Below are 115,343 nucleotides of genomic sequence, written 5' to 3'. Positions count from 1 at the left end.
TATAATGAACTTTCACGGATACCGTCTAATTCGTCATCGAACTATACGGAATAAAATATGCGTTCACCCGACAAATACGGCTTACAGTAATCGGCGCACAGCTTCGGCATTCGTTCACGCATCCATGCATGCACGGATTCATTCTCCATTTGAAAGACATAGTATCCGATAATGGCCAGCAGCATGAAGCCTTCTAACCGAACAAACTTATCTTGTCCCGTATGATCATTGCCATAATACCCTCTCAGGAATAGATTCCGAAGCTCCGAGGGAACCATCATGGCACCCATTGCAACATCCGTGTAGTTATAACCTGGTCCGAAAAAACCGAAATCGATAAAACTCAGTTCTCCATCTGAAGTCATGATGATATTCCCCAAGCTTAAATCACCATGGATGAGCCCCCAGGCTTCTTCGTTCCCACGATCCGCAAGCCGCGAGTTAACCAACGATATCGTGTCTTCAATGACGGAAACATCGGAGGAAGTAAACAATTCTTTCGCTAACCCTTGCTTTATAACCCCGATCATATATTGATTGTAGCTAATCCCCTGACTTGGACGTTTATCCATGCCCTCCGGGATGTACTGACTATAGAATCGGTGCAGCTCTGAAACACGAGCCCCCAGCTTCTCGACCATGACCGGGTCGCTTACATCATCCTTATGCAAGTCTCTTCCTTCCAGCCAGGTAAGCACGGAACTATTCCAACGCTTCCCCTCATGTTCGATGATTGTAATCAGCTCGCCTTCCCGATTCCGCAGCGGCCTTTGGACAAGCATTTGATCCCAGCCTGACAAATGCTCCAGCATTTGCAGTTCACCCAGCAGACCGTCATAGGTATGCTGCTGACCTGCCATGCCGTCTTTTATCGGTTGATGAATGCGAAGCAGATATGTACTTCCGTCATGGCCTTTTACCTTATAGGTTCGATTTTCATTATGCCGAATAAACGTGATCTCGGGTTCATGGATGCCGTATTCCTTCAATATTTCTTGCAGCTGTTCATTTTGCATGTGAAACTTCTCCTTATGTAGAAATTCCTACCTATTTTATATCACTATAATCTATTTTTGGATTATTATCAGATTCGATCTATTCTATTTTGTTTACAATTCAGAAACAAGTCAGAGATTCTACCGATATAACTCTCTTATATACTGAGAGATAGCTAACGAGGAGGGACTTCACACATGCACAAAAAAATCGTCAAATCCATCATACCTACGGTCATCATCGGTTCCGTTGTCACAAGCCTAGCCTTATCCAGTTTTCTAAGCAGCACCGGCATTGGCAAGGCGGAAGCTGCCGCAGCAGCTTCTTCCAGCTTATCATTTACGAAGTTTTTGGAAAACAACGCTCCTAACCGAACTTTAAAAACGGTTCGCGGTTTAAATTCGGTCACGAATCTATCAAGCACCGTTGTACTTGTCAACAAGCAAAGAAATCTACCATCGAGTTATGTTCCGCAAGACTTGGTTGTACCCCATATTCCGTTCAGCTTCTCGGGACCAAGTCCCAAAAAACAGATGAAAAAAGTAGCGGCATCTGCGCTGGAAAAATTGTTTGCGGCAGCCAAGAAAGACGGGATCGATCTCAAAGCCGTATCGGGCTACCGGTCCTATGCCACTCAAAAAGCCATATTCGAACGCAACGCCCGTAATAAGGGCGAGGCCGTCGCTAACAAAACAAGCGCGCGTCCGGGACAAAGCGAGCATCAGACCGGACTGAGCATGGATATATCCAGTGCTTCCGTAGGATATGCGTTGGAGCAAAGCTTCGGAAATACCAAGGAAGGCAAATGGCTGAAAGCCAATGCACCGAAATACGGATTTATCATTCGTTACGGAAAAGGCAAGGAGAAATTAACCGGCTATTCTTATGAGCCTTGGCATGTTCGTTACGTTGGTGTCTATATTGCGGGAGAAATCACGAGACAAAACCTCACGCTTGAGCAGTATCTGGGCCAATCCCAATAATCGAAATTTCAAGAAACGGACCATAACGGGTCCGTTTTTTTTTTGCCTGCTGTCTCTTCCTGGCTCAAGCTTTTGATGTACATTCGCATATTTTATCCCTTTTCCGACGGACAAAGTACTCCGTATGCACTAAGCACGTACATTAACACCAGTAGACAGGTTTGAAAGCATACGATTTATCGAAAATGGGGTGAACAACGTGCCTATTAAATCGGGAAAGCAGTATATCGAACGGATTGACCGACGGAATATTAACATTTGGTATAAAGGAGAGCCTATCCAGGGACCTTTATCCGAGCATCCTGCATTCCGAGGTCTTATTCAAACCCAAGCCGATCTTTACGATATGCAATGTGAAGAAAGTTATATCGAACAGATGACTTACCCCTCGCCCGATACGGGAGAACGGGTAGGCTTGTCTTTTCTCCCGCCCAAGAACGCGGAGGATTTGCATAAACGCAGAATGATGATGGAATTATGGGCGAACAAGCATCATGGCTTTTTAGGGCGTTCTCCCGATTATATGAACACTGCGATCATGTCCTTATATACCGCTGCCGATATTCTGGAAGAGCATCATCCGAGATATGCGGAAAATCTCAGGAACTATTATAAGTACTGTCGTGATCATGATATTACATTATCTCACGCCTTCATCCAGCCCTATGCATGTAAAATGTCCGGTCAGCAAGATGCTGCTGAAGACACTGTCGCGGCTAAAGTCGTAGAGATTAACGATGATGGAATGATCATAAGCGGGGCATTCCTGATGGCAACACAAGGAGCTACTTGCGAAGAAATGCTGGTATTCCCGACACCTTCGCCAATGATGTCCCAGGATGTGAATCCTTCTGCGTTTGCATTTGCGGTTCCCAACGATTTACCGGGCATGACTTTTATATGCCGTGAAAGCTACGGTGCCACTTCTTCCTATGATTATCCCCTCAGCGCAAGATACGAAGAGATGGATACACTTGTCGTCTTCGACCGCGTGCTTGTCCCCCATGACCGGTTCTTTTACTATGGGGACGAGACTTACGCCGGGCGTTTATTCGGCGAGAGTCACTTTCATACGCATATCGCCCACCAAATGGTCACCCGTTTCATCGTTAAAACCGAATTCATGCTCGGCTTGCTGGAATCCTTGGCAGATGAACAGAACGTTGGACTCGAGCCCCATATGGTCTCGAATGTTTCAAAAATGATTGCATTTCTCGAGACGTTCAAAGCATTAAGATTGGCTTCCGAGCAGGGCGCCAGCCAGGATAAATTCGGATATCTCGTTCCTGCCGCCAGGCCTCTTCTCGCATCCAGCATGCTCTTCCCCAAATTCTATCCCGAGATGGTCGAGATGATACAGTTACTGGGCTCCAGCGGCCTGATTATGATCCCTTCTGAACTGGATTTTCATTCGGAATCAGGCCCTTACCTTAATCAATATTTAAAAGGATCCACGACGGAAGCTTGGGATCGTATCGCATTATTCAGGCTTGCATGGGAGCTTGGTGCAAGCTCGTTCGGTGGCCGGCAAACCCAGTTTGAACGTTTCTTCTTCGGAAATGCTCAGACGGCAGCCTATCGGATGTATAACCATTTTGAGCAGCATGAGCAGCTTCGTAACAGGATTCACGATTTTATTAATAAAAACAATACCTCTTCATAACTTGACCGGCGGATGATCGTGCATATATAAAAAAAGATGCGAGTTAATAAACTCACATCTTTCCGTTTTGTTTTTCCTGATGGGCACAATGAACTCATGAATGAGAAGACAGTCTCAATCTGAACCGATATTTCATATCGTCTTCGAACCACATCATAAAGTTCGTACCCCACACGTTATTGTGCAGATTGAAATGGAATCCACCGGTCAATGAAGCATAGGAGTTGTCGAATTGCAGCAAACGCGGTTCCCCCGGGCACACTAGCGGCGCGTCCAAGGTTTCAATGACCACCGTTCCGTCCGCCCCCTCATAATATACGCCGGAATCGATACCATGCATGTTCCGGTTACCGTCCTTCACGACGAATAACGGAGATATACGCTGTCCCAACTTATCCATCATCCATGCGTTGGGATTATCCACAAGGGGCGCAAACGAGAACCAGCTTGCTTCCGGAAGACGACAGGCTGGTTTGCCCTTCCAGCTTAGACTTACCTCTACGACGGGCTCATTCGCAAGGAACGTATAGATTACGTTCAATCGGCGCGGAGCCCCATACTGCTTACTGAGAATCTCCGGCAGCTTCATTTCCACTGTTACGATATCATAATCTGCGCACCTCTTCAGGTGTATCGTCCGCATGGATGCCGTATACCGCCGATGTTCCGGCCGCGGTTTGACATATTCGATTCCCGGCTTGCCGAAGTCGTTGTCCGCCCAGCCGTGATGAATATCCAGATTGGTCACGTATTCTTTAAAGAAGCGATCATAGTTTTCTTTGCTGAAGGTTTCATACCTATAAGTGCCAAGTCTCTGATCTTCGTCCGCCCATTCCTTCCCGGATCGATCCATCAATCGGTTTATCGAGCCGTCGGCAGCGAAGCTTACCTGAAACTGCCCTAATTCATAAAGCTCGTTCATATCGATCGGCTGCTTGCACTGCATCGGCTCCGAGTCTGGGACGGTTTGATGCCGACTCATCCGATCCAGCTCTATTCGCGCTTCAGCTACCAACCCCTTCGGCAGCGATTGAACGGCCTCCTCAAGATAATCCCGTTGTTCCTGCCAAGAGCTCTCGTAATGGCTGTACGACCGAGTACCATTCGCCTGCTGGCATAGGTAATCGAATTTCCTCAGTTGATTGTCTTCAACGACATCCCGCGCTCTTGCAGCGGCTAGATCGCCAGTGGAATAATTAACGAAATCGACGAGATAGACGGAATTGTTCAGCCCCCAGGTATGCTCGGGGATCAGCATCAGGCGATTGCAAAATCGAGCGTACGCATCACCGTCCTTGTCCAATTGACCGGATTCGATCCAGCGATCCCGAAGCCTTAGCAATTCACGGTAACGGGCGATTTTCCAAGGATCTGAGGCAATACCATGTATCCACGAATCCCCGATTTCTTCGCTCACGACAGGCAATCGGTCCTTTACGGTTTGAAGCCGCCGGGCAAATGCATCAAGTGTCGAGGCCATGATTTCCGCCCCTGGATAATCCCGCTCCAACTGTTCAAATAAAACACGAATCTCCTCCATCGTGGATGGACCATGGTTATCATGCGTATGGGCAAAATACAAAGCGTCCTCCAGCCCTTCCATTTGAAACGGTTTGCCGTAACTATCTGCATAATGAACGATGATCTCCGAACCGTCGGAAGCACGCCATACAAACATCTCCGGCACCTTGGGATTTTTGGACACCATATTAACGCCCAAATGCAAATATTGAATGCCGTGTTTAACCAGTAAGGGGACCATTGCAAGGGTATGACCCGGAACATCCGTCATTTTAGCGGCAATCGTGGTTTTTCCATACTTTTGGTCCAAGTCGCCCGAAATGGACATTCCGAATTCGAATAGCCGGGCATCCATAATTTCCGTATGCGTCGTAAACGGCAGCCCATGCCAAACGATCCGTCCCTCCGCAATGGCCTTTTCCATACGCGCCCGCATGTCAGGAGCAGCGGCTCCCAAAAACTCATGAATTAACCATGAGCCGGTCGTCCATACGAATTTTACGTTCCCCTCTTCGTTAGCCAACTGCTCGGACAATTCCAAAGCCCGGGGTATAAAATGCTCCATATAACGCTCGATTACGTTCTTTCCGATATCGGTAAACCCGATGTCCAGATGGGTCTTGAATACGACATGAACTCTTTTGATTGATGTTGCCATGCATGACTGCTCCTTTCAACAATAAACGGCTAATGCCGAACTTTGAGCCTCATTTTACTAGAGCGCATCGCACAAGTCTTTGCATGAAAGGGTCATGCTTTTGCAAAAAAAGGACACCTGCCATGAATCGCGCCGGAGCTCAGGCATTCCAATAAGCCCCTCTCATTTCGGGTGGGAATGCGAAGGGCTTCGGAAGGCAAATTCGGATATCAGAAAGTGCTCGCCTTCGTTGTGTCCGGACACCATCTGGCCGGTCGATAATATCGAATCAGGACATCCATCGCCTCCGGGGTCCGTAGATGGGTAAGCGTTTCGAAGGCATACGCCCTTACATAACGGTCCTTGCTGTGCAGCGCTTGCTCAAGCGAATGGATCACGATGGGAACATCCGTGGCTTTGGCGGTGCGAAGCAGCGACAGGGCAGCAGTATATCCCGTTTTATTTAGGATATAGCTCTGCTGGCTGATGTCCGTATCATCGGGACCCGCGGCTTCTCTTTCTTCCTCTTGCAGAAGCGACTGCTCCAATACGTTTGCCAAGGCCTGACACACATCGCCTGCCTCCCTCCCCATTATACCCAGCGCTTCGACTGCATTTCGACGAACCCAATCGCTCGGATCCTGCAAGCACGCTTTCAATGCAGACACCGCCTTATTCGACGACGGGACGATCATGCCAAGTACGAAAACAGCAAGCGCCCTGCGCTTCTCGTTTGCGTGCTCCAGCAGTGCAAGCAGTCCTGGAACGGCTCCAGCGCCAGCACCTTGCAGTCCGTAAGCCGCTCTCTGCGCGATTTGCGTTGTTCCTTCGGACATGCGGCAAATCAATTCATTGATCCCTGCGGAGCCCATTCGGCCAAGCGCATAACTTACATTCAAAGCTACCGGTTCCCTATCATTCAACATTTGGCCTAGTTCAGGAGCTAAAGAAGCGGCCTTTTCTCCTAGCAATCCAGCTTGATCCGCGGCCCTTGCGCGAACGGTCTCGTCCTCGGACTTTAGATCTTCGGCCAATTGCTCTATTTGGGCTTTGTCTCCCGTTACAGAGTGCATCCCCTGACCCGGTTCGCCGCGCATCCAGTTCCATATATCTCTCCATAGATTCAAATGCGCGTAAGGTGTTCCGCCCGTAAAGCTCATCTCTTTCTCTTGATGATTCCAGCTCGGCGATTCCGGTGCACGCAATCGAACGAATTGAAACTTTAACATGTATCGATCCATGTCAGACACGTTCAACGAAGCTTTGTGCCATAAATCAAAATGAACCAGGACCATTGTTCCCGCTTTGCCGGTCGGCAGCAGCGTCTCGCCTTGATCGCCTACAAACTTTTCGTAATATGCGGTACCGGGCATGATAGCGGTCGGTCCCATTTCCTCGGTGATATCCTGCATGTAATAAAAAATCATCGCCCACCAGGGCCGGTGGCTGCGCATGCTGGACCAGTAACCGTCTTTGTGCCACTGCCCGCCTCCCGGCAGCGGATCGCCCGGCTGATTATAATGGCAATGCCGATGCGGGTGCATATAGTAATCCGGTCCGAGAACACTCGTCAAAGCTCCTTTAACGACCGGCGTTTCGAAGAATTGCTGGATCTCGGGCACACGGGGCAGGATGTTATTGCCGGGATTTCCTTCCTCGTGCAATACAACATTAATTTTATCCCTGACGGCGTCATGAAGCTGATCCGGCAATTCGTTGTGAAGCACCACATACCCCTTCGTAATAAATTGAATTATTTGTTCATCCGTCAATAGACATTGATAATCCAACATCTCAATTCCCTCCTCATGCATGAAATGAATTCAGTGTTAGTATAGCAATGGTGACGATCGCTGTATTTACATAAACGTCAGGCTTTTGTACAATCGTCATGCGAATATCTATAGAATCTTATCTTATAAGGATGTGGATATAAATACGTGGATTTTGCCGTCTTCCATTCCTATGTGTTTTATGCGACACGGTATCCCTTTTCCAAAGGTCAAAGCAATAACAACCGGCACTGCTATTCGTCATCACTTTATCTAATTACCGAGGGTAGAGGCATCATTCGCACCAAAGGCCGCACATATCATACCGAGCCGGGTTCCCTTGTATATATACCGGCTGGGCAGCCGCATGATTGGATAGCGGACAGCCAGGATCCCATGGTACATGTCTGCTGTTATTTCGACTGGTCCTATGTGGACCGCCGGGCTTTGGCCGATCATCCCAGCGTGATCTGTTATGACACTGCCCAGCTGATTCCTTCCTATGTAGGCCCTTCTTTTCCCTATGCCATACCTGAGCTCATGAAAGTTGAGAAGATCCACGTATGGAGCGACCTGTTTGAAAAATTCTACACCGGGAACCAGTTCGAGAATGAGCATACCTACATGCGGAGCGTAAGGACACAAAGCCATTTCCTGCAATTCATCGAGTATTTTCTTGCATTCGCATTGCAGGATGAGGCCATTCCCGATCATAGAATGAACAAATTACTGGAGCGACTGGATCAGGATATCCTGCACGGCAAGCTGCGTCCATTGGAGTCGTATTACGAGGAACTTCGGATCAGCAGAGGTTATTTTTTCGAATTGTTCAGAAGATCGACGGGCTTGCCGCCGACCCAATACATTAACCACTTCCGCATCAATCGGGCCAAGGAGGATCTGCGCAATACGAACATCAGCATCACGGAGATCGCCGAGAAGCACGGCTTCTCTTCCATCCATTATTTTTCGAAGCTGTTCCGGCAACTTAACGGCTTATCGCCGCTAGATTATAGGAAAGATCGAGTGGATATCGATTGACTAGCTGAGGTTCACCCTAATCCGATCGAATATACCCTCTACTCGTATAATCCTATCAAAAAGCTTATAATGTACGACAACAAGGGATCGCACTTGCTCTAACAATATAGAGGGACCAACCCAAAGGAGAGATTTGGAATCGATATGCGTTTTTTCTCATACCTTAGCTCCTTTATAAGCGCTTGGCGGGATTACCCGGCTGAAGAAAATACGGTGCTGGGGAATCGTTATACCATTCAACAGATGATTGGGGAAGGAAGTTACGGCATCCTGTACCAATGCTTTGATCAACAAAGCGGAAGTGTGGTGGCGGTCAAACAGTCAAGACCCAGCAAAGGCCATTATGCCAGACAATTGCTGAATCGAGAGGCAGCAGTATTAAGATCCCTTCAGCATCCACAAATTCCGGCATATCGGGATTTCTTCGCGAACAACCGCAATTGTTATTTGGTCATGTCTTATATGAACGGTGATACGCTTGAAGATTTGATATTTGAACAAGATATGAAATACGAAGAAGACGAATGCATCGAAATCACGCTGCAGCTTCTGAAGCTAGTCCGATACATACACGAGCAAGGCTATGTTCATCTTGATCTGCGGATTCCTAACGTCCTCTTTAAGGATGGCAGGATCAATGTTATTGATTTTGGACTAGCGAGAAGGATCGGTGAACCCCCTCCGCTCCAAGTACCTGCACGAAAAAAGTTCAAGCGGAACAGCTCGGCGTCCTCTGTAAAATACAAGGATTCGAAGGAAAGCGAGGATCTTCGGGACATTGGTCACTTTATGTTGTTCATGCTCTATTCCACCTACGAACCGGATAACAAACGGAGCGCAGTCGTGGAGCGAAGCTGGCAGGAAGAACTGCATCTCTCGATTGAATTGCAGAATATGATCAAACGCTTGCTGCAATTGAGTGAACCTTACTCAAGCTCTTTACAGTTCATGCACGAGCTGCAGTCGCTCGCTAATGCAAGAAGCCACCCCTCGGATAAGAAGGGCAGCCTTTAATTTGATTATGGGGTTTCATTTATGTTACGATCCGATTAAATTATATGGAATGATTACGAACAAGAAAGGAGGATGTTTTGCATGTTAAGAAAGATCATGAACAAGCTTCTCCACTCTACATCCCATAGTCAGGGCCGTAAGCGTTACAGCAGTTCCGCAAAGAATTATGGCAGAAAATACAGCAGCAGTCATGGCTATTCGCGTCGTAAAGGTTCCTCGTCTGATTACAGACACAGGCATGGCAACCAAGGTCATGGCTATTATAAGAACAAAAGAGGCAGCTCGAGCTAACCATTAACATAATCATGGTTCACTTCATCCCCTCAAATTTTTTGAGGGATTTCTTTATGGCTTCCTTTAGTAAAAGTAGTCTATGTCGCCCAGCATTCATCTGATTGTGAAATTAACCCCGTAATAGGACAATGCTAATTTACTTGCCACTCTCCGGGAAGCGTTATTTTCCCATAAAGTGCTGTACAACGGCAGCGCGCCCACCTTACGCACCTCGATGGCCCATCCCGCAACAACGGCAGCCGCATAACCTCTTCCGCGAAATTCCTCTAACGTCTCAAGCCCGGCTTCGTGTGCTCCTTTTGAAATCCGAACGCTGCGGCAAACCGACACCAGCCTGTTCTCATGAACGAGCGCTACACAAGGCTGGCCATAATCGATTTCCGTGATCAGCCATTCAAAACCGGTGAGCGAATATTCGTTCATATTTTCTCGAGTGATCCATACCGTCTGTTTGGCCGGCGTTGTTATGTCAGGTATCCGATAACAGGGTCCGCTCGTGTAGTGCTCAGTATGAAGGAGATTCATATAAGCCGCAAAATGTTTAGGCTTCGTCTGAACTTCATCATTTACGATCGGCTCATCTTCAACCAGCGCCTTCAATTGCCCGGCAATTCTTTCGGGAACGTCATGGCGAAACCTGCAGATCGCGGAGCCGTCTATAGTTCGACCTAGGAAAAACCTGGGGGCAGGCTCCTCTCCCGGCCAAGGCTCGTTGATGGTGCGAATTCGCATATCCCGGTCATGCGTAAACATCGCCTGAACATGCAATTTCATCAGCGTCGTAGCGGTTGGCGCTTTATTTATCCAATGATTCATGCTTATATCCCTCCCTTAAGAAATGAATCTACGATGTTGGCTTGCATATATCCATCGTATCAAATAAATCAAAGAACAGGTTGGGTATGAATCGCTATAATCAAAAAGACCCTGCCCCCCTATCCAGGAGGCAAGGTCAAGCACTTGATCTATGTTTATTGGGTAATCCTTAAATCTTCCTGCCAAGCGAGTTCCGCTGCAATCGCGGTATCAAGGCATAGGCAAACGTGAAGAGCGGGCTTAACCACAAGAAAGTTGCGTACGGCGCATATTCAATGACCGGAATTCCAAGCGTAGCAGCGAAGAAGGCGCCGCTTACCCCCCATGGAATCAGTGGGTTAACAAGCGTACCGCAATCCTCCAATGTACGGGACAACGTCTTCGCCGGAATTTCTCGGCGGACATATTCCTCCTTGAACATTTGACCAGGTAATAGGATCGATAAATATTGTTCGCCCGTCATGCCATTTACCGCAATGGAGGATGCCCCTGTCATCAGGACAATACTGCTCTTCCGCTTCAGCGGCTGCATGACTTTGCGGAAGAAGGCTTCAATGACGCCGCAATGCTGAAGCAGCCCTCCCAAGGATAACGCAATCAATATCAGCGATACGGACCCCATCATCGATTGCAATCCGCCGCGATTGACAATGGAAGCCACGGTTTCGTTGGCTATCGTGCTCTTGTAGCCGCTCTGCATGACGCTGAACCAAACATCGACTGCCGACTGCTGCTGAACGAAGGCCGTTACGATGAGTCCGGTAACAATGCCGACAATGAGTGTAGGGAGGATCGGAATCCGCTTGATGGAACAGGCAATGACCGCAAGCGGCGATAGCAACGTTAGCCAATGAATATGGAATCCGTCATTCAGAGCAGCCTTGATTTGATTTATCGAGGTTAAATCCAGGGTATTCGCCGTTGGTGCAAGCAGGAAAAAGACCGTTGTCACGATTAGTGCCGGCACCGTGGTGTAGATCATATTGCCAATGTGGGTGAACAAGGATATGCCGGCTACCGCCGGAGCAAAGTTCGTTGTGTCGGACAGCGGCGACATTTTATCCCCGAAACAAGCCCCGCAGATCACCGCTCCTGCTGCCAAGGCCGGAGAAATCCCGGTCGTTACAGCAATCCCCATGAAAGCCACGCCAACCGTACTGACTGTCGTGAAGGAGCTTCCGGTAAACATCGACACCACGATCGTCACGTATAAAGCGCTCACGGCAAAATAATGCGGTTCAATATAATCCATTCCATAGTATAAAATGGTCGGGACGGTACCGCTCATCATCCATACTGCAATGAGAATGCCGATGAGCGAAAGGATGAGAATCGGCATAATCGCCGTTTGAATGCCTTGAATGATCGCGGATTCGAGCTGCTTCCAAGAAAACCCGAACAACCGCAGTAAGGCGGCGATACCCACGGTCGTTGCCAGGAGCGGAATATGCGGCTCTGCCTTAAGAAGAAAAATGGAGACAAATAGTACTGCCAGTATAACCGCTATAAGAATGATGCTTTTTGAGAAACTGAGATGTCGTTCCATGGTGCTAAGACTCCTTATACATGGTCGTGACGGGAGCTCCTTCCCGTCCGCTTGTTTTATATCGACGAGCTTTTTCGCTTTTATGCTTTTCGGCTTCTTTGCTTCTTTGCTTCTTTGCATTGAAGCGCGAATTACACTATATACGATAAATACGAACTTCGTCAATGTACGAACCATGAACAATGCATAAAAAAAAGGCGACTGCATCAAGCAGTCGCCTTTGTCTTAAACGAGTATGGTTATTATTTCGCTTGAATATAACCTTCGGCTTTCAGCAGTTCGGCGATTAGAACAGCTCCACCTGCCGCACCGCGCAGCGTATTATGTGAGAGTCCTACGAATTTGTAATCGTAGAGGGAATCCTCGCGCAGTCTGCCTACCGATACGCCCATGCCGCGCTCGATATCACGGTCCAGCTTCGTCTGCGGCCGATTCTCTTCTTCGAAATACGTAATGAACTGCTTAGGCGCACTTGGGAGATTCAGCTCTTGCGGTCTTCCCTTAAACTGCCGCCAGCGGTCCAGGATTTCATCCTTCGAAGGTTTGTTCTCGAACGATGCAAACACGGTGGCTAAGTGGCCATCGGTTACGGGAACGCGAATGCACTGCGTCGTAATCAATGGCGATTGGGCTTTTACGATCTCACCGTTCACAACGCTGCCCCAAATGCGCAGCGGCTCCTGCTCGCTCTTCTCTTCCTCCCCGCCGATATACGGTATCACATTGTCCAGCATATCCGGCCAATCGGTGAAGTTCTTACCGGCACCGGAAATCGCCTGATAGGTGGAGGCAACAACTTGGGTGGGTTTGTAGTCAAGCAGAGCGTGAAGCGCCGGTACATAACTCTGAATGGAGCAATTCGGCTTCACCGCGATGAACCCGGTTGTCGTTCCCAGACGTTTGCGCTGTGCGGCAATCACGTCTATATGACTCGGATTAATTTCCGGGATGACCATCGGAACGTCAGGCGTCCAGCGATGAGCGGAATTATTGGAAATGACGGGCGTCCCCGTTTTGGCATAAGCTTCTTCCAATGCCTGTATCTCATTCTTCTTCATATCAACCGCGCAAAAAACAAAATCAACCTCAGCTGCTACCTGTTCCACTTGCGAAGCATCCTGCACGATAATGTCTTTCACCTGCTCGGGGATTGGCGTCGCAAGCTTCCAGCGGCCCTGAACGGATTCTTCATACGTTTTGCCGGCTGAATTTCTGCTGGCTGAAATGGAAGTGACTTCAAACCATGGATGCCCATCCAGCAATTGCATAAAACGTTGACCCACCATACCCGTTCCACCAACAATACCGACTTTAAGTTTTTCTGACATTCGTTACTCATATCCTTTCAATCGTGGCGTCATGTTCCCCATACATCGACTCTGATCAACCGTACGGACAAAAGCATGCAGTAAATGAGCTTATCTAGATAACTATTCAATCCGGCGCGATTCGTGTAGGCTTCCTACCTAGAATCTTCATCTTTCTTGTGATATAAAAAAATCCCACCCCCAAGACCATAAGTCTTAGGGACGAGATTGTTATACTCGCGGTACCACCCCAAATTTGCCAATATGTCACCATATTCGCCTCATCGAGTACGGCATTACACGGTAATGCAGATACTCTAGCTCTGTAACAGGAGCTCCTGGCACACCATCCTCCTCTATATGAGGGTTCCATGTGCTGCTCTGAGTCTTTTTTCAATAAAGAACGCTTTGCCCCTTTTCAGCTGCCGGAGCTCTCTGTACAAGAATTCGTTTATTTACTCGTCTCTTCATCGCATTTGTTATGATTATTATATATAAAACCATTTCGGTGGTAAACCTTATTTATAAAATTTTCGGAAAACTCGGCTGATTTCAGGAGCTGTTACTCCAATCGATACCTGTTGGAACCAATTTATGGCTGAAGTCGCAGTGCTTCCAGTTCCATTTCCCGGTGTATCGTCATTTCCATTCTCGTTCTTAATAATATGTATTGATTCAACAACAGGTGATCGCAGCCCAAAACATGTTGGATCCGGCCAGTCATGGAATCATCTTTATACTCGTTGTTCCATTGGAACAACTGCGTGTAGAGATCGGAGAACAGCTCCTTATTCGTCGCAATAAAACGGAGGGGATGAAGATGATCACTCAGCTTCGCTTCCATCAAATCATGCAGCACCTACAGCCTGTGAACGATCAACGACTCTGCCTCTAACGTCTCACCCTTATGTAAATCCAGCGGCATCCTATCCTTCATGTCCGAAATAAGCTGACTGAACATTACTTCGGACATTTGCATAGACATGTAAATCCCACCAGTGGCTTCCCGTTCTTCTCCTTAAGTTTCTACCCATCAAAAACAAACATGCGCAATTTCCTCAACCAATTTCTGATCTCCGGATCTCATAATCACTGTATACGATGACGGCATCTTTCCTATAAATACGGCACTTATCGATCTGTTTCGTGCATAATGCTTCAAACTAAACGGCTATCGTTCCATCCGGACTTTCATTGCTCCTACGTATTCTCCCCGCGGACGATAACTCCCCTATCCTTAGCCCGGAGTGCTGAAAATAATTTTCCTACCCCAAACCACAGAATCTCAACTAATGCGATGGCACCAACCACGTCCAGCAGGACATGCTGTTTCACGAATAGCGTGGAAACAATGATCGACCAAGCAATGATATGCACGACAACCCGATCTTTATTTGTAAAGCCTGCACTAGCTGCTGCCCCTTTTATCATCAAGTAACTGGTCAGGACATGGATGCTTGGGAAACAGTTGTAGGGATTGTCGGTACTATACACCAGGTTTACAAACCAATCAAGAACCCCTATGCCCAGTGGCGGTCGCTCTACCGTCGTCTGGAACAAGAAAAAGATAATGTAACAGGCAATTAGTCCAATACACTGGGTCAACAGTGTTCGATAATACACATTGCGATCTCTGGCACAGAACAAAAACAGCATGATAATGATAAAAGGGTACCATACCAGATAAGGTATAATGAATATCGGTACAAACGGAATCACGGTGTCAAGATCCGTCACTAGGCTTTTTACTGGCGTATGTGCATGGTTTAAGACACCATAAAAAATGTTGAGCACAGGAATGGCCAGGATCCATAGCAGCGGGAGATATGACTTCCATTTTAAGTTCATTGGCTTCCTCCCTTCTTCGACTCTTCAGTCTCTTTAAATATATGAAACAACAACGCAGTTGCGCCACCTGTTTTTGACATTAACCAACGATTTCAGCCGTAATATCATATGGTTTGAATGTTAATCCGGATAACTACCATGGTCTCTCATCTTCACTTGCGTTCAGCTTAAGATCATCCCCTCATTTTGCACGACGAATTTGCCGGTAACTTCACAATATACCATGTCGTGAAGCAAGGCTCAAGTCAATACCCCATCTTCATGTCAGTAAAAATCAACCATACAGACAAATCGAGCAAGTCCATTGCTGGACTGCTCGATTGGATAAGTTACTGCGTATAACCGATTTTCCCATTAACAATCGGCATATTCCCCTAATTCAATCGTTCCCCGCTTCTCCCTGCCTCCTTGGCCCCGCCGAGCATAATCCATTCCATGCTTCCGTTAAGCTCACACAAACAAGCAGCCCCTCACGGAGCTGCTTGTTCAAGTTTAGTTAATTTTGGTGAACAACCACTTCTGTGCATCCGTCCCATTGTCCGTCCACTGCTGGACAACAGCCCCATCTGCTGTGGAAGAACTGGCTACATCGACTGCCAGTCCGCTCACCTTGGACACAAGTTTATAATACCCTCCGCCCACATCAACGATCTTCCATCGCTGCGCATTCGATCCATTATCATCCCATTGCTGCAGCTGAACGCCAGTGGATGTGGATGAACTCGGCACGTCGAGAACTTTTCCGCTGTGTACGGCTGTTAGCTTGTAGTAACCGTCTCCGGTGCTTTCTACTCTGAACCTTTGATTATTGGCGACGTAGTTGGTCCATTGCTGTATCTTGGCTCCACTTGCCGTGGAGACATCCACAACATCCATCACTTTGCCGCTCGCCTTGGAAGCGATCGTGTAAATCCCATCACTGATCACGTTGGATGCACCCGTGTCCTGATAGACGCGTACATAATCCACCAGCATCTGCGATGGGAACGGTGTGGAATTGTTCGGACTTCCAGGCCAATTTCCGCCGACTGCCAGATTCAATAATATAAAGAATGGGCGCTGGAATTCCTCGGTATTGCCGGTTCCATTCTCAATATAGAACTCATTGAACTGCTGGCCGTCCACGAACCAACGGATATATTTAGAGTCCCATTCTATGCTGTAGACATGGAATTGGGAGAAATCCAAATTGCCGGACACTCGTCCAAAATCGGCATGCCCACCTGCATCCCAGTGTACGGTACCATTCACGTAAGGGTTATTGTTTACCCGTTCCATAATGTCAATTTCTCCGCTTTTCGGCCAGCCAACCGAACTGATATTGCTTCCGAGCATCCAAAACGCCGGCCACAAGCCTTGACCCGAAGGCAGCTTGATCCGCGCCTCCACTTTCCCGTAAGTAAAGCTCTTCAAGTCTTGGGTTTTGATCCGGGCAGAAGTGTAATTCATCCCGCCATAAGATTCCTTCTGCGCTGTAATGACAAGGTTACCGCCAGTAACCTGCACATTCTGTGCCCGGTCGGTATAATACTGCAGCTCATTGTTTCCCCATCCGCCGCTGCCGGTACCGATTTCCGGTGTCCAATTGGCTCTATTGAGCGAGGTTCCGTTGAACTCGTCACTCCATACCAAATTCCAGTTCGGTGCGGCATTGATTTTGTTGACAGGCAATAGAACGACCAGAAGACTGAACAGTATAACTACACTTATTCCTTTTCTTAGCATCATGTTCCCTCCTAATTATTATCGGATTAAGGCTTCATGGATACTAGTGCATCTCTAGCTGTTCTTAAAGCGAACCGTCTACTGAAACTTCGAATCACCTCTCTTTCTGTTCACCATTGTTTGCCATACAACCAATCTATGATGGTAGATTCACTTGTTGTTCGAGGGATATAACACTTGAATTAATACGCTTACATTTCCATTATAAGACCATTATATACCACTATCAACCTCAATTTATATTTTTTTACAATCTATGCATCTCTATCCTATCAAAAAAAGCCGGCTGCAAGCGCTGCTTAGAGTTTCCCTCGATCACATTTGTTATTCCCACCAATCGTTCCGCTCTATAGACGTAGAATATCGCTCATCGGTTTGTAGTTTTTGTTGACATGCAACCGTAATGATGAGTTCACCCTTATGTTCCCCATTATCGTCTGACGGAACAACAATAACCTGAACTCTCGCAGGGAGATTCAGGTTATTAGAGACAACATGATATCGTCAATACTTATTCACGACATATCATGAGTTTGTTGCCATCGGGATCCTTCACGACGAACCAATGATTATGCTCAATTTCCGTCACGAGTTCCACTCCGAGCTTTTTCATGTAGGTTAATGATCCTTCCAGGTCCTCTGTCAGCAGCATGAACGCAGGAGTATCGATAGACGGCGCTCCCCCCGGCTGATCTCCTCCCCACTTCGGCATGGTATCCAGGATCACGCCCGTTCCTTCCATGGGCAAAGGGCATAGATGACCATTCATCACCTGGCAATCATCTTCCGCTATTCCGAGTACACGGCAGTACCAGCTGCGCGACCTTTCGATATCCCGAACCGGAATGAAAATGCTGCCTACTTTGTTCTTAATCGGACTTGCCTGTGCATGGTTGTGACCATCCTGCATTTGTTCGTTCATAGTTTTGCCTCCATGGATCATTTTTAACACGCGGGGTGTCGTAAACGGACGATACCCTTCCGGCTGCACTTTTTCGATAGGCAATCGGCTCATCAACTCCCTCCATTCTTAAGCCTATGACATGATTTGAACAGGAACATAACACTTCACTTTGATAATCCCATGGTCCGCCTCTTCCTTAGGTAAGTAACTCGCAAACCAAGAGCGCGCTGGATCTGGCCTATACTCGGTTGACATAGCGAGCCATCGATCCACTCTTTCAAGTAAACCTGTCATTGTGCCATAAGCACCTGACTCCAGACAGGCATACATTCCGCCTTCCAGCTCAACTTGTAGATCGACTTCTTCATGGGAAGCAAGAAACTCCTCAGGAGGGGCTATATAAACCTCGTACAAAGAGCTTTCGTCCAGCAGTCCACCGTCACAGTGCATGAATACACGAATTCGCGAATCTTCAATTAATCCATTACGAAATAACCAGGAAATGGAATCTTCATCCGCTTGTTTGACGCAGTCTACACCCGTTCTTCGAAAACGCATCACCTTAAGCGAAGACAACTCCACGATTTCAATACGCTTCACCAGCTTACTTCGTTCCACCGGAAGATATAGCTTCATCCGAACGATTTGATCCCGGTTCAGCGCATATTCTTCAATGAATTTATGCTTTCCTTGCTCAAACACACTGCGGGGAAGCCATTCGGAGAACAAACGGTTCCAGGTGTTCTGAATACAGTCTTCCGCCACCGATGGGGATCTAGCTACTGCATAAAGGCCGCCGTCCAGCGTTATGGAATATAGCTCCGAATGCTTCATCATCTCGGTGTGGTCCATCAGGTCTACAGCGAGCAGCTGATAACCGAATGGCTTGGTTTCACCTTCCATATCCACGTTCCAACCGAAGAGCCTCAAGCCATTCATGTCGATACGGTATGAAGACAATAATTCGCGAAAATGATCAATCGCCACGGTTTCTATGCCACTCTCAAACTCGGAAACAAACAGATAGCCGATCCCTTGCTGAGGATTCAGACGGATAACCCTTACCTCTGGAAATCGTTCTGATAAGTCCCGCTCTTCCATATAGCTTACATATTCATTCAGATTCATCCGTTCGAAACTGTAAACCAACTGAGATCTCCGGTATTGTCCTGGAGTCAGTCCCGTGAGCCTCTTGAAGGTTTTAATGAATGCCTGGTAGGACTCAAATCCGCAGCGGTATCCGATATCGATTGTCGGCAAGTCGGTATCCCGCAAGCAGATGGCGGCTTCGTTGATTCTGCGTTTACGTATGTACTCCTTGATGGGGTGTCCCGTCAGGCTATGAAACAATCGGTATAAATTGGGCAATGACATGGCCGCCACGCCGGCAATTTCCTCGAGTGACAGCGATTCCGTTAGATGATCTTCGATATAATCAATGGCGCGTTGAACGATTTCACCGCTCTGCATTTCAAGTTCTTTTGCCCCCTATCTGTATGGATTGGCTATGAGGTCATCATACCAAATTCCTTGGAGCAAGAACTGTACTTTTTTATCAAAAAAATGAGATGAATGATTTGTTTAAAACAGAAATGCAATCTTATTCGTAAATTTGGTTACTGGATAAGAAATGTAACAGTCTTTCATCAAAATGACGAGCATGTTGTCCAATCCAGATCAAATGTCCCCACGAGTCGAGCACGTTAGCTTCTGCAAGTGGAATACAAGATTGAGCTTGCTCAACATGAGTTAAGGGGACAACACTATCATTTTTACTATGCTGGATCAGCGTCGGTGCACGAATACTCCTTAATTCGTTCGTATAATCGGTTTGTGACTGTTCCAAATCAATGAGGAATCCAGAATAGGAACGTTGTCTGTTATTCATTTTTCGAAGTTCCTCCAATGATTTCTCATCAAGTCTTTCGCGGATTTCACTAAAACGGAGCTTGGAAAGGATGGCAGCATTAATTTGAATGTAGTTCGTGGTAGTATATTGTTTATTAATGCAATCATGTTCCACGTTTTTTTCTCAACGCTGGGTTTAAAAATACGACGTCCCAGTTTATATTCTTTGTCTTGGGGTTTGAGCCAGGGTTTAGTGACGGCACTTTGAAGTGTCAAACTTGCAACACGGTCAGGAAACATAGCCGCAAAGCAAATACCGGTTGGTCCACCCGCCGATACTGCTATAATATGTACACGCATGGGCCTACACGAATGTCGGAACCAAAAAAAGTGCTGGCATTCACGCCAACACTTCCTCACGGGATATTTTCTCAACATTGAACAGTATAATAGAAGAACTTTAACGATCTCGATTTACCATGTAATTTAATAAATGCTTGAGAAACGCCGTATTGCGCGGCATCTCCTGCAGCGCCTCCATGGCCTGGCAATAATGCTCCCACATTTCCCGACTGGCGCCTTCCTGACCCAAGATGCTCACAAAGGTTGATGTGTTGTTCTCCGCATCCTGTCCTCCGGGTTTCCCGAGCTGCTCCAAATTCCCCTGCACATCAAGCAAATCATCCTGGATTTGAAAGGCTATGCCCGCATGGTAAGCAAATTTCTTCAGTGTCGCAATTTCGGTCTCCTTCACCTGAGCAAGGATGGCAGGCATAACGAGAGATGCCTCAAACGCGATACCCGTCTTGTAATAACAGACCGTATTCAACTCCTCCAAGGACAATGCCTTCCCTTTTGAATTCAAATCCATCGCCTGGCCCGAACACATATCTCCAGCCCGCTGGGACGAATATTGAATCAGCTTCAGCACCGTTTTGGGATCAAACCCTTCAAGGGACGATTGTTCTTCGATGGCCTTCTGAATCAGGAACAAACCGGTGATTTCCGCCGTGGCGCTATCATGAACCCGATGCAAGGTCGGTCGCCCTCTACGGGTAGAGGCGTTATCCTGGGTCGGCAAATCATCGAATATCAGGGAAGCAGTATGCATGTATTCAAGCGACCTTAGCAGAGGCACGATGGCGGAAGCTCGCAGTCCGTATTCGTTCACGGCCATGACCCAAGTCAAGGTAGGTCTTAGACGTTTGCCGTCCCCTTCAAGCGTATAATTGGCGGCATCAATCAACGACTCTTTCATTGGAGGAATGCCAGGGAGTTTCGCAATTTGCAAGCTGTTGTTGATCTCATTCCGAACGGTTTTAAAGGTATCGATAAAAAGATCCTTTTCCTTCCGCTCGTTTCGGAGCACCGTAACCATCTGGTCCCGCAGCAATTTATCGAAGAAATCCACCTGATCGGCTTTTAGAACCATTTGCTGGATGAGCCGATTAAATTCCGGGTTCCCAGATGCAAAAATATCCATGATTTCATGATATTTCTCAGCCCCGACTCGTTCTTTACAACGCTTCAGGCCATTGATGGCCCGGTCCAGCATTACCTCTCGCGTCTTGGCGTCCGAGTGATACACGTTATGAATCAGGTGAGAGATAACCGCCCAATACATTTCAAAAGGATTGATAAGATCCGTACGCTGACCGCGATATTTTAAATAATAAGTGTACGGTGTTACCGCTCCGTCTTCCATATCCTGGAACATATCGGCAAAATCATCGGCCAACTGGTTGTAGATACCGTAGAAGAATGTCCGGTCCTCAAAGCCTTCATCCGCCGACGCGCTGATGACGGAACGGACGATCAATCGGGAGGACGATGATTTCAGAATGATCGGCAGATATAATTCCTCATTGCTGTAATTGGGATTGGCGAGATCCTTAATACGGTCAATATGCTGGGAATAAAAAAACACGTTAGACTGCTCAAAAAAAGTCTGCTGCGTTGCCGGGCATTGGTGTCCCTGAATATACTCAAATGCATCTCGAAGCTCCTTATGAACGAAATGAACGAGATCCATGTTTTTCCCGCTCCACTGACCCATCTCCGGAACCGTTCCAGTGAGAAGCGCCTGTCGTATCATTTGGGAGTATTGTTCCTTCTCCTGATCGTTCAAGACCCCTGAATCGAGCAGATCGTCTATAAAAGGATAGGTCAACCCGTAGGAATAACCCAATCGGATGGCATCATCAAGACGGGCCGAACGTTCTGCGGGCGATGTCTCGACACTCATATCTTCTATAACGTGCATTACAACACCGACGATAATTTTGATCAATTTGCGTTGGGCTTGGTCCGCATCCATCTCCTCCGGAATATGGGTCGCCACATGCTTCAGTTTGTTGATGACCCAAATGACGGCATTTTCGATACCTTCCTTCTGGGCCCATCGGTACAGCCCGGCCAAACTCATATAATCCGGCGTGTCTCCTCCATTCGAGCCGGTGGAGCGAAGCAAAAGTTTTTTGGTATCGTGAGCAACGCGCCCTATTCTGGCCTTCGTGTCAGGCGAGTCCAGAGCCATACCCAGATCTCTCATATAAATATAGGAAATGCTTCGATCCAAATAACTATCCAATTCACCTGTATAATGGAGCCATCCGATATATCTATGATAATCCCGGGTATCCGGTTTCTTCTTTCCCGGCGATAAAAAAGACAGCCATGAAGGACGACGAATATGCTTCCTTTTCCACAATAGAATGTCTTCTGTCAGGATCGGCACATAACTCTTTTCCTCAACCTGAACATAAAGTGATGCAAAATACTGAGCTGCCTTCTGTTCAGCCCGCCGATATCCCGTATCGGCATAATCTGTATACGCCACATTCATAAGATGGAATCCCTCAACTTCTTTAAGTGTTTAACATGTTCCCATGTTTATAACCTATATACGTAGAAGTTTCAATCGGGTTACATTTCAGTTTCAGCGTTGAAACAAATCGATGCCCTGGATCCAGAGGTCCATAGCTTCCGTTACTTCGATCAACTGCTCTGCTGGGGTTAAGGAAGCTTCGTTGTCTCCCTTTTGGAAACCGTAAAAACCGAATTGTCCGTGATTGCCGCCCGCAATATCCACGTATGTTGTATCATCCGGCAGATTCTTTCTTGCAGCTTCCCATTCTGTTCGATCGAGAATGCCATCCTTCGTACCGGTGATCTGAAGTGCGGACATATTTAATCCGTTTAGCTTGCCTCCATCATCCGCGTAGGAAGCCATGAAGTAAACCCCGTCAATGACATCCGTATGTTCAGAAGCATATCTCGCAGCAAAAACGCCGCCTAGAGAATGCCCGCCAATGACATAACGGCTCCCTTGATGCTCCGATATGAAGGAATCCGCCTTATTCTGTCCGAACACGGCGAGATTCAAAGGCATGGATGCAATGTACACGCGATGCCCCTTCTCCGCCATTCTCTTGGCAAAAGGCGCATAACTTTCGGGCTCCACCAATCCACCCGGATAAAAAATAATGTCAGGCTGGATCACCTCCCCGCCCACGGGCTCGAAACGATAGCCGTCCTTAAGGTGTTCGACGACGACTTCCGTATCACTTCGAAACACCGCTTTAGCTTCATCAAGCGGCTTGTAAGTAAGAGAATCCAGTATGACACTGGCTGCTATGATTACCACGGCTATTATAGACAGGGTCCATATGACGATCTTGGGCCCTCTTTTGCTCCCCGATTTATGGGTTTGCTTCATTCCCATCACGGTCCCTTCCATCTCGGTATGTCGATTATTTAATTATAGCGCAGGGTTAATTCAAATCCTATCGATCCATTCCAAACAGAAGAAGGCTGCCGATTGGATCTGCAGCCTCGAATACTATTAAATTAGGAACCTGATCTTACAAACCGGAACCAGCCAAAATCAAATTGGCTTCCCGGTAGGAAGATGAACGTCACCTTCTGTTTGCCGGTTACATGCTCCAGATCAAATAATTGCTCTTCGTATCCAACAGACCGCGTAAATTCAACGAGTTGGTTGCTTTCTCCTTCCGAATTGGCAAAACGGATATGAATCGTGTTCTTATCTATGACCGAACGGCCGTATACAATCAGTTTCGATGCACCTGCTTCTGAGAAATCCATCGGGTCAAACTCGAGGGAAACATTATTTCCGATACCTTCAACAAACTTGTTGTCCATAATCGTAAAGGTATCTCCATAGATCCGATCGCAATCTGCGGCAAAATTCTGCTCGAAGGCTCTATCCCCCACGTGAAAATAAAACCCTTTGATGTGCACCTTCTGACGAAGGACAAAGCATATCGCCGTGATCCCGCGCAGCTTCTTGGACAACTGGTAGGTTTCTTCCTGATACACGTTCCACTTGGACTCTTTCTGATAAATACAATCGGCCAGCAAGAAGCTGCCCTCCTCACCGGGCATCCCTTCCCAGATTTGCAGCGAGTACGCTTCGCTTGAGAGCGCAAATATCGGAATGGTAATTGTATCGGAGCCATGGGGACCGAAATCGATGTCCCGAAATCCGACTTGCGTCTCACCGTCTCTACTCGTAGCAACGCCTCTTTCGTTCCCGTTTCCCACATCACCTTGACTGTAGTCATACAGTCCTGCCGAAATGAAGGAGTATGGGTCTTTGTAGGCCGCCCCCAAACCATCGACTTGAAATTCAAGCTGGGATATGAGCTTGGTCTTATCCGTTCCGTTCCGACTCGTACACCTCAAACGAAACTCACCGTCGCCAAGAGCAGTCACGATGGCTTCATGACCAGCGGCTTCCACACTGGCGATATTGGAGTCAATGCCGGCATCGTTCACGACAGCCCATTCAACCTCTTGATAAGAGGTTTCCGGCGGATGTAACATGGCACGCACCACCACTTGCCGATTGGACGGATGAAATGTTTGACCTCCTTCGCTGATCAGTTCAATCTTGCGAAGCGGAAGCTCAAGCAAACTCCCCGTCAGGCACGGCCCATCTTCGTTACTCATGCTTGCTGATATGCCCGTTGTCACTTCTTCCTGTGCGGGAATGGATGTCAAATGTAGGCATCGGCTCTCTAAACCAATCGAAGACACTTCGATCTGAATTTGGCCAGCCTCCAATGTGGATCCGATGATCGCCATTAGCTTGCCGCTGAACAGCCTTCTGCTTCGGCCTTTGTACGGATCATAATCCGTGCTGTCCCCATTATCGAGTCCAAGCAATCGTCCGACACCCGTGACATGGACCTCCACCCGGTTATTCGCGTTCTCGACAGCATGGCCGTTCTCATCTTCCATCGCGATTTCGACGAAGATGAGGTCTGCTCCATCGGCTGTTAATTCTTCCTTATCCGGGCGCAAAACAATGCCCTTGGCATCGCCAAAAGAGGTTCGTATATCCGTAGCCACGATACGTCCTGCTTCGTCATAAGCGATCGCTTTCAATTCGCCTTTCACATAAGGAATCTCCCACCAGCCCACAAGCTGTCTTCCGTGTGCATGGTCAATATCATGTTTACCGATGGTTTCCCCATTAAGCTGCAACTCGACCCTTGGCGCATTGGAACAGATGCGAACATCGATCATTTGACCGCCGTTGAAATCCCAGTATGGCAGCAGATGCACCATGGGCTTTGTTTTATAATCCGTCCAGGCCGCTTGATAGATATAATAGGAATCCTTCTTGAAGGTTGCCGTATCCATCTGACCAAAATAAGAGTTTTTGGTATGATACGGCGTAGGTTCTCCAATATAATCGAATCCGGTCCATATAAACTGTCCCAGCGAGAAAGGCGTATCCCGCTCAGCCAGAATGCACGCCTCCGTCGATTTCGCTCCCCAACTGGTCGAGCTGTTTCCGAGGGAGGAACACTGCTCGTCATCATCGGCCAGAATGGACTTCTCAAACGGGAAATGATAAATGCCTCTGCTTTGTACGACCGACGCAGTCTCGCTGCCATAGATGATCCAATCCGGATGTTCCTGATGATGCTTCTCGTAATATTTCTCAGCATAGTTATAACCTGCCACCTTTACGATGTCTGCACAATGCTGAGCGTTCTCCCAAGGCATATAATTCGATCCGATGGTAACGCTTGCATTTTGCTTGGGATCGTATCGCTGGACCTCTGTCATCAGCATCCTTGTTATATCCTGACCCCTCTCATCCGCATGGGTATCATATATTTCATTCCCGATACTCCACATGATAAGGGACGGATGGTTCCGATCCCGTTTGACCCAGCTCTTCACGTCATGCTGAACCCAATCCGAGAAAAACCTTGCATAATCATATGGGGTTTTCGGACGTTCCCACATATCAAAGGCTTCCGATACGATCAGCAGCCCCATTTCATCCGCAAGATCCATCCATTCCTTAGCAGGCATATTGTGTGCGGTGCGGATCGCATTAGCTCCCATGTCTTTCAGAATAGCAAACCTTCTGGCTAAGGCCGTTTTGTTAAACGCTGCTCCCAGAGCTCCGAGATCATGATGCTCGCATACGCCATTCAATTTCAGTTTGCTGCCGTTCAGGAGAAAACCTTGATTCGGATCAAGCTTAATATGGCGAAATCCCACGTTGTGCGATACCGATTCTACAATTTCATCGTGCCAGTCTGCTGGGAGATCTGTTCCAGTCACCCTCATCTCGGTAACCAACTGATACAAATGAGGTTCATCCGGGCTCCATAGCCTTGGACGCTCTACAGCTAAAGTTTGCGTATTCGTTATATTGCCTGCGCTGCTAGCATTGACTCGTTCTGACACCTCTGCGATCCTCTGACCATCCTTCATGATGATGTGGTTGATAACCACACCATCAACGATGTTCACTTCCGTGTCGACTTCGACCAACCATCCATTTTCCTGACATACTGTTGATATATAAATGCCGTCTGTTGTGATATGGTTCGCTTCCCTTATCTTTAACCATACATTACGATAGATGCCCGCGCCCGAATACCATCGGCTGTTCGGACTTTGGTGTACAACCTTCACAACGATGACATTCTCCCCTTCGATCAGGAAATCCGTTATTTCGTGTTCAAAGGAGGAATATCCATATTTCCATTCGCCCACGTAATGACCATTGACATAAACCGAAGAATCCATATAAACACCGTCAAAACACAGCAGAACCTGAGCGCCTTCGTAATTCCACGACCATTGCTTCCGGTACCAGCCCATGCTGTTTTCATATAAATTCTCCGTGTTATAAATAAGCCAATCATGGGGAATATCCACGGGTTGGAATATAAGATTTGCCGAATCCGTAAGGTCAAGACTGCTTTTTGCAAATGTCCATCCATCATTAAACAATGTTTTTTTGTTCATGAGTGGTATCCACCTTCTTCATTTATTTAATAAATCCAATGTAAGCAGCATATTGAAGCCAGTCTATCCTACTATATCAGGATGCTTTATCATTTGGGCCCGCTCTTACTAAGGTTCTAAAGTTTTCAAAGGATATTCATTAATCACCCTATTCTGTTCACCCAAACAAAAAGGAGCCCTTTGACTGCAGCAAACGTCAGAGCTCCTTGCTTGTTATGATGTAAATATGAAAAAGAGATCAAGACAACTTGATCTCCTCGATGAGCGCCGAGTGTTAGTGCAAGTACCCTGCCTCCACTTCGTCCAAAACTTGTCTTGCTTGTTCAATCCACATATCGTCCACCGATGCGTCAGGGTCGATCGGAGCCTGGAATTGATCAAAGAGAGCTCCCAATAAACGAGGTGCCGCATGCTTGTCGGTTCCTGTATTGTATATATGTCTAAACACGAATGGACGGCCGAGCTTTATCGTAGCATGGCAGCCGCCGCATTCGCCATCCAAGCTGCCTTTGGTTACCAGAAAAGGGATCCGAAGCCACACCATCCGCTCCTGATCCAAGCGCCGGTCTAGATAACCATGCTTGTAATCCCAATTGCCGGCTAACGTAAAATCATGTTTACATAGATAGGTATCTATATTCACAAAACGGTCTTCAATATTCTCCAATCTCGATTCCAAATTTATCATGTGCGCCCACCTTATGTTTTTAGTCCTAGGATGGACTTGAATTCCAAATCGTATACGAACATCGTGTACGAATTCAACATGACGAATCATCTACATATGCAGAGTCTCACTTTCTACCACTACTAGTGACTCCTCTCCCTTAAATTACTAGTTGTTATGATGTATGCTTTCGAATCCCCTTCAAAACCCATAAATTGAATGACGTTCGTCATTAAAACAGTGACACTAGGCCATACCGAAGCCATAAACACAACTTTCTTCCTGAGTAGTTAGCCTTAATTTTGTTCGAATTCATATAATTTATATCATTTAGTTAAACTTTACCAAATATGTCGTAGTTCCTTTTATACCGATCATTCGTTCGCTGTGCTCCTTGCTGCCTGTCCTGTAAGAACAAGGGCTCATCTTTTTTTGAGGTATCAATGCTATAATAACCCCGTTTACTAAATAGAGAATACGTGGAGTTCTCGTAGAGAAACGGAGGGAAAACATGAAAGTGAAAGGTTATCCGATGCTTGCCAGTCTCTTGGCTGTCATGCTTCTGGTGGGGCTTCATACCCCGGCTTATGGGGAAAATGCTGCAAAAAAAGCAACTTGGATCTGGCAGACGGATCTGATTCAGGATGGCGGCGAAGAACTTCTTCGTTTTTCCAGGGAAGAGGGAATTAATCTAATCTTCTTACAGATTGATCGTCAACTGCCGTCTGAAATTTACGAGGCATTTATACAACGTGCGCATGAGAATCAAATCGCAGTGCATGCTTTAGGTGGAGATCCAAGATGGGCCCTCACCGAACATCGGGAAGATATGCTCGGACTCGCGGATTGGGTGGTGAACTATAACGGCAAGGTTTCGGCCGGTGCCCGATTTGACGGAATCCATCTTGATATAGAGCCGTATGTACTTGCCCAGTGGGAGGACGAGAAGGACAAGATCATCAGCACTTGGGAACAAAATCTGGAGGTGTTCCTGAATCAAGTGTCCGGAAACGAGCTGGAACTCGGGATCGACATCCCCTTCTGGTTTGATCAATACTCCTTAGAAAATGGCACCAATCTGAATGAATGGCTGATCCGTACATTTGACCATGTTACCGTGATGGCCTACCGGAACGAAGTAGAATCCGAGCATGGAATACTGGAACTGACGCGAGATGAGCTTGAGCTTGCCAACAGGCTTGGTAAACAGATTCTTATTGGGGTTAACACGAAGGAAATGCCGGGCGAGTCTCACACCAGCTTTTATGGGCATGGTAAGGACAGAATGAACGAGAAACTGGAGCATCTTTCGGGTGTGCTCGGTTCATATGCATCCTTTGCCGGGATCGCTATCCACGATATCCGCAACTGGCAAAACATGTCCAATGATGGGAGCGTACCGCCAGACGATAACGAACCTACTTCCCCATCACCGGACCCCGATCCGAATCCTGAACCGGGAGAAGGCGGTCGCGTGCCAGATGCGGATCCGGTTACACGGGACCCTATCGTAAGAGGCACGTATATATGGGAAGCTCATGAAGTAATTCAAAACAGTCAGGAAATTCTTGATTTTGCGAAAGAGAAAAACTTGAACTGGCTGTATGTAAGACTGGACCTGGAGCAACCGTACAGTTCGTACTCTTCGTTTGTTAAACAAGCGGCTGCTGCCGGAATCGAAGTTCATGCCATGGGTGGTCATCCGATATGGGCACTTGAGGAGAACCGGCCCCGAATGCTGCGATTGGTTAATTACGTAAAGAACTACAACCGCGCAGTGGAAGGCAATGAACGTTTTCATGGCATTCATTTGGACATTGAGCCTTATGTGCTGCCTGCGTGGAGGGAAAATTCGCAGCAGGTTATTTCCGAATGGACCGCGAATCTGGATGCCTTTGTTACGGAATTGAAAAAGGACTCCAATCTGGAAGCAAGTATGGATATGGCCGTGTGGCTGGATAAATACAAAGTTACCGGTCAAGATATGTCGCTCAGCAAGTGGATGATCAACCGAATGGACCATGTTTCACTCATGGCCTTCCGGGATGTAGCGGAAGGATCGAACGGGATTGTCGCAGTCTCTAAGGAAGAGATTGCATTTGCCGATGAGTTGGGCAAGCCGATCAAGATTTCCGTCGAGATCAAAGCCAGCCATGAAGGCGATCATATTTCCTTCTATGAAGAAGGAGCAGCTTACATGGAGGAAGAACTTGCCAAGCTGCCTGATTTATTGAAGGATTCACCTTCTTTTACCGGTAGCGTGGTGCATGCGTATACTTATTGGAGGAATGCTAAGCCTTAAGAGGTAAGAAACTGAATAACCCCATCGCTCTTGAACGAGCAATGGGGTTATTTTATTGACGCGTTAGGAGGCGTAACTCGCTCTTATCAACAGGGGAGCATAAAACGTCATAGTCTCATGTATTCTTCTTCGCAAGCGTTCTCTGGGCTCGCTTTACGATGCGCTCGGTTTCCTTGGTTCCGGAAGATGACTGCCACTCCCGGCATAGCTGAATCACCCAATCCGGATTCGTTTTACTGGCATCATTAAGCCAATTCGCTACAGAATCTTGCACATATTTGACCGGATCGGATTTCACCGCATCCAATAGCGGCCGAGCAATGTCCGGGTTCTCTTTTAGTTCGGCAATATGTTTGGCCCAGACGCCTTGCGGGCGAATCACTTCAATTGCAAATCTCCTAATGTACATATTCTTGTCATGAACCCAAGAAGATAACAAACGTATAGATTGCCTTAATTCGCTCGCGACAGAATCCCTAACAGCCATCCATGATATTTCACGCACGCCAAAATGTTCATCTGCTGCAAACGCCTTTATTCGGTCCAGCTTCTGTTCAAGGTCCAGCTGATCTAACCCAACCATATAGGCTGCCCAGCAGCGAACGCTGTCTGAACGGTGTTTAGACAGACTGTTTACGATATCAAATTGCTCAGTCTTCGGCATTTGCTCCTGCAGATTCATCCAGGAATCGGCAATCGCCGGGATGATTTTTGTCACCTTGTCATCAATCTGAACCAACCTCGATAACATTTCATCTCGCTGTTTTTGTAATCCAAACTCGTCCAATACATTTTTCAGCAAGTTCAAGTGATCTATAGCAAGCCATTCTGTCAAATTCACCGTTTCCAATCGCCCTTGCTGTAGTAGCACCTTAACTTCTTCAGGAACCTCACTCACCTTACGAGCACCTTTCCTGTGCAATAATGCACGGTCTATCGATATCTCTTCATCGTTGATTTCCATCCCGATCCAGTCTCCTTAATCTATTAAATAAGTTACAGAATAAACGGGATCCAGATCAATGGATGTAATGCAGCTTACAACTTACGTTGTTCAGCTCAATCTCGTCATGGCGTAATCCCGATGAATGTAAATCGTTCGAAATCCGGTCTTGATCACTTTCGCTTCCGATAGCTCTTTTAATACCAATGTGACAGCCTCCCGAGTTGCTCCGACCAAATTCGCAATTTCTTGATGCGTCAGTGGCAGATCGATTCTATAGTACTCGCCGCTACGCTCCAGATCAAATTGATTGGACAGGTTTACGATCACGTGCAGGATTTTTTCATGTAGTTTACCCAACGCCAGGTTTTGCGCAAGACTGCTCATATGTACCAAACGGTCACTCATGACCTTCATCATATTGAGCATGAATTGAGGGTGTTCGATCAGAAAGTTCTCAAATCGCCGCTGATCGATCATGCAGATATCGCATTCTACCAGCGTTTCAATGAATACTTCCCGTGTACCGAGCGATAAACCGTTTAATTCACCAAACACATTCCCTTCGCCCAATATGTCCAGCGTAAATTGCTTTCCTTCTGTGTTTAACCTGTACAAGCGAACTCTACCCTTTTTCACAAAGTATAATCGTTCCGTGAAGGTTTGCGGTGTTTGTATGAATGTATGTTTAGGATAGATTGTAATGGAGGTTAGCTCATCCATCACGATCAAATCATCTTTCGATAAGGAATGAAGCAAGTTGAATTGCGACAGATATTGAATGTTACTCATGATTTACCTCCGAGATCAATATGCCCGCATAGGCTCTTTCATGTATTGTATAATTTTTCTGCTGCTAGTGGTCACCCATCTAGCAATATCATGGCAAAAAAGCCTGATTTCTCAGGCTTCATCATATACGCATATTAATCGATATAAGGTTTTACCGTGGTTACGAAGCCCGCCGTCTCTTTTCAAACAAATGCTCGCCCCTGACCCACATATGATATAAATACTCGAAGCTTCCCGCAAGTACTGCAATCAGTAGGACCTCCGAGAAATCAAGGGTCCAGTTCGCAACACCGCCAATAATCCACAGCATTACAAATACCAATCCGGCATCGGCAATCGTTGCCATCATATTGCTGGTACGTGGCAGAATAAATAAATCTCCCACCAAATAAGCAACGATGCCAATTCCTAATGCCGTCAATATAGCCCCTGTGAACGAAGCATCGGTAAGTACAACCAGCAGTGCCGTAATCAAAACTCCATGCACCAATAACTTAACAAGCAGTTTCATAAGCGATACACTCCTTTTGCGGTAGTGTATCCCTTTTGCGTGTTTTTACTCCTGACCATGGTCCCTTACCGTCGGAAAACCATCATTCATATCGGCGCTGTTCCGTACCAGTTTGATTTCCATAACTGTGCCTTGGCCAAGCGTGCTATGAACCTGAATATGTCCTCCATGCGCGATCACAATGTCATGTGTAATAGCCATCCCAAGACCTGACCCTTTATGGAGTTCCCCCGTATTGGTCCCGCGGTAATATCGATCGAAGATTCTTCCGAGCTCCTCCTGCTTAATGCCTTTTCCATTATCCTCCACACGAATCAGGATATGCTCCTCATTCTTCTCGACCTGGACCTTGATCGAAATATCCTCACGGTTATGAACAATCGCATTATAGATCAGATTGGTGATTGCTCTACGTATCAGAATATCGTCAACCTCGATTTTAATGACTTCATGACTGCTGCTAAAATCAATGTCCCGGTTGGCGTATCTCGGGTCATTCAGCGTATCGATCACGACATTGCGTACCAGGCTTACGAGGTTTACATTTTTCTTATTCAACGTCAGCTTTTTATTCCTCAAGCGGGTCGACAGATTCAAGTCTTCGATCACGTCTCGCAAATATTTAGACTTTCCTTCAATGATCCCGGTGTAATCCCGTATTTCATCCATCGAGAACTGATATTCCGTGTCCTTTATCATCTCCGCATAGCCTTGGATCGAAGCAAGGGGCGTTTTGATATCATGCGAGATATTGCCGATCCATTCTTCCTTCATCGCATCCAATTTCTTTCTTTCCTTCTCGCTTGATTTCAGCTCTTGGGCCAAAAGATTAATATTGGCGAACACGTCCTTATATATCCCCTTAGGTTGATGATAGACGTTATAATCACGGCTAGCTAAACGCTTAATGCTGTCGATTAAGATAAACATGGGTTTGGTCAACCGCTTGCTGAAGATATAAGCGATACATAAGGCGATGAATCCGTCAACGATGATGATGGATACACTAAATACCTTAAACATTTGTGCGAAGTTCCGTGAATCGATGGTTAACACTTGCCGCTCCAGGTATGGAGTCGTAAATCCAATCAAGTAACTGTAACGATGTTCGAAGCCCACCTTTTCGCCAATAAAGACGGTGGAAAGCACTTCCTTCTCAACATACTTATAAATCTGCACAATATCGATGGGGGCGTACTTTGTTTTGGCCTCTTCCGGAGCAAGATAGCGGTAGATTTCCCCACCATTCTCATCCAGAATTTGTACCCATGCCTGATTCTTCTCCAAAATCTCCTTGCCCTTCTCGCTTATCGAAGCCCCCGATTCCGATATTACGATATGTTCCTGGAAGGATCTGGATATCGATTCTGCTGAGGTTTGCCGATTTAAAAGCGGGAAATCCTCATTCACCGATTGTAGAACGAATAAGCCGATAATCACCACGATGTTCATAATAATAACGATGACGACGATAAGAACCACGGAGACCAGATACCTGCCGGTCAGCTTCCACTTCATCCCTTATTCATCCTCTACGACAAACTTATACCCAAGGCCTTTTACCGTAAGGAGATACCGGGGATTGGAAGGGTCCTCTTCTATTTTCTCCCGCAGCCTCCTGATGTGAACCATCACGGTATTATCAAATCCGAAGAATTCCTCACCCCATACCTGATCATATAAACTTTCCTTGCTTATGATCTGGCCCGGATGTTTAAGCAGCAGCGTAAGCAATCCCAGCTCTTTCGGTTTTAGTGGAATGACCTTGCCGTTCTTCTTCAGCTCCACCTTCTCTTCATCTAATTCAAAGGGGCCTTTCTTAATCACGCGATTCGGTTTATCCTCATGCTCAGAAACTTCCGGTCTCCGAAACCGAGCTTTGATCCGGTAAGCCACTTCCTTCGGACTAAAGGGCTTGGTAATATAGTCGTCGCCGCCGATGGCGAAACCCAGGATTTTATCAATCTCTTCGGTCTTGGCCGATAAGAAGAATATCGGAACATTGGAGACGCTGCGTATTTTCTTGCATACCTCGTATCCTTCTCCGTCCGGAAGCATGATATCCAGAATGACAAGATCGGGCTGCCAATTCTGGAATTCAAGCCATGCTGCTTCCGCTGTTGCTGCGGTATATACCTGATCGATGCCTTCCTTGATCAGCACGGTTTGAAGAAGCCTGACAATATCCGCCTCGTCATCAACGACAAGTACCTTTTGATCAAACGCCAATTCGTTCACCCCCTGCTATAACCAACATTTTTCCCTCCTGCCAGGCTGCTATTCAACAGCGCATGGAGCATCAGGAAGGAAACATACATCCAGCTTACTCCTCCGCAAAAAACTTCGATAGCGGGTTCTCCTCTTGTTTATCTAACACCACCTTGCCCTTCTTGTCCATCACATAGTACTGATAGAAAGCGCTCGTGAATCCAAGGGATTCTTGCATTTTCGCCATGTAGGTCTCGAAGACCTCATCACTTACATGATCTCCATTCCAGAAATAGTGCAGCATTAGGCGATTTTGATTGAATGGATGCTTGATCACATACGCCCCGGAAGCACTCGGTTGATTCATGGTATCCTTCCAGGCAAAGCCCATTTTGTTCACCCGCTCGATGATACCAGACTTCAGGGCCTGGATCACCCCGTTCGTTTTACCGTTGCCGATCACGATCAGATTGCTTGTCCCCAGTTCCTTCTTCAATTTCGTTTTCAACACCTGGCGATCCCGAATAACGTCATATTTCACTCCGCTGATATCAAGAAGCATTGTGAGCTGGTTCACCATGGCTTCTTGCTGTTTGCGTGTATGATTGCTTACTTGATCGCTCAGAACGATCGATAATGGCTCTCCCTGAAGGGCCTTCTCCATGATGCGGCTCATCGTTTCGTAGGGCAATCCTGGAATTTGGGAAAGGGCTGATTGGTACAGCAATTGAAACTGATCATGCATATATGCGGTTTTCTCCTCTTCGGAAAGTTGGTATTCAGGCTTAAGAACAAACCCCGGCTGATATAGAGCCGTTGCCATTTCGTTTCGCGCCTCTTTTCCGAGCACGTCTTCAATCGTTTGGAGAAGTCCCTCAATGGTGGCATTTTTATATACATAGCGTTTGAAATATTCCTTCATAAAGCGGTCAAACTTCTCTTCGCCAACGGAACGGTACAATTGGTAGATCGCTTGGCGACCTTTCTCGTAATACACCGGGCTAGCCAAATCCCCCACCTCGTCATTGGTCGATGCAATGGCAAGCTCCATCTTGGAATCGTCAAATTGAATGGATTTAAAACCATTCAGCTTATCCCCCTGCTTCTCGGCATAATACACCTTGGAAAAATCGGCAAAACCTTCGTCCAGGAAAGATTCCTTCTCCGAATCGTTCCCGATTAGAGCGTGGAACCACTGATGAGCGATTTCATGAACGAATACAGTGTCTTGCGCGGGGTCGGCCTGGGTGTGAACCTGTCCCATCTGGATGACCCGTGAATATTCAATAGCCACACCCTCCACGTAAGACTCGACGATTCGGAATTCCGGATAAGGATAAGCGCCGTATTTATCACCAAAAAATTCAATGGCTTTAAATGCCTGATCGATATACCGATCAATGACCTGTTTCTTTCCCGGTTCGTTATCAAAATATAAATATTCGATCGTCAAGCCGTCGCGGGTAACACTATCCACTTTGAAATTGGGACTGGCAAAAAATACGAATTCCCTTGTATTGTTGGCAACAGTGGAAACAACCTTGCGGCCAGGTTCCACGTTATTCCGTGTCGTTATCGTGCCTGGCATCGCCACCTGATAAGCGTCGGGAACGTTGAACTCTACTTCATAATCTGCAGAAGTATAATAATCGCTTTCGAATGATGGACTGTAAGGGGTTGTATTCCATTGATGCTTCTCCTCGTCATAGACCGACAAAACCGGAAACCAGTGAGCGCCATTCACAATATCCTGGTAATAAGATAAGCGCTGCGAACCATACGGAATTTTCAGAGAGAAGTCCATATGTACCGATATCGTTGCCCCTGGTTGAAGGGGCTCCTTCAATTGAATAGTCAAAGCCTGATCTTTATTATGGAACTCGAGAGCTTGGCTGTTAGCGTTGACTCCTTGAATATCAATGCCGCCGAGAAAATCTTCCGGCTTCTTATCCGGTTGGTTCTTGCTGATTGCTTCGTTCGATCGTTTAAACATGGACGTCTGAGTTGATTTCGAACGGTTGGCATCGGCATAGGTATGGAATACCAGCTGATTCAACGTATCCTGACTGGTGTTTCGATAGGTAACCATGCTGCTTCCCTGCATGGTCATGTTCTTCTCGTTCAGTCTCGCCTGAATATAATATTGAATCGGCGCATGCGCTTCAACGCTCGCAGAGACTTGTGAAATTGTAGTCGGGGAAACGGCCTTTGCCGCTGCATGACCCGCGTTGATGAGCGGGCATGCAGTCAATGTCAATGCAAGTGAGCCAATAATAGCCTTTTTCGATAGGATCGTCGTTTTTTCTTTTACGTGAGTCATGTTATTCTCTCCCTCTGATATCGTCCTTATTTTCCTAACGTTTCAAGCTTCACCTTGGCTGGTTCCGGAAGCTCGTTTGCCTGTACCTCTTGATAGGAACTGACACCCTTTTCCTTGACGTATAAACGCAAGTACGCTTCTTTTCGCAGTTCTTTGTTCGCCCTAAAGGTTAACGTCTTCGCGTTCCCTTCTTTGTTGAAGCCCTCCAAGGTGTACTCATAGTAGATGTACTTCTCCCCGTTATCCGTTTTGTCTTCCACTTTGGTTCCATCTTGAATTTGCACATAATATTGATCCGTCCCGAAGCGGTTAATGTTCACATTTTGAATAAATACAACAAATCCAATGAGGATGGCGACAAGAATGCCGCCGAAGATCATCGTTTTTTTCATGACTATACTCCTTTATGATAGGTTATTTAGTTTTGGTTACAATTTTATAGTAGGACCTAACGGTAACGACGTAATAGATCAAATAAACACAGGTATAGACGGCCATACAGATCACGACCGGAATCACAAGATTCATATGCAGAAGGTTGGACAACGCAGAAAGTGCGACAGCGCAGTGGGCAATGCCGGCAACGAGCGGCAAAGCAAAGATGAACAGAACTTGCTGAGCTATGCTCTTTTTAACCTCACGCCGATTTACGCCGATCTTGTTTAATATCTGATATCTTGCCTTATCCGAATTTGCCTCGGTTAATTGCTTGAAATATATGATGCTGCCAGTCGCCGTAAGGAACACAAGCCCCAGAAATCCTCCCATAAAAATCAACAGGCCTGACGCTTCCATTCCTCTCGCATAATCCTGATAATAGCTGGCAAATGACGCGCTTTCCGGCAAGATGCCTTCGAGATCCTCCGTCAACTGCTTCGCTTTGTCTTGATTCGATATGCCATAGGCCTCCAGCATGATCGTGTTTGCTTGTTTCTCCAATTGCGCAAACCGTTCATCGCTTATAACGATAGTAGAATAGACCGTACCCAAGTTCAGCACGCTGTATTTCTTCAATTCCTTAAAGGTAATTGGCTGCTCCTGCTTGTTTGGTTTGAGTGTCACCGTAGAACCCACATACGTCGGTGAAAATCCTTCGTAATAGGCCGGGTCCAAGGCAACGGCCTCTTCTCTGCTTAATGTGATGGTGTCTTTGCGGCCCTGCATCTTCGCCAGTTCGTTAAAATCATGCTGGGAGATGACGCTGTATGATTGGATGTCATGCGAAAAAACATCGTTCAGCCCACTGACATCAGCATCCACTTCCAAGATAGGGACGGACGCATGATATAACAGCTCGTGCTGCGGAGTTGACTCTATCAACTCGTCGGCTCGCTTGGTCACGCTGCTATCATGGGAGATCCACATCATGCTGTTCGGGTTCGCTTGCTGGGCATTGCTTGCATTACTGTAATAAAAGCTGTAAGCCGTCCCAACAGCAGTAAGTGTTGTCGCGCTAAGGACGGCAATGATCGTGAGCGTACGCGCGTTGCCTTTGATCCGATATAGAAGCTGGGAGACACCGATCATGTTCATCCCGTTCCAGAATCGGTTCTTGTTATTTCTCGATATTTTCAACAACGTCACGGTCAGGGTACTGAACAGCAGATACGTTCCGATAATCACCGTCGTCAGGATGACGAGTGGCGTTAGCATGAATCCCATCGCCGCCCAAGCCTTGGATTCCAGCAGGTTCTGCAGAGCAAGCCAATATCCGGTGCCTATGAATACCAGAGACAATACAGCGGTGATCCATGAAGCCTTCGGTTCCCGTTCTCCCTCCTGATCCGCATGAAACAACTCAATCAATTTGAACCGGTAGATCAATCGGTAACCCTGCAGTGACGTGATAAGCGTAATGATCATAAACACAATGGCGGTGTTGATGATGGCCGCAGGCGATATCGAAAAATTCGACACCGCATCATATCCCATGACCTTCATTAACAGGGATACAAAAAATCTCGTCAGCACGGAGCCCAGGGCAATCCCGGCCAGTAGAGCCAGCACACCCATCAGAAAGTTTTCATAAAATAACATCCGGCCGATCTGTTTCTTCCGAACACCGAGCAATGAATACAATCCGACTTCTTTCTTGCGCTTGCGAGTAAAGAAGGAATTGGAGTACCAGATGAATATAGCCACAAAGATGATCAGCACAACAGCGGCACCGCTAAAAGCCGAGCTGATTTTTGTCGACCCCTCCGTTGCGGACTGTATCGCAGTATCATATTTAAGTGAAACAAAAGTGAAGTAAATGACGATACTAAAAATCATCGAAGCAAAATATAAAAAGTAATTGGTGAAATTTTTGCGGATGTTTTTTCTGGCTATGCTAAACAGTGTCATCATGCTCACCCCCAAGTGCAGCCAGCACCTCCAGGATCTGATCAAAAAACACCTTGCGCAGTTGGTCTTCTCGATGAAGCTCCTGGTACAGCTGCCCGTCTTTTATAAAAATGACGCGTTTGCAGTAGCTTGCTGCATAAGCATCGTGAGTGACCATCATGATGGTGGCACGCTCTATCTCATTCAGTTTCTTTAAGCTTTGCAGCAGGCTGGTTGCCGACTTGGAATCCAGCGCCCCTGTCGGTTCATCCGCCAATATGAGGCTTGGATTGGCAACAATGGCGCGCGAGGCCGCGGTACGCTGCTTCTGACCACCCGAGATGTGATAAGGATATTTGTTTAAGATATCGCGAATCCCGAACGTATCGGCGATCTCGTTCACCCGTTTCTCAATCTCGGCTGCAGGCACCTTGGACAATGCCAGGGGAAGCAAAATATTTTCTTTGACGGTGAGCGTGTCCAGCAGGTTGTAGTCCTGAAAGATAAATCCGAGCTGATTCCGGCGAAAATCGGATAGCTGCTCCTCATTCATCGATACGATATGTTGTCCGGCAATGGTAATATCGCCTGCCGACGGTGTATCGATCGTCGAGAAAATATTCAGCAGTGTGGATTTGCCTGCCCCGGAAGGCCCCATAATACCGACAAACTCACCTTCCTGAATTTCAAGATTGATGTCTTGCAATGCCGTATATTGATTTCCTTGAATACCAAATGTTTTTTCTACATGTTTTGCTTGTAATATGGTTGTCATATCGCGTTCTCCTTTAAGTCATCGTTAGTTAAGCACAGATGTAATTATAGAAGGCGAACCTTACACGATTTTTATACGAACCTTACATAAAGCTTAACAAACTGGTTGAGTGCACTTACACAAACAGGCTGGCTCAGAACAAAACAAAAACCCGCTGCATGGACGGTCATGGCGGGCTATAGCTTTCTATTATTCAGTTCTTTCTGACATTGGGACTAGAATGAACCTGCTGATCTGTTTCAAGCTATCGGGAGCGATCTCATTAAATCTATCATATACGTGTTTAACACCAAGGAATAATTCATGATCCTGTTTAAGATCCTGAATGGATGCCATCCCTAATGGGACGTGGTGTTTGTCGCATCGCTCCTTAATTAACTGCTGGCTAACTAGAATCCAAGAAAGGGGTTTACTACATGATGTCACCCGAAATTGAAACCATCCGGCAGCAGCTCCCCGGCTGGCTGGAAGCCAGCTTACCATGTGTCGGCAGAGGTAAAGTCGCCTCCTACATCCCCGAGCTGTCCAAAGCTCCCCATGATGCTTTGGGCATCACCTTAATGAACCCCCAGGGTGAATCCGTCACCGCCGGGGACTGCGGGCTGCGTTTTACGATGCAGAGCATCTCCAAAGTGTTTACGCTGATATTGGCGCTGATGGACAATGGAGAGGATGCCGTCTTTAGCAAGGTCGGCATGGAGCCGACCGGAGACAACTTCAATTCCATGTTGAAGCTGGAGTTAGTCAGACCCGGCATTCCCTTCAATCCGATGATTAACGCAGGCGCGATTACCGTTTCTTCCTTAATTCGCGGAGACAGCCCGAACGAGAAATCCGACCGAATTCTTCAGTTCCTTAAAGAGCTAGCGGGCAACACTGATTTGGGATATGACTTGGGCGTTTACCGCTCCGAATCGGAAACCGGGAATCTGAATCGCTCCATAGCATTCTTTTTGAAGGAAAACAGGGTGCTCAGCGGAGATGTTGAAGAGGTGTTAGAGGTGTATTTTCGGCACTGCTCCATCGCTGTGGATTGCGCCGATTTAGCCAGAATGGCATTGGTGTTAGCCTGCAACGGTTCGGATCCGCTAACCGGCAAAGCGCTCATACCGAGAAGATATGTTCAAATCGCCAAGACGTTCATGACGACATGTGGCATGTACAACGCATCAGGAGAATTCGCCATTCAGGTAGGCTTACCCGCCAAGAGCGGCGTTTCAGGGGGCATTTTAACTTTTGTGCCGGGACGTTATGGCATCGGCGTAGTAGGCCCTGCATTGAATAATAAAGGCAACAGCTATGCCGGCGTACATTTACTCCAGTCCATATCCCGCGAGATGGACTGGAGTATCTTCTAAATACAAAAATCCCCCTGGAGCAGTTACAGCTTCAAGAGGATTGAATCCGTCAAATATGTTCTGAAGATAGCACTTTGCTTCGTTTCGTTTGTTAAGAGGGGAATGCGCTCTTACCTGTTTCGAATGGGTCCCATTCTCCTATTTTCTGAAGAACAGTCGCCCAATCCGGTCTGCAAATTCCTGCATATTCACACTGGATGGGTCAAGACGGTAATATCCGTTCTTCACGGCCTCCAATACCCAAAGCGGCAGCTTCTTGCCCTCAAGCAGCGGATATACGTTGTCGTAGGCCCACATAAGATGCTCCCATCGCTTGTCGTTTCCTTCCTGAATATACTCCGATACATCGAGCACCTTCCCTCTGCCTTCCTGCAGCAGTACATTCTTCAAATGAATATCCCGCGGGTTTAAGCCCTTGCTCCGCACAAAGGAGCGTGCTGCCTCGACATCATCGATGACCTGCCTTGCAACGGACACACCATAGAGCAAACAGTCATACAGGGTTAATCCAGATTCATGGCTGATCGCCACATAACGCTCACCTGCCCCATAAAATGCAGGGAAATAGGGGCTGCCCACCAGCTCTTGATAGACCTTAATCTCCGCTTCCTTCTTAGGCAGCGCCTCCGCAGCATACAGTTTGAACGCGTAGGCCGGCAAAGGTTCGTATACGAATACTGCAGCATCCGTACCGATTCCGATGCAGCGCAGGTCATCCGATTCGCCTTCAATCGTGACAGGGTCGTTATCACCGTTCTTGATAACTTCCATACAAGCCAGTGCAGTTTCTGCCTGCTTCCAATGTTCGTGATTCATAGGCCACCTCATTTGGTGTTACTGGACTTAAATCAGTATGATCGTACCACACTCACGTTTCAAAAAAAAATATTGGCCAGCGATGCCTGATCCTGACCACAAAAAAACCGCGAGAGCTTCTCGCGGTTTCATGCTTCTTGCCTACATATCGTTACTCCGGTTTCACGAAATATCCAATACCAGCGGCATACTCTATCATTTTTTCAAATAACAGCTTGTCCGGTACAGCACATTTTACTCCCGTGTGCTTAAGGAATTCCGATGTTTGCGGACAAGTATACCGGTAGATGGAATTCTTCGCTCCGTCGCCTTCGAACTGTGCCATCGCCAGCTCAAGGCCTTCCTTATCCTTCGGCTGCTGCGGATCCAATAACCATGCCTCGTATGCCTTCCAGTCCATCACTGAAATGTCATATCCATAGGCTTTAAAATGCCCCACCATGTCCTCATAAGGAATGGCAACCGGGTTGCAGATATGGAACACTCGCCCAACCGTTTCTTGTTGAAGCAGCAGAGCGGTAATGGCCTCCCCGGCATAGTTAATCGGCGTAATATCCACTTCCCATCTCACGCCAGGCGCTTTCTTCAACAGCAGCATCGCTTTCAGCATGCGGTAAAAAGCGTTGTTGTCGATGTTTTTCTGGAATATTCCGTTCTCTGAGTTACAAGACAGATTCCCCACGCGATAAACCACTGCCGGGATTCCTCTATCTGTACCGGCCTTAATGACCAGCTTCTCTGCCTCCAGCTTGCTGTTCGTATAGACATTCTCGATAGTCGACTCTTCATATCCCGTTCCGGCAACGATGGCGTCCCATTGACCACCCAGTGCCAAATCTTCAGGGATCCCAAGCGTAGATATAAAGTGGAATCGGATATGAGATCTTCTCTGAGCCAAAGCCAACAAGCGGTCCGTACTCTCCACATTCACTCGCGCAAAATAGTCGGAATCGCCAAAATGCTTCACTTCAGCTCCGCAATGAATGATGGAATCGATGCGCGCTTCAATCAATGCACGGTCTTGGGCTCCGAGCCCGAGAAACTCCTGCTCCAAGTCGCCCTGAATCGCGATCACCCTTTTATCCATACGAGTCTTGACCTCTTCGCCAAAATATCCGGTCATGATCTGCTCAAGGCGAGCATAGGGCTCCATCAGCTTCGACGGTCGAACCAGGCAGTACACGGTAGCGGTCGATTGTTTCAGCAGTTCATTCAGCAGATGTGATCCCAAATATCCCGTCGCGCCAGTCAGCAAAATATGCTGCTGGGTATAGATGGGTTGTCCCGAACCCTGGTTGATAGGGAATGAGATCGGATACTCAGCCAAATCCTGAATAGGAATATCCCTATTCTCTGTTTGATCGGATGGAATCGTCTGCTGACCCAGTTCCTCTACTCTCTCCGCCAATTTTGCAATCGTCGGATAAACAAAGAAATCATTGATCTTCAACTGTGGATATTGCGGCTTAAGAAGCACTAGAATCTCCAGGATTTTCAGAGAATACCCGCCAATATCGAAGAAATCGTCATGGATGCCGATTTTGGTTTGTCCGAGTGCTCTTTCCCAGGCTGCAGCAATATCCCGCTGAATATCATTAACCGGTGCCTCGTAGTGGGAGTCATCCTCTTCCATCTCCATCGACAATTCGTACAATGCCAGCTTCTTACGATCAATCTTACCGGTCGGGGATAGTGGCATCTCTTCTACAAAACACATGTATTTAGGAACCATATAACTAGGTACTTTCTGACTTAAAAATTGCACCAAATCCTTAGCGGAAGCTGCCTGTCCATCATGGGTTGTATAGAATGCCGCTAACATTTTGGTTCCATCCTCGTCCATTCTCGGAATGACCGCGATGTCCTTTACGCGTTCATGCTTCGCCAAATTATCCTCGATCTCTCCAATCTCGATCCGGAAGCCTCTGATCTTCACCTGTGAATCTTTTCGTCCCCGGTATTCTACTTGTCCGTTCGGCAGCAGGCGAACCAAATCTCCGGAACGGTAGTATTGTTTGCCAGATTCTGGTGTTAACGGATCCAGAATGAAGGCTTCTTTGGTTTTCTCAGGCTGATTCAGATATCCTTTGGCTACGCCGATCGAGCAGATCAGCAGCTCTCCGGTTACGCAAGTTGGACATAACTCATTATGCTCATTCACAATATACAATTCATAGTTGGCAAAAGGCGTCCCAATATACACGGTGGCCAGATCGTCCGGAACCGCATAATTCACGACATGCCCTGTTGCTACAACCGTCGTTTCCGTTGGGCCGTATAGATTCACGATTGGAATCTGCAGCTTCTTCTGGAACATACGAACGGTTTCTCCGGCCAGTGCTTCCCCACCAACCACGATCGTTTTGATATTACGGTATTTGTGAGTATCTTCCATAGGCAAATACGCTGCCAATTGATTAAAAAACACCGTAGGCAGTATCGCGACACGCGTTGCATTGGTTTCTGCCACAGCCTCCGTAAAGGCGTCTATGGAGAAACGCTGCTCATCGGAGAGAAGATGCAGTCGTGAACCGCAAGCCAGCGATCCGAATATATCGTAAACGGAAGCATCAAAGCTGAAGGTGGAATATTGAAGAATGATATCCTGTTCACTCATCTGTAATTTCTCTTGATTGGCCAGTGCCAAGTTCACGACGCCTTGATGGGCGATTAAGGCCCCTTTCGGTTTGCCTGTTGAACCGGAGGTATAGATGATGTATGCCAAATCATCACCTTCAACGCGAACGCCACAGGCTTCATCCGAGTACGAAAGGAATTTATCATCAAGACAGAAGTATTCTGGCTTCGGTTGAAAACCTGCCAGGAGCCCATCCAGCTTTGCTGTGAAATCCTGATGTGTAAGAATGATCGCCGATTCGGTATCCTCGATAATATAGGCATTTCTTTCATCTGGATGTGATGGATCCAGCGGGATATAGGCTCCACCGGCCTTGAGCACACCGAGCATACTAACAATCGTATCCAGGCCCCTCTTCATAAATATCGCGACGAATTGGCCTTTACGCAGCCCCTTGTCTAGAAGCATATGTGAGATTTGGTTTGACAACCGGTCAAGCTGTTCATACGTTACTTGCTCATGATTCGATGATAGTGCAATTCTCTCCGGAAATTTCTTCACAATGGAAGCAAGCATTGACACAATGGTAGGATCTTCCGGCAGCTCCTGCTTCGTGTCATTGAGAATCGTGTACGCGTTCCGGTCCCCATCAGTCAGCATAGGCAAACGGCTAACCGGCATGTCCGCATGCTCAAGAGCCGCGCAAGCAAGCAACTCAAAATGCCTACTGAATTTTTCGATCGTTTCTTCTTTATACAAAGGCCGTGCATAGGATACATAGAGTGTCCACTCGTCCTTCTTCTCTTCCTGAACCATCCAGTTCAGCCCGCTGGAACTATAGGCATAACCCTTCCCGTTACTTCCATAGACCGTTTGGAGAGTGAGCGATTGACCGGTGAAGCCTTCTATATCCTCAAGCGAAAAGCTGCTTCCTTCAATCTGCTCCATTTTGGCGAAAACTTGCTCATAAATCTGTGCGAATGAATCGCTACCGCTTAAGTTAACTCTCAGCGGAAGGAGATTGCCCTTCTCATTGTTCACGCCGACCAGCAAATCGGTATCGTGCGTCATTCGGTACAGAAATACGACATAGCTTGTGAGCATCCATGCCTTCATGTCATATGAATCGCTGAACTGCTTCGTCTTACCGGTTTCGATACGAAGATTAATCGCCATATGATCAAGCTCTTGCTGCTGAAGATGCGCTGGACCATCGGTGTACAGATAGAATCCCGGTAAAGGTAGCTGCAGTTCATTCAACCAATATTCTTTGCCTTGTTCGATCATCAATGTTGTATTCAAAGGTTTCAGCTCCATCTTTTTTCTCTACTGTTTCTGTCCTCGTAGTACTACACACTACACATGCAATTTGTTTACAAGGGCCTCCAGCTCAGCGGAAACCTGGTTAATCTGCTCCGCAGACTCGAAGATTTTGGCAAAGGATGCCTGCTGTTCCTGGCTACTAATCCGGATCTCACCCGACACAGACGAGTTTCTCTCTGCGAGCTCAGCCAGTTGTTTAATCGCTGCCGTAATCTGTTCGGTCTCGGCAACCATTTGCTGGGTAGCTGCAGACACCTCTTGAATTTGACTGGTCACTGTATCTGTTGCCACCAGCATGCCTTTAAACAGCTCACCGGTTTCTTTGACAACCTCAATTCCCTTGGCGACGTTTTGTTCCCCTTCGCTGATGGCTTCTACCGCAGATGCCGTTTCATCCTGAATGTATCGAACCAATTCAATGATTTGGTCTGCGGATTTTCTTGATTCCTCCGAAAGTTTCTTAACTTCGCTGGCAACCACAGCAAAACCGCGGCCCTCTTCGCCCGCTCTTGCCGCTTCGATACCGGCATTAAGTGATAACAGATTTGTCTGAGAGGAAATTTCGGTAATTACCTGCACGATCTGACCGATCTCATTTGAACGGTTCTGCAGCTTTTCGATGATATTCACCGAGTTTTTGACCGAATGATCAATCGAATTCATCTGTTCGATCACCTGCTCCACATTTTGATTACCGCGTTCCGATTGCTCCTTCATGTGCACGGATATCTCGGAAAGATCCGATGTATTGCCGGCAATCGTTGATACGCCAGATGAGATTTCCTCAAGCGAAACCACGCTTTCGGTAATGGAAGTGCTCTGCAGCGCGACTCGTTCCGACATTTCCTCCATATTTTTAGTAATAGCGGAAGAGTTGTTATTATTGACTTCCACAGCCGAGAAGAGGAATTTAGACTGCTCTGCAGAGTGCTCCGATACCGTTTTGATCGTTGTGACAAGTTCATTAATTTGATTAACGGTCGAATTGAACTTGGCATTGACCTGCCCCAGCTCATCATCGCTAGCTTTTAATTGGACGGTAAAGTCACCTTTGCTTAGCTTGTCCAGCGCCCCCATTAATGCTTGGATCGGTGCGAAGGTACGTCTAATGGTGAAGTACTGCAGCGCTAATACAATCAGCAAGGTAATCAGCAGCGCAAAAACCGTATTGGTGATCAATGCCTGTTTCCCGGAAGCGATTAAGCTTGCATCCACGTCGATCCCCATGTAAGCAAAAATTTCGCCGCTGGCATCCTGGAAAGGATACAGCACGGTGATCCAGGTACCATAATTATCTTTATAGCCTTTGGTGTAGACGGTTTTTTTCGTTTTCAGCATCTCTCTCACGGCGTCAGCATGGATCTCCGGTTGTTCGTATAAGTCGCCCAGATTCAAGTCTTCTTCGGCAAACATATCAAGCACTGCCGTTGGCATGGCAATAATCGAGGTCTTGTTGCCACCCTCGAGCTCCGGTCCAAAAATATAGCCTTGTGCAATGTTGGGATGACTTAGGGATAGTTCATCAAACGTTTTGGTAAGTTTTTTTTGGATATCCGCATTGCGGTCGGTTTGGCCTTTCACCGCTTGAGCATCTTCCAGCGATACGGACTTAACCAAGGTATCCATAATTTTTCCCGAATCGGATTGCAGCTGCTTCGTTAGTACGCTGTCCTGGATATAATAGCTTGAACCAATCACGATGACACCCGTAATAATGATATACAGGCTGGTCCATAACATGTTTCTTGTAACAATACTCAGATTCTTAAAACGCAGTCCTTTTGAGAACGTTTTTGGCTCACTCACTTGGTCACTCACTTGGTGTCTCTCCTTTGATATCTCTTATGTATTTTCCATATAAAATAGGGATTTCATTAGCGAACCTGTTCGCATCACCTACTTTCCTGGAAACATTGAATATTTCCGCAATCTTTCATGAATACATTACATTTTTCAAAAATGTTCATCTTGAATGAACCGCGTTCCCCCTCCATCAATATTCTGACATAGGCTCACTTCACAAAATGGTCTTGTTAAGTGAAATTCCAGTTCAATAGATCCATATTCACGTTATGATTCCATAACCATTGCATCTTTTGTACTATTTATAGATCGGCATTTATCCGAATATTTTTAATACTTTAGTAACAACAACTTGCAAAAAAACCCCTGTTTTCGACAATTAATCGAATTTTTATGTTCCTTCAATTTTTGAAATCAGCACGTAGTTTCCTATCATTTTGAGCACGCGAAAAGACCGCGATTTACGCGGTCCTCTTCAGTATAAATTGCATTGAATACTGGTTTCCCAGTTTTCTTCTAAGCGTTATCTGAATTCCATAACCCAATACTTTTCGCCGTGCTTCTCTTCCTCAACCACTCTTTCCCAGCCGTTGTTTTCGTAGAATTTCATCGCCTTGTGATTTGCGGATACACACTTCAATCGGATCGGCTTTCTCATGCTCTCAATCGCAGCATCAAGCAATTGTCTGCCCACTCCCTTGCCAGCATGATCCGGGTGAACGAATAAATGATGGATAAAGTTGTCTGGCAAATATAGCGCAGTAAATCCAAGGATAATCGTATTTTCCTCTGCCAATAGAATAAATTCTTTTTCCGTTTGCTTATCAAAATCGCCCAACGCCATCTCGTTTGCATCCGCCCAATGAAAATTTTCACGTCGTGATGCCAAGAATATTTCCCTAAGCTCAGGGTAATCCTCAAGCTTAGCCTCTCTTATCTTCAAATACTCCACACTCGCTTTCAATCAAGAAGATACGTTCCTAAATAATTATTGTACTCATAAGTTCAGCTTCATACCATCATGACTCGATACAAAGGCAGCTAGCTAAGGAGATCCATCAAGTTTTCCAATTTCCGTTCTAACGCGCCAAACTGTACAAATCGATCTTCTCTCAGAAGCTCTTTTCCTTCAACGAACAAGAGAAGGGCCGGTGCCGTGAAAATCAAATATCTTGAGGCTATCTCCCCTACTGCTTCGCCCTGGATATGTCCCAATGAAATGCGCGGAAACCGGTCTAACAGTACTCTTAGCTTGGGTAATATGGCATGGCACACACTGCAATCTTGTCTCGATACGTACAAAAAACTGAACGTGTAGTTGTCAATAAACCGTTCTATGGCGTCTATCGACGTCAGTTCTTCCATTTCTTTCATCTGTTGCACCTTACTTTCATGAATAGCTCTATGCCGATATTCAGTCTAATACCGCTGATATGTGCGCAGACGTAACCGCCCAGTGTGAAGCCGTCCAATATTTCGCTTGATCCTTCACGTAAATAATTTGTGGTGATTCATGCTTCACATTCAAATCTTCGGCAATTTTATTGGAAACCGGGCGGGATTCAATGACTTTAACCAGTGTGTAATCCACATCGCCGTTTGGCGCCTTTTTCAAGTAAGATTCAAACTCCGAAAGAGCATTAGAGCTAACCGGACAAGTCGTACTATGCTTCAAAATAACTTGGCCGCGCTCGGAAGATTTTTTCAGAATCGTTTCCCATTCTTCTATTGTCGTAATTTCATTCCATTGCATATGATTTTCTCCCCTTTGATGTGATATAACTCATTGCTTCTATTATATAACTAATAGCTATTATACACGTAAACTCGACTAGTTTTCATGTTTAGAGTTCATCTTCAACCGATCGAATCCTATTTCAAATCCATCTCATTAGTCAATAATCATACTCTCTGCCATTGCCTTCAGATCTTTCTTAGCCATTAGACTTTTTACATTTACTATAATGGTATATACGATGTTTTGTTTACTATCATACCAACTGATCCTATCTCCATCTGCCTCATTCTGGAGATAAATAGCTTCAACATGTTTCAGCTGTATTTTCTCGGAAGAGGCATCAAGAGACTTCGTTAAGCTTGCACCTTGACCATACGCTGCCATGATCGATACAGCCGTGTCGCTCTTGCCATCGGATAAGTATACAATGGAGTTGAAGGCCTTCGACCAATCCAGCTTCTCTACAAACAGCTTATCTCCACTCTTGGATGAATTGGCCTCATTTATCAATCTTTGTTCTAATTCCACGTATTTTACACGATCCTTTTCTCCTGAAGGTGCAGGTCCAAAAGGAAAAACTTGACCATAAGCGAATTTCACACCCTTGGGAAGATTACTAGGCACCTCTAGGCTGGGTGCCGAGGTACGAACAAGTTCCTTTTGAAAATCTTCATAGGAAAGATAGCCTATCGGTTGATATTCAAATTTTATAGGATTCACAGTGTCATACCCGTTGTCCTTATTTATGTAATCATCTTTGATGTAATATGCGGCCAGCTCTCCGGGTTTCAGCATGGATTTTACTCTCGTCCTGTATTCCTCCAGTAGATTGCTCAGTTTGGCTGGTAGCGCTGATGACGATGGATCGGCTGTTTTAAGAACGATTTCCCCTTTGCTATTAAAAATTTGAATATGCCCGGTTGCTGCATATGCAGTGAACGAGACTAGTAATACAGACGAAATCATGATAGACAATACGGTTTTACGCTTGAAAGATCGGAATCCTGAACGACTTTTATGCTGCTCGTCCTCAATATGTTGTCTGACTCTTGAAACAAATTCAACATCACGAAAATGATCGTCCGGTACAGAATGCTGCCTCAACTCTTCGATTGGATCAACGATGTTTCCCATTGTTCTTCCTCCTTCCATTTATTCATGGCGTCCTTCAGTTTTATTCTGATTCGGGTTATCTTTTTTCGGACGGCTTCCGATGTCTTTCCTGTTATTTCACTTATTTCTGCATACGACTTGTCGTGAAATGCATACAGAATTAATAAGCTTCTGTCCTCTACCGTAAGATCCACCAGTGCTCTCCTTAGCGGTTCGCTGAATGTCCCTCTTAAGTACTCCTGCTCTGCGCTTTCGGCGAAAATCTGTCCTTTCCACAATCTTCCCAGCTTCTGCGATAATTGCCGCCGGTGAATTACATTCAGACAATGATGGTAAGCGATCTTATATAACCATGCGTTAAAGCTGACCGAAGGCTTATACTTTGTGATCGATTTGTATGCCTTCAAGAAGATTTCCTGCACTGCGTCCTCTGCCTCCTGTTCGCTACCCAGTAGTCGGCAGCAGTAAATATAGATTTGGCGCTGGTACTCACTTACGATAGGAATAAACGCCTCGGCATGCCCATCCTGAGTCTGTTGAACATATTCTTCAATCGTTTCAGCGTTGATGATCCTTCCCCTCCTCTCCTGAAACTTGGATACCTATATAACCATGCAGCAAACGAAAAGCGGACTTCATTCGGAATAATCGGCCCATTAAATATATGGCGGAGGCCATATGACCACAAAAAGAACCGCGATGGACGCGGTTCCCCTATGAATATGTATGGATTCCAAGTTACGATTTATTAGCTTTCACAATCAGAAAATGAGGGTTCGTCATTAGGCGATCAAACCATTTGGCCACCCATTCCGCTGCTTCCGGATTGTCCTTGTGCGCTAAACTGGGCTGCGGCTCAACGATCTGTTCGATTCTAAACCGAGATGAAGTTACGTTGATGATTTCTTGAATCGGTCTTCTATAGAAAGTAACCTCTACGGGTCCAGACTCCTGTTTGTTCCAAACCTCCGTCAATAACTCACGGGCAAAGTAGTCTGGTCGGTCAAAATGTTTAACATCCATAAAAGGATGATGAACGGAGAAAATCAAACTTCCACCAGGTTTCAGCACTCGCTGAAATTCGCGAAAGGTCGGAGTCCAATCCTCGATGTAGTGAAGCGTCAATGAACTTACGATAAGATCAAACGCCTCATCTTCAAAGGGCAGGTCTTCAGTTATATCGCATGCAAATACAGTCGCTTCATTGCCGACTCGTCTCTTACAGGCTTCTACCATCGCCGGGCTCAGATCAACCGCTGTAACCCTGGCCCCTCGTATAATAAATTGCTCCGTATACCATCCTGCGGCACAACCAGCATCTAGGACGGTCATTTGCTCCATATCCGCCGGTAACACTTTGAGCATGGCTGGCCTTTCGTAATAAGCATTATGCCCGCTCTGCGAATCCACATGTCTTTCGTAGTCTCCAGCCAGCTTATCGTATGCCTCAATGACCTTCTCCTTCATGGATCATCCCCCCATATATTGTGCTCAGCTTGAGTACAGCGAACAATACGTGCGTTCGAAATTTCTGGCCAGCAAGTCCTCTTTTCGGATGAAAAATTGCAGTTCACCCGCATCCCACCAGCAAAATCCTATCTCGTCGTCCGAATCGATGGCCAGCAGCAGCAGTGTATCCCGAATCTCCTGCTGAGCCTGTTCCGCGTTGCCGCCGCAATGATCGGCAATCTGCTGCACAGCCGCCTCCATGGAGTAATTGTACTCTGATCCCGTTAACAGCATTAAAGCAGCCTCGTGCTCACAATCTCCATGCTGGGTAGAAGGGTAGCCAAAGATCGTTGCGATGTCGTCAGAATCCTGCCCCGTCAATTGATGACACAGATCCTCGTAAGATTCAAAATCATGCTCATCATCCTCGACAAGCTCATCATCCACATAAGCGTAATTCGGGGGCTCAAGTGTGGCTCTTGCTTCAATACGGTAGCCTGCGAATTCTTCATCTAATGCGGTCCCCTCAGGCGCCCGGCATCGACTAGCGGCCGCTGTCTGATCCTCGGCCAGATACAACACCCGGTGTTCAATGTTATAAGCAGGTTCATCAACGCCAACGAAAAAATACAGAACTCCGCTATGCGGAAGTGAAGCCGTGGCATCGTGAGCTGCCAAATCCCTCAACTGCAGCTGTGCCAAAAACGTCATCGGTGTACTATCCGAAGTCAGCGGCCATTCCATTCCTTCAGGAAGATCGGGGTCTCCGCCAATCCGTGAATTGCACGAGCTGGCATAGTCCTCCTCTCCCTGTTTGGATAAACGCATGCCTTGCCGAGTATGTTCGATCAAATAGTCTGCTGCATGTTCAAATTCGTGCTCTTGGATGATATTTTGCATCTTGATCAAGTTGTGTTCATTTAGCTTCATAGTTTAGTTCCTCTTCTTTTTAATAAATTAGAATGTTATGAGAATTACGATAATGTCCGGGAATCGTGATCTTCCTCTACTCTTCCTTAAAGAGATCTTCAATGATCGACTTGTCATAGCCATTAACCATCCTGTAGCTCCAGGAATATTTTTTATGCAATCTTCTATTCGGAGATATCTTGATAATATCCGGTTCGGTAAAATATATGGCAAAGGGAGTGTACTCGACATTAACCCAGATCATGTACTCCGTACCTCTTCCATAATTTTCAGTTTTCCACAATTTCGCATTAGAGAAGCTATTTATAATTCGATCAATAGTGGCCGGGTCGGTAATTTCCACACTATTTTCATCATCGTATGGACTGCCCATTTTCTCAATTCTTATGTAACTAATCTTCTCTGTATCATAAACCTGATCGCTCATCAGCTCTTTAAAGGAAGTACTGCATTGAATCAATGAATAGACGACTCCAGTCAGTACGATCAATGCAACCACAACAAAAAAGACTCGCCATGACCTGTCACTCATCACGATTCCGTCTTGAAAACCTAAGGAATTCGGGCTTTTTCATAAGCGTATTTTTCATATCCCCCTCCATTGCACATATTCAATAAATAAATTCCCCTCATTATAAGCTTAGCACCTATCACTATATAAACCCCATAAACCATGCTTTGGTTGCCGGATAATTTAACATCTTTTGGTTTGTCCTGTCAATCCTATTTTTCAGCCCTGGCGACATTCTGGTGTTAGTTCTGGTTATAAACGTTAACACGTGCTCCATCCATAATTAGATCGCTGCTGTCCACAATGATTTCCTGTTGATCGAATAGACCACGTCCAACGGCAATGGTATGGCTGTTGGAATCGATAATTTGAATTGACGTGCGAACAGCATAATATGCATTGCCGAGAGGGCCTTGTGTTTCTTTTATGGTGTAGACATAAGCGCCCTCGCTGTCCTTGTGAACGGCTTTATTCGGTATGAGGATCCCTTCGCTGCTCTTAGTTTTGACTATACTGATCCTCACTTGTTCGCCACCGGATAGCCCGCTCCCTTTTAGTTTAACGAACAAACGTGTCATGGAACTGCTTGATTTCTCAGCGTCTTCGTCAACATCAGGACTGAGCGAGTTCATATCCTCTTCTATCCTTTCAATCTCACCCGTAATTGATGGTTCTTCCTTGCCTTCAAGCATGATGTTATCCAGAACATCCCCTACGCTCAGCGTGGCAGCGATACCTGACGGTACATACATTTCTAACCCATACCCTTTTGCCAAATGGCTCATCGTGATATCCGGACTCCCGGTAGAACCTAATCCCTCCATCGCACCAATCTCTATAACGATACCGTCAAAAGGGGCTACCATCTGCCGATTAACTGAAAGCGTATGTTTCAGGTTCTCGATCTGCTGCTGTTGTGCAGCAATATCAAGCTTTGCCGTTTCGAACGCGCTTGTGGCACTTATAAGAAGAGACTCATCTTCTTCCTGCATCGCTTGAATGACATTATATTCGAGAAGTTCCATGGATAAATTCAGCTTCTTCAGAGCAGACTGCTCCACAGCAATCTGCTGCTTAACCTCACTGCCATCATATTGTATAAGAACTTGTCCTTTACGCACCATCTCACCTTTTTTAACGAGCACCTTATCGACTTTCCAGCCCGAAGGATGGATAAGTTCCCTCTCCTCCTTTGGATTTATCGTCGATCGGCCGACATAGGAATGAACCAGCGAGCCTTTGTTTACCGATGTAATCACTACCTTAGGCAGCGTCAAGGCTTGTAGGGTGTTACCTGCAAAAGTCAGTATAAGCAGAAGACCTGTGAACAGTCCGGCTGTTATGCTAACCTTGCGTTTTCTTGACCGGGAAATTACCTCTTCCAATCTCCATCACTCCTAGTACTGAAACTAACCTTTTATGCCCGACAATTGAACGCCTTCAATAAAATAAGACTCGGCATACAGGAATAGCAGAATCATAGGTGCCATATACAATGCCGATGCGGCAAAACCGATTCCCAGTGCGTCTTTGTTAATCTGTGCAAGATATAGAGACAGTGGCTGTTTATAGGAATCTTGCAAAAATATGAGCGGTTGCTCGATCATGTTCCAATAGTCGACGAACAATAGAACCGTCAGCGCGGCCAGACCAGGCTTCGCCAGCGGCAGGATAATACGCCAGAAGATGACCCATGCTCCTCCACCGTCCATCATGGCCGCTTCAGAATACGCTCCGGGAATATGGGCCATGAATTGTCGCATCATAAAGACGCCAAAAGCTCCAAAGATGCCAGGTAAAATAATGGCGGCGGTATGGTTCATAAGTCCAAGCTTGTCTATAACGATATAATTCGGAACAAGCGTTACCTGAAACGGCATAAGCATGGTCATTAAATAAAGCATGAACAGCTTGTCCCTTCCGATGAAGCGAAGTTTGGCAAAGGCATAAGCCGCAAGCGAGGCGACGACTGCCTGTCCGGCAACAATCGGCACGACCAAGGCGACGGAATTCCAGAACATCCTTAGAAATTTTGTCGTTAGAACCAGTATCTCGGCATACTGTCCAAAGGATAGCCAATCAGGAATAATCTTCAGATTGACGAACGCGTCCTTGCCACCCTTCGCAACGTCGATCATCTGCCCCAGAAGGTCGTAATTCCGCCCAATCTCTTGCTCCGTCATCAGGGAGTTCGTAAAGGTAAGCAGAATCGGTACCAGCATGACAACGGCTAACAATCCGAGCAGCAGCGTCAGTACCAGCTTTGGAATCCACCGTATATTTTTCATGATGAGCCTCCCTTTGGTCACTCCAAGTTATCCCGAAATCGGCGCTCAACGCTCAATAGTCCCGTCACCAGAATGACGATGAAGCCGACCATCAGCGTGGCTGCAGCCGTCAGCTTCTGAATATCAAGCGAGGAGAACATGTTGTTCATATAGTGCTGCATCATATAGATCCGGTCATACGGATAATCGCCTGCAAGCAGATACGTCTCCCGAAAGACCTTGAAAGAATTGATGATGGAGATCAGCACGACAAAGAATGTTGTAGGCGTCAAATAGATTAGCGTAATGTGAAACAACTGACGGATCCGCCCCGCGCCCTCGACACGTGCCGTCTCGTAATAATCCTTCGGAATGGATTGAAGTCCGGCCAGAAATAAAATCATGTTGTAGCCGATGTTTTTCCACAAATACATGAGGATGACCACGCTCATCGACCAATCCGATTGCATCCAGTCGATCCTCTCTTTATGGAAATGGTGCAGCCATGCATTTAAGGTTCCGTTCCAATCGAAGAGGATCTGCCAGATCATCACAACGGATGCGACGGGTACGACAAGCGGCATAATAAAGGAGGTTCGAAGCCAATTGCGCATAAACAAGGGCCGATTCAGCAGTAATGCCAGAATGAGCGACAACGCGATGACCAGCGGAACGCCAATGCCGGTAAAAATCAGCATATTTACCGATGCCTTGTGGAAGGAGCCGCTGCTTAGCACTTCATTGTAGTTATCGAAGCCAACTAATGAGCCCTCCAATGAACCGTCCGTGAACGATTCGTAAATGCCCATTATGAACGGGATGATATAAAAGCAAGCAAAGCCGATCAGGCTGGGAGCCAAGAACCATAAAGCCTTCATCCCGTCTTTGCGCATCCATCTCCTTAAACTTCTTCTATTCATTCAGATAGGTCGTTACTTTATTCTGGATGAGCCTGGCGACATCATCTGCGGATTTCTGTCCGGCAAAGAAGGCTTTGGACTCATTTACGATGATGTCATTCACTTTGGCGGACTTGATCTCGACCTGATGAGTGGCTCCACCCACCAAACTCTCCAGTTGGTCCAGCTTGGCCTGATCGACTTTGATCGCCATTCCTTGCAGCGGGCCTTCCTCATAGGCTTTAACCGTTCCTTCTTCCTTCAATTGCTTGATCTGATTGGCAAATGATTTCTTGTTGATCGGAAATCCTGCCTTCGTGTAAGGCGTTTCGATTTCTCCGGACATCATGAATTTTATGAAATCCCACGCTTCCTCCTTCACTTTGGAGTTCGCATTCATGGAAATGCTCTTGTAAGGCCTGAAATAACCGCCGGCTGTCGTTTCCTGGGCATGAGGCTTCATGTAATACTTCATATTCTCGCCGTATTCCCTTAGAGATACGAGATAGTCCCAAGGAGAGTTGATATGGATGGTTCTGAAATAAGCCTTGCTCCGAGGATCCGTGGTCACGATATGATTGTCGTACATGGACTTCACCTGGTTCATCAGACCGGTAAAGGAGGTCGATTCGAAATTGGCCTTGCGGCTCTCCGTATCCACAAATAAGGAATAATTGTCAAGTGCAATGTCTGCCAGCAGGTTTTCGGGGCCACCAGATACCAGCGCTGATGGGTATACCTTGGAAGCCGCCGCCAGCTGTTTTGCGGTATTTATAAAATCGTTCCAGGACCAGGTTTTGTCGTTAATCTGAATCCCGGTTTGCGCGATGGCATCTGCATCTCCGGCAAAGCCTTCCAGAAAGAATGCGAGCGGCATGCTGTAAAGTCCTTTGCCGGTTCGAGAATTGTCCAGGATATTACCGAAATAATCTTCCTTTCGGAAGGTGGAATCCTTGTCCATCCATTCACCGAGATCAACCAGTAGATGATGTTTAACGTAGTCATCAGTAGGCAGAATATTCACATATTCACCCGATTGGAGCAGATCGGGGCCTTTGCCTGCCAGCATCGCCGTATTCGTATTCTTGACGAACTTCTCCTCATCCGCCTCCATGTGCGAATCGTCGGTATAACCCGTCTGCAGCTTGATTTCGATATTCGGATGAAGCTGTTCGTAATTCTTCTTTGCTTCCTGAAACAGTTCATCTGGGAAAAACATTGAAAAGACGATGGTCTTTTTGCCACCGGATGCTGATTCATCATTCTGAGTTGTGCTCTGCACCGAACCACCGTCGTTTGTACCTGCGGACGCTTCATTGCCGCCGCTGGTTCCCGCTGATGATGCTGCCCCTGTTGGGCTTCCACTACCGCAAGCGGTTAAAGAGAAGGCTATAAAACAGCTAACCAATAATCCTAACCCGATTTTCTTCATATGACGATTCTCCTCATCGTTTCATTCGTTGAGATATAGATTGATCTTGTTCTGAACTTGTTTCGCGACAATGTCCGCTGATTTCTGTCCGCTGAAGAAAGACTTTGATTCATTGGAAATGATCTCATCAATCTTGGACTGTTTCTCGGTGGAATGAACGGCTCCCGTAATATAGGCGTCCAGTTGATCCAGCGATGCATTGTCAACCTTGACCGCGGGAAGATCAGCCTCATGAATCGTTCCTTCGTCTTTTAGCTGCTTCAGCTGTTTTTCGTAGGCAATTCTGTTAATTGGAAAACCAGGGCTTTGATCATACACATCGGTATAAGACTGTGCCTCATCCTCTATGAGAAATTTGATAAAGTCCCAGGCTTCTTTCTTATGAGACGAGCTTGCGTTAATCCCGATCATTCCGAAGTTTTTAAAATAACCTCCAGCCCCCACATCTTGCGGATGCGGTTTGGCATACAGCTTGGTATGCTCGGCGAAATTGTTCAACAGATACCCTCTAAGGGAACTGATGGTTTCTTCGTTGAAATAAGCTTTGGCATTCCTGGCAGTTTCGCTGCCTCTGCCACCGCCATCTGTAACCATGTCGTAAAGCAAGCCATCATCGAACATCGTTTTGATCTGCTGCATTAACCCGGCAAAGCGCATCGAATCGAAATTGGCTTTCCCGTTTCCTTCTGTGACGAGCTGGCGGTAGTTTTCAGCGACCATCTCGCTCAACATATAATGCGGTTCGCTAATGAGCGCATTCTTGTACTCGCCTTTCTGTGTCAATTGCTTGGCAATATCCGTAAAATCGCTCCATGTCCAACTGCTGTCATCGATCTTGACTCCGCTCTTTCCGAGGGCATCCTCATCGCCAATCAAACCGGCAAGGGAGAAATAAAGCGGCATCCCGTAAAGTCCCCCGTCAATCTTCGAGTTGTCCAAGATGTTGGTGAAATAATCTTTCGTCTGAAGCGATGAATCCATCTCCATCATGTCGCTTAGATTGACAAGCAGATGACGGCTTACATATTTATCTGCCGGGAGCATATCAAGCTCAATCAGATCGGGACCTTTGCCGGCCAAGATGGATGTGTTCGAGGAGGTAACGAATTTTTCAATATTTGCAGATACCTCGTCGAGATCCTTCCCCTCAGAAGGTGTAGCCTGCAGCTCAATCTCGATGTTGGGATGCAGTTTCTCATACTTCTTCACAGCCGTCTGCATGTAATTGCTCAGATAAAAAGTCGAGAACACGAGCTTCACATGTCCTTTTGAATCCACACTTTCTTTCGTATTTCCGTCTTGCGCCGCTGTCGCTCCTTTCATTGCCATTTCGCCTTTGTTCCCCTGAGCTCCACTGCAGGCGGAGAGACAGAGGATTAGACAAATCCATATCCAGCCTATTTTCTTCATCAATGACTCACCTTTCTTTAATTGAAACTATCTTCGCTGACTTTTCCAAATATAAAGTAAAGATGTCTCCGAAACTTCACCTACTTGTAAACAAATTGTCTCTGAAATAACCCCACAAACATATAAATGCTAATATCTTAAAAAAAGACGGCAGACTGAACGATATTTCGTTCAGTCTGCCGCAAATAAGGTTACTATCCACTTTGAAGGGTTAGGTTAGCGCTATTGAAACTTAATAATAAACGGTTGATTATACGAGACGACACTTGGCTCCGGATTCGTTTGTTGTCTTGAAGTGGAATATATTTTTCGCCCATTTACCAGAAGACTGTCATTATGCGGACTCCAATACATTACCGACGGGAAGACGCCCTGATAGACCGATTCTTTGTACAGGACGTTGTTTCCTTGAAGCTTTCCTGCAAAAATTGAGATTGTATCGTTGTCGTCTTTCTGGGAATAAGCAATATACTTCCTGTCTTGCGATAATTGAAAGCTAAGAACCCTCTCCAGCAGGACAGAGAGAGCCATGTTTCGTCGATCGTACTCATAGATCTCGCCTTCCGTTCCAAGGAAAACAAACTGATCTTTATTAAGCCATGCCATCTGATCACCGCCCGCCTGATGCTCGTATTCGATATGAAAGCTGCTTCCGTTTATCGTCCCCATGTTGATACTAATGGTCCGTTCATTTTGCACCACAATCAGTGCGCTTTGTCCATCGTCCGACATTTTCACCTCGAAGACGCTGCCTGTGTTTCGGAGGCCCTTCAGCGGATAGACCTTGACTTGCCGGGCGGTTGTGTCATACACGGCCATTTTGACAACGGAGTTTGTGGCGACACCCACATCGGTTTGTCCACTGACGGGGCCTGAAGCGACATCTGTAGCGACGTCTGTGACGAGATAAGAGATGTATCTGCTGTTATCCGACCAAGTGAGCTCTGTCAAGAGCAGATCATGACGGGGCTTTATGGTGGCCATGATGGTTTCCCGTCCATCAGAAAGCGATATTAACTTTAGTACATTGCCGTCCTTTGTCTTCTTAATACCGGCGATATATTTGCCGTTTGGCGACAGTTCGAGATTCCAATGATCAGCGTCCACGCCTTGCAGCGTCTCGAATTTTTCATACGGCGGTGAGAGCCGCTGCAGCAGATATTGCGACAAGCGCATCTTTGAGTCGGGGGCCTGAAAAAGACCGAGAACGGATCCTGAATCCTCCCAACCAAGCAATTGATCGTCCTTCGTGTCCGAAATCGGAAGACGATATATCGTTTTTACTTGGAATGGGGCGCTGCCCGAATCGGCAGCTTGCTCATCTTCCGAGCTCGGAATAACGATGGTCTCCGACCGCAGACCTCCCTCACATCCGGACAAGAGGAGAATGATTGCAAGCAGCACGGACAAACCTGCAAATCGTTTCCGTATCATCATGATCTCTCCTCCCTGAAGTAAGGTAGTTCCACGTAAACCATGATCTGCCCGTCCCGGCTGACTAGGCGGATGGTCCCTCCATGGTCGTCGACGATCGATTTGGCGATACTGAGACCCAGACCGACACTGCCTTCTTCCATGAACTTATGGCCCGCCGAATAGAACGGCTGAAACAGGTGCTCAAGCTGGTCAGGTGGGATCGGTTCACCCGGATTGTCGAAAATAAAGCGAACGAGTCCGGAGTCCAGTTCGGCCTTAGCAGAAATCTCCGATTGGGGAGAGCTGTATTTGATCGCATTGTCCAGCAGGTTGATGAACAGCTGGCGCAGCCTGTCCGATTGTCCGTTTACATACAAATGTTCATCCGTCTGGCAGATGATGCGCTTCTTATAACGCTTGGCACGGAAGGACATGGAATCGCTAACGTCGTGTAAAATTTGACCCGCATCCACCTTTTCGAATTCACGGTCGTCCGAAGCTCTGCGGGATACTTCCAGCAGCCTTAGCACCATGTTATGCAGCCGCCGGCTCTCTTCAACAATGTGATTCATGCCCTTATCGAAGAATTCCCGGTCGTCATCCCCTTTCTCCCGAATAATCTCGGCATAACCAAGAATGGACGTCAGTGGCGTCTTAAGCTCATGGGTGACATTGTCGAAAAAACGTTTTTCCTGATCGTTAAGCTCCTGAAGGCGATCCCGATCACCCTCAATCGTGGAAATCTGGCTTCCGATCCGGTCAATCATGTCATTGAAATTCAGAGCCAGCTCGCCAATTTCATCTCTTCGCCGGAACGGGATTCGAACATCGAGATTCCCGTTCTTCACTTCCGTGGAAGCCCGGGTCAGCTTCACTAATGGAATGGTGATATGCCGGGATAGCATATAGGAGAATAGGAATGCCGCTCCAAATATGGCGAGCGCGATGTAGAAAATGATGTCCATGATGCGCCCGCTTTGTTCATAGAGCAGGGTGAAATCTTTGGTAAATCTCAAGATGCCCACCTTCACTCCATCGATGATAACCGGGTATGAATATAGAACGGTTCCGCTATTCCGGCCATAAGTGATGGTATAAGCCGTTTTGCCCTCGATCGCTTGCCGGAGATCCTCGTCCGACTGTCCGGAGAACTCTCTCTGGTCTGATGAGAACAATAACTTGCCATCTACGGTGTAAGCACTAACATGGCTTGATGTAGCATGTTTCAAATCATTCACCATTTCCTCGGCCATCTGTCCGAAATAAAGATTATTGTTCGTGAAATGGTTGATAAGAAATGCTTGCCTTACATATACATTGCTGTTGTTTTTGAGTCCGACCAGATCCGACGTCACGATCTTTTGATTGCTTGTCCGAATGATCTCCTTCACGGTCTGATTGAGTACGAGGAACGAGAGGCAGAAGATCAGAAAAAAACCAACAATAAACTTGGCTCTGATGGTCCGAATCATCTCTTATTCCGCCTGCTTCTCGAATTTATAACCGATGCCGAATACAGTTGTGATCAAATCGCTGACATCCAGCTTTTTGCGGAGCCTTTGAATATGCGTATCCACGGTCCGTGTATCCCCAATAAAATCATAACCCCAGACCAAATCCAGCAGTTCCGAACGCGTGTAAATCTTCCCCCGGTGACCGTACAAGGTCATGAGCAGGTCAAATTCCTTCGGTGTTAGATCAACCAACCTTCCGTCTTTCTTGACCAGTCGCTCCTCCGTTACGATCTCGATGCCTTTAACACGGATCACGGCCTCCTGAGCCACTTCCCTATCCCCGTGATTCGCTTGGTCCAGCCGCCGGAGAATCGTACGAATTCGGGCAACAACCTCCCGTAAATCAAACGGCTTTGTGATATAGTCATCGGCACCAAATTCAAGTCCGAGCACTTTATCCGTGATGTCGGATTTAGCGGTTATCATGAATATGGGAAGGTTATAGTTCGCGGTTACTTTTTTGCATATATCGAGTCCGCTCTGATCGGGCAGCATCCAATCCAGAAGGAGCAGATCGGGATTGAATGACTCAAGCTCCCTTAAGCCCGCAGCTCCGCTGGCCGCAATACGGGTTTCGAAACCCTCCATGTTGAGACCATAGGCAAGCAAGTCGGCAATCGGCCCCTCATCTTCGATTATGAGAATTTTTGTTTTTTTCATGAAGTCTCCATTCTTATTCCATAGGCCTATTTGATGAATCGATTTTAGCATATACCGTTGACAAATGATAAGTCTGATCCGTTACAGGCTTACTAAGACTGCGATTCAGGCAAATGCAGCAGTTCCGGGACCGTGACGAATGAGTAGCCTTGATCTTTCAAATCCGGTATTAACAGCTCCAGTGCCTCCAGCGTGTTGGCAAGATGGTTCTTGCCGTTTGCGGTATGCTGAAGAATGATGCCTCCTGGCTTCAACTGCTTGTGGATGATTCCCATGATCTCCTGTGCGGGCAGACCTGACCAATCCATCGTGTCCACGGACCAGTTCACGATCGCTAAATCCATATTTTGTATGGCCTCCTCTTTGTCCTCATCCAAAGCGCCATAAGGCGGCCGAAACAAGGATGGACGATAGCCGATAATGTCGTTCAGTTCATCCTGCGTATTCTTCACCTGGTTCAGCGCTTCCTCCATCGATAATTCTGTAAAGTTGGGGTGTGACCAGGAATGATTTCCTATGGCATGACCTTCCTCTTTAATCCGCCGCACAGTCTCAGGATGGGCCTCAGCACGGTTTCCCAGAATGAAAAAGGTGGCTTTAATATCGTTTTCCTTCAGGATATCAAGGATTTTGGGCGTAACAATGGCATCCGGTCCATCATCGAATGTAAGTGCGACCTGCTTACCGTCTTTTGCTGATCCGTTAAAATACACCTTTTTCTCCATAGACTGATTCCCGCTTTGCGGCGTGCCGGGTGATCTTTCAACTGATTCACCGTTTGCTTGGTGTCCAAACGAGAGTTCCTGCGATTCCGCAAAATAGTCCTTGAGCCCATCAACAATAGCTTGTGCGGCAAGATCTTGACCTTCATTGCTCAGCAGGAAACGCTCATCCTCCGCATTGGTGAGATATCCAACTTCGATAAGCACTGCCGGCATCGTGGGCGTAGATAGCACTTTTAACTGTTCTTCCTTGATCCCGCGATCACGAAGGCCAATTCCCTTCACCAAATGCTCCTGAAGGGTTTGGGCCAAGGGGATGCTGTCCTCGTGTCGGTACAAGGTTTCCGTACCCGATGTCATGGGGTCCGTATAGGTATTGCCATGAATGGAAATCATCACATCCGCATTCCAATCATTCGCCTTGGCTGCCCGTTCATCCAATTCAACGAATTGATCATCCGAACGTGTCAAGAGAGGTTCAAACAAAGGGTCTTCCTCCAGGAGGTCAACAATCCGCCCGGCAAGAGATAGATTGAACGCTTTCTCATATGCACCGCTTACTCCGGTAGATCCCGGATCTTTTCCCCCATGACCGGGATCGATTACGATCCGATACGTTTTATTTGGATTAGGCACAGCAGGAAGCGTCCTATAGGTCTCTGCAAGTCTAGCAGATGATGCCGGCACCAACTCCACCGTTGATGAACCGACGTGCCATGCCAATTTGAAGCCGACAATAAATAGGATTGCAATGAATAGAATAAAGAAGACTCTGGTAAACTTCTTGCGTTTTTTGTGATAGATCATGGTTCCTCCTTCTTAGGGATCGTGCTAGATACGACTCCATAAGAAGAATATAATCGCCGGATGTGATAACGATTTTACCAAGATGTCAACAACTTGTGTCCGACTCTACTCTATGTAAATGACAGGAGGCTTTCAGAGACATATAGACGTCAATCGCATCCTTACGGTCCTCCTTAAAGCCAAATCTTTCATATAGTTCCGTTCTACATCTGTACGCACCATTATATCTGGCATAGGTAGATGGGTAACAAAAAAGAAGCAGGCTGCCGTCGCAGCCTGCTCCTAACCTAACTGTTCTTATCTCTACCCACCCTGACAATAGTCAAATTCACGGTTACACGTTCAGCGAATAGGACGAGCGGGCGATCTCCGTAGCTTGAACCATGTTACGGAGGGATGCTACTGTTTCTTCCTTACCGCGTGTTTTGAGACCACAGTCCGGGTTGATCCAGAACAGCTTCGGATCCAGGACCCGCAGTGCACGCTCGATCATGCTTGTCATCTCTTCCACTCGAGGTACCCGCGGACTGTGGATGTCATACACGCCAAGGCCAATCCCTAATCTGTAGGTATTGACTTCGAAGCTGTGAATCAGCTCGCCATGACTGCGCGAAGTTTCAATCGAGATGACATCGGCATCCATCGCCTCAATCGAATCGATCATGTCATGGAACTCGCAATAACACATATGCGTATGAATTTGCGTGGTCGGCTGTACCGTGCATGTGGTCATACGGAAGGCTTTAACAGCCCAAGCGAGATACTCCGCTTGATCTTCCTCCTTGAGCGGCAGCCCTTCGCGCACCGCAGGCTCATCCACCTGAATCATCCCGATGCCCGCCTGCTCCAGCGCCTCTACTTCTTGTCTTAGGGCATAAGCCAATTGATAGGCAATCTGTTCCCGAGAGATGTCTTCGCGGACGAACGACCAGTTCATGATTGTGATCGGGCCAGTTAGCATCCCTTTTACGGGGCGGTTAGTCTTCGACTGTGCATATTTCGTTTCCTCCACCGTCATCGGTTTCTCGAATGCGACATCCCCGAATATTACAGGCGGTTTCACGCAGCGTGAGCCGTAGGACTGAACCCATCCATATTGAGTGAAGGCAAAGCCACCAAGCTTCTCACCGAAAAATTCAACCATATCCGTTCTTTCGAACTCTCCATGCACAAGCACATCCAGGCCGATCTCTTCCTGCAGCTTGATCCAAATATCGATTTGCTCCTGAATGAAGCGCTCATACTGCTCATGATTCCATTCTCCCTTGCGCCACGCCTGGCGTGCCTTGCGCACCTCGGCTGACTGAGGGAAGCTGCCGATCGTCGTGGTCGGAAAAATCGGCAGCTGCCACTTATTCTGTTGAGCGACATGACGCTCCGCGAACGGCAGACTGCGAACTGGATTCTGCACACTAATCTCGGCAACTGCCTGCTGAATGTCATGTCGATTGCGCTCTTCGGATTGTTTAAGCGCCTGAAGGGCAGCATCGCATTCTTCCAGTTCCTTGGCAATCCGGGCTGTGCCTGTGGAAATTGCTTTCGTCAAAAGAACCAGCTCATTCAGCTTCTCATCTGCAAAGGCGAGCGCCCCTTTTAGTTCAGGCTGCAGTTTCGTTTCGCTGCTCACTGTCACCGGAACATGCAGCAAGCTGCACGAAGATTGAACGATCAACCGTTCAGTGGCTACATATTTTGTCAGCTCTTCCAATTGCGACAGCTTCTCGTGAAGCGATGCCTTCCAAATGCCGCGTCCGTCAATCATGCCGGCTCCCAACACTTTATTCGCAGGAAACCCTGATTGTTTAATGGCTTGCACATTGCCTTGGTATCCGTGGACCAGGTCAAGTCCGATGCCGCTAACCGGAAGCTGGATGATATTCTGGTAGTTTTCCACCGATTCGAAATAGGTTTGCAGCATGATGTTTAGGCCGGGTGCCGAAGCCGCAAACGTTTCATAAATGCTGGTTAACCGCTTAAGATCGGCATCGCTTAATTTCGTCACGAGGATCGGCTCATCAATCTGGACCCATTGAACGCCTTCTTGGGCAAGCTCCTGGAGAATCTGAATGTAGAGCGGCAGCAATTTTTCCAGCCAGGCATCCGTCTCCGACGGCTGGTACCCTTTGGATAATTTCAAGAAGGTTAGCGGACCGACAATAACCGGCTTGCCTTCAATGCCGAGCTTCTCCTTAGCCTCCCGATAGGCTGCCAGCGGTCTGTTCTCCGTAAGAACTGGTGCAGCCCCATCCAATTCAGGCACGATATAGTGATAATTGGTGTTAAACCACTTGGTCATTTCACTTGCTGTAGCATCCTTCGTTCCGCGTGCAATACCATAATATACAGACAATGGCACAACACCGCCCTCATAAGAGAAGCGCTTCGGTACGATACCAAACATCGTTGCCGTATCCAGAACATGATCGTAATAACTAAAATCATTCACCGCAATAAGATCGATCCCGCTCTCCTGCTGCTTCCGTAAATGATTCAACCGAATCTCCTGCAGCTGCCGGTGAAACTCCGATTCATCAAGCTTGCCTGCCCAGAATGCTTCCAGGGCTTTTTTCCATTCCCGATCAGCGCCAATACGCGGATATCCCAGTACACTGCTTTTTGCCATCTATATAACACTCCTATACAAATTGTTACAAGAAAGATACCATGTATTAATCGGTATAGTGTAACTCATATAAGCTATATCTAGTTATAGCCTATGGCTATAGCAAGAAAGGTGTATATGTAATCTTGTTATACGCCAATACAAAAAAACGCGAGATTAACACGTTTTTTTCATAATACTCTATAATGGGATTACTTAGGATTGTAAAGGAGATTATCTATGAAAACGATTGGACTTATCGGAGGAATGAGCTGGGAATCCTCCATTGAATACTACAGAATGATAAATGAGCAGGTGAGAAGCCGCCTGGGTGGCCTCCACTCGGCCAAATGCCTGATGTACAGCGTGAACTTTGCAGAGATTGAACGCTATCAATCCGAGGGAAATTGGAAAAAAGCCGGTGAAACATTGGGGGAGGCTGCACTTTCTTTAGAAAAAGGCGGTGCCGATTTTGTACTGATATGTTCCAATACGATGCACATGGTACTAGAGGAAATAGAAGAAAAAATAAGCATCCCTGTGCTGCACATTGCCGATGCCACGGCTAATCAAATCCATGAGCATGGGATTCGTACGGTAGGCTTGCTCGGAACCAGATATACCATGGAGCAGCATTTTTACAAGCAAAGATTAGAATCTAATCATATCAAAGTGCTCATCCCCAATAAACAGGATCGAGAGATCGTAAATAAAGTGATATATGAGGAATTATGTCTAGGCAACATCCAATCGGATTCAAAAGCTTATTATAAAGAAGTCATTGAACGGCTAATTCAAGATGGAGCCGAAGGAATTATTCTAGGCTGCACCGAGATCGGATTATTAATAAAACCCCAGGATTCCATAGTTCCTCTGTTTGATACAACCTTCATACATGCCACTGAAGCTGTACATAAATCGCTCCAAACTGACTCTTAATGGGCTGACTCTCCCGATTTTGGGAGAGGTTGCCGACGATTCACGGCCCCCTCACACCTAGCGAGTTTTCAATTCAAAATCGGATATCTTTACAAGTTATCAATGCTGTTCAGCACCAGGATCAGCCCGGCAATGCACAACACCCATGACAGAATCGATCCGGAGCTCTTGGCGATTCTCAGTCGCAGCTTCTCCAGCGGACGCTGCATCATCCGGCCTAATACGAGGTGTAATCCGAGCAATAGGAGTGGAGGCAGCACCATCACGATATTGTATGCAGCCAGGATGGGCATCCATTGAACCGTAGTCAACTGCGCCTTTGTCATGAGTCCGATTGCCGCAAAATACGGAAGGGCTGTTGCTACCTCCAGCAGAGCAGTCGTGAACCCAAGTCCGATCATAGCCCCGAAGCTTTTGGATCTTGGACGGCGCGGCTCGGACGTTTTTTTCGTAGGGATAAAGAAGCTGGCGACAAACAGGATTCCGCCTACCACGGCCATGACCCAACTGACCGCTCGATTCTGAAAGATGCCGGTTACGGATTGCAGAACAGCATCCAAGCCCAGCATAAGTGCAGCTCCTACCAGGAAGTAGAAACCCGCCACTGTGAATAAATAAATGAATAAACGTGGGATTAGCCGGTCCCGTTCGGTCAAGAGCAGATACACCGTTACGCCAAGCGTGGCTGGACTTAGCGTGTCCAAGAGTGATAAGGCTCCAATGGAGAGCAGCAATTCCAGCGTCAAGATGTCTCCCCCTCTTCAATTTGTTCTTTGTCTTTGTATAACACATAAATCTCAAACGCCTGTTCCATGAATTGAAGAAGTTCATCCTCGATGGGATATAACCCCATCTGCTCGGACTGCGCCGGAGATTTACGGATTTCCCACAGCTTATCTACGAAGGGATCTTCATCTTCAAATACCTCCAGTCGTTTCTCATCCATCCTCCGTACAATTCGTTGTACATCCGGTGAGTCGGGTCCGTCCTGCATCCGCCTTTTGAGCTGTCCCAACAGAGCAATCCACTCGAGAGAGTCGGGATCCGTGCTGTTCATATTAGGGAGTAGACTTAGCAACTCCACTTCACGCTTCTCAAACATTTGCTGCCGGAACGAGTGTTTTAACGATGGGTCTCTTCCGGAGAGGTGAATTAATTTCTGAATGACATCCCAGCTTGTCTCACCTTCCACCGCAATGCTATGAAGCACAGCTCGCAGCGCCGATTCCATCTGGTCCAGCTTTTTTTGCTCGTTCAAAACAAAGTCCAACTGATTCATCAAACCGGTGGACCAGTTCCATTCCGGGTTTGAAATCATATCCGATATTTCTTGCAAACTGAAGCCCAGCCTTTTGAGAAACTGTATTTGCTGCAGCCTCTTTAATTCATCATCACTGTATATACGATGTTTGCCCGGTGTTTTGGCGGCAGGAATCAGAAGGCCAATCTGGTCATAATAGCGCAGCGTTCTTACCGTAATCCCCGTCTGTTTAGACAATTCTTGAATGGGAATCGACTTCATCACCTGCTTTCTTAATTCTCTCTGATATCTCCAGTATATAAGATGACGTTACGTCACTTTCAAGCTTTTTCACGAAAAATATTAGTACAATTGTGAATTCGATGCAGCGGGCGACAAAAAAAGCCCGCGCTATCGGGCTTGTTCAAACACATTCTGAAATTCACTTCCATTTGAGCATTTTCGTTCTGGTTAACCCGATCAGATAAAGACCCATGGGAATCACCAACAAGTGGAGAAGGGCGTAACTCGACCATACATTCTGAATGATATCAGCAACATAGACGGTGTTGATGTATGTATTCCAGGCCACGATGATAAACAGCACGGACAACGGATAGATTAGCGGATTCTGTTCCTTCAGTCGGAACACGGTCTTCATTCCTTGAAGAATGGAAAGATACAATAGAGAGATTTTGATAAAAAAAGTAAGGATCCAAAGCGTAATCAATATGCCTTCAACACGTTGAAAGAAGTTCCCTAGGTTAATCGTCTTCGCGAGTGCAAATGCCGGAAACGTGCTATTCTCCGTCTGTTCAATTCCCAGAATCAGCACACTGAGCAGGACGATGATGCTGAGCACGAACCCGCCTGCGACAGCTCCCCCCATCAGTGCCCTCTCCCCTTTTTTCTCCCCCTTGACCAGAGGCAGAAATACCATCAGCACAATCAGTTCCTGAAACATGGAAGCATGGAATCCGGCCTTGGCAACAGGCATCCAGCCTTCCTCAAGCATTGGCTTGATATGGTTCCAATCGATCTGGGGAATGAGTGAGAGGACAAGGACCATAAACAGAAATATGATCCACGGAAACATCAATTCACCGACCCGGGCCAAGATTATGATGCCCATCCTGGCGCACATGACGGCCGCGATCAAGAACAAGATTTGAATAGCTTCGATCGGCGTCTCCGGCATCATTTCGCTGCTCAGGAAAAAACCTAAGTTGCCAAGCAAAGTGCCTGTAAGAATCAAAAAATAAAAAAGGTAGACCAGCGAGAGAATCTTTCCCAGCAGCTTCCCCAAAACCTTCTCATGGATCTCGAAGATCGTTTGACCTGGATAGACACGCGCGATGGCCATGTACAGCACAACCATAAGGAGATTAATGAAGATACTGAAGAGGGAGGCCATCCACGCATCTTCCCTTGCAGTATGTGCTAACCCGGAGGGGGTAACCAGGATTGAGGTTCCGATGGTCAAGCCGAAGGCCAGTATAAAGAATTGTCGTGCGGCGATATCCTTATATTTGATCACGTGTTACCATACCCTTCTTCATTATGAAATCAACCTGTTCAGCGGTTGCATGATGGCACCGATCCAATCCAGTGGTCTTAGATAAGGCACCTCCATCATATCCCCTATCAAGGCCAGCAATGTGACTCCCCACACCGTATAGAACACGATCATGTCCCTGAGGGAGCGCAGTTGCAGAAGATGCCGGGTTTCCGTAACGAACACGATGAACAAGAACAATATCAACAACCAATGCCAATTCACGGCTCATCGACCTCCCGATTTAAGGGTTGTATGATGGATCCGATCCGCCGGATCGCTACATCGGCATCCACGCGAATGCTCATCGTTTTAAAGCTTTTTCCCCAATGATTCCGGTATTTTTTCCAAACGTCCGGATATTTTCGGTGCAACACCTCGCCGAATCCAAAAACATCGGATCCATAACGCTGCTGTACCAGCCCGATGTGCTTCCGAATATTTGCATTATATTTATCCTCGATATCCTTCTCTAATTCGTCTATGACGGCTGGTTGACTGATATCAATCTGACATTGAACGGCATTCACGTCGGCCTCGATCTCCAATTCGGCTGAAAATTCGGGAATCCCCTCCGCATTGAGCGCAACATCAAGCGTTGTGTCTGCCCGGTTCACCGTGAACCCGACAATGCCGCTATCCGGACATGAAATATATCCCGCTGTAGTGTCGACTTTATTGAGGACATAATTGACGGTCTTGCTGGGCGGTTCCCCCAGCCATCCTACTAGCCGGTCCCCTTTAAACACGCCGAGTCCCGTATGTTGAAGAAGCGTTGAAGGATTGATTTTCTTGACATTCTCCATAGACTGTCCTTCGGCTAAACTGCCGCTTAATTGGACCCCGGATAATACAGGGTCTGAGCCGTTGCGTTTGAGTTCCGTCACAAACTGCTGTATCGTGACTTTCCCTGTTGCTGCCCATTTTTTTTCCGATATTAGAATTGAGGAATAGAGCGAATTCGCCGGAACGTACTCGAATGGCGTAACGACCTCCAGGATCTCTGAGGCCTTTCCGTTCTTGGCAACGAGCATGAAGAAATCCGATCGCAGCTGATGATTCCGGGAGATATAATCGAGCACATCGCTGACCCCTGACCGGGCCATGTCTTCTCCAAATACCAACACGCGGACGTGGGACAGATACGGCATCCGAGGTGCCATGCTTAACGTGCGCTGAAGGGCGTCGGGAATGGTTTTGCCGACTGACTTGTAGGTTACGACCGGAAGGCTCCCCGTCGATCCGCCTTTTTTGGAGCCCGCCTCAGCGGAATTGAGCACTTGAGCAGAAATGGCGTACCCATTCTCATCAATGTCGATCCCAAGTGCCATAACAACGGCAAGTTCGTTTAGTTCCTTTCTGCTCCAGCATCCAGATATGAAAACCACCAGACTTAATATAAGCAGGACTGATCGTATTTTTCTTTTGAACATACATAATCTGTCCCCTCTGCTTAAAATAAAGAACCCCTGTCATGACTTACAGAAGGCTCATGGTTTGGATTTGGTTACATATTTCTTCATGCTGTGACGCGACATTCGCAGCAAAGCATCCTTTTGACTTCGCCAGCGTATAGGCGCAAAAGAAGACATATAAGGCACCCCCATGGACTGCAGGCTGCACAGGTGAAGGCCAATTATAATCATGCCGATAATCATCCCGTACAATCCAAACGACGCTGCTATTCCCATTAGCCCAAATCGCAAAATCCGCACCGATATTCCAATATTGAAAGAGGGTAGCGCAAAATTGGCAATCGCCGTTATGGATACAACGATAACCATCGCGGCCGATACGAGACCCGCTTCGACAGCGGCCTGTCCGATGACCAAAGTACCAACGATGGAGACGGATTGGCCGATCGATTTAGGTAATCGAATGCCGGCCTCGCGCAGGATCTCAAACGTGATCTCCATGATCAGCGCTTCGATAAATGCGGGGAAGGGTACCCCTTCCCGCTGGCCGATTAAACTTGTCAGCAAGTTGGTCGGCAGCATTTCCTGATGAAATGTGGTGATCGCAATATATAGTGAGGGGGTAAGGAGCGCTATTCCAAAGCATAGATATCGAAGAAGCCGAACAAGGCTGGCAAAATCCCATCGCTGATAATAGTCCTCGCTCGATTGAAACAGCTGAACGAACAACGCCGGAACCACCAGCACAAAGGGCGTTCCTTCCACAAAAATAGCAATTCGTCCTTCCAGTAAAGCGGATGCAATGACGTCAGGCCGCTCTGAATTATATACCGTCGGAAAAGGGCTGTACCGATGATCCTGAATCATTTCCTCGATATAATTGCTCTCAAGAACGCTGTCCAGATTGATTTCATCCAATCTTCTGCGCAGCTCATCAAGTACTTCGATATCATATAATCCATCCACGTACATCACGGCCATTAGCGTATTGGTGTGCTCGCCTACAGTTCTTTCTTCAATACGCAGCCTAGGACTTTGAATTCTTCGCCGGACTAGAGCCGTATTCTCGCGAAGGGATTCGGTAAAGCCTTCCCTCGGCCCTCTTACTACGGATTGTGAGCTGGCTTCCTCAACTCCGCGCTGCTTCAGTGCTTCAGTACCAACGTACAGTGAGGTTGATGTCCCATCCATAAAGATGATCGTATTCCCGGACAACAATTTCCCTTCAACTTCTTGAAAAGTGCTGGCTTCTCCCACTTTTCCCATCGTGATCGTGAGTTCTTTGAGCATTTTCATGCGTACTTCCGGTGACTGGTTTGGAAATTCAATAAATAGAGGTAAATCTGCATGAATCGCTTCGATTAGCAATCGGGGATCTCCCATCCCTTCAATATAGACCATCACTGTAGGTATAGCGCCCAAAGTCAACTCTCGGTAGATGATATCTCCGCTCTGCCCGAATCGACTCTTCATATTTTCGATAAATTGCGTCATGGAAACCGGCAATTTTTCTTGTGAAACATGATGGCGTGTGGTTTTATTCGTCATGTAAACGACTCCTCGTTTTTCCCTCATGGCCAGCTTTGCCTTACAAGGAATTCAATGACCTTCATTTATCTTTTCCTCTACTGTTCCCGCAGTTGGATATAATATACTTTTTATACGGACTACTGAAGTTCTTTCGATATTCAGAATGAACGATCGAAAAACAAATAACGCCTCTTGAAGACTCAGGGAGTCCCAACAGGCGTTATCTGCTCAAAATTTCCTACCACTTTAAAGTATGGTTAATGCGTCAGACCTTTAGCTTGCAGATAGGCTCGCTTGTATGCGGCCGCTTTTTGGGCAATCAAGCTGTAGTCCTGACGCTTCAAAGCTTCGTTTGTCAGATCCGAGCCAATACCGACGGCTATCGCCCCCGCTTTGATCCATTCGCCAAGGTTATCGAGCGAGACACCACCGGTCGGCATAATATTCGCCTGCGGCAGCGGGCCCTTGATCGCCTTGATCATCGACGGATCATACAGGTTGCCAGGGAACAGCTTAATAATGTCCGCCCCAAGTTCCAGTGCTTCCTGGATTTCCTTGATCGTCATGACCCCCGGCATGACCGGAATCCGATAACGATTGCACAGCATCATGGTGTCTCTGCTCAGGCACGGCCCAACAACAAACTCGGCACCGCTCAATATCGCCGCACGCGCGGTTTCCGGATCAAGCACTGTACCTACCCCGATGATGGCATAGGAGGATGGATCTTCGGCGTTCCATGAATATTTGCGCGACAACGTTTCAATAGCCCGGAGCGCAAACGGCACGGTCATCGTCACCTCAATCACTTTGATGCCGCCGGCAATCGCCTTTTCGGCCATCTCCACAACCTGCTCCGGCGTTTCGCCGCGCAGGACCGCGACCACGCCTTCCTCCGTGATTTTTTGAATCAGCTGCAGTTTCTTCATCTTAAAACTCCTCTTTTCTATTCGGTAACTACACAGAGTACCATTCAAACGTACACTCCGCTCCGTTTATCGTTCTCGTCAAGTTCCCTGAAGTCATATGCTTCAGAATGAGTCGATCTTCCGTCGTCCATCCTGTATATGCAACCTCAAACTCGCCGTCTGTCTTGAATTCCGGCCTGTGCTCGGACATTCGCCGTGCGAACGCCACCAGTTGTTCGATCCCCCTGTTCTCCGCTTCCGGGACGGGCACCGCTTCTACGGTGAGAGCTATTCCAGCGCCATGGCAAACGACCTGATGATATCCGGACTGTTCCCTAATGTCATAAGTAGTCCCTGGGCTCAAATGAACGGCAAAATAGACCTCATCTACTTTACCGTACAAAGCTTCTGACTCATACAACCATTCCCCTTCCGGTAGAACGCCGACAATTTCCGCACCGCCGGCACCCGCTGGTTCCGGCAGCGGATACAGTGCCAGCACCACATTTTTGTGATACAGCACCTCCATCCACTCGCTTTGGTGGCGGGGATCGCCACCAGAAGGATCATATCCCTCTCCCGGGTGAAAAAAATACAGCTGATTTGCCTTGCCGCCGTCGCGAATTGGGAGGCTGAACATCCAGCGCAGCTGCTCGTTGTCGAACTCACGAACCCGCTCCCATAATCCGCCCGCCGCATAATGATCTGTCACATAAGCATAAGAGTGCAGCTGCCTCATCTCGCCGTCAACCGATTTCAACAAAAGCTTGCGCACTTCCGTCGGTTCTCTGCGGTTTAGGGCAAGACGCCGTTTAGCTTCCGGAGCTTTGTGGAACAGAAATCCGGCATACTCCGTGCGCGGCATCTCCTCCGGGAGACTGAAATCACCGAACTGGACATAATCGTGAAGCACATTGGCATCCCTCGGCGCATCATGCGGCCATCCCCTGGAGTGGGCTCCTACCCACGCCCCTTTCAAATAATAGGACGTGCGCAGGCTCCACAGCTCATCTAACAGTTCATACAGCTCCTGCTTTAATTCCAGTTCCTCCGTCAATTCCAGTGCACAGGTGAACGCCTGTGTCCAATGCCAGAACCACGGCAGGCACCCGTACTCAGCCATACCTTCCCGGCGGAGCAGACTCAGGGTATCCAGAAGACTTTGTTTTCCGTCCTCCAGGAGTTCCTTATCGCGGAAGCGCTGGCCGAATATTAACTTGGCTGCCGTATATTTAGCCTCATGATGATTGCACACAGTAAGGGGCTTGCGAAAAAAACCACCTTGGTAGATGTGTTCCAGCGCAGCTTCAAACTCCGCGGCCAAGCCCTCGCTCATCTCACTTTCAAACTTACGATGGAAAAAAACCATCAAGCTTCCCATCAATTCCACCGGCAGCGCATGCGGACTCGCCTCTTCCGGCTTCGTCCCCAGGTTCAGCGGCCAGTGCCCGTGCATGGGATTCTTCGCATCCCGGTTCTGCAGCCGCAGCACACGACCCAGAACCTCCTCTGCCAACCGTTTACCTTCCTGCCGGTTAAACTGCGGATCATTCTCGAAGTCTGCCGAAGCTGCAAACAGATATGAAGCGTAATAGAAGTTATCACGAACATCTCTGTGAAACCACAGCCCGCTGGATAGCAAAGGCTGCCTCCATGCTTGTTCCGCAACGTTCCGAACAATCCGGTTCATTCTCTCTTTATAATCGTTCATGTGTTCTCCTTTCCCAATCCGATGGTAAAGCCGCTTCCCAACATAATGCAAAATAAAAAAAGAACCAAAAGAAACCTAATTCGAACCTATATAAACATTAAAAACCTAAATGAACAAAAAGGGAAGCTATATTTAAAAACCAAAGCCTTCATTTATCTTGCATGGCTTGCCCTTTACCACAGAAGAGGGCCTAACGGCCCTCTATTAATGGGTTATCCATACCCAGGAAATTGATCATATTCAGCATTACCTGTGCCGCCTCTGCACGGGTAGTCTGTCCCTGGGGAAGGAAAGCTTCTCCTCTTCCCTGCATTAAACCAAGGTTTACGACAAGCTTCAGGTCTTCCCGTGCATAAGCGGATACTTGATCCGCGTCTATGAACTTGATTTCTTTAACTTGTCCTTCCATACTGCCCTTGATCATCTTTGAAAGTCTTGCAGCCATGACAGCCATATCCTCCCGGCTGATCGGCCCATTGGGGTCGAATATACCATCCGTTTTACCTTTTACAAGCCCGGCTTCATAGGCAGCGGCAACCGCATCCGCATACCAGGCCTGCGATTTGACGTCATCAAATGCGTTTTTGTCACTTGCTGCAAAGCCCCAGGTCCGTACGATCAATGAGATAAATTCGGCGCGTGTTACCGCCGAGTCCGGAGCAAACTCCGTTTCCGTCCGACCATTTACAATATGCCGTGCGGTCAATACTTTAACGGCGCGCTTCGCCCAGTGCGAAGCAGGCAGGTCGTTAAACCCTTTGTTGTATTCCAGCACAGTGTATAATCCAGGACTATTTATGTAAGCTTCGAGTGATTCTTTGTGGGTCCCGGTTAACCCGCTGACATACTTCCATGTTTGAACATCTTGATCATATACATAAATCCCCAACAGTTCAGGATCCAATCCGGCATAAGCCGAGGCGTCAAAACGGATCCGGGCAGGCACCACAAAAGGTTGATTATATTCCTTTTCCACATCCCCGACAAGAAATACGCCGTATTTCATCATCCCGCCGGATCGGAGCTGAAGATTCGATCCACGGGAACCACCGACTAAAACGGACGCTTCCTGTTCCCCAACCGGTTCGAATGTCAGCAGCACCGCCGTATGACCGACCGAATCGGCTTCGATTGCCGAAAGCAGCGCCGAATCGAGTGTAAGAGTTACGCCCTTCTTCTTGATTTCCAGCTTGCTTTTTCCAAGAAGCGCTCCGGCTTGTTGGGGCAGGCTGATCTTGGTTTCCTCTTCAGTGAGTGAGATCGAGACTACGCCGTCCACTGGCGCCCGAAGCGTCTTCTCATTCACGATTTTGACCCCGTGGGTCGCTTCATGATGGCTCGTTTCCGTTGAAGTGTCCGAATTACCTTGCATCCCTTCATTGCCGGACGTGTTGTCGTGCGAATTGCTCTCCGATCCATTCCCGTTACCGGAGCCATTATCCGTTCCACCCTCGGTAGAGGATGTATCCGTCGTTACTCGCAGCTTGTTGCTCTCCGACAGATTGCCTGCGGCATCGGATGCCTTCACACTAAATACGTATTCGGTTGCAGGAAGCAATCCGTCCAGCGTTTGGCTATACACCGATGCAGACACACTCGTCACCCACTGCCCATCTCTGTAAAGGCTGTAGCCGGATACTCCTACAATGTCGGAAGACTCGGACCACTTTAAGGCAATTGAAGTATCTGTCACCGATGTATAACTCAGCACAGGCGCGCTTGGCGGGGTGTTATCACGAGTCGCGACCGTAATCTCCCGACTGTCTCCCACCCGCTGGCCGCCTCCATCAAGGCCCGATACCTCAAAGTGATAAATGGTACCAGGCAGCAGGCTGTCCACGGTCGCAGTGTAAGTGTCAGATGTCACTGTACGGTAAGTAGCGTCACTTACCGTAATACCGTCCTTGGTAATTTCATAACCTTCTATTCCCGACACGCCATCCGGGACCGTCCATTCCAGATCGACACTCGTTTCGGTTTGAAGCGTCGAATACAAGGAAGAGACAGGTACCTCTTTCTTAAAAACAACGGTATGTGCCGCACCTAATGATCCGTTTGTGTTCAAGCGCAGTTTAATGAATGGAGTCGTTTGTTCAAGGCTTACAGTAGGATCAGCACTTGCTAATACAAGCCCCGCGCGATTTAAATACAGCGTTATTTCCGACTGCTGCTGTGTCGGATCGGAGACCGCGATACTTAAACCGTCGTCCGTTTCCTTCATGATCACCGAAGCCGGCTGCTCCGAACGCAGATCGCCCACGGTACCCGGATTCCAAAAATTAGCCGCTGTGAGGCCAAGCGTCTTCTCCTTCACCGCGTGGATGTCTATCGTGCTTGCCAACACGTCGATATCCGGATTCTCACTGTACTGCTTGGTTGCCTCCCCACCCTGCTCAGGCAGCAGAACGTATGAATAGGAGGCATTAGCTGGTGTTTCTCCGTGATCGAAGGCCAGACTTAAATAATTCCGTGTAATCGGAGTATCCGCTTGCGAGCTGTTGATCTCCTTCCAACTGGCGGTTCTGTTCTCACGGAGTACCGACAATTCCGCTGCATCCGGGAAATAATACCCCGTTCCGGCGCCATCCGTATTACTGTCGAGATGTGCCCAATGCACACCGCTCGTCTTATATGGGGATCCGGTCGCTAACGGCTGGTCAACACCGTCCATAATGAGTCTATTGTCCCCGGCAGCATTCAACATGCGGTTCTCGATTAGGGTTTCAACCGTTTGAGGCCCGCTTCCATTACTGGTAATGCCGGAGCCAAGCGCGACGATCTCATCATCAAACATGAACCAGGATTTTTTACCCTTCAAATCGCTGCCCGTCACTTTAGCCAGCGAGAAATCCATGCCGGCGGCTCCGTATTCGCCATCCAGCGATACGCCCCCGACCCAAGATTGAGTATTCATGTATGAGGTCCATTCTCCGGGAACCCGCCCTTGTCCGGATCCGTCCGTTGTGGTCCCCGGCAAACGGAAGGAATCGACGGTCGGCCAGAAGTCATTGCGATACTGCCCGAAATCCCGGTCATACAAATAAGTCATGCCTATGCCTGTATACCAGCCCTTCAGGTTCTCGTTATTTCCCTTCTCAAAGGCCGAGATGCGATCCGAAAACAGGCTCAGCCCAAACCCAAAACCATCCCGCAAGTGAACGACCCGGTCCATGCCTGCGAACACTTGATTTTTTAACAGGTGGCCCCTCGGTGTAATCGCATCCTCGTTCATCAGCTTTTTGATGACCATGATATCGCCAAGGGACAATCCTTCGTAATAATTACTGTAGGTTGTATCTTTGGATATCCATTCCTTTGCCATTTGTTTGATGGATATGGCCACATCAGCCGGTGCAGATTCCGCCATGCGCAGCAAAGTAATGATCGTACTGCGGGCGCTGCCGCTGCCACTGCGGGAGATCCCCCTTCCGTTGACCATATCCATGAACTGCCCGTTATAAATGATCGGCTCATAGGTCTGCGATACCCAGTCATACACATTCAATACGTTACGATCCGTGATCGGCCATGGCGAATCGGTCAACAGATAGGACATGTCCGCCGTGCCTTTCAACCATACCGATCCATAACCTCCGGTATAAGCGATATTCGAATGCTGCACAAGGGAGCCGTCGCGATATACGCCGTCCCCTTTTGTCGCATAAACATATTCGGAACCGATCGAATCTCTACCCAGCATAATTTTGGCACTATTTTTTTCGATAATTCCACGAAGTGTAACTACAAACGCTTTATCCAATAAATTGGCACCGGTCATTTTGACCCCGCTGACGCCAAGCACGGATCCTACCTTCGGATTCGGACAGAATGTATCGATTGCCGAAATGAAACGGGTGATTTGTTCCCGAGATAGGTGGTCGTACATCAAAACCATCACATCATTAAGTACTTGCGGAGCACCAATCTCCCAGTCCCACCAGTTATTGTAGGCTTTTTTACTGCCGTTGTAGCGATTTGCGTACATCCAGTCGAGTGCGCTGACAATATCGCTCGCAAGCTCCTTGTTTTCGAACAAATCGGAGCCCGGAACGGAATATGCTAATGCCATCGTTTTTAATCGGTTATAAGCGGTCGTGATTTGGCTGGAATCGGTCGTGCTGGTCAGATCACTCCACAACCATGTGCGCCCGGGTGACTTGTCCAGCGACTTCCAGAATCCAGAAGCCTTATTCGCTTGGGCGGTCACAGCCGCGACAATATCAGGATCACTTTCGTCAAATGCGCCACCAGTCAGACGTGTATGCCATTTTTCACGTAAGCTTTCGTAGGCCTCCATGTCTGAAGCTGATTCCACATTTACCAAACATTCTGCAAACGTCAGACCATCCAGTGTTGAAATTCTGATTGTTGTCGTACCCATACCTACGCCGGTAATCTCCCCAAGATCATTTACGATCGCCACATCGGGGTTGCTTGAAGTCCAGCTTACACTTTTGTCCGATGCCGTAGAAGGCGTCATGGTCGGAGACATCGTAACCTTGCCACCAACTGCCATGGAAAAGGCCGTTTGATCCAGCGTGATTCCGGTATAACCTGAATATTCCTCCAGCACCAGGTCGTCAAACCAGACCTTCCCTTTCCCTGTCTCCAGAAACGGCTCAATGGTCAATTTGGTTGTTGTTTCGGGAATCGTCAGAACCACCTGCTGCATCGTCCAATCACGGGTTCCTGTCCATTTCTCGGAAGCAGGTCCGTCCCCCACCTTGGCCGTATTATAGTATTGGGTCCGGAAGTAAACGCCCTGGCCGGATACGTTATCCGTCTTCAGCCACAGCTTAAGCTTGTAGGATTTGCCGGGTGTCACAGATGTGACCACCTGCTTGACGGATACCCGACTCGTGTTAAAAGCATCAAACAACAGTGACTGTTTCCCTTCATGCGAGTGTTCCGTATCGATTTTGACCGTTGCCGTTTTGTTCGGCTCTTTGCCGCTGCCGGTTGGAATCCATAAATCCCAATGAACCGGAATTGGATCCGCGATCCCTTTCCAGGCCCCGCTTACCGTGGAAGTCGTTTCTTCGAAGCTTCCATTAAGCATAAGATTGGTAGATGCAGCCGTCGCTACCCCGGCTGTGAAACTCCCGATGCTTGCGGACAAGAGATCTATCCCAAGCATAAGCGCTAACACCAGACTGGTTTTTCGCATTAATTCACCCCGCCATATGGTTAAAGTACAAGCCACAAACCTGGTACGTACACCTCAGCTTTCTAAGACTCCTACGGCTCAATACCCGCATCAGGCCTCGTGTTACTTGTAATCTTACTTAGTTGAAAAAATAGGAAGGTGGAGAATTTTGACCGAAAGCGTATACATTTCTGACATTGTCCTGGACTCCTGTTCAGGGCACATACGTTAAAAGGGGTGTCCCAAAAGATCTTAGATCTTGCGGGAGGCCCCCTTCTTGCTGTTAGAAGACGCTCCATGTACGAATCATTCCTACCATCGCTGTTGCTTGTCCGGAATCGATTCGTCCTCTCCGCTACGCCGTGCAGATGGCGGCCAATGATCAAAACAGAAGCCATAGCGGTGTGGGAATAACATCCTGAGCACCGCTATGGCTTTATTTGACACACTTCCTGTTTATGGGAGCCGTACGTCAAGCAACTACATCTGCTTTTGGGACTGCCCCTTGTTGAACTCGACGAACTGTACAATATCCGTGCCTGTATGGACTATTTGTCTTCTCCGTCCTGTACGAAATTGAGCACAGCTTCGTCCACAGCAGCGGTCTGTCCGAGGTCCGGTCGATCTGACAGTTCGACTTCGCAAGATGCGGGACGGCCATGCAGTTCAAACAGAACCAGTTCGTTTTCCCCTTTACGCAATAAAGGGCCGGGAATATATAACGCCCTCTGCGGCCCCGCCTTCCAGTACCGGCCCAGATTGAAGCCATTGATCCAGGCGACACCTTTAGTCCAGCCATCAAAGCGAAGAAACGTATCCCCGATGTCCTCCACCTGAAAATGTCCGCGGTAAAATCCGGGCAGGTCTGCGTTTTCCGATTCCGGTGTGGACAGCTCTTCTTGCTCCGTCTGCCCATCATCGGTAACCGGTTTATAAGAGAGTGATGACAGCGTTTCGGACTCCAGCGGCAGGGTCCGGATCGTCCAATCATACAGGAACTGGTTATCGATTCTCACACCTTCCGTGATTCCCTTAGGATCGCGGATAAGCGGCCCATAATTGATCCGGCCCATGTTCTCGACGAGAATATCCAGCCTTGCTCCGTTTGCGGGAACGGTAATATCGAGCGGCTCTGAATTCCAACGTTCGATCACGCCAAGCGGCCGACCGTCCAGAAATACCTGGGCGCGATCTCGGACCTCCTGAATATGCAGCTGCTGTCCTTGCCGCGGTCCCTGAAGAAATGTGCTGTACAATATAAAACCATAGGATTGTCCGAATTTTTCCATCGGCTGGATGCATACGCTTTGTATCGGTTCTGAGAGATGCTGTAGATTGGCTTCCGTAAATAGACCGGCCTTTTCAGATAAAGCCACCTTTCCGTAGGCTGCCTTAGGAACGGGCTTCGGGAACACACAACCCGGCGCAAAACCATGCTTGTTGAGCACCAACCGGACCGCCTCATATTTCTCCGTCTTATCCCCCCATTCCGTCAAAGGGGCATCATAATCGTAGCTTGTCGTTGTTGGCTCATAGGTCTGGATGTGATTCGCTCCACTGTAAAAGCTGAAATTGGTTCCACCATGGAACATATACATATTAATCGAGGAGCCTTTCTCCAGCATTTCATCCAGTACGCCGGCAACATCGGCCGCATCCCGCACATGATGGTCCTCCATCCAGTGATCAAACCAGCCGTTCCAGAATTCCATGACCATCAGCGGCTCTTCCGTACGATATTCCCGGTATTTGCGGAAGGATTCTTCTACCCTGGAACCGAAATTCACAGTCGCGTGCACATCTTCAAGTGACCCGCCTAGCAGCATCTCGTCGGTTGGCCCGTCGGAAGTAAAGAGAAGCACATCCACGCCACGCCGCACCAGTCCTGCGCGCAAATATTCCAGATAAGCGTGATCGTTGCCGTAACTGCCGTATTCATTTTCGACCTGAACGGCCAGAATCGGCCCTCCATGTGTGGACAGCAGCGGAACCAGTCTTGGGATCAACTCATCGTAATAATGATCCACCTTGCTTAAATAGAGCGGATCACTGCAACGAAGCCGGACTTCTCCATAACCAAGCAGCCAGCCTGGCAAACCTCCAAATTCCCATTCCGCACAGATGAACGGGCTGGGTCTGACAATGACGCGCAAGCCCAATCTCCCGGCTAATTCGATAAACGATACGACGTCGGCCATGCCGCTAAAGTTAAATTCCCCTTCTTTGGGTTCATGTACATTCCATGCGATATAAGTTTCAACGGTATTGAAGCCGCAGGCCTTTAATTTTAATAGCCTGTCCTCCCAATATCCAGGAACCACACGGAAATAGTGAATCGCTCCCGATATGATCCGGTACGGCTGCCCGTTCAACAAGTATTGCCCGTTCTTCCAAGTGAGCATTCCCATTACAGATCCCTCCACACTTCTTGATAAAATCCAACGTTTATTGCCCGCAGCGATAAACCGCCATTTTTTTGATTTTCGGACTTGCGGCCGATTTCAGTATACGTAAACGCACCTTGTCCGTAGATACTGGCGAGAACGCATCGATTTTCTTGTGACCGATCGCGCTGCCGCGCGTAAGCTCAAGCCACTCTCCATCGATGAACGCTTCCAGCACATATTGACTTACACGTTCTCCGTAAACGATCTCCTCCATGACAACGGCATGATCGATCACGCATACTCGGGAAAGGGTCATTTCAACGACCTCGCCCGATCCCGAGGTTTCAGCCAGGGCATGACCAAACCGACGCTCGATCTCTCTGCCAAATGCCAGAAGCCGCTTTACATCGGCTTCCGGAAGCAGCCCCCGATGGTCTGGAGCGACATTGAGCAGCAAGGTTGCCCCATGTCCTACCGACCGATAATAGATTTCCATTAGTTGACCAACAGACAACAGCAAGTGTTCTTCGTCAGGATGCCAGAACCAGCGGTCTTTTCGGATGGGGACATCACATTCCGCGGGCACCCAGCCCGGCGTCTCCGGCAGCCACTTCAGCGATTCTTCGCTGAACATGCTGCCTCGCGAAGAATCGGCCGTATTCCAGCAAGGATACGGAGCGACGCCATCCTCATTGCCGACCCAACGGATCGTGGGCGCGCCCATATTAAACACCATCGCGCTGGGCTGATACTTTTTCACGAGATCCATGATTCGAGGCCAGTCATATTCTCGGCCTTCCGACCCCGCGCCGTCAAACCAGATTTCCACAAGCGGACCATAGCCGGTTAAGAGCTCCTCCAATTGTCTGCAATAAAAGTCATCATACTTTTGCGGGTCGGCATAACACGGCTCGTGCCTGTCCCAAGGGGATACATAAATACCGAAGCCGATCCCCTCTTCCCGGCAAGCATCCGCACATTCTTTTACGACATCGCCCCGCCCATCCTTCCACGGGCTCGAGGCTACGGAGTAATCCGTTGTCGCCGTTGGCCACAGGCAAAAGCCGTCATGGTGCTTGGCCGTCAATATGAAATAACGGAATCCGGCTTGCTTCGCGGACCGAACCCATTGCTTGGCATCCAGGCGGTCCGGATTAAACAAAGATGGATCATCCCTGCCTTCCCCCCACTCCTGATCACAAAAAGTATTGATTCCAAAATGGCAGAACATCCCGAGCTCCATGTCCTGCCAGACTAGCTGCTCTGGAGTCGGCAAAACCGCAAGATAATCCGATTGCTCCTTCAAATCTTCATTCATCTCTTTTTCACTCCCTCACATGAGTTATGCGACATATGAAACTTGATTCCAACTACACAGTGAATGACACGGTTCATTATCTTTTTAATACAATCTGATAGGTCTCTTCCCCCTCTGCCGCAAACGTATATTGATAACCCGAGCCTGAGCTTAGGCATGTTATAGGTACAGGAACATGCGTGGAATCAAGTATTACAAGCTGGTGCCCGCTAAATAAAACACAATTCCGGAAATTCTCAGAATAAATCTCAGCCGCTTCAAGCTTGCCTTCTTTCCAGCTGATATTCACTGTATAACCCCCTCTAGCACGAAGTCCCCTCACCGAACCACTTGACCATGAGGACGGCAGAGCGGGAAGCAAGCGAATTTCGCCTCCATGGGATTGCAGCAACATCTCCTGGATCGCGGCTGCTCCACCGAAATTGGCATCAATTTGAAAAGGGGGATGGTCACCGAACAAATTCGGATGTACTGCCTTGGCCAGCAGCTCGCGTAGGCTGTCATGTGCCTTCTCTCCCTCGCCAAGTCGAGACCAGAAATTCGTAATCCACGCTTGGCTCCAACCGGTATGTCCTCCGCCATACTTCAGGCGCCGTTCCAACGTTGCCCTGGCAGCTTCTCCTAGCTCGGGCATTCGATGAGGGATAATCTGTTCTCCCGGATGCAGAGCGAATAAATGTGAGATATGGCGATGGCCTGGCTCAAACTCTTCATAATCGACAGCCCATTCCATGACCTGTCCATATCGGCCGATTTGGGGCTGAGGAAGCTTTGCCCGCGTACCGCTCCATTGTCTACTCCATTCCTCATCCATCCCCAGAATCTCCGCTGCTTCAATACAAGCGGTAAATAATGCATATATAATTTGTGAGTCCATCGAAGGGCCGGAGCATAAGGAACCCATCTGTCCTTTCTCGTTAATATAGCTGTTCTCCGGTGAGAGCGAGGGCGAAGTAACCAGACAGCCTTTCTCATCAAAAACAAGAAAATCAAGAAAGAACAAGGAAGCCTCCTTCAGTACTGGATAAGCTCGTTCTCGCAGGAATGACTCTGACAGATTATAGCGGTAATGCTCCCATAAATGCAGGGCCAGCCACGCCCCGCCCATCGGCCAGAAAATGGCAGGTGTCCATGCTCCAAACAAGCCGCTCTCTGCCCACAGATTCGATGATGTGTGCGCCGTAAACCCTCTCGCCCCATACAGAGATGCCGCGGTCTTCCGCCCGTTTATGACCAACCGATCGATAAAATCGAACAATGGCTCGTGACATTCCGGCAAATTGCCTGTCTCGGCAATCCAATAGTTCATCTGCAAATTAATGTTCAGATGATAATCACTCTCCCAGGGTGGCGTGAAACTTTCATTCCAGATTCCCTGCAAATTGGCAGGTAAACTCCCCGGTCTCGAGCTTGCCATCAGTAAATAACGACCATATTGATAGAACAACGCCTCAAGCCCAGGATCATTAACCCCTTGCCGATAAAGCTGTAGTCTCTCCGAAGTAGACCTATCAACAAGTGCATCTTCTGCCTCTGAAGCGCCATCTTCCGTTATCGGAGTTATCAATGTATCAGACGCTTCGATTTCCAGACTTACTCGCTCGAATAAAGCGCAGTGATCAGCAATATGCTCATCCAGCAATGAGCCATATGGAAGCAATGCAGCGGATCCCGCTTGTTGCAGTGCCTCCCGGTACGGGTCATCACAGCGGAACGATGTTTGAGCGGCGAACAGCAAGGTAACGGCATCGGCAGACTGGATATCGAGGTAATTGCCAACCGTTTGACACTTGCCGCCAATCGTATAGGCATGAAGTACTGCCGCGTATTTAACACCATCCGGCCCACATATGCCCTCCATCGCCAATGTACGTTCATTTTCTCGCTTTATGTTTCCATCGAAGGGTCGCCTGCTTAACCGGGCTGATAAATGAATAGCTGCAGGTTCCGATGCAGAAATACGAACGACAAGGACTTGATGAACAGCACTTGCAAAGACTTTCCTGTCATAGAAAATGCCGTTCTCTTCCCAGGATACGGAAGCAACGCCCGTCCTCAGATTCAGCTCCCGCCTGTATTGATTAACTTCGGATGTGTCGGACTTGAACTGAAGCAGCAGATCTCCGAGCGGCTGGTAAGGTCCAAAGTATTGCGGAGCATTCGTAAAATGTGTAAGCGCCAACTGCTCCGCCTCTCGCAGCTCCCCACAGCGAAGAAGAGATCTAATATCATCCAGCTTTTGTATCGCCTCTGGATTGTCGTGCTGCTTCGGTCCGCCATACCATACCGAATCTTCATTCAAACCAATCCGCTCGGTGGACACACCGCCAAATACCATGGCTCCGAGTCTCCCGTTGCCGACGGGAAATGCCTCCGTCCAGACCTTTGCAGGCCGTCGTTCTACAAGCTTTCTAGTTTCGTTGATCATCGCTCTGCTCCTATTTTGAGTATCACAATAGAATAAGGGCTGTCTCAGATGTATGATTACTGAGGACAGCCCTTCCAATCAATAGCTAAGCATCAACCTTTAGGATTCCATCCGGCCCGATTACTTAACAACGCCTTTTTCGTTAATGATTTTTGTAGCTTCATCGACCATCCATTGTTGAACCTCATCAATCGGCTCGTTGCTGAGCATGAACTTCGCAAAGCCGTCATCAATGATCTTGGTCAATTCCGAAGTATCCGTCATCATGACTTTAGCTGCATCAAGATACTGGATTTCATCGCTAAACAGCGTATATTTCAGCGAATCCATATCGTACTTATCCTCTTTACCGGCAACCAGCTTTGTCAACAATTCTTCGTTATTCGCTTTCTTGTAGCCAGAGAACTCAAGTCTGTTGTCCGAATCGGCTGTTGTCATAAATTTCATAAGCTTGAAGGATGCTTCCTTGTTGGTTGAATTGGCACCCAGCGCAAGCATGCTGCCGCTGGTGAAGTATTTTCCTTCATACTCTTTAGGTTCCATTCCCGCAGGAGGCACAGGTACAGGAGCGAAAGCTGTTTTGAAATCATGTGGATATTGCTCGGTATTGCCTGGGTCCGCTATCGTGAAGTTGCCTGTAAGAATCATAGCAGCTTCTTCATTAAAAAATTCAGTACGGTAGTTCAGCTTCGCGGCAAGTACGTCACTGTAAGGTTTGGCCGACTTGTCCGTCTCCTCCATATCTTTGCGGAGCTGGAAGAAATACTTGTAAGTCGGATCGGCCAGAATGGTAGTTCCGTCCTCATATACGAACGGATCTTTCATCATGGTTTGCGCCGGAGCGTTCATATAAAGCTCCCATGTATGGAAGTAAGACCCGTAACGCTTGTCTACGCCTTCGCCCTTGGTCAGCTTCTTGGAATAGTCGCGGTAATCATCCCAAGTCCAGCCGAATTTCGGAACTTCAAGTCCTGCTTCATCCAGGGCATCCTTATTGAGCATCACATAGTTCATGCTCTTGGTGTACTGCATGCCATAATACTTGTCTTCTAACTTGGCATTGACAAAGTATTCGTCTTCCGGAACGAGACTTTCCTGCTCATAGAACTCGTTCAGGGGAGCAAGTGCTCCACGTGAGGCGCGTTCGAGAACTCCGCCTAAGCTTGGGAATTGAATAACATCGATCGCTTCACCGGATGAGATCAGGAAATCAAGCTTTTTCAACATTTCCACGGAATCACCTGGGACCAGAACCACATGTTCGACCTTGATATTCGGATTCTGATCCATAAATTCCTGGAGCATGGCGTCCGTACCCGCCTGTTGAGCTTCGTTATCCCAGTTGTAATACTTGACGGTAACCTGCTTGTCCGTCTGACCGCTTCCACCGTCCTTGCTGGCACCGCTTTCAGACCCGGAATTCCCGCAGCCGCTTAAGACCAGGGTGCTCGCCAGGATCGTGCTAAGAATGACGGATAATCTGTGTTTACTTTTTTTCTTCATCTTACTTCCCCCTGCACAGATAAATTAGTTGTGGTGCTGTTTTCATGTTCATTATAGGCACCAGCATGGCGGATCAAGTGCACAATTTTGAGGTTCTAGGATTACATTTTTGACTTTCCGAACTTCTGATTTTTGACATTAGACTTCGTATCAACCTTTTACCCCGCCCAAAGCAATGCCGTTTATAACCTGCTTTTGCAATGCGATGAACACAATGACCAGCGGAATAATCGCTGATACGGACGCCATCATCATAATGGCGTAGTTGTTGGTATAGTCATCACGGAACAGCGTCATCCCCAGCGGAATCGTGTATAAGTCCTTGTCCAGCAAGAAGATGAGCGGATTCTGGTAATCGTTCCAGGTCCAAATGAATTTAATAATCGCTACCGTAGCAAGCACAGGTTTGCACAGCGGAACCATAATGGAAGCAAATGTCCGCAGATGACCCGCTCCGTCAATTCTGGCCGCTTCCAAGTATTCATCACTGATCCCGATCATAAACTGACGCAGCAGGAATGTGAAGTAGATCGAGAACATGCTCATGAAGATGATGGCTGCATGCGTATTGTAGAGGCCAAACCAGCGAATCAGCAAAAATCGAGGAATCAGCGTCGCCTGATCCGGAATGATCATGAACGAGAGCAAGGCCATAAAGACGAGGTTCCGTCCTTTAAAGCGAATCTTCGTCAGCGCATAGGCTGCCATGGATGAGATAATCAGTGTGATTAAAGTCGTAATAATCGCTATTTTAAAAGAATTAAAGTAGAAATCATAGAAGGGAACTCTTCCCATCCAGACCATCTTGAAATTGTACGCCAGATTCACCTTTTCCGGTATCCATTGAATCGGAAATCGCATAACATCCTTCTCATATTTAAAAGCCGCGGAAATCATCCAGATAAGCGGAACGAGAAACACGATGGACAATGCCCCCATGATAAGGGTGATTATCACTTTGGACACGTTTTTTCGAAGCAACTGCATGTACATTCCTCTCCCTCCTTATTCTTCATTTCTCATTTTCCAGGTAAGCGCGGTAATCAGACCGATAATCGCGAACAGCAACCAGGAAATGGCCGAAGCGTATCCCATATTGTAGTATTTAAAGCCTTCCTCATAGATGCGGAATACAAGCACGGTAGAAGAATTGTTCGGGCCGCCTTCCGTTAAAAAGGCAATGATGTCAAACACTTTAAACGAGCCAATCAACATCGTAATCAACAGGAAGAAGGTCGTCGGGCGGAGCATCGGAACCGTGATCGCAAAAAACTTTTTGATCGAACTGGCACCGTCAATATCCGCCGCTTCGTAAATTTCATTCGAAATGTTCGTGAGCCCAGCCATGTAGATTATGATCGTGTAACCCAGGCCCGCCCAGGAACTGATAATCGAAATCGCCAAGAGCGACGTTTTCGGATCGACCAGCCATTTCGGCGGACTGCTGATCCCGATGTCCATCAGAAACTGGTTGATCGGACCCAGCGATGGGTGGAATAATGCGCTCCACACCGCAGCAACTGCGATGATCGAAGAGATATAAGGAATAAAGAACGCGACTTTAAAATAACTCTTGAAGAACACGCTGTTGTGAATCAATACCGAAAGCACCAAGGCGATCGCAATCGGGATCGGCACCGTAAGAACCATATAGATCAAGTTGTTCTTTATCGCTTGAATAATGGTTGGATCATGGAACATCTTGATGAAATTATCCAGTCCGGTAAATTCGATACCCTGGACACCCGACAGCATATCCCAATCGGATAAGCTCAAATACAAAGAAAATCCAAGGGCAAATACGTTTAATAGCAGCATTCCGACGATTTCCGGGGCCAGAAAGAGCCACCCGATCAAAGCCTCTTTCCGCTTGGGAGTCCAAAACTTCCGCCGGCTCTTGGACACAGGTTGTTGTACAGCCTCCATGTAGCATCACCTCAACAATTTGTAAGTTGTCATTATAGTAATACATCCGCCATCGGCAAGAAGGAGGGATTATGACCAGCCATGTGCAAGATTTTGACCTAAAAAAACCCCACAAAGTGGAGCCTATGCTCCGATGCTCCGATGCTTATTCCAGATACTTTGCGGGGACCCCAAAACAAAAAGCCCCACAAAGTGGCGCCTATGCTTCGATGCTTATTCCAAATACTTTGCGGGGACCCCAAAACATATAAATGCGAATACATTATTGCTAACGCTTCGCTGAAAACTTATACATTCTTAAATCTTAAAAAGCCGCCCTTGCCAGGCGGCTTGCTGCTGTAAATGTGAATTGAACTGTAGCGGTCCACTTATTTTCGCGCGGTGTACTTCGCTTTATATTCGCTCGGCGTGGTCCCCACGTATTTTTTAAACACTTTTGAAAAATACGTCCGATCCGAATAACCTAATCCCATAGCAAGAGACTCCAGATTTTGTCCAGACATTCTGAGCATTTTGGTAGCCATCTTCATTTTGTACTGATGCACGTAATCCGTGAAGGTCAACCCCGTCATCCGTTTGAAATATCGCGAAAAATAGCTCGGATTCAAGAACAGATAGCGTGCCATATCGATCGACGTGATGTTATCGTCAAGATGCTGATCGATATATTGCTGGATTACCTGCAGCTTCGGCTCATTCGGGGAGCTTCCTACTCCCGTTTGCCGGGTTCCGATAATCTGGATCAGCTTTCTCTCCACCAGTTCCATCATATCCTCCAAGGTGCGAGCTAAAGCAAGATAGGCAAACAGATCCTCATCGAATTTCAGACTGGAGAACATCAGCTCGACACCGCGAAGCATGGAGGAAAGGTCCCTGGCAAAGTCATTCGGATCAATCGACAGCTCTTTGGCGGTCCCGGCGATCTTTTGAAGCGCAGCGCGTATTCCGTCGAGATCCTGCTTGATGAGCATCCGTTCGAGCTCTGAAACATAGCTGTCAAGAAACCCCTGTGGCGCAGCTTGAAACCAACGCGACCTTATTTGCGAAATTTCGGATATCGTATAGTCGGTATTTGCGTAAAACTCGCACTTGCCATGGAGAATTTCCTGATAGATAGAACCAATCGAGCTTAATTCCATTTTGTCCGTGACCGTGATAACGTTTGGTTGAATTTTCAGAAAGTGAACGCACTGGTAACACAGCCGCTGCAAATAATTATGAAGATTCAAGCTGGCATTTTGTGCGAGATTCACCCTAAAGTTATGAAGAATCACAATGTTTCCCTGCTCCATGAACGGCGTAATTCCTTCATACGATTCGGACAATTCCGTCGCGATATTGTAGACAGCGTATAAAATCAGTGGAAATTCCGTTTGTCTGAAACGCTTGTCAAAGCTGGACAGTTGAATGCTGACCAGTCCCAGCATAAACCACGGATACGTCCAAGAGATGCCGATCTGTGCCGCATAAGCCAAAGTGGCTTCGGACGGCGAGCCATTGATTACCCTTTGCAGCAAATCCTGCCGAAAGAGCTGGCTGTTGTAACTCGCCGCCTCGCGATTAATCAGACCGGCCCGCGTCTTTAACAAGTGCATGGATTTGCCAAGACTCTGCTCCAACTGATCAGCCGTAAGCTGATCCTTGATCAAATAATCATCCGCTTGCAGCTTTACGGCTTGCTGGGCGTAATGAAAATCCTCATGACAGGTCAGGAAGATAATCCGAACCTCCGGCTTCACGCGAATAAAATGGTCTGCCAACTCAATGCCGTTTTTTTGCGGCAGTCCGATATCCGTAATGACAATATCCGGACGTAATTCCTCAAACATATGCAGCGCTTTCGCGCTGGAATACGTACTGCCGGCTATCTGCAGATTGTTTGCCTCCCAGTCAATCATCTGTTGCAGTACCTTGAGCATAGGAACATCATCGTCTATGAGCATTACTCTATACATCATTCTTCCTCTCCCTCCGGTAAAAAACCATGATGATGACTTTGGGGCAAATACAGTGAAACTGACATTCCACCCTGCGGAAGGTTGGCGAGTGTCAAACTCGCTTCCGGTCCGAAGGTCAATCGGAGTCTTTGGACGATGTTCATTAGACCCACTCTCTCATAAGCTCCATCCTGCTCGCCGCTTGGTTTTCCCAGCCTACGGTTCAGACATTGGAGCATATCTTCATCTGCCCCGAAGCCATTGTCTGTAATCTCAATTCGGACTCCGTCCGGATTGCTTCGGGAACGGATCTCAATGCGTGGAGTCTGATGATCGACAAGCCCGTGGACGATGGCATTCTCAACGACAGGCTGCAAAATAAGTTTCGGCAAAATGAGCCCCTCGGTTTCCGGATCCAGATCGACCTCTAAATGAAGCGGGATTTCATTGCGGATCTTCATAATGTCAATATAATGGCCCAGCAGCTTGCATTCCTCGCGTAAAGTGGCCGGCTCATTGACCTTGAGATAAGCTCGAAGCAAACTCATCAAGGAATCAATAATTCCACTATGAAGTGTATCTTTCGTCAAGATCAGACTGCACTTGATCGAATTCAGCGTGTTAATCAAAAAATGAGGGCGAATTTGCATAAACAAGGCTTCGAGCTCCATCACCCGCTTCTGTTCCTGCTCCTGTTCGATATCGTGAATCAGCCGCTGTAATTGATCCAGCATCGTATTCAGCGTCTGCCCCAATTCGGCGATATCATCCTTGCCCTTGACCTCCAGTCTGACATCCAGGTTTCCCATTCCGAACTGGCGTACAACCCGCTGCAGCTTGAGAATCGGACTGTGCAGCCTTTTGGCGATCAGGATGGACATCCCGGAGAAAACGAGAAACAGCAGAATGACCCCGGCTAGACCGGTATAAAAAGTCCGGGAGATTTGCCCCGACCACTCTTTCTCCGAAGCCTCATAGGCCAGCTTCCAGTTCGATTTCAAAATGGTCCTGTCCGTTCGGACACTGCCCTTAGTCTCCGTATGATTCGGGATTAGCCCCGAGTCGCCTGCGATGAATTCCCCTGTTGTATCAAAGAGCGCCACCTTGCCAAAGTCGACCGTACCAAGCAGCCTGTTGAAGTAAGTATCGGAAATGGCGCTGAGCAATACAGACACTTGCCTCTTCTCGCGGCTGTCATAAATGACCCTGGCGATATAGTAACTTTTCCCCTTCCCTGCCGAGTCGCCGCCCGCCATCCCAAGCCATTGCAGGCTTTCCGGTTTATTGAGATCGACGCGCTGCATCAGCTTGTCGACACTTCCGTTAATGGCGGTCAAATCCTCCGTGCCGGAAGAGATGACGAAATGCTGACGGTTGACCAAGTACATGCGGACGTTATTATTCAGCGGCTTGGAGTTGATCAGGGAAAACACATCCTGAATTTGTCTAAAATGCACATAATCCTGATAAGTAGCCAGCCGTTTTGTGTCTGCAAATGACTTCAGGATATTGCGAACATTTGTATCGTTCACGATAAAATGGGAAGCAAACGTTACATCGTCAATTGTCTTGCTCAGCTCATCCGTCATGACGTTCAGGAAATTCTCGTTGCTGAGCTGCAGCTTCTCTACCATCGTATCCCGGATCAGAACAAACGAAATGATAGAAACCGCAATCAGCGGAATAAAGATCAGCAAAAGAAACGACAGCTGGATGCGTTTGTAGTAGGTGAATTTGAACATTTTTCTCTGCGCCTCTCTTATGCTATTGTCCTCTTTATTCTATCAGTCCTCAGTGCCGGAAGCATTCATTAAATGATTACGGTTACTTGCTTATTTCTGCCTTGGAGGGTCATCAGCACAACCTCTCCGAAGATCTGCATGCCCTCCACCACATAAGAATCATAATGACCGGACGGCGCACGGTGACTAACAACGAGAATAAACTCCTCTTCCATTCCCGGGAGCTGAACCCCGCATGCCTCAGCTTGCCCGTCATGAACCTGCTCACCCGTATGACGATATACAGGTACCTTACGGACTCGCGGAGCGGCTGTTTCGCCTGGACGATGAGGATAGAGCACCTGCATGATGCTGATCAAACCTTTCCCAGTCCGGGAGTAGGCCGCATTCGCATTAGGTTCCAGCAGGTTATATTCACGAGAGATCACGCCCTCGCCCACTTCCGCACGCATGCCGTCTGTGGTTACGGGGATGATGGATAGATTCGCTTCCCCAAGGGTGTTTGTACGGCAAATCAATGATTCCGCTTCCATCAAGACTTCTCCTGGAGGGTGTGGAAAATGAAAATGCTGAGTAAAGGTATGCTGCTCAAGGCACACCAAGCTGTCGATCAGCAGCCAATAGTGTGGCTTGATAAAGATGATCCTTCTGCGCGGATACAACGGCTCATTCCCATAGAGATAGCCGTCATGCGCCCCCTCGACATAGTCAAACTCCGGCCTGCTAATCCATCTGCAGCCCAGAGGCCTGGCAATCCGATCGTAAGACCAGGTGTCCTTGACCCCGGTAAACCCGATTCCGTCAACGACAGTTGTGTTATGGGCCGAGCTCTCCTTTAATGCTTTTCTCAGCGGTGTATGATCGCTATAGTTGTACCTCCCAAGATCGGTGAGCAGATCACGGCCGTAGGCATGGAGATCAATATGCAGCATATCGGCGTGCCCATGGCCTCCCCCGAGCGGACCGCAGTGAAAATAAAGGTACAGCGCTTCTTCGTCCCAGTCCGTTCGCATCGTATAATGACCGGAATGGGTAAAAGCTCTGCTCCGGCATGGCGGCTCCGCGGGAACCATCGCTTTGTAATCCCGGATTCCCTCTATGCCGAACAACCAGGCATTATCATAATCCGGCCGAGCATTGCCGCCAAAGCGCAGAACGGAATCCCCAAATAACCACGCGGCATAGGTCAGAATGGAACGGATATCGCTGTCGTCGCTGTCTCCCAGCATCGGCTGCCTGTGATTCGGCTTCGCCCAGTACAGGGAGGCTCCGGCCATCTCGCGGACCGTACGCCGAAATGGACCGTCAAGCTCCAACCCGTTGAGATTGGCGAGGTGAACGCAGTCAAGATAACAAGCCAGCACCTCATGATGGTACGTTGGCGATTGCTCCCAGTGAATGCCATCCGCCATGATCTGAAGTCTAGCTGTCTCCTTCAGTCTCTCTTCCCCCATTTCCCGCCACCCTGCCGACTTGCTAAACTCGGGGAAGAACAGTGCAATATGGTATAAACCGCAAGTCTCCAGGACACCCCAGTTGCTGATATGCTTCCAGCTGGTGAAGGAAGCAGCCAGATACTCCCCGTGCTCGTGAAGCGAAATCAGCGCTTTACCGAGCAGCGTCGGAGTCAGGGATGGACTGTCGATCATGTATCGAAGTGCCTTGATCCAGTTCGCGCTGCGCAGGCCCGCTTCGATCGGGCGCCATGTCAACGTATCCGTCGTAGGTTCTTGGGGGATAGGATTCCGATCTATCCAGTCTTCAAGCTGGCGGCCAAGCACCTCCGCATACTTTTCATTGCCTGTCATCGCATACGCTTGTCCTAGCGCAACCCAATAACGGTGCCGATTCAGCATATAAGCCCACTCCACGTCTTGATCGGGAATATGGCACCAGTCAATATCACCGTCAAATGTGACCGGCACTACACTCCGTTCCATATCCCATGGAAAGCGGAACAGGAACGTCTGCCGCACCACCTCATCCGCTGTCTTCATCACGGTTTCCAGGTCATCTGCACAGTATTGCTTCACATATTCCGTAATTCTTTGCTTATCCTCACTGCTCGTCCACCATCCGGGTGTCCTCCGACAAGAGAAGTACTTGTGCAGCTTACTCATTATATCGTGCCGTTGACCTTGGTCGTCTGCATCTTGCATCGCATCTAGCATCGGACGTATGGCGGGATCCTCCAGATTCAAAACCGCTAAAACGGCATCCACCGAAGCTTCCGTAGCATCAGCGTTCATACCAATACCCCTTGCTGCCGGTCTCCATACGAATCAAAGCTTCCAGGTAAAAATAATCCCCCCAGATCATGAAATCATCCGGGGACAATCCGCCGCGCACATGATAAGAGCCATGCTGCAGCAGGCCCTCTGCCTCTTGGCCGATCGTGGAGTAATATCGTACCAACGAGGTCATGGAATCCTTCAGACCTTGTTCAAAGTCGGCTCTATCGGGATCCTCCTCCTCCAAATGTCCAATCAGTTCCAGCAAGCCTGCTGCCACAATAGCGGAAGCCGAGCTGTCACGATAAGTCTCGGCGGTTACGGGAGCATTAAAGTCCCAAAGGGCGACATGATCCTCCGGTAAGTGTTTCAGGAAATATCTCGCCATTCGTTTAGAAGTCTCGAGGTATACATGATCTCCTGTATAATGGTAAGCCAATGCGAAGCCGTATACCCCCCAGGCTTGTCCCCGCGTCCATGTCGACCCGTTTGTATAGCCTTGATGCGTAGCACCTCCGATCGGCTCCCCGGTATGCTGATCAAAGAAGAAGGTGTGGTATGAACTGTCATCTCCCCGCACCAGATAACGCCTTGTCTTCTCCGCCTGCATGATTGCAATTTCTCGATATTGGGACTTTCCGGTTTGCAGTTCAGCCCAGAACAGGAGCGGCAGATTCATCAAACAATCGATAATGATGCGGCCACCCTCATGTTCATCCCCTTCAGGACCCCAGGCCTGAATATATCCTCCGCCTGGACGCCAGCGTTTCAGCAGCAAGTCCGCAGCCTGAAGCGTCAACTCGCGGGCACTCTCGTTCTTATCAACGATCCATTCCGCTTTGGAGGACAAGGAATACAGAAATCCGATATCGTGATGATCCAGCACCCGCTTATCCGCAAAGCGTTGGCGGAAATCTTCTACGGTTCGCACCGCCCCCAATCTGAAGGCCTCGTCACCTGTGTATTCATAACATAGCCAGAGAAGGCCGCTCCAGAAGCCGTTCGTCCAGTCGTCATTGTCATTCAACAAATAAGCTCCGTCCCTGCTGACGTGGGGAAATCTTGTCCCGTAGGTATCCATGTTCTTCCGGATTTTCTCTACGGCGTCTTTAATCGCACTGCTCCACATAACCTCTTGCTCCCTTCAAATCGATCATGATTACGATTCATGATAAGGAGAGTCACCCCGTTCTTGTAGAGCCGATTTTTGCCTTGATGTGCAATATTTTGACTTTCGGATCTCTAAGGACGAAATGTGGGGGCAAAGGCGAGCGCTGACGCTTGTCCGGAATCGATTCGTCCTCTCCGCTACGCCGTGCAGATTGCTTACTTTTTTAGACGCAGAGAAACCGTTCTTTGGTAAAATGGAGGTGCTACCCAAACCATTTACGAAAGGAACGGTTTCTTTTGTACATTCAATATACCATGGACCAACTCTATCTGATCAAACAGAAACTATAGCGGTGTGGGAATAACATCCTGAACACCGCCATAGCTTTATTTGACACACTTTCTGTTTATGAGAGCCGTACGTCAAGCAACTAGATCTAAATGGGACGACCTCTCATGTCTGCCGAGCGATATAGTCTAGCCGTCGTACTTCTTCCACTTTCTGATTTTGGTTCTGAAGCTTTTGAACGGTGCGACGGAATTGATATGCAGCCATTTCCACATCGGCCAGTTGGCACTGGTTACCGTCCACTTGCGAACACCCGAATGAAATAACTCTTCTTCACTCAGTTGGTTGATCCATTCACACCATTCTTCTATCCTCTGCTTCAACAACGAACGTAATTCTTCCAAAGAATGTGCATCATACGTATGATAGAATTGCTGATACAACGCCCCCAATTGATTCCATTTATAGTCAAGGGTTGGCGTCGTAACTTCTTTACCCGCAAGTTCATCCTTCTCCCAGCTCATCACCAGCGTTAGCCATCCGAGCTGATAGGCGATCATCTCTTGGGGTGTTCTGTCCACTTCGCCTATACGCAGATTCCTTTTATCCTCTGGAACATCATCAAATTCTTGGTCAAAAAGCTTGTACGTTTTTTGAATTTCAGTGATTAAAGCTTCTTTGCTCTGGTACGTTTGCAACGGTACCCTCTCCTTCATCATCTACATGTTCCACCCACTTAACAGGGGCATCCAAATTATACCATGCCCTGAGGCCATGTATGGTGATGAAAATCATCCTGCCCCTTTACAGGAGCAGTCCGTTCGAAGAATTAATGCTCCCTTGACGCTATCTCTTTCTGAAGCCGTTCAATCACTTGATCTATTGAGCTTTCACCAAGTTCGCCCTCGCCCCGTTTACGGACCGATACGTGATCGGAGTTCATTTCCTTCTCGCCAAGAACCAGCGTGTAAGGCGTTTTCAACAGACCCGCTTCACGGATTTTATAACCCAGCTTTTCATTTCTTACATCGACATTCACCCGAATCCCGGCATTCTCCAGACGTTTCTTCACCTTTAACGAGTAATCGATATAGTGATCTGACACCGGTATGATCATAACCTGTACGGGAGAGAGCCACATCGGGAAAGCCCCACCGTAATGCTCTGTAAGAATCCCGATAAATCGCTCGATGGATCCAAATACCGCCCGGTGAATAACAACCGGCCGATGCTTCTGGTTGTCTTCTCCGATATAGGAAAGATCGAATTTTTCAGGGAATTGGAAATCCAGTTGGATGGTGCCGCATTGCCAGCTTCGCTTTAAGGAATCCAAGATATGAAAATCGATTTTCGGTCCATAAAACGCGCCATCCCCTTCATTAATTCGGTACGGCAGCCCTAGTTGATCCAGCACCTGCTGGAGCGATGATTCCGCCTGCTCCCACAATTCTTCAGAGCCCATAGAATCTTCAGGTCTTGTCGATAACTCGATTGTATAATCAAAGCCAAAAATTTGATAAACCTGGCTGATAAAATTAATAACCTGCTTGATTTCTTCCTGGATCTGATCAGGTCTTACAAAAATATGCGCATCATCCTGACAAAACGTGCGCACCCGCATCATGCCGTTAAGCGCGCCTGAGAATTCATGGCGGTGCACCTGACCAAATTCGGAAATACGAATGGGCAGCTCTCTGTAGGAATGCAGCGAATTTTTGTAGACTAACATATGCCCTGGACAGTTCATCGGCTTCAGCGCATACTCCGTCTCGTCTACTTGTGTGAAATACATATTGTCTTTGTAATGATCCCAATGACCGGACATTTCCCACAGCCGCTTGTTCATCATCAGCGGCGTGCGCACTTCATCATAATCGCTATGGAATTGAAGTTCTCTTGCAAATTGCTCCAGCTCATTGCGGATGATCATCCCGTTTGGCAAAAAGAAAGGCATGCCGGGCGCTTCCTCTGAGAACATAAAGAGCCCCAGCTCTTTTCCCAGCTTCCGATGATCCCGTTTCTTGGCCTCTTCCAGCAGCAATAGATGCTCCTCGAGCTGCGACTTCTTCGGAAACGCCGTTCCGTATATTCGTTGCAGCATTTTATTGTCCGAGTTCCCCCGCCAATAAGCACCCGCCACACTCATTAATTTGAATGCCTTGATTCTGCCCGTTGAAGGAAGATGCGGCCCCCTGCATAAATCAACGAACTCCCCCTGCTCATACACCGAAATGACCTCGTCCTCCGGCAATTCACGGATCAGCTCCATCTTGTACGGGTCATCTTTGAAAATACGTTCGGCCTCCTGACGACCAACCTCCCTGCGAATAATCGGCAGGTCTTCCTTAACGATCTTCTGCATTTCTCGCTCAATGGCAATCAAATCATCGGTTGTAATCGAATGCCCCAGATCCATATCGTAATAAAAACCATCCTCAATGACCGGTCCTACCCCAAAATGGACGGACTTCCTGCCATAGATCCGTTTAACGGCCTGGGCCATCAGATGAGCCGCGCTGTGCCGATACACGTATAGACCATCCTCTGAATCCAGCGTTATAATACTTACTTCCGCATCTTGACACAGCTCATAATCCAAATCCACGAGTTTCCCATTCACTTTGGCGGCAACAGCCTGTTTCTTTAGACCTGAATGAATGGATTCCGCGATGTGGCTCATCGTCGTTTGTGCGGGATACTCCTTTTGGCTTCCGTCCGGCAGCGTTACTACAATTAACATTGTTATCCCTCCATCAAATTTTGATTGAACGCAAAAAAGCACTCGATCCCTAAGGGACGAGTGCGTTCAGCTCGTGGTTCCACCCTAATTTGATCGAAAGTTGCATTCGCTCATACGGCCAGCGTGCTCTTTTCGATCCTCATTCAGACATCCGATAACGGGGATGACTCGGTGTTTTCTAGTTCCATATCTCGATAGTCAAACGACCGATCAGGGTTCAAAAACACAGCTACAAAGGGGTAATTCAAGAAGCAAGCACGGAGGAAGCTTTCACCAATCGCTTCCCTCTCTGGGCAGGTCGTTTCAAGAATCATGTCTTTGATGGTTGCTGATAGTAAAGTACTATAAGTCAGTTTTTTCTAATTGTCAAACAGAATCTGACTGACAGATCCATGTAATATGGAACTTTCAGTCTCCCAATACATCCCATGTCAGCATCTCTACCATGGTCACTTTTCTTCATTGTTCATAGATATTTTAATCAGATATCCAACACCTAAACCGACCAGAACTCCTGGAAACGCACTTCCCAGCGCTAAACCAATACCCGCCCCGATGATGACGCAAGCGTAAATAATGACATCTCCCTTATTCATTCCGTCCATCCCCCTCTGTATGTATTTATGACATAGATCGTAAATCACAAAATACATCTTACAAGATGACGTCGCGTCACTTTCAAGGGGTTAACGTAAAAAGTAAGGTTTTAAGGTGATCGCGGATGGAGTATCGTAATTTGGTTTCCGGGTCTGACCACCACCCTCGAAGTAAACCGTTAAATCTCCCTTGTTTCTGCTTGAAGCCAACACGTTTAATATCTTAGCATATTATATTGCCATTCAAGGAGGCTGACCCATGGACATGTATATGGATTTAGGGGTTAAACTGGTCATCAGCTTTTTTGGGTTATGGATAATCACTTTTGTTACGGGGAGAAAAACCATCAGCCAGCTTACACCGCTAGATTTCTTGTCTTCCTTAATTCTGAGTGAAATTGTCGGGGCAAGCCTCTACGATGATAAGGTAAACATATATCATTTGTTATTCGCTCTTGCGCTCTGGACGACGATGTCTTACCTCTTCGAGAAGGCAACCACCCACTTTGTTAAGTTCGGATATTTAACGGAAGGCCGGGCGGTCCTTCTGATCGACAACGGAAAGCTCAACCAAAAATTACTGAACAAATACGATATGGAATATAAACAACTGTTATCCATGCTGAGACGGCAAAGCATTTTCTCGTTAACTGAAGTCAAATACGCCATTCTGGAAACGGACGGATCGCTGTCCGTCATGCGCAAACCCGAGTACGAGCCGCCTACGGCCCAGGATATGGGCATGGAAGCCAAGGCGGACACCTTTACGGTAACGGTCATCGATAAGGGAAAGCTGCTCGAGGAATCGATGCTAGATAAACCCATTGATCATAGCGAGATCAAATCGAAAGCCCGGGAACAAGGTTTTGACTCCTTGGAGGAGATCGCTTACGCGGAATATGGAGATGACGGGAAGCTTTATGTTTATTCTAAAAGGGAGGTTCTGGAATGATCTTATATAGGTTATCCCACCTTGATTTTGCATGAGACCTTCCTGTCTCTTCTCCAGATTTTCTGATTCCGTTTCGCCCCTTAGGCTACCCGCAAGCACACGGTGCGTCGTTTCGAAAAACAGGTTGTAACGCCCCCTTGAATTCTGCGTTATGATCACCAACATGTGTGCGTCATTTAGTCCAACATAAAATTGTACGGAACAACTTACAATCTGACGGTTAAGAGGTACCACCGATGAAGTTGTACGAAAGATCGTACAAAATCGGCACGAAAGAGTTCCGTTATAGAACAATTGTACGAAAAATCGTACAAACGCGATCCTAATGCCAGCGGCTGCAAGAGATTTGTACCAAATATCGTACAAACGAGAGAAACTCACGGGACGGTAGTGGGAAAACAGTTTTGTTTCGGGTCGGTTCCGCTAGAAGCCCCTCGTTATACCGGATATCGACCATTTAAAGCAACTACAAAATAAGGCCAACCAGCTGTTTCTGGTTGACCTAATCATACGAAAGAAGCCTGATTGGTCAGGCTTCTTTTCCTTGTTTCTATCTACAAAGCGAATTCAACGATGTACTGTTTGCACACCGTAACATATCCCAGGGACTGATATAACCGGATCGCGTTTACGTTCTTCTCCAGCACATTCAGATACACATGGGGAGTGATTGCACGCCCCTTACGGGTCAATTCCGCGCATACCTTTTTGCCGTACCCCTGTCTTCTCCACGCAGCATCCGTGCCAATATTCCCAAGCTCAACATAATCATCGCTATAGATATGGTATCCGCCGACAGCGATGAGCTCCTGATCCTGAACAACCCCATAGAAGGGGTTTTGAAGCTCTTCCTTTGCAAAAGCTATCGTATTGAATTCCACCATTTTCGACTCGATCATATCATAGTATGAGGGGTCTAAACGAAACACCTCGTCATCTCCTAACGGCAAATCTTCAAGGTGCCGATGCTTCATGAGTAAGATGCCTGCGGGAGGTTTCATCACATCAGTCTCAAGATTAAGAACCTCCCATTCATCCTCATTCACGATAAAGCTCCCTAGTTCCCCATCGGGTAATTCCAGATCTCGTTTCATTCGGAACAGCACGGACTGAAATCGAAATGATGTTTGAAGAGGATACACCGAAAAGGCATAGAAAGGCAACCCTTTCAGAAAAGCCATAACACCCAGCAGCTCTCCATGTTCTGAGAACTGCCCATAATGAACGGTCTGATTCTTCCGGCAAGTAAGGTAGGAATAATATAAGAAATGCTGTTCCCTGTTGATCGTATCCAAGAGGCTCCCCAGCTCTTCAGGCAAAAGTCTGCGAATCACCAAGTCTTCTCCCTTTCTCAAAAGAAATCCATGAGATAGGTTTGACCGACGGGAATCATCGACTCCAATTGTGTTACAGCCTTGGGATTTCCGGATAGCCGGTGAATGGCATGCAGCTCCTGTGGTCTTTTGTATCCCGCAAACAGCGCTGACAACGTCTGAATATCGGTCGACAAATCAGCCTGCTCCCCATGATCGGACGGAAGCTCCGACAGCTCCGCTTTCCCCTCTTGATTAACCGACAGACTCCATCGGCCTGCATTCCAAGGCGCAGCGGAATCTTCCACCTCGATAGTCATCACGGCTTCCCGATGCTCTTCAAAAGTGTACTGCTCCACAAAGGATTTCAAATCCACGATGCGGGCCATGAAGTATGGGACCACTTCCTGGGTAACGCGTGGATCCGGCAGCATAAATGGCAGCTGATCATCTCCAGGCACCATCGTCATCGTAACCTGCTCGATTCTGGAATCATGATTCCCAAAAAAGGTCCAGAGTGCGCTTCGGGCTTCTTCATTCAGGTATACAAATTCGTCGCACACGAGATCTTTGTCTTTGAGCTCATATAACGCGTAGCCCGTCGGTTTGCCCTCAGCTGAATAATAAACAACGCTGTGACTGTCCCCCTGCAGCACGAATCTTGTCCACCAAGTGTCATCCCGCACAAGCGTACCGTTATAACGGCTGGCATAGGCTTGATACATGCCGTCCAGTGTTGGAATATCGGTTACGCCTCTTACAATGCGGCCAGGCACTTCCACCTTACGTGGGAATTTAGGTACCGGAATGATGTACTTTTTATATTCCGCGTAAAGTTCCCAGCCAAATTTACGATAGAACGGGATCGAAAACGGATGCAGGAAGGAAAGGGTCTGGCCTTTGCCCTTCATCTCTTGCAATGCATGCTTGAGCAAGGTGGATACATGCCCCTGTCTGCGGTTCTCGGGCCAGGTTGCCACACCGGCAATACCGCCCATATCGAAAAGGTTTCCATGCATATAAACTTGCAGCGGGATGATGGTCAGTTTCGCTTGCAGCTCTTCTCCGTCAAAAATCCCCCAGAAGCGTTCAGGTTCAAAATGCTTTTGATTGGACTCTCGCTGCTCCGGTGTCAGTGTATATTGAAAGGCATATTCGGATAATTTTGTGCTGATCTCAAACTCGTCGGACCTTAATTGTCTCAGTTCCATACTTGCTTCACCTCTCCAATCTTTATATGTACTTTAAGTGCTGAATTACGCGTGTTTTCTCGGCACGGGAATTTTATTCCAGGGCACATGATCAGTATAACATTGCTGCTGCCTATACGGTACAAAACACGTCCGAATCAGGCACAAATCCAACCGTACTTTGGATACAAAAAAACTCAATATACCCCACAAACTTTTTGTAAGCTACTTGACAAAGTTAACCCCCTGAGATTATGATTAGCTCATGCAAAATAACAAACACATCGAGATAAAAATAAATTCAAAATAATCAGGAGGTAACAACAATGTCCAAATTGAATATCGGTATCATTTTAGGCAGCACACGTCAAGGCCGTTTGAGCCCACAAGTAGGTGAATGGGTTAAGCGTATAGCCGATGAGCGCGGAGATGCAAACTACGAAATCGTTGACATCGCTGATTACAAGCTTCCGCTTTTGGGCGAGGCTGATGCTACAGAGCAAGCAACCGCTTGGAACAATAAGCTGAATAGTCTTGACGGCTTTGTATTCATCGTACAAGAATACAACCACAGTATTTCTGCCTCTTTGAAAAATGCACTCGATTTTGCTCGTGAGCCATGGAACAATAAAGCTGCAGGTATCGTAAGTTATGGTTCTGTTGGCGGCGCTCGTGCTGCCGAACATCTGCGTGGAATTCTGGGTGAATTGTCCGTAGCGGATGTCCGTGTACACCCAGCACTTTCGTTATTCACTGATTTCGAGAATGGCTCTGTGTTCAAACCAGCTGATCTTCATCTCGTCAACCTGAATGGCATGCTTGACCAAGTGCTTGCATGGAGCGGAGCATTGAAAACACTGCGCTAATCTCTAATTCAAGGACTGTCCCCTTCATCTTCCGATGAGGTGAAGGCAGTCCTTTTTATTTTTTTGCATCCATATTTCTGCATCCATAAATTTATCTGCATCGTCGATCTGCACCATTAGTCCTATACCTAAACCCCGTTCCTACTCCATATCAATATGGAATGTTTCTTTTAACCCCTCTTTGCCTTCAGGCGTAATTTGTATGGCTCTTGTTCTTGGAACGCGTTGTATCCAATGTAACTCGAGTAATCTTTCGAGCAGGGCATGGCCCAATGCTCCGGCCAGGTGATGGCGTCTTTCACTCCAATCCAGACATCGATGTGCGAAAGAGCGGCGTTGGCGCTTAACACGACTCAGATCAATCTGAAATTCCTTGAAGAAGTTCTCCCCTTTTTCTGTAACCATATATTGATCTTCCACTTCGGATATGACCCCGGCGCTGAGCAGCGAATTTGTCAATTGGATTCCCAAATTCCCCGCAAGATGATCGTAGCAAGTCCTTGCCTGACGTATGGCTTCAGTCTCCGAGGCTTGGTTTAATGATCTTATTTCGACAGGAGGCGTTATGGATAGAAGTGTCTCCATGACCTGGGCAACCTCTTGATCCTGTATTCCGTAATAACGATGTCTTCCCTGTTGTTCGACGGTGACCAGATTCGCTGCTACCATTTTCGATAAATGGAAGCTGGCCGTTTGCGGTTTAATTTTTGCCATGTACGCCAGCTCGCTTGCCGGGTGATAGCGCCCATCCAATAAGACGGTTAATATGGCCGCTCTCGATGCCTCACTAACGAGTGATGCTACCAAGGCTGCATTTGGATTCGCATACATCTACATCCCTCCTCATGTAATCCACATTTCGATGAGCATCGAATCTTTTCTATTTTACAATGATTTTGGATAGAACAGATCATTTGGGAGGAATCTTTTATGAAGGAAATTACTGGCATGATCGGCACGGACATCATTAAATCGAAAATTCTTTACTATGGAACTCCGGTTATTTTGCTCAATACGCTAAATGAAGATGATACCGTAAATATTAGTCCCATATCCTCTTCATGGGCGCTCGGGGAATACATTATTTTAGGAATCGGACTCGGGGGTAAAGCGATAGAGAACTTGGAAAGGCATCCTGAATGTGTCATCAACATTCCCGACCCTTCCTTGTGGGAGAATGTTGAGCAATTAGCCCCTCATACCGGAAAATATCCGGTTCCGGATGATAAGATAAAGAACGGTTTTACATATGAAAAAGATAAGTATGCGATAAGTGGGCTAACTCCTGCGGATTCCGCCACTGTAAAACCTACGCGCATTATGGAGTGTCCCATTCAAATCGAGGCTACCGTGAAAAACATTCGGATTCCCGACTATTCTTCCATGTTTGCCATGGTCGAAACACAGGCGATCCATGTACACGCCCATAACAATATCATCTTAAATGAACATCACATTGATCCCGCCAAATGGAGTCCGCTAATCTATAATTTTCGGCATTATTATGGCCTTGGCAATCCGTTAGGCAAAACATTTCGGGCCGAAACTTAAGCCAGCGTGATGATGAATGAAAGGGGCCTTCCCAAAAGTAGATTTAGTTGCTTGACGTACGACTCTCATAAACAGAAAGTGTGTCAGATAAAGGTAAGCAATCTGGACGGCGTAGCGGAGAGGACGAATCGATTCCGGACAAGCAACAGCGATGGGAGGAACGATTCGTACATGGAGCGTTTTCTAACAGCAAGAAGGGGGCCTCCCGCAAGATCTAAGATCTTTTGGGACACCCCCCTTATACTTACACTCGTTGTTATGGTTGAACCGGAATGGTCATTTCCAGATCCTTCAGATATGTTTTATCCCCGCGGCTGTCCTTCCCTTGACCGACAACGCTCCAATCCTTGTTATTTACGGTCAGGGTAAACGGCTTAATCGTTATGGATTTCGGAGTTCCGTTTACAGGACTGAACAATTGATCGATATGATATTCAGTCTCGGGCTTGCTGTTAAAGTAATCAAACTTTCGAGGATTCAGCACATTCCCTTGATCATCCACAAGTTCGTAATATACCATGCTGGCGCTATAATCGCCTGTTTGCTCTGCAGAAGCCGGCACCTCGCCTTTACTATCCAGAACCAGGCGGGTCGATACCGGTGAAATATCCAATTGCTTGACGGTATAACTGAATTGTCCATCCGATTTCGTAGCCTGCTCCGGCTTCACGACAACCGATTTATTAGTGACGTTCACAGGGACCTTGAATTCAAAGGTTTCATTCACTTGAGTTACGTTGGCCTGAATGGTCAGCTCGAATTGATCAGGCAAATTCAAACCCTTGGTAAGCTCAACGATATAGGCATTGTCCAGTTGAGGATAGTCTCCGAAGTTGCCCTCACCCATCGCCACTTCTTGTCCGTCTACCAGAATTCGCGGCATTTCGATATAGCCTTTTTTCTGATCTTCCTTAGCTACTGTCCTCGACTTAACATACTCGCTATCGGGATTACTGATGAATTTAGCATCTTCGCTAATATACGGAGAAGCTGTACTCGGTAAATCCACTCCTTCGCGCTCCAGGATAAAGGACAACCGGGTTCCATCATATAGAAGGTCAGCTACCTTCAACGTCACGCCATCGTGAGTTACACTCAAGTTAGGTTCGGATAGAATCCCTTGCTCTATAGCGGCTTTAACTGCATCTTCGCTGGTTCCTTCGAATAACACGCCGAGCACTGGGATTTGCTTCAGGGTTGCTGCCATGACCGGCGATACAAATCCTGACCCGATTACGCTTCCTCCCAGCACAGCTGCTGCGGATGCAACGAGTATTGTTCTTTTTAAAACATTCGGTCTTCGTTTGGATGATGTTCTTGTCCTTGTCATTTCACGTTCTCCAATCCTGTTCATAATTTGATAGCTCATGCTATTCTTCGGTAAAGACGATTCACGAATCATTTCTTCTAGTGCATTCATTTCAGCGAATTCCGTTTGTTTCGGCGATTGTCCCACGTGCCACCTCTCCTTTTTGGCTTATTCGGTCCATCAGTTTATGTCGTAACCGTTCATACTTCTTTCGTATCGTTGCTGATTTGATTCCCATAATGTCGCTGATTTCCTCAAAGGTATACTGTTCAACCGCCTTCAGCAGCAGTATGTGTCGTTCTTCTGCTGTCAGGTAGGCTAACAGCTCGTACACAACCGGCTCGTGCTGAGATATTTGCATAACCGGCTGCTGTTCCTTGCAATGCTCGATCAGGTTAAGAAAGCGGCTCTGCTTCTTTTTAATATTGATCAAATGATGATAGGCCATTTTATATAACCAGGCGGAGAAAGACACTTGTCTCTTGTACTGATGAAGATGTTCATAGGCACGAATAAAAATCTCTTGTACCGCATCTTCAGTCTCCGCATGATTTTTAAGAATATAGTAGCAGTACGTGTACATCTGCCGCTCAAACTGGATGATGATCGCTTGGTATGCTTGTTTGTCTCCTGCTTTGACTTGTTCTACAACCGCTTCAATGGCTTCTCTCTTTCCTTCCGCTTCCCCGGGGATGGTTGGCTGCAAGCGAGCTCACCTCCTTCTTTGTTTACCTATATAACAATCCCAACAAGCGATTTTGTGACACGAATTGTTTTATGTAGTGAAATAACATGAACGAAGCTCTTGCCTTGTAATAGAGCCTAGATGCTGGGTATAAGCTTCATTTAGCGTCCGTTTAGCAGCTACAGCTTTGGATAACTCTTAACATAATTCAAGAATCGCTTCGTAGCTGGAGATATTTCTCGCATGGAGTTTACGGCAATGCCGAGCGATCTGAAGCTCTTCTCCTTCAATTCGATCAACCGTATATTTCGCTGCTGCCCTCGCAGCACAAGTTCAGGAAGAATGCTAATGCCAAGGCCTTTCTCCACCATGGCCATAATGGCATAATCGTCGCCAAGTGTATATTTGATATCCGGCTTGATCCGGGCCTTCTCCAGCATCCGGTTCACATCATAATCGGAACCTTGGCTGGGCATAATAAACGGTTCATTCTCAATCTGGGACAATGTAATAGAGTCCTCCGAACTGAGCGGATGTTCCATTGGCAGCAATACAAGCATTGGGTCTTGGTGCAGGAGAATCGCATCGAATATATCCGAAGTTGGAAGTGACAGGAAGCCGCAATCAATCTTGCCCTCCGCGATCCAATCCTCAATTTCCCGGTAATCTCCTTCAACCAATCGAATGTCGATATGGGGATAATCCCGCTGGAAATCCTGAATAATCCCCGGCAGCCAGTGAACACCGACACTCGTAAAGGTACCGATATGAATGGTACCCAGCTCGATACCATGAATGGAAGCCACCTGCTGCTCCAAATGTTCGTTCCACTTCAGGATTTCACGTATCGTCTTCAGAATCTCCTCGCCATTGGTCGTCAGCTTCGCTCCTGAACGATTCCGTATCAGCAATGAGAAACCAAATTCATCTTCCAGACTGTTGATCATGTGACTGACACCGGACTGTGTAAATCCCATAACTTCGGCGGCTTTGGTTAAGCTGCCGAGCTCGACGACCTTCAATAATACTTTGAATTTATTTATACTCATGGGAAATCCTCCTGATCATTTCATACATGAATTTTACTCATATTTATTATTAGAAACATTCGTTTTACTTGTCTATTGTACGTGAGTATACTGATTTTGTTCAATCACTAGAAGGAGGAAAAAGAACTTGAAACCGCTGAAGGCCGATCTTATGATTTTGTTCATCACCATTTGTTGGGGCTCGTCCTATCTTTTTATGAAAGTGGGACTAGATTCGCTAGGAGAGTTTAATTTGATAGCCCTACGCTTCGGATTGGCCTTTATACTCGCAGGAGTGATTTTCTTCCCCCGCTTGCGCCAGGTTAACGTAAAGACGATTCGGTATGCCATGCTCCTAGGCTTTATATTATTTATCATGTTCACCGCGCTTACCTTCGGTCTAAAGACCACGACAACATCCAATGCCGGATTTCTGGTCAGTTTAACGGTGGTATTTGTCCCTTTATTACATACGTTTCTATTTAAGAAAAAAATAGAGAACAAAGTGATTGTCAGTATTTTGCTAGCCTTAACCGGCATTGCGCTGTTGACCATCCAGCTTCCTTTTACATTTAAGATCGGTGATCTGTTTTGCATAGCGGCGGCATTATGTTATGCGCTTCATATTAATATGGTAAGCACTGCCGCGCAGAAGGTCGATACGCTAAGCCTCGGCATCCTACAGCTTGGGTTCACGGGATTGTATGCGTACATCTCGTCTCTACTCTTTGAAACTCCAGTATGGCCAAGCACGACCCACTCATGGATTGCCGTCCTTGTTCTTAGCGTTGTATGTACCGCGGTCGGGTTCATCTTCCAGACGATCGCCCAAAAATATACCACGGCTACCCGGACGGGACTTGTGTTCTCCCTGGAACCTGTATTCGCGGCACTGGTCGGATTTTGGTTTGCTCACGAGATCATGAATTCCAATCAATATTGGGGTGCTGTCCTTGTGTTCCTTAGCGTGGTTTTATCAAGCGTTAATGTAAAAGCGAGGAGACGCTCTACCATTAAGAATAGACCGTTCCGATGGAGTCGTATTCTGCTGAATTCAAGTAAAAAAGCTTGACTTATGCCCCAAAAATTTATATCTTTATATCACGGCTTAACTGATGACGATATCAGTTATGCAGGAACGTGATTAAAGGGGAGTAGCTGACACAACAAAGTCGTCATTACGGGAAAGTTCCCCGGCTTTGTTGGCAACGATACGTTGTTTGCGAGACCTTTACCACACTCTGTGGTGAAGGTCTCTTTTGGATTATAAAGGGCCTTCACCTGCCGGTGGAGGTCTTTTTGTGCCTTCAATACTACAAAACTAGGAGGAACTGGTATGGAGCTTTTGTTGGAGTATGGATGGGTACTGTTGGTGCTCATCGCACTGGAAGGGTTGCTTGCAGCAGATAATGCGCTGGTCCTTGCCATTATGGTAAAACATTTACCCGAGGAACAGCGTAAAAAGGCTTTATTTTACGGGTTGCTCGGAGCGTTTGTCTTCCGCATCGGATCACTGTTCTTAATCTCGTTCCTGGTGGACGTATGGCAGGTACAAGCCATTGGCGCACTTTATCTTCTCTACATTTCGATCAATCACACATTGAAACACGTGATCAAAGGCAAGAAACCGACGGAAGACGCCAAGCCGAAACCGGACAAACCCAAGAAGCAATCCGGCTTCTGGATGACCGTCTTCAAAGTGGAAGTTGCAGACATCGCATTTGCCGTAGATTCGATACTTGCAGCCGTAGCGCTGGCTGTGGCACTGCCTCCAAGCGGTCTGGCGAACATCGGCGGCTTGGACGGAGGTCAATTTATCGTCATCTTCCTGGGAGGATTCATTGGTCTGATCATCATGCGTTTCGCGGCATCCTACTTCGTGAAGCTGCTGCAGCAGCGCCCCGGACTTGAAGTGGCGGCATTCCTCATTGTTGGTTGGGTTGGGGTCAAACTTGCAGTCATCACCCTTGCGCATCCCGATGTTGCCCTTATCGACCATCACTTCCCGGAGAGCACGATCTGGAAGGCATCCTTCTATATTGTTCTTGTGCTGATTGCCATTATCGGATGGTTTAGTTCATCGAAAGAGAAGGTACAAGACGAGGACAATGCAATCAAGGAAGTGGAAGATCAGCAGCCTGGAAAAACGCTTCAAGGGTAAATCCTGTTTCGGATGAAACAGGACAACGTAATCCATAAATCGATCCAACAACAGGAAAAAGGCGATTTGCTGACCGGTGCATAAACCGATCACAAATCGCCTTTCTTCCTGCTTATATGGTTAACTGCATATTATATAAATTGGCATAAGCACCTTGACGAGCAATTAATTCATCATGCGTGCCCTGTTCTTTAATTCCGTCCTCGGATAAAACGACGATTCGCTGTGCATTCCGTACCGTTGTCAGGCGATGAGCGATGACAAGCGTTGTGCGGTTATTACTTAACCGCTCCAGCGAATCCTGGACAGCTCTCTCGCTTTCATTATCCAGGGAACTAGTCGCTTCATCAAAAATGAGGATCGGCGGATTCTTTAGGAACACGCGTGCAATGCTGAGCCGCTGCTTTTGCCCTCCGGACAGCTTGACGCCGCGCTGCCCAATATCCGTATCATAACCGTCCGGCAGTGCCATGATGAAATCATGGGCATTCGCTCTTTTTGCAGCTTCGATGATTTCTTCCTCGATGGCCTCCATATTGCCATACCGGATATTATCGAAGACGGTCCCCGCAAACAAATACACATCCTGCTGAACAATCCCAATATGACTTCTTAACGAGTGCTGTGTGATATTCCGGATATCGCGTCCATCCAGCATAATGCGTCCTTCACTCACTTCATAAAAGCGCGGAATCAACGAACACAATGTCGTCTTGCCGACGCCGGAGGGGCCTACCAATGCCACATATTCGCCGGGCTCGATGTCCAGCGATACATGTTTCAGCACATATTCATAGTTATCTTTATATTTAAAGCTCACGTTCTGAAATGTGATATTCCCCTGAACCTGCGTGATCGCCGCAGCATCCACGGAATCCTCGATATCCGGCTCTACCTCCAGAATTTCCATGAACCGGTCGAATCCCGTGATCCCCTCCTGATACAGCCTAGCGAAATTAACCAGCCGCTGGATCGGTTCGATGAGAATGCCGATGCACAAGAAAAAGGTCAGCAAATCCGCCAGTTCCAGCGAGGCATCCACGATGGCGGCTCCGCCAAACACAATGACCGCGATGGTAATGAGTTGGGTAAACCCGACCAACCCTTCGTGAAAGTAGGTTTCACTCTTATACCCTTCCCTTCTGCTGTCAACGAACCGCCCGTTAGCGTAGGCGAATTTCTTCCTCTCCACATGTTCGTTCGTAAACGACTTCACCACGCGGATACCCGATAGAGAATCCTCCACCTGCGCGTTGATATCCCCGATCCGATCCTTGCTTACCCGCAGCGCCACATTCATCTTCTTATTAAAATAAAAAGCAAACACAGCCATCACCGGCAGAAAGAGAAACACGATGAGGGTAAGCTTCACGTCAATATACATTAAGATGATGAATGCGCCGAGGAACTTCAGAACGGAAATGAGGATATCTTCGGGTCCATGGTGGTACAATTCGGTTAGCGATAGAATGTCATTGGTGGTGCGGGTCATGAGCTGCCCGGTTTTGTTCTCATCGTAGAACCCAAAAGACAGCTTCTGAAAATGGTCAAACAACTCCCGTCTCATGTCACTCTCCATATAAGCCCCCATCATATGTCCTTTGTAAGAAATGAACATATCGCAGAAGGTGTGGATGAGGACCATGGCCAGCATGACGGCACCCACCCCATAGATTTGGTTCAGCGGGTTCGGGGAGTTCCCTTCCAACACGTTAATGGTGATATATCGTATACAGAGCGGAAGCATGAGTGTAATGGCCGAGACCACAAAAGCGCATGCCAAGTCTGCAAATAATAACCCCAGATACGGTTTATAATAAGACAAAAATTTCTTGGTTCGAGAATTCAAATCGATCTCCTCCATAATGTCGGAGGGTTAAATGTTCATATCCCTCCAGACTTGATTCATGATGTAGTCCATCGTTTTTCTCATTCCAAACACCCTTCCTTTTACTTGATAACTCCATCATACTCAAAAACAGTACCACCCCGGAGTGTAAGAATCATTTATAATCAAAAAATCCCCTAATGGCATAAAAAAAGACAGGCATAGATAAAACCAAGCCTGCCTTTCGTTTATTCAAGTTTTAACGATTCCAACGTTCGTTAAGCAGTTCTCCGTTGATGGCTACCGCAGCCAAGGCCCCCATCGAAGCGGCGGCAATGGCTTGATACATTTCGGTGGCTGCATCACCGGCGCTGTAGACGCCTGGCACGCTCGTTTTTCCG

90 protein-coding genes and 1 other annotated feature (1 of these 91 cut by a window edge) are annotated in these 115,343 nt (G+C 47.5%); of the genes, 13 read left to right on the top strand and 77 right to left on the bottom strand.

What is annotated here, in order from left to right; genetic code table 11:
- Nucleotides 1–41: 41 nt before the first annotated feature.
- The gene (locus AB4124_RS24420; protein ID WP_441974470.1) at nucleotides 42–1,016 is read right to left on the bottom strand and encodes a phosphotransferase enzyme family protein; all 975 of its coding nucleotides are present in this window, start codon (nucleotides 1,014–1,016) and stop codon (nucleotides 42–44) included.
- 177 nt (nucleotides 1,017–1,193) lie between these two features.
- On the opposite strand from AB4124_RS24420, the gene AB4124_RS24415 reads away from it, so the two are divergent.
- Nucleotides 1,194–1,979, top strand: a complete 786-nt coding sequence (locus tag AB4124_RS24415; RefSeq protein ID WP_076323242.1) for a M15 family metallopeptidase — start codon at nucleotides 1,194–1,196, stop codon at nucleotides 1,977–1,979.
- A 199-nt stretch (nucleotides 1,980–2,178) separates the two neighbouring features.
- On the top strand, nucleotides 2,179–3,642 hold the full coding sequence (locus tag AB4124_RS24410) for a 4-hydroxyphenylacetate 3-hydroxylase family protein (RefSeq protein ID WP_441974469.1): 1,464 nt from the start codon (nucleotides 2,179–2,181) through the stop codon (nucleotides 3,640–3,642).
- A 94-nt stretch (nucleotides 3,643–3,736) separates the two neighbouring features.
- Here the strand turns inward: AB4124_RS24410 and AB4124_RS24405 are convergent, their stop codons facing one another.
- Nucleotides 3,737–5,821 (bottom strand): DUF5054 domain-containing protein, encoded by a 2,085-nt coding sequence (locus AB4124_RS24405; RefSeq protein ID WP_441974468.1) that lies wholly within the window; start codon nucleotides 5,819–5,821, stop codon nucleotides 3,737–3,739.
- Between the two features lie 209 nt (nucleotides 5,822–6,030).
- Entirely contained in the window at nucleotides 6,031–7,593 is a 1,563-nt protein-coding gene (locus AB4124_RS24400) for a HEAT repeat domain-containing protein (protein ID WP_441974467.1), read from the bottom strand.
- 147 nt (nucleotides 7,594–7,740) lie between these two features.
- On the opposite strand from AB4124_RS24400, the gene AB4124_RS24395 reads away from it, so the two are divergent.
- From AB4124_RS24395 to AB4124_RS24385, 3 genes are all read left to right on the top strand, one after another.
- Entirely contained in the window at nucleotides 7,741–8,613 is an 873-nt protein-coding gene (locus tag AB4124_RS24395; protein ID WP_441974466.1) for an AraC family transcriptional regulator, read from the top strand.
- 144 nt (nucleotides 8,614–8,757) lie between these two features.
- Nucleotides 8,758–9,627, top strand: a complete 870-nt coding sequence (locus AB4124_RS24390; RefSeq protein ID WP_430107347.1) for a serine/threonine protein kinase — start codon at nucleotides 8,758–8,760, stop codon at nucleotides 9,625–9,627.
- Between the two features lie 81 nt (nucleotides 9,628–9,708).
- A complete protein-coding gene (locus AB4124_RS24385; RefSeq protein ID WP_430107346.1) occupies nucleotides 9,709–9,918 on the top strand; it encodes a hypothetical protein in 210 nt (69 codons plus the stop codon).
- Nucleotides 9,919–10,014: 96 nt separating this feature from the next.
- On the opposite strand, the gene aac(2')-IIb is transcribed toward AB4124_RS24385, so the two are convergent.
- The 14 genes from aac(2')-IIb to AB4124_RS24315 form a co-directional block, all read right to left on the bottom strand.
- A complete protein-coding gene (gene aac(2')-IIb, locus AB4124_RS24380) occupies nucleotides 10,015–10,737 on the bottom strand; it encodes a kasugamycin N-acetyltransferase AAC(2')-IIb (RefSeq protein WP_430107344.1) in 723 nt (240 codons plus the stop codon).
- Between the two features lie 169 nt (nucleotides 10,738–10,906).
- Nucleotides 10,907–12,283 (bottom strand): Na+/H+ antiporter NhaC, encoded by a 1,377-nt coding sequence (gene nhaC, locus AB4124_RS24375; protein WP_430107343.1) that lies wholly within the window; start codon nucleotides 12,281–12,283, stop codon nucleotides 10,907–10,909.
- A 242-nt stretch (nucleotides 12,284–12,525) separates the two neighbouring features.
- Nucleotides 12,526–13,611: an aspartate-semialdehyde dehydrogenase gene (gene asd / locus AB4124_RS24370; protein WP_379409301.1), complete on the bottom strand. Its 1,086-nt coding sequence runs from the start codon at nucleotides 13,609–13,611 to the stop codon at nucleotides 12,526–12,528.
- A 194-nt stretch (nucleotides 13,612–13,805) separates the two neighbouring features.
- Nucleotides 13,806–14,070 (bottom strand) — a binding site (T-box leader).
- Nucleotides 14,071–14,182: 112 nt separating this feature from the next.
- Nucleotides 14,183–14,437, bottom strand: coding sequence for a hypothetical protein (locus AB4124_RS24365; protein ID WP_441974465.1), 255 nt, complete (start codon nucleotides 14,435–14,437; stop codon nucleotides 14,183–14,185).
- Between the two features lie 12 nt (nucleotides 14,438–14,449).
- A complete protein-coding gene (locus tag AB4124_RS24360) occupies nucleotides 14,450–14,575 on the bottom strand; it encodes a hypothetical protein (RefSeq protein ID WP_256720570.1) in 126 nt (41 codons plus the stop codon).
- A 215-nt stretch (nucleotides 14,576–14,790) separates the two neighbouring features.
- Complete coding sequence (locus AB4124_RS24355; protein ID WP_441974464.1) at nucleotides 14,791–15,438, bottom strand: phosphatase PAP2 family protein; 648 nt, start codon at nucleotides 15,436–15,438, stop codon at nucleotides 14,791–14,793.
- 492 nt (nucleotides 15,439–15,930) lie between these two features.
- A complete protein-coding gene (locus tag AB4124_RS24350) occupies nucleotides 15,931–17,166 on the bottom strand; it encodes an RICIN domain-containing protein (protein WP_430107339.1) in 1,236 nt (411 codons plus the stop codon).
- 508 nt (nucleotides 17,167–17,674) lie between these two features.
- Nucleotides 17,675–18,085 carry a VOC family protein gene (locus AB4124_RS24345; RefSeq protein WP_076323605.1) on the bottom strand — a complete coding sequence of 137 codons (411 nt, stop codon included), beginning with the start codon at nucleotides 18,083–18,085 and terminating at the stop codon, nucleotides 17,675–17,677.
- Nucleotides 18,086–18,199: 114 nt separating this feature from the next.
- Nucleotides 18,200–19,537, bottom strand: a complete 1,338-nt coding sequence (locus AB4124_RS24340; protein WP_441974463.1) for a helix-turn-helix domain-containing protein — start codon at nucleotides 19,535–19,537, stop codon at nucleotides 18,200–18,202.
- A 130-nt stretch (nucleotides 19,538–19,667) separates the two neighbouring features.
- Nucleotides 19,668–19,955: an alpha/beta fold hydrolase gene (locus AB4124_RS24335; protein WP_441974462.1), complete on the bottom strand. Its 288-nt coding sequence runs from the start codon at nucleotides 19,953–19,955 to the stop codon at nucleotides 19,668–19,670.
- A 420-nt stretch (nucleotides 19,956–20,375) separates the two neighbouring features.
- Nucleotides 20,376–22,760: a polyprenyl synthetase family protein gene (locus tag AB4124_RS24330; RefSeq protein WP_441974461.1), complete on the bottom strand. Its 2,385-nt coding sequence runs from the start codon at nucleotides 22,758–22,760 to the stop codon at nucleotides 20,376–20,378.
- A gap of 93 nt (nucleotides 22,761–22,853) precedes the next feature.
- Entirely contained in the window at nucleotides 22,854–23,639 is a 786-nt protein-coding gene (locus AB4124_RS24325; protein ID WP_441974460.1) for an alpha/beta hydrolase, read from the bottom strand.
- Between the two features lie 125 nt (nucleotides 23,640–23,764).
- A complete protein-coding gene (locus tag AB4124_RS24320) occupies nucleotides 23,765–27,217 on the bottom strand; it encodes a glycoside hydrolase family 2 TIM barrel-domain containing protein (RefSeq protein WP_441974459.1) in 3,453 nt (1,150 codons plus the stop codon).
- Nucleotides 27,218–27,491: 274 nt separating this feature from the next.
- Nucleotides 27,492–27,905: a YugN-like family protein gene (locus tag AB4124_RS24315; RefSeq protein WP_076323225.1), complete on the bottom strand. Its 414-nt coding sequence runs from the start codon at nucleotides 27,903–27,905 to the stop codon at nucleotides 27,492–27,494.
- 490 nt (nucleotides 27,906–28,395) lie between these two features.
- Here AB4124_RS24315 and AB4124_RS24310 point away from each other — a divergent pair, with 490 nt between their 5' ends.
- The gene (locus tag AB4124_RS24310) at nucleotides 28,396–30,186 is read left to right on the top strand and encodes a hypothetical protein (RefSeq protein ID WP_441974458.1); all 1,791 of its coding nucleotides are present in this window, start codon (nucleotides 28,396–28,398) and stop codon (nucleotides 30,184–30,186) included.
- A gap of 115 nt (nucleotides 30,187–30,301) precedes the next feature.
- Here AB4124_RS24310 and AB4124_RS24305 read toward each other — a convergent pair whose 3' ends face one another.
- From AB4124_RS24305 to AB4124_RS24265, 9 genes are all read right to left on the bottom strand, one after another.
- Complete coding sequence (locus AB4124_RS24305) at nucleotides 30,302–31,150, bottom strand: DNA alkylation repair protein (protein WP_441974457.1); 849 nt, start codon at nucleotides 31,148–31,150, stop codon at nucleotides 30,302–30,304.
- A 90-nt stretch (nucleotides 31,151–31,240) separates the two neighbouring features.
- Entirely contained in the window at nucleotides 31,241–31,921 is a 681-nt protein-coding gene (locus AB4124_RS24300) for a Crp/Fnr family transcriptional regulator (RefSeq protein ID WP_430107330.1), read from the bottom strand.
- 160 nt (nucleotides 31,922–32,081) lie between these two features.
- Nucleotides 32,082–32,432, bottom strand: coding sequence for a DUF2512 family protein (locus AB4124_RS24295; RefSeq protein WP_430107329.1), 351 nt, complete (start codon nucleotides 32,430–32,432; stop codon nucleotides 32,082–32,084).
- A gap of 45 nt (nucleotides 32,433–32,477) precedes the next feature.
- Nucleotides 32,478–33,950: a sensor histidine kinase gene (locus tag AB4124_RS24290; RefSeq protein ID WP_441974456.1), complete on the bottom strand. Its 1,473-nt coding sequence runs from the start codon at nucleotides 33,948–33,950 to the stop codon at nucleotides 32,478–32,480.
- Between the two features lie 3 nt (nucleotides 33,951–33,953).
- Nucleotides 33,954–34,661, bottom strand: coding sequence for a response regulator transcription factor (locus AB4124_RS24285; protein ID WP_441974455.1), 708 nt, complete (start codon nucleotides 34,659–34,661; stop codon nucleotides 33,954–33,956).
- Nucleotides 34,662–34,755: 94 nt separating this feature from the next.
- Nucleotides 34,756–36,960 (bottom strand): M1 family metallopeptidase, encoded by a 2,205-nt coding sequence (locus tag AB4124_RS24280; RefSeq protein WP_441974454.1) that lies wholly within the window; start codon nucleotides 36,958–36,960, stop codon nucleotides 34,756–34,758.
- Nucleotides 36,961–36,986: 26 nt separating this feature from the next.
- Nucleotides 36,987–37,352 carry a YxeA family protein gene (locus AB4124_RS24275; protein ID WP_430135417.1) on the bottom strand — a complete coding sequence of 122 codons (366 nt, stop codon included), beginning with the start codon at nucleotides 37,350–37,352 and terminating at the stop codon, nucleotides 36,987–36,989.
- A gap of 22 nt (nucleotides 37,353–37,374) precedes the next feature.
- Nucleotides 37,375–39,306 carry an ABC transporter permease gene (locus AB4124_RS24270; protein ID WP_441974483.1) on the bottom strand — a complete coding sequence of 644 codons (1,932 nt, stop codon included), beginning with the start codon at nucleotides 39,304–39,306 and terminating at the stop codon, nucleotides 37,375–37,377.
- Nucleotides 39,293–40,060 (bottom strand): ABC transporter ATP-binding protein, encoded by a 768-nt coding sequence (locus tag AB4124_RS24265; protein ID WP_098743925.1) that lies wholly within the window; start codon nucleotides 40,058–40,060, stop codon nucleotides 39,293–39,295. The genes AB4124_RS24270 and AB4124_RS24265 overlap by 14 nt, the downstream gene beginning before the upstream one ends.
- A 416-nt stretch (nucleotides 40,061–40,476) precedes the next feature.
- Between AB4124_RS24265 and glsA the strand changes: the two genes are divergently transcribed.
- Nucleotides 40,477–41,418 carry a glutaminase A gene (gene glsA, locus AB4124_RS24260; RefSeq protein WP_441974453.1) on the top strand — a complete coding sequence of 314 codons (942 nt, stop codon included), beginning with the start codon at nucleotides 40,477–40,479 and terminating at the stop codon, nucleotides 41,416–41,418.
- A 138-nt stretch (nucleotides 41,419–41,556) separates the two neighbouring features.
- Here glsA and AB4124_RS24255 read toward each other — a convergent pair whose 3' ends face one another.
- The 21 genes from AB4124_RS24255 to metE all read right to left on the bottom strand — a co-directional run bounded on the left by AB4124_RS24255 (nucleotide 41,557) and on the right by metE (nucleotide 67,429).
- Complete coding sequence (locus tag AB4124_RS24255) at nucleotides 41,557–42,234, bottom strand: serine/threonine protein kinase (RefSeq protein WP_441974452.1); 678 nt, start codon at nucleotides 42,232–42,234, stop codon at nucleotides 41,557–41,559.
- Between the two features lie 151 nt (nucleotides 42,235–42,385).
- Entirely contained in the window at nucleotides 42,386–46,114 is a 3,729-nt protein-coding gene (locus AB4124_RS24250; RefSeq protein WP_441974451.1) for an amino acid adenylation domain-containing protein, read from the bottom strand.
- Between the two features lie 54 nt (nucleotides 46,115–46,168).
- Nucleotides 46,169–47,953 carry a methyl-accepting chemotaxis protein gene (locus tag AB4124_RS24245; protein WP_441974450.1) on the bottom strand — a complete coding sequence of 595 codons (1,785 nt, stop codon included), beginning with the start codon at nucleotides 47,951–47,953 and terminating at the stop codon, nucleotides 46,169–46,171.
- 508 nt (nucleotides 47,954–48,461) lie between these two features.
- Entirely contained in the window at nucleotides 48,462–48,881 is a 420-nt protein-coding gene (locus AB4124_RS24240) for a GNAT family N-acetyltransferase (protein ID WP_441974449.1), read from the bottom strand.
- 98 nt (nucleotides 48,882–48,979) lie between these two features.
- Entirely contained in the window at nucleotides 48,980–49,312 is a 333-nt protein-coding gene (locus tag AB4124_RS24235; protein WP_430107311.1) for a thioredoxin family protein, read from the bottom strand.
- Nucleotides 49,313–49,352: 40 nt separating this feature from the next.
- The gene (gene ytxJ, locus AB4124_RS24230; protein ID WP_076323212.1) at nucleotides 49,353–49,691 is read right to left on the bottom strand and encodes a bacillithiol system redox-active protein YtxJ; all 339 of its coding nucleotides are present in this window, start codon (nucleotides 49,689–49,691) and stop codon (nucleotides 49,353–49,355) included.
- A gap of 138 nt (nucleotides 49,692–49,829) precedes the next feature.
- Nucleotides 49,830–50,810 (bottom strand): hypothetical protein, encoded by a 981-nt coding sequence (locus tag AB4124_RS24225; protein WP_441974448.1) that lies wholly within the window; start codon nucleotides 50,808–50,810, stop codon nucleotides 49,830–49,832.
- Nucleotides 50,777–51,289: an RNA polymerase sigma factor gene (locus tag AB4124_RS24220; protein ID WP_272914367.1), complete on the bottom strand. Its 513-nt coding sequence runs from the start codon at nucleotides 51,287–51,289 to the stop codon at nucleotides 50,777–50,779. The genes AB4124_RS24225 and AB4124_RS24220 overlap by 34 nt, the downstream gene beginning before the upstream one ends.
- A 238-nt stretch (nucleotides 51,290–51,527) precedes the next feature.
- Nucleotides 51,528–52,256 (bottom strand): class I SAM-dependent methyltransferase, encoded by a 729-nt coding sequence (locus AB4124_RS24215; protein ID WP_430183851.1) that lies wholly within the window; start codon nucleotides 52,254–52,256, stop codon nucleotides 51,528–51,530.
- A gap of 24 nt (nucleotides 52,257–52,280) precedes the next feature.
- Nucleotides 52,281–53,168: a YwqG family protein gene (locus AB4124_RS24210; RefSeq protein ID WP_441974447.1), complete on the bottom strand. Its 888-nt coding sequence runs from the start codon at nucleotides 53,166–53,168 to the stop codon at nucleotides 52,281–52,283.
- A gap of 76 nt (nucleotides 53,169–53,244) precedes the next feature.
- Nucleotides 53,245–53,700 (bottom strand): hypothetical protein, encoded by a 456-nt coding sequence (locus AB4124_RS24205; protein WP_441974446.1) that lies wholly within the window; start codon nucleotides 53,698–53,700, stop codon nucleotides 53,245–53,247.
- A gap of 221 nt (nucleotides 53,701–53,921) precedes the next feature.
- Nucleotides 53,922–55,064: an efflux RND transporter periplasmic adaptor subunit gene (locus AB4124_RS24200; RefSeq protein ID WP_441974445.1), complete on the bottom strand. Its 1,143-nt coding sequence runs from the start codon at nucleotides 55,062–55,064 to the stop codon at nucleotides 53,922–53,924.
- Nucleotides 55,065–55,088: 24 nt separating this feature from the next.
- Nucleotides 55,089–55,967: a carbohydrate ABC transporter permease gene (locus tag AB4124_RS24195; RefSeq protein WP_441974444.1), complete on the bottom strand. Its 879-nt coding sequence runs from the start codon at nucleotides 55,965–55,967 to the stop codon at nucleotides 55,089–55,091.
- 17 nt (nucleotides 55,968–55,984) lie between these two features.
- A complete protein-coding gene (locus tag AB4124_RS24190) occupies nucleotides 55,985–56,866 on the bottom strand; it encodes a carbohydrate ABC transporter permease (RefSeq protein ID WP_441974443.1) in 882 nt (293 codons plus the stop codon).
- Complete coding sequence (locus AB4124_RS24185; protein WP_441974442.1) at nucleotides 56,859–58,277, bottom strand: ABC transporter substrate-binding protein; 1,419 nt, start codon at nucleotides 58,275–58,277, stop codon at nucleotides 56,859–56,861. The genes AB4124_RS24190 and AB4124_RS24185 overlap by 8 nt, the downstream gene beginning before the upstream one ends.
- Before the next feature lie 21 nt (nucleotides 58,278–58,298).
- A complete protein-coding gene (locus AB4124_RS24180) occupies nucleotides 58,299–59,606 on the bottom strand; it encodes an ABC transporter substrate-binding protein (protein WP_441974441.1) in 1,308 nt (435 codons plus the stop codon).
- 303 nt (nucleotides 59,607–59,909) lie between these two features.
- A complete protein-coding gene (locus AB4124_RS24175; protein WP_441974440.1) occupies nucleotides 59,910–61,124 on the bottom strand; it encodes a hypothetical protein in 1,215 nt (404 codons plus the stop codon).
- Nucleotides 61,121–62,575, bottom strand: coding sequence for an ATP-binding protein (locus AB4124_RS24170; RefSeq protein WP_441974439.1), 1,455 nt, complete (start codon nucleotides 62,573–62,575; stop codon nucleotides 61,121–61,123). Before AB4124_RS24170 ends, AB4124_RS24175 begins: the two co-directional genes overlap by 4 nt.
- A gap of 3 nt (nucleotides 62,576–62,578) precedes the next feature.
- On the bottom strand, nucleotides 62,579–63,277 hold the full coding sequence (locus AB4124_RS24165; RefSeq protein WP_441974438.1) for a response regulator transcription factor: 699 nt from the start codon (nucleotides 63,275–63,277) through the stop codon (nucleotides 62,579–62,581).
- A gap of 92 nt (nucleotides 63,278–63,369) precedes the next feature.
- On the bottom strand, nucleotides 63,370–64,806 hold the full coding sequence (locus tag AB4124_RS24160) for an N-acetylmuramoyl-L-alanine amidase (RefSeq protein ID WP_441974437.1): 1,437 nt from the start codon (nucleotides 64,804–64,806) through the stop codon (nucleotides 63,370–63,372).
- Between the two features lie 334 nt (nucleotides 64,807–65,140).
- Complete coding sequence (gene metE, locus AB4124_RS24155; RefSeq protein ID WP_441974436.1) at nucleotides 65,141–67,429, bottom strand: 5-methyltetrahydropteroyltriglutamate--homocysteine S-methyltransferase; 2,289 nt, start codon at nucleotides 67,427–67,429, stop codon at nucleotides 65,141–65,143.
- Nucleotides 67,430–67,648: 219 nt separating this feature from the next.
- On the opposite strand from metE, the gene AB4124_RS24150 reads away from it, so the two are divergent.
- Nucleotides 67,649–68,347 carry an aspartate/glutamate racemase family protein gene (locus AB4124_RS24150; RefSeq protein ID WP_441974435.1) on the top strand — a complete coding sequence of 233 codons (699 nt, stop codon included), beginning with the start codon at nucleotides 67,649–67,651 and terminating at the stop codon, nucleotides 68,345–68,347.
- Nucleotides 68,348–68,436: 89 nt separating this feature from the next.
- On the opposite strand, the gene AB4124_RS24145 is transcribed toward AB4124_RS24150, so the two are convergent.
- From AB4124_RS24145 to AB4124_RS24040, 22 genes are all read right to left on the bottom strand, one after another.
- Entirely contained in the window at nucleotides 68,437–69,093 is a 657-nt protein-coding gene (locus tag AB4124_RS24145; protein WP_379416215.1) for a GAP family protein, read from the bottom strand.
- The gene (locus AB4124_RS24140) at nucleotides 69,090–69,869 is read right to left on the bottom strand and encodes a MerR family transcriptional regulator (protein WP_441974434.1); all 780 of its coding nucleotides are present in this window, start codon (nucleotides 69,867–69,869) and stop codon (nucleotides 69,090–69,092) included. The genes AB4124_RS24145 and AB4124_RS24140 overlap by 4 nt, the downstream gene beginning before the upstream one ends.
- A 160-nt stretch (nucleotides 69,870–70,029) precedes the next feature.
- Nucleotides 70,030–71,124, bottom strand: coding sequence for a GerAB/ArcD/ProY family transporter (locus AB4124_RS24135; protein ID WP_441974433.1), 1,095 nt, complete (start codon nucleotides 71,122–71,124; stop codon nucleotides 70,030–70,032).
- 21 nt (nucleotides 71,125–71,145) lie between these two features.
- The gene (locus AB4124_RS24130) at nucleotides 71,146–71,367 is read right to left on the bottom strand and encodes a hypothetical protein (protein ID WP_076323193.1); all 222 of its coding nucleotides are present in this window, start codon (nucleotides 71,365–71,367) and stop codon (nucleotides 71,146–71,148) included.
- Entirely contained in the window at nucleotides 71,364–72,575 is a 1,212-nt protein-coding gene (locus tag AB4124_RS24125) for a Ger(x)C family spore germination protein (RefSeq protein ID WP_441974432.1), read from the bottom strand. The genes AB4124_RS24130 and AB4124_RS24125 overlap by 4 nt, the downstream gene beginning before the upstream one ends.
- Nucleotides 72,576–72,632: 57 nt before the next feature.
- Entirely contained in the window at nucleotides 72,633–74,105 is a 1,473-nt protein-coding gene (locus tag AB4124_RS24120) for a spore germination protein (protein WP_441974431.1), read from the bottom strand.
- A gap of 239 nt (nucleotides 74,106–74,344) precedes the next feature.
- Complete coding sequence (locus AB4124_RS24115; protein WP_430107279.1) at nucleotides 74,345–75,016, bottom strand: bifunctional 2-keto-4-hydroxyglutarate aldolase/2-keto-3-deoxy-6-phosphogluconate aldolase; 672 nt, start codon at nucleotides 75,014–75,016, stop codon at nucleotides 74,345–74,347.
- A 28-nt stretch (nucleotides 75,017–75,044) separates the two neighbouring features.
- Nucleotides 75,045–76,706, bottom strand: a complete 1,662-nt coding sequence (locus tag AB4124_RS24110) for a hypothetical protein (protein ID WP_441974430.1) — start codon at nucleotides 76,704–76,706, stop codon at nucleotides 75,045–75,047.
- 190 nt (nucleotides 76,707–76,896) lie between these two features.
- Nucleotides 76,897–81,873: a polysaccharide lyase family 8 super-sandwich domain-containing protein gene (locus tag AB4124_RS24105; protein WP_441974429.1), complete on the bottom strand. Its 4,977-nt coding sequence runs from the start codon at nucleotides 81,871–81,873 to the stop codon at nucleotides 76,897–76,899.
- Between the two features lie 527 nt (nucleotides 81,874–82,400).
- Nucleotides 82,401–84,260 (bottom strand): beta-galactosidase, encoded by a 1,860-nt coding sequence (locus tag AB4124_RS24100; protein WP_441974428.1) that lies wholly within the window; start codon nucleotides 84,258–84,260, stop codon nucleotides 82,401–82,403.
- Nucleotides 84,261–84,297: 37 nt separating this feature from the next.
- Complete coding sequence (locus tag AB4124_RS24095) at nucleotides 84,298–85,557, bottom strand: alpha-L-fucosidase (protein WP_441974427.1); 1,260 nt, start codon at nucleotides 85,555–85,557, stop codon at nucleotides 84,298–84,300.
- Nucleotides 85,558–85,633: 76 nt separating this feature from the next.
- Nucleotides 85,634–87,985 (bottom strand): glycoside hydrolase family 95 protein, encoded by a 2,352-nt coding sequence (locus AB4124_RS24090; protein WP_441974426.1) that lies wholly within the window; start codon nucleotides 87,983–87,985, stop codon nucleotides 85,634–85,636.
- A gap of 120 nt (nucleotides 87,986–88,105) precedes the next feature.
- Entirely contained in the window at nucleotides 88,106–89,488 is a 1,383-nt protein-coding gene (locus AB4124_RS24085; RefSeq protein ID WP_076326114.1) for an ABC transporter substrate-binding protein, read from the bottom strand.
- A gap of 150 nt (nucleotides 89,489–89,638) precedes the next feature.
- Entirely contained in the window at nucleotides 89,639–90,481 is an 843-nt protein-coding gene (locus AB4124_RS24080) for a carbohydrate ABC transporter permease (RefSeq protein ID WP_083659837.1), read from the bottom strand.
- Between the two features lie 12 nt (nucleotides 90,482–90,493).
- On the bottom strand, nucleotides 90,494–91,414 hold the full coding sequence (locus AB4124_RS24075) for a carbohydrate ABC transporter permease (RefSeq protein WP_441974425.1): 921 nt from the start codon (nucleotides 91,412–91,414) through the stop codon (nucleotides 90,494–90,496).
- Between the two features lie 368 nt (nucleotides 91,415–91,782).
- Nucleotides 91,783–93,372, bottom strand: coding sequence for a response regulator transcription factor (locus AB4124_RS24070; RefSeq protein WP_441974424.1), 1,590 nt, complete (start codon nucleotides 93,370–93,372; stop codon nucleotides 91,783–91,785).
- Entirely contained in the window at nucleotides 93,369–95,093 is a 1,725-nt protein-coding gene (locus AB4124_RS24065) for a sensor histidine kinase (RefSeq protein ID WP_076326112.1), read from the bottom strand. Before AB4124_RS24065 ends, AB4124_RS24070 begins: the two co-directional genes overlap by 4 nt.
- Before the next feature lie 68 nt (nucleotides 95,094–95,161).
- A complete protein-coding gene (locus AB4124_RS24060) occupies nucleotides 95,162–97,342 on the bottom strand; it encodes an alginate lyase family protein (protein ID WP_441974423.1) in 2,181 nt (726 codons plus the stop codon).
- The gene (locus tag AB4124_RS24055) at nucleotides 97,332–98,453 is read right to left on the bottom strand and encodes a glycoside hydrolase family 88 protein (RefSeq protein ID WP_441974422.1); all 1,122 of its coding nucleotides are present in this window, start codon (nucleotides 98,451–98,453) and stop codon (nucleotides 97,332–97,334) included. Before AB4124_RS24055 ends, AB4124_RS24060 begins: the two co-directional genes overlap by 11 nt.
- A gap of 458 nt (nucleotides 98,454–98,911) precedes the next feature.
- Nucleotides 98,912–99,442, bottom strand: a complete 531-nt coding sequence (locus AB4124_RS24050; RefSeq protein WP_441974421.1) for a ClbS/DfsB family four-helix bundle protein — start codon at nucleotides 99,440–99,442, stop codon at nucleotides 98,912–98,914.
- Nucleotides 99,443–99,552: 110 nt separating this feature from the next.
- Nucleotides 99,553–101,463, bottom strand: coding sequence for a threonine--tRNA ligase (thrS, locus tag AB4124_RS24045; protein WP_441974420.1), 1,911 nt, complete (start codon nucleotides 101,461–101,463; stop codon nucleotides 99,553–99,555).
- A gap of 449 nt (nucleotides 101,464–101,912) precedes the next feature.
- Complete coding sequence (locus tag AB4124_RS24040) at nucleotides 101,913–102,059, bottom strand: hypothetical protein (protein WP_179090733.1); 147 nt, start codon at nucleotides 102,057–102,059, stop codon at nucleotides 101,913–101,915.
- Nucleotides 102,060–102,318: 259 nt separating this feature from the next.
- Here AB4124_RS24040 and AB4124_RS24035 point away from each other — a divergent pair, with 259 nt between their 5' ends.
- Nucleotides 102,319–103,011 (top strand): YetF domain-containing protein, encoded by a 693-nt coding sequence (locus tag AB4124_RS24035; RefSeq protein ID WP_441974419.1) that lies wholly within the window; start codon nucleotides 102,319–102,321, stop codon nucleotides 103,009–103,011.
- Nucleotides 103,012–103,565: 554 nt separating this feature from the next.
- Here the strand turns inward: AB4124_RS24035 and AB4124_RS24030 are convergent.
- Together AB4124_RS24030 and AB4124_RS24025 are read right to left on the bottom strand one after the other, a co-directional pair.
- On the bottom strand, nucleotides 103,566–104,345 hold the full coding sequence (locus AB4124_RS24030; protein WP_441974418.1) for a GNAT family N-acetyltransferase: 780 nt from the start codon (nucleotides 104,343–104,345) through the stop codon (nucleotides 103,566–103,568).
- A 17-nt stretch (nucleotides 104,346–104,362) separates the two neighbouring features.
- Nucleotides 104,363–105,535 carry a GNAT family N-acetyltransferase gene (locus AB4124_RS24025; RefSeq protein WP_441974417.1) on the bottom strand — a complete coding sequence of 391 codons (1,173 nt, stop codon included), beginning with the start codon at nucleotides 105,533–105,535 and terminating at the stop codon, nucleotides 104,363–104,365.
- A gap of 305 nt (nucleotides 105,536–105,840) precedes the next feature.
- Here AB4124_RS24025 and AB4124_RS24020 point away from each other — a divergent pair, with 305 nt between their 5' ends.
- Nucleotides 105,841–106,380, top strand: coding sequence for an NADPH-dependent FMN reductase (locus AB4124_RS24020; RefSeq protein ID WP_430135282.1), 540 nt, complete (start codon nucleotides 105,841–105,843; stop codon nucleotides 106,378–106,380).
- A 141-nt stretch (nucleotides 106,381–106,521) separates the two neighbouring features.
- On the opposite strand, the gene AB4124_RS24015 is transcribed toward AB4124_RS24020, so the two are convergent.
- Entirely contained in the window at nucleotides 106,522–107,211 is a 690-nt protein-coding gene (locus tag AB4124_RS24015; RefSeq protein WP_430135279.1) for an ArsR/SmtB family transcription factor, read from the bottom strand.
- A gap of 99 nt (nucleotides 107,212–107,310) precedes the next feature.
- Between AB4124_RS24015 and AB4124_RS24010 the strand changes: the two genes are divergently transcribed.
- Complete coding sequence (locus AB4124_RS24010; protein WP_441974416.1) at nucleotides 107,311–107,931, top strand: flavin reductase family protein; 621 nt, start codon at nucleotides 107,311–107,313, stop codon at nucleotides 107,929–107,931.
- A gap of 256 nt (nucleotides 107,932–108,187) precedes the next feature.
- Here the strand turns inward: AB4124_RS24010 and AB4124_RS24005 are convergent, their stop codons facing one another.
- The 3 genes from AB4124_RS24005 to AB4124_RS23995 form a co-directional block, all read right to left on the bottom strand.
- Nucleotides 108,188–109,387, bottom strand: a complete 1,200-nt coding sequence (locus AB4124_RS24005; RefSeq protein ID WP_441974415.1) for a DUF4179 domain-containing protein — start codon at nucleotides 109,385–109,387, stop codon at nucleotides 108,188–108,190.
- Nucleotides 109,353–109,946, bottom strand: coding sequence for an RNA polymerase sigma factor (locus AB4124_RS24000; protein ID WP_339293284.1), 594 nt, complete (start codon nucleotides 109,944–109,946; stop codon nucleotides 109,353–109,355). The genes AB4124_RS24005 and AB4124_RS24000 overlap by 35 nt, the downstream gene beginning before the upstream one ends.
- A 158-nt stretch (nucleotides 109,947–110,104) precedes the next feature.
- The gene (locus AB4124_RS23995; protein WP_098743740.1) at nucleotides 110,105–110,974 is read right to left on the bottom strand and encodes a LysR family transcriptional regulator; all 870 of its coding nucleotides are present in this window, start codon (nucleotides 110,972–110,974) and stop codon (nucleotides 110,105–110,107) included.
- 127 nt (nucleotides 110,975–111,101) lie between these two features.
- Here AB4124_RS23995 and AB4124_RS23990 point away from each other — a divergent pair, with 127 nt between their 5' ends.
- Both AB4124_RS23990 and AB4124_RS23985 read left to right on the top strand, forming a co-directional pair.
- Entirely contained in the window at nucleotides 111,102–112,025 is a 924-nt protein-coding gene (locus AB4124_RS23990; RefSeq protein WP_339272797.1) for a DMT family transporter, read from the top strand.
- Between the two features lie 264 nt (nucleotides 112,026–112,289).
- Nucleotides 112,290–113,114, top strand: coding sequence for a TerC family protein (locus tag AB4124_RS23985; protein WP_430107252.1), 825 nt, complete (start codon nucleotides 112,290–112,292; stop codon nucleotides 113,112–113,114).
- A 112-nt stretch (nucleotides 113,115–113,226) separates the two neighbouring features.
- Here the strand turns inward: AB4124_RS23985 and AB4124_RS23980 are convergent, their stop codons facing one another.
- Complete coding sequence (locus tag AB4124_RS23980; protein WP_441974414.1) at nucleotides 113,227–114,963, bottom strand: ABC transporter ATP-binding protein; 1,737 nt, start codon at nucleotides 114,961–114,963, stop codon at nucleotides 113,227–113,229.
- 238 nt (nucleotides 114,964–115,201) lie between these two features.
- Nucleotides 115,202–115,343 carry the final stretch of an NAD(P)/FAD-dependent oxidoreductase gene (locus tag AB4124_RS23975; protein ID WP_430107248.1) on the bottom strand. It continues 770 nt past the right edge of the window, so the window shows 142 of its 912 coding nt (coding positions 771–912); its start codon lies beyond the right edge, outside the window; its stop codon occupies nucleotides 115,202–115,204.

The sequence above is a fragment of the Paenibacillus sp. 2KB_20 genome (assembly GCF_052115765.1).
GTDB lineage: Bacteria > Bacillota > Bacilli > Paenibacillales > Paenibacillaceae > Paenibacillus_AQ.
The sequence above is the reverse complement of the archived record's forward strand: the minus strand, read 5'-3'. Positions and strand labels throughout refer to the sequence as shown.

What these genes read in the sequence shown, in the direction of transcription:
- AB4124_RS24420 (WP_441974470.1), bottom strand. Translation starts at nt 1,016, where the DNA reads ATGCAAAATGAACAGCTGCAAGAAATATTGAAGGAATACGGCATCCAT.
- AB4124_RS24415 (WP_076323242.1), top strand. Translation starts at nt 1,194, where the DNA reads ATGCACAAAAAAATCGTCAAATCCATCATACCTACGGTCATCATCGGT.
- AB4124_RS24405 (WP_441974468.1), bottom strand. Translation starts at nt 5,821, where the DNA reads ATGGCAACATCAATCAAAAGAGTTCATGTCGTATTCAAGACCCATCTG.
- AB4124_RS24400 (WP_441974467.1), bottom strand. Translation starts at nt 7,593, where the DNA reads ATGTTGGATTATCAATGTCTATTGACGGATGAACAAATAATTCAATTT.
- AB4124_RS24390 (WP_430107347.1), top strand. Translation starts at nt 8,758, where the DNA reads ATGCGTTTTTTCTCATACCTTAGCTCCTTTATAAGCGCTTGGCGGGAT.
- AB4124_RS24385 (WP_430107346.1), top strand. Translation starts at nt 9,709, where the DNA reads ATGTTAAGAAAGATCATGAACAAGCTTCTCCACTCTACATCCCATAGT.
- nhaC (WP_430107343.1), bottom strand. Translation starts at nt 12,283, where the DNA reads ATGGAACGACATCTCAGTTTCTCAAAAAGCATCATTCTTATAGCGGTT.
- asd (WP_379409301.1), bottom strand. Translation starts at nt 13,611, where the DNA reads ATGTCAGAAAAACTTAAAGTCGGTATTGTTGGTGGAACGGGTATGGTG.
- AB4124_RS24360 (WP_256720570.1), bottom strand. Translation starts at nt 14,575, where the DNA reads ATGTCTATGCAAATGTCCGAAGTAATGTTCAGTCAGCTTATTTCGGAC.
- AB4124_RS24355 (WP_441974464.1), bottom strand. Translation starts at nt 15,438, where the DNA reads ATGAACTTAAAATGGAAGTCATATCTCCCGCTGCTATGGATCCTGGCC.
- AB4124_RS24350 (WP_430107339.1), bottom strand. Translation starts at nt 17,166, where the DNA reads ATGATGCTAAGAAAAGGAATAAGTGTAGTTATACTGTTCAGTCTTCTG.
- AB4124_RS24345 (WP_076323605.1), bottom strand. Translation starts at nt 18,085, where the DNA reads ATGAACGAACAAATGCAGGATGGTCACAACCATGCACAGGCAAGTCCG.
- AB4124_RS24340 (WP_441974463.1), bottom strand. Translation starts at nt 19,537, where the DNA reads ATGCAGAGCGGTGAAATCGTTCAACGCGCCATTGATTATATCGAAGAT.
- AB4124_RS24335 (WP_441974462.1), bottom strand. Translation starts at nt 19,955, where the DNA reads ATGAATAACAGACAACGTTCCTATTCTGGATTCCTCATTGATTTGGAA.
- AB4124_RS24330 (WP_441974461.1), bottom strand. Translation starts at nt 22,760, where the DNA reads ATGAATGTGGCGTATACAGATTATGCCGATACGGGATATCGGCGGGCT.
- AB4124_RS24325 (WP_441974460.1), bottom strand. Translation starts at nt 23,639, where the DNA reads ATGGGAATGAAGCAAACCCATAAATCGGGGAGCAAAAGAGGGCCCAAG.
- AB4124_RS24320 (WP_441974459.1), bottom strand. Translation starts at nt 27,217, where the DNA reads ATGAACAAAAAAACATTGTTTAATGATGGATGGACATTTGCAAAAAGC.
- AB4124_RS24315 (WP_076323225.1), bottom strand. Translation starts at nt 27,905, where the DNA reads ATGATAAATTTGGAATCGAGATTGGAGAATATTGAAGACCGTTTTGTG.
- AB4124_RS24310 (WP_441974458.1), top strand. Translation starts at nt 28,396, where the DNA reads ATGAAAGTGAAAGGTTATCCGATGCTTGCCAGTCTCTTGGCTGTCATG.
- AB4124_RS24305 (WP_441974457.1), bottom strand. Translation starts at nt 31,150, where the DNA reads ATGGAAATCAACGATGAAGAGATATCGATAGACCGTGCATTATTGCAC.
- AB4124_RS24300 (WP_430107330.1), bottom strand. Translation starts at nt 31,921, where the DNA reads ATGAGTAACATTCAATATCTGTCGCAATTCAACTTGCTTCATTCCTTA.
- AB4124_RS24295 (WP_430107329.1), bottom strand. Translation starts at nt 32,432, where the DNA reads ATGAAACTGCTTGTTAAGTTATTGGTGCATGGAGTTTTGATTACGGCA.
- AB4124_RS24290 (WP_441974456.1), bottom strand. Translation starts at nt 33,950, where the DNA reads ATGAAGTGGAAGCTGACCGGCAGGTATCTGGTCTCCGTGGTTCTTATC.
- AB4124_RS24280 (WP_441974454.1), bottom strand. Translation starts at nt 36,960, where the DNA reads ATGACTCACGTAAAAGAAAAAACGACGATCCTATCGAAAAAGGCTATT.
- AB4124_RS24275 (WP_430135417.1), bottom strand. Translation starts at nt 37,352, where the DNA reads ATGAAAAAAACGATGATCTTCGGCGGCATTCTTGTCGCCATCCTCATT.
- AB4124_RS24270 (WP_441974483.1), bottom strand. Translation starts at nt 39,306, where the DNA reads ATGACACTGTTTAGCATAGCCAGAAAAAACATCCGCAAAAATTTCACC.
- AB4124_RS24265 (WP_098743925.1), bottom strand. Translation starts at nt 40,060, where the DNA reads ATGACAACCATATTACAAGCAAAACATGTAGAAAAAACATTTGGTATT.
- glsA (WP_441974453.1), top strand. Translation starts at nt 40,477, where the DNA reads ATGATGTCACCCGAAATTGAAACCATCCGGCAGCAGCTCCCCGGCTGG.
- AB4124_RS24255 (WP_441974452.1), bottom strand. Translation starts at nt 42,234, where the DNA reads ATGAATCACGAACATTGGAAGCAGGCAGAAACTGCACTGGCTTGTATG.
- AB4124_RS24235 (WP_430107311.1), bottom strand. Translation starts at nt 49,312, where the DNA reads ATGAAAGAAATGGAAGAACTGACGTCGATAGACGCCATAGAACGGTTT.
- ytxJ (WP_076323212.1), bottom strand. Translation starts at nt 49,691, where the DNA reads ATGCAATGGAATGAAATTACGACAATAGAAGAATGGGAAACGATTCTG.
- AB4124_RS24225 (WP_441974448.1), bottom strand. Translation starts at nt 50,810, where the DNA reads ATGGGAAACATCGTTGATCCAATCGAAGAGTTGAGGCAGCATTCTGTA.
- AB4124_RS24215 (WP_430183851.1), bottom strand. Translation starts at nt 52,256, where the DNA reads ATGAAGGAGAAGGTCATTGAGGCATACGATAAGCTGGCTGGAGACTAC.
- AB4124_RS24210 (WP_441974447.1), bottom strand. Translation starts at nt 53,168, where the DNA reads ATGAAGCTAAATGAACACAACTTGATCAAGATGCAAAATATCATCCAA.
- AB4124_RS24205 (WP_441974446.1), bottom strand. Translation starts at nt 53,700, where the DNA reads ATGAGTGACAGGTCATGGCGAGTCTTTTTTGTTGTGGTTGCATTGATC.
- AB4124_RS24195 (WP_441974444.1), bottom strand. Translation starts at nt 55,967, where the DNA reads ATGAAAAATATACGGTGGATTCCAAAGCTGGTACTGACGCTGCTGCTC.
- AB4124_RS24190 (WP_441974443.1), bottom strand. Translation starts at nt 56,866, where the DNA reads ATGAATAGAAGAAGTTTAAGGAGATGGATGCGCAAAGACGGGATGAAG.
- AB4124_RS24185 (WP_441974442.1), bottom strand. Translation starts at nt 58,277, where the DNA reads ATGAAGAAAATCGGGTTAGGATTATTGGTTAGCTGTTTTATAGCCTTC.
- AB4124_RS24180 (WP_441974441.1), bottom strand. Translation starts at nt 59,606, where the DNA reads ATGGCAATGAAAGGAGCGACAGCGGCGCAAGACGGAAATACGAAAGAA.
- AB4124_RS24175 (WP_441974440.1), bottom strand. Translation starts at nt 61,124, where the DNA reads ATGATGATACGGAAACGATTTGCAGGTTTGTCCGTGCTGCTTGCAATC.
- AB4124_RS24170 (WP_441974439.1), bottom strand. Translation starts at nt 62,575, where the DNA reads ATGATTCGGACCATCAGAGCCAAGTTTATTGTTGGTTTTTTTCTGATC.
- AB4124_RS24165 (WP_441974438.1), bottom strand. Translation starts at nt 63,277, where the DNA reads ATGAAAAAAACAAAAATTCTCATAATCGAAGATGAGGGGCCGATTGCC.
- AB4124_RS24160 (WP_441974437.1), bottom strand. Translation starts at nt 64,806, where the DNA reads ATGATCTATCACAAAAAACGCAAGAAGTTTACCAGAGTCTTCTTTATT.
- metE (WP_441974436.1), bottom strand. Translation starts at nt 67,429, where the DNA reads ATGGCAAAAAGCAGTGTACTGGGATATCCGCGTATTGGCGCTGATCGG.
- AB4124_RS24150 (WP_441974435.1), top strand. Translation starts at nt 67,649, where the DNA reads ATGAAAACGATTGGACTTATCGGAGGAATGAGCTGGGAATCCTCCATT.
- AB4124_RS24140 (WP_441974434.1), bottom strand. Translation starts at nt 69,869, where the DNA reads ATGAAGTCGATTCCCATTCAAGAATTGTCTAAACAGACGGGGATTACG.
- AB4124_RS24125 (WP_441974432.1), bottom strand. Translation starts at nt 72,575, where the DNA reads ATGTTCAAAAGAAAAATACGATCAGTCCTGCTTATATTAAGTCTGGTG.
- AB4124_RS24120 (WP_441974431.1), bottom strand. Translation starts at nt 74,105, where the DNA reads ATGACGAATAAAACCACACGCCATCATGTTTCACAAGAAAAATTGCCG.
- AB4124_RS24115 (WP_430107279.1), bottom strand. Translation starts at nt 75,016, where the DNA reads ATGAAGAAACTGCAGCTGATTCAAAAAATCACGGAGGAAGGCGTGGTC.
- AB4124_RS24110 (WP_441974430.1), bottom strand. Translation starts at nt 76,706, where the DNA reads ATGAACGATTATAAAGAGAGAATGAACCGGATTGTTCGGAACGTTGCG.
- AB4124_RS24105 (WP_441974429.1), bottom strand. Translation starts at nt 81,873, where the DNA reads ATGCGAAAAACCAGTCTGGTGTTAGCGCTTATGCTTGGGATAGATCTC.
- AB4124_RS24100 (WP_441974428.1), bottom strand. Translation starts at nt 84,260, where the DNA reads ATGGGAATGCTCACTTGGAAGAACGGGCAATACTTGTTGAACGGGCAG.
- AB4124_RS24095 (WP_441974427.1), bottom strand. Translation starts at nt 85,557, where the DNA reads ATGAATGAAGATTTGAAGGAGCAATCGGATTATCTTGCGGTTTTGCCG.
- AB4124_RS24090 (WP_441974426.1), bottom strand. Translation starts at nt 87,985, where the DNA reads ATGATCAACGAAACTAGAAAGCTTGTAGAACGACGGCCTGCAAAGGTC.
- AB4124_RS24085 (WP_076326114.1), bottom strand. Translation starts at nt 89,488, where the DNA reads ATGAAGAAAAAAAGTAAACACAGATTATCCGTCATTCTTAGCACGATC.
- AB4124_RS24080 (WP_083659837.1), bottom strand. Translation starts at nt 90,481, where the DNA reads ATGTACATGCAGTTGCTTCGAAAAAACGTGTCCAAAGTGATAATCACC.
- AB4124_RS24075 (WP_441974425.1), bottom strand. Translation starts at nt 91,414, where the DNA reads ATGGAGGCTGTACAACAACCTGTGTCCAAGAGCCGGCGGAAGTTTTGG.
- AB4124_RS24070 (WP_441974424.1), bottom strand. Translation starts at nt 93,372, where the DNA reads ATGATGTATAGAGTAATGCTCATAGACGATGATGTTCCTATGCTCAAG.
- AB4124_RS24065 (WP_076326112.1), bottom strand. Translation starts at nt 95,093, where the DNA reads ATGTTCAAATTCACCTACTACAAACGCATCCAGCTGTCGTTTCTTTTG.
- AB4124_RS24060 (WP_441974423.1), bottom strand. Translation starts at nt 97,342, where the DNA reads ATGAACGCTGATGCTACGGAAGCTTCGGTGGATGCCGTTTTAGCGGTT.
- AB4124_RS24055 (WP_441974422.1), bottom strand. Translation starts at nt 98,453, where the DNA reads ATGTGGAGCAGTGCGATTAAAGACGCCGTAGAGAAAATCCGGAAGAAC.
- AB4124_RS24050 (WP_441974421.1), bottom strand. Translation starts at nt 99,442, where the DNA reads ATGATGAAGGAGAGGGTACCGTTGCAAACGTACCAGAGCAAAGAAGCT.
- thrS (WP_441974420.1), bottom strand. Translation starts at nt 101,463, where the DNA reads ATGTTAATTGTAGTAACGCTGCCGGACGGAAGCCAAAAGGAGTATCCC.
- AB4124_RS24040 (WP_179090733.1), bottom strand. Translation starts at nt 102,059, where the DNA reads ATGAATAAGGGAGATGTCATTATTTACGCTTGCGTCATCATCGGGGCG.
- AB4124_RS24035 (WP_441974419.1), top strand. Translation starts at nt 102,319, where the DNA reads ATGGACATGTATATGGATTTAGGGGTTAAACTGGTCATCAGCTTTTTT.
- AB4124_RS24025 (WP_441974417.1), bottom strand. Translation starts at nt 105,535, where the DNA reads ATGGAACTGAGACAATTAAGGTCCGACGAGTTTGAGATCAGCACAAAA.
- AB4124_RS24020 (WP_430135282.1), top strand. Translation starts at nt 105,841, where the DNA reads ATGTCCAAATTGAATATCGGTATCATTTTAGGCAGCACACGTCAAGGC.
- AB4124_RS24015 (WP_430135279.1), bottom strand. Translation starts at nt 107,211, where the DNA reads ATGTATGCGAATCCAAATGCAGCCTTGGTAGCATCACTCGTTAGTGAG.
- AB4124_RS24010 (WP_441974416.1), top strand. Translation starts at nt 107,311, where the DNA reads ATGAAGGAAATTACTGGCATGATCGGCACGGACATCATTAAATCGAAA.
- AB4124_RS23995 (WP_098743740.1), bottom strand. Translation starts at nt 110,974, where the DNA reads ATGAGTATAAATAAATTCAAAGTATTATTGAAGGTCGTCGAGCTCGGC.
- AB4124_RS23985 (WP_430107252.1), top strand. Translation starts at nt 112,290, where the DNA reads ATGGAGCTTTTGTTGGAGTATGGATGGGTACTGTTGGTGCTCATCGCA.